This is a genomic window from Microbispora sp. CL1-1 (assembly GCF_012034195.1).
In the GTDB taxonomy this organism is placed as follows: Bacteria; Actinomycetota; Actinomycetes; order Streptosporangiales; family Streptosporangiaceae; genus Microbispora.
Window position 1 is genome coordinate 1 of record NZ_JAATEK010000033.1, and the last position, 90,888, is coordinate 90,888.

The window sequence follows — 90,888 nt, forward strand, 5'->3', positions numbered from 1 at the left end:
GGTTCGAGAACAACGCCCCCGCTGCGGGGGCTATTCCCGGCCGCGCCGGCTTGGCCCCCGTACGTTCTCGCAGGTCGGGGCCGGGGGCGCGCCCGGGTCACCATACGCGGCAAAACGGGCGAGCGTGCGGGGACAACCAGATCCGTCTCTCAGGCATCTACTTAGCGCCGCGGCGATCAGCCGGGACGGCACGGACGATCGGGGAGGAACCACGTGAGGAACGACAGCCGCGCACGGCCGTCTTCCCCGCGTCCCGCGGCGGCTCGATGTGACCGCCGCCTTCCCACGCAACCGAACGTCAAGCCGCTCGCAATCGCTGCGCGCTACGAAGACGATGCGGAAGTCCCCGTACGGCGCCAACCCGGCCGCCCGGACTTCCGTCGCTGGAGGTGGCCATCATCATGCGGTCGGAGTTCGACGACATCCGCGCCCACATCACCGCCGAGCCGCCGCGGCCGAGCGAGTTGCTCGAGCTCGCGCACTCCCTGCTCGACGACCTGGAGCAGTTGCGCACCCGTGAGGCGATCCTGCGCTCGCACTACCTCGCTCTGCTGACCGCCGCCCGCGCCACCGTGGCCGCGGACGCCGCCGGGCACCCCGCCGCGCTCACCTTCCTCCAGCACGAGCTGGCCGAGCACGGGCAGCTTCCCGACGGCGAGCAGGCGCAGCGGATCCTGTCGGACGCCGTCGCCGCGCAGGCCATGCTCGCCCACCTCGACGAGCCGGCGGCGCCCCGCCGGTCCCGCGCCGCCCGCGGCACCGTGTGCGGCGGAGTCAGCCGCAGCCTGCGGGGCTGAGCGGCTCAGCCGCCCGGGATGAGCTCGTGCACGAAGACGACGTTGGGGTAGGCCGGGTTGTCGGTGTACCCCTGAACGTTGCCCAGGTAGGCCCGCTGATAGTTGGCCACCCACGGCACCGCCACCACGGCCTTCTCTCCGATGAGCGTCCTCTGGAGCTCGGTGTACGCCCTCTCCGCCGCGGAACGGTCGTTCGCCACCAGTGACGGCAGACGGTCGATCCTCGCGTCGACGTTCGGATCCTTCAGGTAGGTGAGGTTGAAGGACACCGGCTCCGCGCTGTGGAAGACGTTCAGGAACCACGAATAGGCGTCGGCGTAGTCGGGCCACCAGTACATGACGAGGATGTCCTGGCGCTTGGCCGGGTCGGCGGACTTGCCCAGGTTCCACTGGTCGTTCCACTGCATGGCCTTGGCGTCGAGTTCCACGTTCAGCCCGGCCAGTGCGCTCCTGAGCTTGCGTACGAGCAGTTCCTCGTCGTCGTCTCCCTGCGCGTACGTCAGTGTCAGGCGCAGGGGCGCGCCGCCGGGGCCGTACCCCGCCTCGTTCAGCAGCTGGGCGGCCGTGGTCAGGTCCTGCTTCTGGGTGTAGTCGGGCAGGTGCCCGAGCAGGCCCTCGGGGACCAGGCCGGAGGCCGGCGCCCCCGCCCCCTTGAGCGCGGTGATCAGGCCGTCGTAGTCGATGGCCTTCTGCACCGCCCTGCGCAGCCGTACGTCCGTCAGCGGGCCCGAGGCGGTGTTGAACAGCACGAGCATGTTCTGGAACGCCGGCACCTGCAGGGTGCGGACGCCCGCGGTGCCGCGGGCCCGGCGGAAGAGATCGGGGTTCAGCCGCTCCACGAAGCTCGCCTCGCCGCGCAGCAGCAACTGGTAGGCCCGATTGAGGTCGGGCATCACGCGGAACTCGATGTTCCGGTAGTGCGGGCCCTCCCAGCCGCCCCAGTAGCGGTCGAAGGCGCGCAGCACGAGCTCCTTCTCGCGGCCCTTCTTCCAGCTCGCCACCGTGTAGGGCCCCGAGCCCGCGTCGCGGCCGGCCTGGAACCACTTCTTGAGGTCGCCCGTGCCCGCCGCCTGGGTGTCGTAGATGTACGCGGCGTAGTCGGCGGAGGCGATCAGGTCGAGCGGGGCGGCGTACTTCAGCCGGAACTCCACGGTGAGCGGGTCCTTGACCGTGATCTGCTGGACGGAGTCCCAGACGTAGGCCGCGCCCGCGCCCATCCGCTTGGTCCGCTCGACGGACGCCTTGACCGCGGCGGCGTCCACCGGCCGCCCGGTGTGGAAGACCATGCCGGACCGCAGGATGAAGGTCCAGACCTTGCCGTCGGACGACGACTGCCAGCGCTCGGCCAGGCGTGGCGCGGCCCGGCGCGTCCGGGGGTTGTACATCGTCAACGAGTCATAGATGTTCTGCATCGCCATGATCTCGTTGGAGTACGAGCTCGCCGGATCCCAGTCGGTGACGATGTCCAGATTGGACAGGTAGACGAAGGTGGAGTCCTTCGTCGAGGGGAGGTTCGCGGCCGAGATCTCCCGGACCTCGCCTCCGCCGCAGCCTGCCAGGGCCAGCACGGCCATCACTCCCAGCACGAGTAAGCGGCGCATGCGTGCGGGTCCTTTCCGTGTCTACCATGATCGACGCTACTGCAAGATCACGATTGGACACGATATTTCGGGCCAACCGATCACAGGGCCCTCATCCGGCGCACCTCGCTGCTAGTCTCTATCCCTGTCGCAAAAAGGTTTTATGTGAGGCTTGTCCCTCACTGGGCGAGGTGCCATGAGTCCGCGCAGGCGTGACCGGCCGATCAGGTCCCGGCTCATCGGCTTGCTGCTCGTACCACTCTTCTCACTGATCGCCCTGTGGGCTGTGACCGCCGGCGTCACGATCAGCGAGAGCCTGAGCCTGCGCACCTACAACACGCTGTGGTCCACGCTCCGGCGGCCCGCCGACTCCCTGATCGTCGACCTTCAGTCCGAGCGCCTGACCACGGCGCGCTATCTCGGCTCGCACCGGTCGGCCGACCGCGACGCCATGGTCCTGCAGCGCCAGCGGACGAGCAAGACCAGGGAGCAGGTCCGCACGCTGGCCCTGTCGAGGGCCTCCCGCGCGGCCACCACTCCGGAAATGCGCACGCAGGTCGACGAGATGCTGTCGGGGCTCAGCCGGATCGACGAGATCCGGGCGGAGGTCGACGAGGGCCTGTCCGAGCGGCTGCGTGCCATCGAGATCTACAACCTGGTCAGCGACTCGATCTACCGCATGCACTACAGCCTGGCGCTGATCGACGACATCCCGATCTACCAGCAGTCGCGCGTGGTGATCTCGCTCGGGTACGCCAAGGAGCTGCTGACCCGCGAGCAGGCGCTGGCGGCGGCGGTCGGCCCGTCCGGCGGCTTCACCGACGAGGAACGCAAGCTGTTCACCCAGCTCGTGGGCAACCGCCGCTTCCTCATCGACCAGGCGCTGCCCGAGCTGGACGCCGGTCTGCGGCAGCTCCACGTCAACCTGATCACGACTCCGCTCTACCAGCGGCTGCGGCTGCAGGAAGAGCAGATCATCGCCGCGCCCAGGCTCTCGGCGCGTACGCAGCGGGTGTGGCAGTCGACCTCCGACGACCTGGCCGACTCGTTCCAGAAGGCGCAGACCGAGGCGGCGGCCCTGCTCGCCCAGCGCGCCGCGCCGATCGCCGACTCGATCCTGCGGCGGGCCGTGCTGGCCGGAGGCTTCGGGCTTCTCGCGGTCATCGCCTCGATCCTGATCTCGCTGCGGGTCGGCGGGCGGATCGCCCGCGAGCTGGCCGACCTGCGGCAGGCCGCGCTCGACCTCGCGAACAAGCGGCTGCCGGGCGTGATGGTCAAGCTCAAGCGGGGCGAGGACGTCGACGTGGCCACCGAGGCGCCCCCGCTGCAGACCGTGGGCGGGACCGCCGAGATCCAGGACGTGGGCCGGGCCTTCTCGACGGTGCAGGAGACCGCGGTTGAGGCCGCGATCGGGCAGGCCCGCCTGCAGCGGGGTGTCAGCCAGGTCTTCCTCAACCTGGCGCGGCGCAGCCAGACGCTGCTGCACCGGCAGCGGACCCAGCTGCACGGTATGCAGCGGCACATCACCGACCCGGACATGCTGGAGGAGCTCTTCCGGCTCGACCACCTGACGACCCGCATGCGCCGCCACGCCGAGGGCCTGATCATTCTGTCGGGCAACGCCCCCGGCCGCGCCTGGCGCAAGCCCGTCCCGATGTACGACGTCGTACGCGGGGCCGCGGCCGAGGTGGAGGACTACGCCCGGGTGAACGTGCTGCCGATGGAGGACCACGGGCTCGACGGCGCCGCGGTGGCCGACGTCATCCACCTCATCGCCGAGCTGATCGAGAACGCCACGATCTTCTCGCCGCCGCACACCTCCGTGTCGGTGCGCGGGGAGCTCGTCGGCATGGGCTTCGCGGTCGAGATCGAGGACCGCGGGCTCGGTATGACCAAGGAGCGGCTCGACGAGCTGAACGAACGGCTGGCCGACCCGCCGGAGTTCGACATCGCGGACACCGACCGCATGGGGCTGTTCGTCGTCGCGCGCCTGGCCGCACGCCGGGACATCCGCGTGACCCTGCGGCCCTCGCCCTACGGAGGAACGACCGCCATCGTGCTGATCCCATCCGGGCTCATGGTGGGCCCCAAGGACCCCGATCTCGCCCGTCTCGCCGCGGGAGAGGTCACCCCGGAGGACATCATCCTCGCCTCGCTGCAGCGGGGGTCGCAGGAGAACGAGAACACCGGCGAGGAGGACCGAAAGTGACCGAACGCATGCAGGACCAGTGGCTGGACGAGGAGGCCGGGCCGATCGTGCCGGCCTACGCCCTGACCCGCGGACGCGTGCGGCCCTCCAGCCAGGAGATCGACCTCGTCGCCATCGTGACCGCGACCGGCGGGCCGACGCCGGTGAGCCTCGGTCCCGAACAGTGGATGATCCTCAGCCTGTGCGCCCGCCCTGCGTCGCTGGCGGACATCGCCGCGGCGATCGACCTGCCGCTCGGCGTCGTACGCGTGCTGGTGGGCGACCTCCACGAGCAGGGGCTCGTGCAGGTGCGCCCACCCGCCAACGTCGCGCGCTTCCCCACGCCCGGCATCCTGTCCGAGGTGATCAGCGGCCTGCGCGCGCTGTGACCCGCCGCGTCACAGCGCGTGCGGGTAGTGCCGTGCGGCGTGCTCCGGCGTGATGTAGCCCTCCCGCAGGTCGGCGCGTACGGCCTCGGGGTCGCGCTCTTCGGGCGGGCCGTACCCGCCGCCGGAGCCGGTGCGCAGGTGCACGACCGCGCCCTTGGGCAGGAAGATCCGCGTCTTCAGCGAGAAGTCCTCGGTGCGCCCGTCGGGATATTCGACCGTGAGCCGGTTGGGCCGCCCCGCCAGGCCGCCCTTCAGGCCCCAGGGCTCCAGCGCGGTCCTGGCCAGCCCGGACGTGAGGTACTGGTCTTCCAGGATGCGGAAGGACAGGTCGAGGCCCAGGCCGCCGCGGTGCCGGCCGGGGCCGCCGGAGTCCTCGGCCAGGGCGAGCCGCTCGATCCGCCAGGGGTTGCGCGCCTCCCACACCTCGGCCGGGGTGAAGCGGGTGGCCGACTCCGAGATGTACATGAGCGCGCTCGCGCCGTCGCCCGACGGCGAGGCGCCCTGGCCCACCGGGTGGGGCGCGCCGTCGGCCCACGGCTCGCCGGTCGCCTCGCGGTTGCCCCACCACACCAGGGCGTTGATGTCACCGCCGCTGGCGGCGGGCACCGATTCCGGCACGGCTTCCGCCAGCGCCTTGATGATCAGCTCGATGGCGTGGTCGGAGGGGATGCCGTACATGAAGCAGGGCGCGGGCCGCACGGGGTGGAACAGCGAGCCGAGCCGGGTGACCAGCTCCAACGGGCGGAAGTGGCCCTCGTTGGGCTGCTCGCCCGCCCCGGCGAGGAAGGCCACCGCGATCCGCACGGCCGCCACCGTGGACGGCAGCGGGCAGTTGACCGGCCCGCCGACCTGGTCGGGGCAGTCGGTCAGGTCGACGGTCACCGACGAGCCCTCCACGACGACCCGTACGCCGAAGGGGATCGGTGTGCCGTTCACGCCGTCGGAGTCGATGACGCTGGACGCCTCGTAGACGCCGTCGGGCAGGCGCTCGAACCAGCCGCGCACCAGCGCCTCGCCGTGCGCGTACATGCGGGCGACGCAGCGGCGGAAGGTGTCGAGGCCGTGCCTGCGCACCAGCGCGCCGAGGGCCTCCGCCCCGGTGCGCGCCCCGGCCACCATCGCGTTGATGTCCCCGATGACCATCTCCGGCATCCGGCTGTTCGCCAGGATCATCCGGTAGACGTCGCTGACCAGCCGCCCGGCGTCGTACAGCTTGACCCCGGGGAAGATCGTGCCCTCCTGGTGGACGTCGACCGTGTCGGTGCAGTAGGGGTCCTTGCCGCCGATGTCGAGCCAGTGGGCCTTGATGGCCGAGTAGGCGACCAGCGTGTCGTCGTGGAAGATCGGCACCACCATCGCCGCGTCCTGGGGGTGGGAGCCGGTGCCGTACGGGTCGTTGTAGAGGATCACGTCGCCGGGGCTGAGCGCGGCGGGGCCGCCGACGCCCTCGATGGCCTCCCGCACGCAGAAGCCGAGCGTGCCCATGAACGCCGGCAGCGTCGGGGCCTGCGCCAGCATGCACATGTCGGCGTCGTAGAAGGCGACGGCGAAGTCGAGCGCCTCGTAGATGATCGGCGAGAACGCGGTGCGGATCAGCGACTGCTTCATCTGGTCGGCGGCCGCGTTGAGGCCCTGCCGGATGATCTCCGTGGTGACGGGGTCGGCGCCGTCGCCCAGGCCGGGGTGGACCTCCGCGTATCGGGTGCGGACGATGGTCATCAGCGGTCCTTCCGTGTGATCACGAGGCAGCCGCTCTCGTGCGCCTCCGCCGCGAATCCGGCGTCGACATAGGTCGTCGCGGTCGGCTCAACCACCAGCAGCGGGCCCTCGGCCACGCCGTCCAGGTCCTCCCGCCGTACGACCGGGGCCTCGGTCCAGGCGCCCCGGCGGAACGACCACAGCCGCGTCGTCCCCCGACCGCTCTCGCCGGACGGCGGGGCCGGCACCATCGGGCGGTCCGCGTCGAGGACCACCCGGCCGGTCGCCCGCACGGTGACGATCTCCAGCGGGTCGGGCAGGGTGTGGCCGAAGGCCCGGTGGTACGCCTCGGAGAACCGGGCCGACACGGCCGCCACGTCGTCCTCGCCCAGCCGCACCGGGATCGTCAGCGTGTGCTCCTGTCCCCGGTGGCGCAGGTCGAGGTCCACCTCGCGTACGGCCCCGGGCTGCGCGAGCCGTTCGAACAGCGTCTCCGTCACCCGCTCGACCAGCGGCAGCGCCTCGTCGTCCAGCGGGCGCACCATCGTGCGGGCGGCCGTCCGCACGATGTCGGCCTGCACCAGGCCGACGGCGGAGAAGTTGCCCGCGTTGGGCGGCACGACCACGGTGTCGACGTCGAGCTCGTCGGCGAGCAGGCAGCCGAACACCGGCCCCGCGCCGCCGAAGGCGACGACCGCCCCGCCGCGCGGGTCCACGCCCCGCTCCACGGTCACACCGCGTACGGCCTGGGCCATGTGCGCGGCGGCGATTTTGATCACGCCAACCGCGACCGCGTCCACGCCGTCGATGCCGGTCGGGCCGGAGAGCGGCGCCAGCGCGCGGGCCGCCGCGTCCTCGGACAGCTCGATGCCACCGGAGATGTGCCCGCGGGGGATCATGCCGAGGTGCAGCGCGGCGTCGGTCACCGTGGGCTCGGTCCCGCCGCGCTGGTAGCAGGCGGGCCCGGGGTCGGCGCCCGCGCTGCGCGGGCCGACGCGCAGCAGGCCGCCCGCGTCGGCGTACGCGATCGAGCCGCCGCCCGCGCCCACCGACCGCACGTCCACCCAGGGGCTCTGCAGCGGCAGGCCGACGACCTCGCCCTGGTAGAGCAGCGGAAGCCGCCCGTCCTCGATGAGCGCGGTGTCGAAGCTGGTGCCGCCCACGTCGGCGGCGACGGCCGTGCCGATGCCGAGGGAAGCGGCCAGGCGGGCGGTGGCGGCGGCCCCGGCCACCGGGCCGGACAGGATCGTCTCGAACGGCCGGGCCGCGGCCTCGGCCAGTGCCAGCGCGCCGCCGCCGGACCGGGTCACGAGCAGCTCGCCCGCGAACCCCCTCGCGCGCAGCTCGCGGTCGAGATTATGCAGGTAGGGTCCCATGCGGTGGCGGACGAAGGCGTCCACGACCGTGGTGCAGGTGCGCTCGTACTCCCGGTATTCGCCCGAAACCTCGTGCGACAGCGAGACCGGCCCGGCGAACCCGGCCTGCCTGAGCAGCTCGGCCGCCCGCGCCTCGTGCGCGGGGTTGGCGTAGGAGTTGACCAGCACGATCGCCACGGCGTCCACGCCCTCCGCGGCGAACGTCTCGGCGGCCCGCCGCACGTCCTCCGGCTCCAGGTCGCGTACGACCGAGCCGTCGGCGGCCACCCGCTCGGCCACCTCCAGGCGCAGCCGCCGGGGCACGAGCGGCGGCGGCGGGGTCCAGAACAGGTCGTAGGGGTCGTCGCGGTCGCCCCTGCGGATCTCCAGCACGTCGCGGAACCCGGCCGTGGTGATCAGGCCGACGGTCGCGCCCCGCCGTTCGAGCAGCGCGTTGAGGCCCACGGTGGTGCCGTGCACGAAATGACGGCAGCGGGCGAGCAGATCCGCGGGCACCGCCGCGTCGACCGCGGCGAGGACCCCGCGTTCCGGCGCGGACGGCGTGGTGGGCTGTTTCGCGACCCTGATCTCGCCGGTCGCGGCGTCGTGGAGGACGAGGTCGGTGAAGGTGCCGCCGACGTCCACTCCGATGACCGTTGTCATGCCAGGCAACGTAGATGCGGCCGGGGGCCGCGTCGATGTGCCCTCACGACGACGAGATCACGGTTGTTGTCCCCTCGAAACAGTCACCCCGAAACAGTCACCGCGAAACAGTCACCGCGAGACAGTCGTGGTCGAGCACCACGTGGCAGGCGAGCTGGAGCGCGAAGCGGGTCTGCGGGTCGGACAGATCGGCGTCGAGCGCCTCGGCGATGCGCCTGATCCGGTGGGCCACCGCGTTGGGGTGCAGGTTGAGCAGCTCGGCCGCCCTGGTGCGGGAGCCCCAGCTGTCCAGGTATGCCTTCAGCGTGGGCACCGCGTGGGCGCTGAGCGCCCCGAGGCGTTCCAGCGGGGCGAGCATGTCCCTGGCGGCCACCAGCGCGCTGTCGCTGCCGCTCAGCTCCGCGAGGAGCGCGTGCACCCCGAGCCGGTCGAACCGCACGACCTCCCCGGCCGCGGCGCGAGCGGCGGCCGCCCGTGCCTGCGCGGCCGTACGGCGCAGCCCGTCGGGCCCCTCCTGGCAGGTGCCGAGCCCCGCCCCCACGCCGGACCGGCGCAGCGCCGGCGGCCACTGATTCGGCGGCCGCTGAGAGTTCGGAAGGTTGAGCGTCGTCCGCTCGTCGGCGGTGAGGAGCACGAGCACGCCGTCCTGCCACCGGGTGACCAGCGGCGGCGCGGACAGCTCGGCCGTCCCGCCGGCGCCGAGCGCGCCGGGCCACGCGGCGACGGTGCCGCGCACCTCGCGGAGCACCGGATCCGCCGCACCCGGGCTCATGTCGCCGCCGGGGTCGCGCAGGAAGACCGCGACGTGCCAGCCGTCCACCGGGACGCCCTCGTGCCGGGCGCGGCGGGCGGCGGTGCGGGTGTCCTTGGCGCCGAGCAGGGCCAGCAGCGCGCGCTCGCGGGCCGCCTCCGCCTCCCGCGCGGCCGCCCGCACCCGGCCGAGCGTGGTCGCGACGACCTGGGCGACGATCGCCGCCGCGGGGTCCTCGCCGTCCCAGCACACGTAGCCGTCCGGCCGGCCGCCGACGCGGATCACCGTCGCGTTGGCTCCCGGGTCGGCCAGGCCGGCGACGACGTACGAGACGCCGACGGAGGCGGACGCCGCGCGCAGGATGTCCTCCTCCCCCGCGCCCTCCATCGCGCCGATGCCGTCGATCGCCTCACGCGTACGGCGCAGCAGCAGCCCGGGATCGGCGCGTACGGCCGCGCTGAGACCGAGCACGGTGTCCGACAGCGAGTGGTCGGAGGCGCCGGCGAGCAGCGCGACCCGCTCCCGCCTGGCCAGCTCCACGATCTCCCGCGTCGTGCCCGAAGGGCCGGGCAGCACAATGCCGGCGAGGCCGCCGCGCCCGGCCAGGCGCAGCGCGTCGAGCACGTCGCACGACCGCATGGCGTGCCGCGACAGGATCGCCAGCGCGCCGGGGGCCGCCGTGGTCAGTTCGCGCATCTCGTCGACGAGGACGACGCTGCCGACCTCCCGGGCGTCCCAGGGACCGGCGACGAGCGTCAGCCTGCGGCCCGCGGGCGTCCTGAGAAGGTCACTGACGCGGCGCATCGGGGGCCTCACCTCCGTGGGGGACGCGCGGAGCCGAGGAGGCCGGGGTGTGCAGCACCTCCTCCGCGCGATGACATGCCACTTTACGCCCTTCGACCTCACGCGCCTGCGGTGCCTCCGCACTGCAGCGGTCCACGGCGAGGGGGCAGCGCAGCCGGAACGGGCACCCCGTCGCCGCCGCGGCCGCCTCGGTCCGCCCCGCCGCGCGCGGCGGCTCGCCGCCCATGCGCGGCACCGCGTCGCGCAGCGCCCGGGTGTACGGGTGGGCCGGCCGGGTGAGCAGCTCCCCGGTCGGGCCCGACTCGACGACCCGTCCGGCGAACATGACCGACGACGTACGGCACAGCCGCCCCACGACGCCGAGGTTGTGCGTGATGAGCAGGTAGCCGAGCCCGTGCTCGGCGGCCAGCCGCTCCAGGAGGTCGAGAATTCTGGCCTGCACGGTGACGTCGAGCGCGCTCGTGGGCTCGTCGAGCACCAGCAGCCGGGGCTCCACTGCCAGTGCCCGGGCGATGGCCACCCGCTGCCGCTGGCCGCCGGACATCTCGTGCGGCCTGCGGGCGGCGATCGCGGGGTCGAGTCCCACGTCGGTGAGGAGCGCGGCGATCCGGTCGGCCCGCTCGGCCCTGGACATGCGGTGGTGGGTGGTGAGCGCCTCGGCGATCGACGCCCCGGCCGTCATGCGGGGGTCGAGCGCCTCGCTGCCGTCCTGGAAGACCGGCTGCACGGCCCGGCGGAACTCGGCCCGGCCCGCCCTGCCGAGCCCGGCCAGGTCGCCGGTGCCGTACCGGATGGTGCCGGAGCGGGGGCGCATGAGGCCGAGCAGGGCGCGGGCGAGCGTGGTCTTGCCCGAGCCGCTCTCTCCGATGAGTCCCACTCCGCCCTCGTCCACGGCGAGGCTCACGTCGTGGACCACCGCCGTCGTGCCGTAGGCGAGGGTGACCCCCTCGGCGGCGAGCAGCGTCATGCCCCCTCCTCGGCTTCGTCAGGCAGTGCTTCGTCGAGCAGTGCTTCTTCGGGCAGTGCAGGCACGGTCTCTTCTGGCAGTTCGGGCACAGCGGCGATCAGTTCACGGGTGTAGGGGTCGCTCGGCCGGGCGAACACCTCGGCGGCCGGCCCGCTCTCCACGACGGCGCCGTCGCGCATCACCACGACCCGGTCGGCGATCGTGGAGACCAGCGCGAGGTCGTGGGAGACCAGCAGCACGGCGAGGCCGCGTTCGTCCCGCAGCCGGCGCAGCACCGCGACCACCTCGGCCTGCACGGTGACGTCCAGCGCGCTGGTCGGCTCGTCGGCCAGCAGGACCTCCGCGCCGAGCGCGAGGGCCAGCGCGATGGCGAACCGCTGTGCCTGCCCGCCGGAGACCTGGTGGGGATAGCGGCGCAGGATCTCGGGGTCGAGCAGCACCGCGCGGACCCCCTCCTCGGCCCGCTCCCGCGCGTCCGCGCCCTTGACGCCGTGGCGGGCGAGCGCGCGGCGCATGAGCGTGCCCAGGCGCATGGTGGGGTTGAGCGCGGCCTGCGGGCTCTGCATCACCAGGGCGGCCCGCGACCCGCGGATCTCCCGCAGCCGGGCCGGGCTCGCCGCGAGCACGTCCACGTCGCCGACGGTGATCCGCCCGGAGACGTCCGCGCCGTGGACGAGGCCGAGCGTGCTGAGCAGAGTGGTCGTCTTGCCCGACCCGCTCTCGCCGACGAGCGCCACGCACTCCCCGGCGGCGACGTCCAGCTCGGGCACCGAGGCGATCACCCGGTCGCCGATCCGCACGACGAGATCTCTCACGCTGATCAGACTCATGCGCCCTCCTCGCCTTCGGCTCGGAGTGGCATGCGCCAGACGCTGTGCCTATTGATTCGCTCGCTACGCTCGCTCATCGCGACAGCCTCGCCCTCAGCCCCTCGCCGAGCACGTTGAACGAGAACGCGGTGACCAGGATGGCGAGGCCGGGGAAGGTCACCACCCACCAGTCGGTGGTGAACAGCGACTGGCCCTGCTGGACCATCAGCCCCCACTCCGAGGTCGGCTCGTGGGCGCCCAGCCCGAGGTACGACAGCGCGGCGGCGGTGAGGATGACCCCGCCGCCGTCCAGCGACAACTGGACCAGCACCGGCGTGAGCGAGTTCGGCAGCACGTGCCGCAGCACGATGAGCGGTGCGGGCACGCCCAGGCAGCGCGCCGAGTCCACGAAGCCCCGGGTCGCCACGGACGCGGCGACCGACGCCGTGAGCCGGGCGTACCACGGCCACCAGGTGACCGCGATCGCCACGATCACGGTGGTCACGCTCGGCTGGAGCACCACGGCGAGCGCCAGCGACAGCAGCAGCGCGGGGAAGGCGAGGAAGACGTCGGTCACCCGCATGATCGCGTCGCGGGCCCAGCCGCCGGCGTACCCGGCGACCACGCCCAGGCCGACGCCGACCACGCCGGAGATCGCCAGCACCGCGACGGCGATCAGCAGCGAGGTGCGGGCGCCGAACAGCACCCGGCTGAGCACGTCGCGGCCGACCTGGTCGGTGCCGAACCAGTGGGCGCCGCTCGGCGGGAGCAGCGCCTCCAGGGGATGCGTGGCCGAGCCGCCGTCGTCCGGATAGGGGGCGATCCACGGTGCGAGCAGCGCCGCCAGCACGATGATCCCCAGCAGCACGCCTCCCGCCACCGCGAGGCGGTCCACCCCCGCCAGGTGCCGCAGCGGCGTACGACGGAACGTGGTCACGGCCGGGGCGGTCATCGCGCCCTCACCCTCGGGTCGACCACGCCCTGGAGGAGGTCCACGACGAGGTTGGCGACGACGTACAGCACGGCGACCAGCAGCGTCACCCCGGCGATGGCGGGCGTGTCGAGCGAGCGGATCGAGTCGGCGGCATAGCGTCCGAGACCCGGCCAGTTGAACACGGCCTCCACGAGGAAGCCGTTGACGATCGAGTAGGCGAAGACGAGCGCGATCAGCGACAGCACCGGGTTCAGCGCGGGCCGCAGGGCGAACCGGGTGAGCACCGCGGTCTCGCCGAAGCCGAGCGCGCGCTCCAGCCGGGCGTGGTCGCGCGACGACTCCTCGATGAGTGCTGCCCTGGTCATCTGGGCCACCACCCCGGCCGGGTAGGCCGCGATCACCAGGGCGGGCAGCACCATGTGGGCCAGCGTGCTCGTGAGGATCGGCCAGTTGCCGGTGATCAGCGCGTCCACGGCCGTGATGTTGGTGTAGAGGTGCAGCGGGCTGGTGCGGTCGAGCGACGCGTCGTACTCCCCGGCGACGGGGAACCAGCCGAGCCCGCTGGCGAAGACCGTCTGCAGTGCCAGCGCCAGCCAGAACACCGGCACCGACACGGCCAGCATCGACGACAGCCGCACCGACAGGTCGGGCAGCCGGCCCTTGTAGCGGGCCGCGGCGATCCCCAGCGGGATCCCCACGACCAGCGCGATGATCAGGGCCGCGCCCACGAGCTCCAGCGAGGCGGGGAAGGCCTGGAGGAGGTCGTCGCGCACGGGCTGCCGGGTGTGCAGGCTGGTCCCCCAGTCGCCGCCCAGCAGGTCGCGCACGTATTTCCACAACTGCACCGGCAGCGGGTCGTCCAGGCCGAACCGCCGCCGGGCATCGGCGAGCTCGGCCGCCGTCGCCTTCGGCCCGGCGTACGCCACGGCCGGGTCGCCGGGCACCAGGCGCATGATGGCGAACGTGAGGACGATCACGCCGGCCACGACCAGGACGGCCTGGCCGAGCCGGCGGATCAGATACCTCGGCATGATCAGGCGCCGGGCTTCAGGTCGTAGACGAACACCACGTTGGGATAGGCCGGGTTGTCCACGTATCCCTGGACCGACTTGGAGTAGGCCCGCTGGTAGTTCTGCACGTACGGCACGGCCACCGCGGCCTGCTCATTGATGATCTTGTTCTGGAGGTCGGTGTACGCCTTCTCGGCGGCGGCCTGGTCGGTCGCCGTGAGCGCGGGCAGCTCGTCGATCTCCTTGTCGATCGCCGGGTCCTTCAGGTAGGAGAGGTTGAACTGCACGTCCTTCTCGCTGTGGAACACGTTGATGAACCACGAGTAGGCGTCGGCGTAGTCGGGGAACCAGTACATGACGAAGATGTCCTGGCGCTTCGACGGGTCCTTCGCCTTGCCCTGGTCCCACTGCGTGGTCCACTGCAGCGGCTTGGCCGACAGCTTCACGTTCAGCTTGTCGAGCGCCGACGAGAGCAGCGTGACCAGCAGCTCCTGGTCGGCATCGCCCTGGGCGTAGGTCAGCGTGAGGTCGAGCGGCTTGCCGCCGGGACCGTAGCCGGCCTCCTTGAGCAGCGCCTCGGCGCCCGCCAGGTCCTGCTTGGGCGTCATCCCGGGGATGTTGCCGAGCAGGCCCTCGGGGACCAGTCCGCTCGCGGCCACGCCCGCGCCCTTCAGCGCCGCCACGAGGCCGTCGTAGTCGATCGCCTTCTGCAGGGCCTGGCGCAGCTTCACGTCCTTGAGCGGGCCGTCGGCCGTGTTGAACAGCACGAGCAGGTTCTGGAACGACGGCGTCTGCGAGGTCTGCACCGTGTCGGTGCTGCCCGCCTGGGCGAACAGCTGCGCGTTGAGCCGCTGGACGAACGACACCTCGCCGCGCTGGAGCAGCTGCCAGGCGGTGGTCAGCTCGGGCGTGACCCGGTAGGCGATCTTCTTGTAGTGGGCGCCGTCCCAGCCGCCCCAGTAGTCGTCGAACGCCTTGAGCGTGAGCTCGGTCTCCTTGCCCTTCTGCCAGGTGTCGATCGTGTACGGCCCGGAGCCCGCGTCGTGGCCCTCGCCGAACCACTTCTTCAGGTCACCGGAGGCGGCCGTGGTGTCGTAGATGTACGACGCGTAGCCGGCCGAGGCGATCAGGTCGAGCGGCGCGGGGTACTTGAGCGTGAACTCGAGGGTCGTGGCGTCCTTGGCCTCGATCTTCTTGACCGCGCCCCAGATGTAGGCGGCGCCCTGGCCCTCCTTGATCGTGCGCTCGATCGAGGCCTTGGCGGCGGCGGCGTCCACCGGCTTGCCGGTGTGGAACTTCGCGCCCTCACGCAGCGTGAAGGTCCACTTCTTGCCGTCGGGCGAGGAGGTCCACGAGGAGGCCAGCCGGGGCTCGGCCTTCTTCGTCTGCGGGTTGTAGCGGGTCAGCGACTCGTAGATGTTCTCCATCGCGATGTTCTCGTTGGAATACGAGCTCGCGGGGTCCCAGTCTGTGACGACATCGAGGTTGGGGACGTACGTGAACGTGTCGTCGGCCGTGCCTCCGGCCGCGCCCGCCGAGGAGCCGGACTGCGGAGCGGAGTCGGCGGCGCCGCGGACCTGCCCGCCCGAGCAGGCCGCGGCGGTGACGGTCACGGCGGCCACGGCCCCCGCGGCGAGAAGTCGCTTGTGCCAGCGCATGTGAGGGAGTTCCTTTCCTATCCGGCCTGCCGGGCGAGGGGGCCGGCGGCCTTGACGTGCAGGCGCACCGCGGGCTCAGGAAGGTAGCTGAGAGGGATCTCACTGAGCTCGACGATCTGAACGGTTGCAGGGTCGGCCCCGGCGGCGACGGCCCGTGCGGCCGCCTCCTCCTTGGCGTTGTCGATCAATCTAGCCCTGGAGCTCCCACCTCCAGTAGCCGGAACGATCGTTTCGATCCTTCCGCTGGCGAGAGCGATGGCCGCGCCCACCGCGTTGGCCACCTCCGCGTGCGCCGGGCGGATCACCTCGCGGGCCCCCGGCACCTCGTCGGCCAGCAGGAACGCGCCGCCGCCGACCGCCACGAGCGGCCGGTCGGCCCGGCCGAGCGCCACCCGGTCCACCGCGTCCGCGACGGCCTCATCGGCCGCCCGTACGGCCTGGGCCAGCCGCTCGCGCCACTCCTCGGGGACGGGACGGGTGCCGACCGTGCCCCGCCCGGCCGCCACCGCGGCGTCGGTCATGGTCGGGGTCGAGCCGCCGAAGACGAGCGCCTCCGTGCCGATGCGGTAGCCCACCGACCGCGGCTCCGCCCCGATGATCGTGCCGCCGCCGAGCGCGATGGACAGGATGTCGGGCATCCGGAAGTTCGTCGTGACGCCGCCGATCTCCACCGCCGCGGCCGACTCCCGCGGGAAGCCGCCCACGAGCACGCCGAGGTCGGTCGAGGTGCCGCCGACGTCGGCGACGATCGCGTCCGTCACGCCCGACAGGTACGCCGCGCCGCGCAGCGAGTTGGCCGGCCCCGAGCCGATGGTCAGCACCGGATAGCGGGCCGCGTAGTCGACGGCCATCAGCGTGCCGTCGTTCTGCGCGAAGAACGTCTCGACCTCCAGGCCCCGCGCCGTGAGGGCCTCGCGCAGCGCGGCGGTGACATCGCGGGCCACGCCGTACAGGGCGGCGTTGAGCACGGTCGCGTTCTCGCGCTCCAGCAGGCCGAGCGAGCCGATCTCGTGGCTGAGGCTCACCGGCACGTCGCCGACCTCGGCCCGGATGATCTCGGCGACCGTGTTCTCCTGGTCGGCGCTCGCCGGGCTGAAGACGCCGGCGACGGCGATCGCGTCGGCGGGCGTCGTGGCCACGAACTTCCTCACCGCGTCCACGTCGAGAGGCGCGATCTCACGGCCGTCGACGAAGTAGCCGCCGCGCACGATCGCGGTTCCGGCCGCGACCGTGTCGCGCAGGTCGCCGGGCCACTCGCTGAGCGGCGGCACGGACGTGGTCGCCGGGGCGCCGAGCCGCAGCACGGCCACCCGGCCGAGCGCGCGCCGCTCCAGGATGGCGTTGGTCGCGTGGGTGGTGCCGAGCATCACCCGCTTCACCCGCTGTTCCATCGCGGGGTCGGGCAGCTCGGCGAGCACCGCGTCGAGCGCGGCACGCAGGCCCTCGGTCACGTCGGGGCTGGTGGGCCGCTTGGCGGTCGCGATGACGCGGTCGTCGTCGTCCAGCACCACGGCGTCGGTGTTGGTGCCGCCCACGTCGATGCCGACCCGCAGCGTCGTACGGTGTTCTCCGGTCCGCTCGCTCATGCGATCTTCTCCACCGGCAGGTAGTCCATGTCGTAGCCGAACGCCCGCGGGCCCGCCGTCTCCAGGCCCTTCGGCGTACGCCACAGGGGGTCGCAGGGCCAGGCCAGCACGGTCACCCGCTGGCCGTACCGGAGCCCCTCGGTCTGGATCGCCGTCGCCGTCTGGCTGTCGACCACCGTGATCAGGTCGGGCACCATGGCCCTGACCCGGCCGTCCTCGACGGCGACGAGGTTCTCGTTCTGGATCTCCAGCGTCAGCGTCCTGCCCCGGTCGTCGCCGGTGCCCTCGATCGTCGCCGTGCCCCGGGCGAACCCGCCGGTGGTCCTGCGCTCCAGGTCGGCCAGCTTGCCGGAGATGAGCCGTACGGCGCCGAGCTCCGCGGTCAGGGTGGCCAGCGGGTCGGCGGCGCCCTCGGTCGCCCGGCCGACGGCGATGGCCCGGCTCACCGTGCCCTCGATCACCGCGCCCTCGCACTCGCGCGCGGTCAGCACGTAGTCGGCCATCAGGGCGCTCGATCCCGCCGCCACGCAGACCGCACGGGCGATCCGCTCCGACCACAGGCCGTCGACCGGCCGGATCGTCACGACGTTGCCGACGACGTCGGTCATGACCACGAGGTTGGCCGGGATCCCGGCCACGTACATCGAGACCATCTGGACCTCGGGGAACGCCCGGCCCATCGCGTCGGCGTCGAGCAGCGGCAGCCCCAGCCTGGCCGCCCAGGCGACCGGGGCGACGCCGTTGCCGCCGCCGATCTCCGAGGACATGACCGCGGCGGGCGGCCGGCCGAAGATGCGCTCGATCTCCTCGGCGATCCTCACCGGCTCGTCCGAGCCGTGGACCATCTCGTTGCTGACGGTCGGTGCGCCGATTCCGGACAACGGCAGCACGAGGGCGTCGTCGGGCAGCTCGTCCAGGGTGATCAGCGGCACCTCGCCGTGCTCGCGTATCGCGCGCCGGGCGGCGATGGCGCCCGGGCGGACGTCTCCGCCGCCGCCGGTGCCGAGCACCGCGCAGCCGCGAGCGAGCGCGGCGACGTCCTCCAGTGTGATGCGGGCCTGCATGCGGGGGAGCCTTCACCACCGGGCGGTCCTGCATCAATGTCACCGGCGACCATCAGTCGGACATTTGTTGTCGTATCACGACAACAGCACGCTTGCCGGAATCAGCGCAGCGGGTCGAACTCCCGCAGGACGGCGGGCTGCTTGCCGGTGGTGATCTGCTCGGCGAGGAGCCGTCCGGTGGCCGGGCCCTGGGCCATGCCCCACATGCCGTGCCCGCCGGCCACGTAGATCCCCGGGGCGCCGGTCGCGCCGATCAGGGGCCGCCCGTCCGGCGTGACCGGCCGGGGTCCGACCCACACGTCGGTGCGCTCCTCCCAGCGCACGCCCCGCAGCAGGGGCCGGGCCGAGGCGATGATCGCCCGCAGCCGGGCCTCGACGGCCGGAGCGTCCGGGTCGCGGAACTCCATCGTGCCCGCGACGCGCAGCCCGCCCTGGTAGGGCGTGCACGCCACCCGCACGTCCGGCAGGTAGATGGGGCCGGGGACGGGGTGGTCCACCGGCACGGTGAACGAGTAGCCGCGGCCGGCCCGCACGGGGACGCGTACGCCCCACCGGCCCGCGAGCCGCGACAGCCACGCGCCGGTGGCCAGCACCACCGCGTCGGCGGACAGGGCGGCGCCGTCCCGGCCCGCCACGACGGCCTTCCCTGCGTCGCCACGCACGTCCGTGACCTCGAAGGTCTCCACGGCCGCGCCCCGGGCGACGACGGCCTCGCCCAGCGCGTGCACGAAGCGGCCGGGATCGACGTAGCGCTGCCCGTCGATCCGCACGCCCGCGGTCAGCGCCTCCGAGGCGAGCGGCACGGCCTCGGCCAGCCGCCGCGCGTCAAGCGCGGTGTGGTCGACCGGCTGCCCGGCCTCGGCCATCCTGCGCAGCTCGTGGAGCAGGCCGACGGCCTGGCGGGGCGTGCGGAACCCGGCGGTGATCGGCGCGTCCTCGACGGGGGCGGCCACGCCGTTGGCGGCGAGCACCTCGTAGGCCTCGATGGACTCGTCGTTGAGCGGCAGGTTGGCACGCACGGCCCGGGTCCACGACGACCAACGGCAGTTGGCGGCGAAACGGGTCAGGAACGCCCACAGCCCCGGATCGACGGTCGCCGGGACGTGCAGCGGCGCGGCCGGGTTGAGCAGCGAGCGCAGGCCGTAGCGCAGCACCGAGGGCTCGTTCAGGGGGATGGCCAGGCCGGGCGCGATCCAGCCCGCGTTGCCCCAGGACGCGCCGGCCGCCACGCCCCGGCGGTCGACCACGGTGACCTCCACACCGCGTTCCTGCAGGAACCACGCGGTGGACAGCCCCACGATCCCCGCGCCCACCACGACGACCGACCGCGGCCACGCGTCGACGCGCTCGGACATGCCCCACCTCCACACAGGACGACTGCTTGCCCGGCCAGCATCACCCGTACGGCGCCGCGCGCCGTTGTAGCGGACGCACAATCGAGGCGCTTCTGTTGTGGATTCCGGACAGCCCGCTACTCGTCCTCGGCAGCCAGCGTGATGACCATGGCGAGGCGCTTGCGCGGGTCGTCCAGGTGCAGCGGGGTCACCTCGCTCATCCGGCGCAGGCGGTTGCGGACGGTGTTGGCGTGCACGCCGAGCCGTTCGGCGGCGGCCACGAGATCGCCCTGGGCCTCCAGCCACGCCCGCAGCGTCGCCACGTAGTGGGTGTCGTGGAGGGCGTCGTGCCGGCGCAGCGCGCTCACCGGCCCGCGCGCGGGGACGCGGCCCGCCCGGGCCGCGGCGCGCAACCGCTGGAGCAGGATGTCGTCCCACGACTCGTCGTAGGCAGGCGGCTCGGCGCGGTAGGCGTCCCTCTCGTGCAGCGCCAGGCACTCCTCCGCCTCCCGGCGGCTCGCCGGCAGCTCCGCCGCCTGGGCCGCCGCCCCGATCCCGGCCGCGACGCGCACCCTCGGCGGCAGCCCGGCCGCCAGCGCGGCTACCCACTCCCGTGCCGCCTCCGCTCCCGCGCCGGGCAGGAGCGTGTAGAGCGTGTCGCCGAGCAGCGCGCTCCTCCCGGGCCTGGACCAGCCGAACCCGGTGGTGGCCTTCTCGAAGGCCAGCAGGAGCATGGCGTGCGGCTCCTCGGAAGTGTGCGTGCGCACCGCGACGACCCGCATCTCCCGCGTGGGCAGCCCCAGCCGGCTGACCACGGTCGCCGCGTCGGCGGTGCCCTCCAGCAGCCGTACGACCAGGTCGGACTCCACCTGCCGTTCCAGGTCCGCGCTCGCCCGGGAGCGCAGCAGGTGCAGCGCCACGGTGCGCGCGCCGTTCGCCAGCGCGGTGTGCCGCGCGCCGGTCAGGGGGCTGCCGCACGTCACCCACACCGACCCGAGCAGCTCGCGGCCTGCCCGCACCGCCACCGCCATCCGCCCGGTCATGCCGTGCGACGGGTCCGGCTCAACGAAGATCGGCTCGTCCGTCGCGGTCAGGCGGGCGAACACCCCGCGCTCCCGGAATGCCTCGCGCAGCCGCTCCGGGACCTGCCGCACCAGGATCGTCTCCAGCCGGGCCGGGTCGCCCGCCTGCTGCGACCGGGAGTACGCGAGCACCCGCGAGAGCGGATCCTCGATGGTCACGGCCCCGCCGACGGCGTCCGCCAGGCTGTCGGCCAGCGCGAACAGGTCCGTGGGCCCCCGCCCCGACTCGGTCTCCCGCCCTTCGAGCACCAGCCCGTAGACCACGCCGACGAGGTGGCTCCAGGAGACCGCGGGATCGACGAGCAGCACCGCCACGTCGTTGCTCTCGCCGGCCACGGCGGCCTCGCGGGCGGTCTCGGCGCCCGCTCGCACCAGGACCACCGCGGCCTGCGCCGCGACCGCCCACCGCACCGCCTCGGTCACCGACCCGGCGCCCACGGCCACGAGCACGTCACCGGTGACCCGGCCGTCGGTGGCGTCCGGCATCGCCACGCTGCGCAACCGCGCCGAGCGCCTCTCGGGCCGCCCGCACAGCCGCACGCCGTACGCGCCCAGCACGTTGACCAGGCGATCCAACGTGATCATGCGTTACTCCCGCACCGGACCGGACCCCGTGGAACGCCGAAGGCCCGGTCTCCGTTTTCCGGAGGCCGGGCCTTCGTCTCTTGGTAGCGGGGACAGGATTTGAACCTGCGACCTCTGGGTTATGAGCCCAGCGAGCTACCGAACTGCTCCACCCCGCGTCGTTGTGTTTGAATCTTACCCCCTGTCGGGAGCGGGTGCCAAATCGTTTCCCGCCCTTCGACGCTCACGCCGACGCCGAAACATCGTGCATCAGCGGAACAGCGGCCACATGCTCACCTGACCTACCACAGCACGTCACGGACATCCGGGCCTGTGTCATGGGTGCGCAGCCACCCGGAACCATACCGATCCCCCGGCGTCGTCCTGATGGGCGCCCCAGGCGACGGCGAGCAGATCCACGAGCCACAGAACCTCGTGCTCCGTCGTCGCCGGCGTCAGGCACACGCATCACAGGTGTGCTGGTGACCGAGCCGCCGTCGACCACCTCCACATGCACGGCCGCGGGGGTGCGCACCATCCAGACCACCACCCGCCCGTCCGCGGCACGGCCCGAGTCGGTGTGCGCGACCGCGTTGGTGACCACCTCGCTCAACAGGAGCAGCACATCATCGAGGACCGAGGCCGCGACCTGCCCGGCCAGCAGCCCCCGCGCCCACTCGCGGGCCGCCGAGACGGACCTGTTTACTTCGTGGAACTCCCACCGCCACGTGCCGTACGACGCATCGCTCCTGGTCCCGGCGCTGTGCCCGCCAGTTCTCACGGGGACACCTCCGCCAGGATGACGTCGGCGACGTTGCGGGCGCGGGCGACGACCCAACCGCTGCGCCGCCACAGCCGAGCCCACCAGGGCCGCCAGGTGAAGACCCAGCCGCGACGGCGCCGGACGGCGAAGAAACGGATCCGGCCACCCGCATCTAGACTGCCTCTGCAATATCGGGCGGACGATCGGTTGAACAGCCCGAAAAATCAAGGGTCATGACATTACGCGGTCTGTTCCGGGCTGAGCATGGAATAACGAGGCGGAAAAAGGTGGAATTTTCATCCAAGTCAGGAGAATTCGATGGAGGTTGTGCCGTCCCTCGATCCCGGATTGGGCCTATCCTGAGCCCGTATCCGTCAGGATGATCGAGGAAGCGAGACAGGCATGGACCTGGGCGCTGCGCTCTGGCGAAAGTCATCGATCTCCGGTGACAACGGTGGTCAGTGTGTCGAGGTGGCGACCAACCTGCCCGGCACGGTGGCCGTACGCGACAGCAAGGACCCCGGCGGCCCGAAACTGCTCTTTACTCCCACTGAGTGGCAAGCCTTCATCGCCGGTGTCAAGGCCCGCGAGTTCGACTTCCCGGCCTGATCTCCGCTCCCCAGGCGACTCCCTCACGCTGCCACCGCCGATCGTAGGCGGCCCGAACGAGACAGCCACCCTGACGGAAGTGGATCGGCCCACAGGGCATAGATAGGCTGGGCATTCTTTTCGTCACGGCCGGCTATCCGGACGTCCACCTCGCCGACATGACGCTCGCCGAGTCCGTGCGAACACAGCTAGAACGTGTTCTACATGAGCAACGGCAGCGCGAACGCCTGGAGAGCCACGGTTTCGCCCCCATCTCCAGGCTGCTGCTCGTCGGGCCGCCCGGGACCGGCAAGAGCATGAGCGCCGCGATGCTCGCCCGTGAGCTGAGCCTTCCGCTGTTCACCGTCCGCTTGGACGGACTGATCAGCAGGTTCATGGGACAGACCGCCTCCAAACTGCGGCTGGTCTTCGATGCCGCAGCCCGCAATCGAGCCGTCTACCTGTTTGACGAATTCGACGCAATCGGCGCGGAACGCCGCATTGAAGGAGATGTCGGCGAAGCCCGGCGCATACTCAACAGTTTCCTGCTATTTCTGGACGAAGCGCGACCGGAAAGCCTAGTGGTGGCGGCCACAAATCATGCGGCGATCTTGGATGGCGCACTATTCCGTAGATTCGACGCGGTCATTACCTATGATGTGCCGAGTGCAGAACAAGCTATCGAGGTGCTGCGCCGGAGGCTGACGTCGATGAACACGGCAGAAGTGGACTGGGACGATCTGATGGGTCATGTCGGCGACCTCAGTCACGCCGAACTCGTGCGAGCGGGGGAGATCGCCGCCAAGGACGCGATCCTCGCTGGTGATGATTCACTCTCCACCCTCGCACTGAGGTCGGCGCTCGACGCGCGCCGCGCTGCCCGGCATGGGTGAGCCCAATAGGCCCACGTTCCGCCGCCTTCCCCACCTGATCGTCCCGGGCACCGGGACCGACGCCGCGTACAGGGGACGAAGCGCACCGATCAGCGGTGGACGTAGGGATATCAGCGATCGCCGAGCACATGCCACCAAACTCAAGGGCGAGCTCCGCCTGGCGGAGACCTCGGCTCGTTCGGCTCATGTCGCTGTGGACGAGAGCGTACGCGGCGACGGTTTCGTGCTGACCGTCGTCGGCTGGTCCGCCGAGTACAGCCTGGCTCTGGAACGCCTCGATGCCCACGGCGCCAAACTCCTCTCGGTCGTCCCAGCGGGCGAGGACCTGCCCGAGCGCGCACTCATCTGGCTGCCGTTCTCGGCCGTATCGAAGTTCATCAGCCTGTTCGACCAGTTCGCCACCGAGGTCACTCCGAGCGGCAGCCCGAAAAACGCGGCGCTGGTGGCCAACATCTCCGAGCTGCGCCTTTCCCTGCTCCACGAACTGCGGCAACCTGCTGGCCTCTTCCTGGGGTGAGCTCGACAGCCGCCACCAGGCCGTGGAAGTCCTCACCACGGGCGGCGCGTTCAGTCTGCTCACCACGGCGAACGCGACGAGCGCGGCCACCTCCCAGGCGGCCAGGTTAGGCGCCCTAGTGCTCAGCCGGTATCCGAGTCTCACGCCCGAGGCGGTCCGCGGCCTGCTCGTACACGCAGCCGAGTGGACTCTCGCCATGGCCGCCCACTTCCCGACGCCTCGGGAGGGCTCTCTGAAGAGCAAGCGGTACGCCCTGTTGAAGCGTTACGGCTGGGGCGCCCCCACCGAGGCACGTGTGCTGGCGAGCGCCGCCGGCGACGTGACGATGATCGTCGAGGACGAGTTCCGTCCCTTCGCGCGGTCGAAGTCCTCGATCTCGATGCGGGCCATGCGCCTGCACACCCTGCCGTGGCCGTCCGATCTGCTACAGGACCTCGAAAACGCCCCGGTGCGGATGCGGGTAACGCTGTCGTACTTCATCGAGCCCAACCCCTCCAACCGCGGTTGGCAGGGTCGTTACGCGTACGCCTCGCACGGCCTGCGCTTCGACGTCATCCGGCCGACCGAGAGCCTTGCTGACTTCCACAAGCGGCTCAGCAATGCGGCCGAGGGCGAGGAGCGCGGCGTCCGCACCACATCGGCCACGGACGACCGCTGGTTTCTGGGGCAGGCGCGCAACTCCGGTTCCCTGCATGCCGACATCTGGAGCGGCCACGCGGTCGACCTCGCCCGCTGCGGGGTGATCGCCGTCTATCCCGTCGGCGGCTGGTGGAAGCAGAACAATCGCCGTGATCGTGTGAGCGTTCCCGTGCGGTATGCCCTGCTGGTCTCCTTGTTCACCGAGGTTCAGGCGGATATTCACACCCCGATCGCCAGCAAGATCCAGGTGCCTGTCCAGATCGACACCTAGGTGCTCCCTTCCGTTCCGCCCCTCAACCGGCTAACGGTGGTCGGGCGAAAAGGAAAACCCCCGGACCTGAGGGTCCGGGGGTCTCACTTGGTAGCGGGGACAGGATTTGAACCTGCGACCTCTGGGTTATGAGCCCAGCGAGCTACCGAGCTGCTCCACCCCGCGTCGGCTCTACGAACACTATCCCGGCATCGCGCGGGAGGCAAACCGGAGCCCCGCGCCCGTGGGGACGCGGGGCTCCGGGATAGTTCAGCCGCTCGGTGCCGGGCTGGGAGTCGCACCGGCCGGCGGACTCCCGCTCGCGCTCGGACTGGCGCTCGGGGCCGGGGTCTGGGAGGTCCCGGTCTTGAGCTTGGCCAGGTCGTCCAGCGCCTTCTTCAGCGACGCCTGGGCGTCGCCGTACGCCTTCCAGTCGGGCGGGTTCGCCGACAGCGCCTTCTGCGAGTCGTCGTACGCCTGCTGGGCCCGGTCGAGCGCCGACGTCAGCGCGGACGTGCTCTCCGGCGGGGTCACCTGACCGGGAGGCTGGTTCGCCGTCTGGTCCGGCGGCGTCGCCACCGTGCCGCCGAACACCTGCTCGAGCGCGTTGCTGAGCGTCGGCCCGAAGCCGACCTTCTCGCCGTACAGCACCAGCACCCGGCGGAGGGTCGGATACTTGCCCGAGGTCTCCGCACGCGGCTGGATGTAGACCGGTTCGACGTACAGGAGGCCGCCGCCGAAGGGCAGCGTGAGCAGGTTGCCGTACAGCACGTCGGTGCCGCCGCCGCGCAGCAGGTTGAGCTCGGTCGACACCGTGGTGTTCGACTCGAACAGGTTCTGCGCCTGTGGCGGACCCTGGATCGCGGTCGTGCTCGGCAACTGGAGGATCTCCAGCGGCGGGTTCGGTCCGGAGGCCGTCGCGTCGACCGCCATGAACGCCGCCATGTTCTGCCGCTGGTTGGGCACGAACGTGGTCGTCAGCGAGAAGCGCTCGGTCTCGCTGCCGGGCATCTTCATCGTCACGTAGTAGGGCGGCTGCTTGCTCTTGCCGGTCGCCGGGTCCTCGGGGACCTTCCAGAAGTCCTGGCCGCTGAAGAACGCGTTGGCGTCGGTGACGTGGTAGGAGGTGAGGATCTCCCGCTGCGCCTTGAACAGGTCGGCCGGGTAGCGCAGGTGCGCGCGCAGCCCCGGGGTGATCTGCGAGGCCGGCTTGACGACCCCGCCGAAGGCCTTCTCCCACGTCTTGAGCACCGGGTCGGACTCGTCCCAGGCGTACAGGGTGACCGTGCCGTCGTAGGCGTCCACGGTCGCCTTCACCGAGTTGCGGATGTAGTTGATCTCGTCCCTGGGCACCTGCGGCACGCCGAGGCGGCTCGACTGCACGTCGGTGGTGAGCGACTCCAGGCTCTTGCGCTCGGAGTAGGGGTAGGAGTCGGACGTCGTGTACGCGTCCACGATCCACACGATGCGCCCGTCCACCACGGCCGGGTACGGGTCGCGGTCGAGCGTGAGGAACGGCGCGACCTGCTGGATGCGCTGCACCGGCTCGCGGTTGTAGAGGATGCGGGACTCGTCGTTGATGTTCGAGTTGAGCAGCAGGTTGGTCTCGCCGTACTTCACCGCGTAGAGCAGGCGGCGGAAGAAGTTGCCGATCGAGACGCCGCCCTTGCCCTCGTAGGTGTTGTTCACCTGGCCGGTGTTGTTCTGGTCGGCGCCCGCCTGTCCCTGCTGCGGGTAGTCCAGCTCGATCGGCCTTGCCGACTTGGGCCCGCCGACGATCGAGTAGTCGGGCGAGTTCTCACCGAAGTAGATACGGGGCTCGTAGTCGCCGAGGTCGCCCACCGGCGGGATGTCGCGCTCGCTGAACACCGGCAGGCCGCTGCTGTCCACCTTGTTGCCGGGCGCGGCGACGAAGCCGAAGCCGTGCGTGTAGACGAGGTGGTCGTTGATCCAGTTGCGCTGCCCCTCCGGCGGGCGGCCGATCTCGCGGACCGCCACCACCGTGTCGCGCGGCTTGCCGTCGACGGGATACCTGTCGATGTCGAGCTGCTCGGGGAACTGGTAGTAGCCGCGGATCTGCTGCTTCTGCTGGAACGTCGGCGACAGCAGGCTCGGGTCGAGCAGGCGCATGCCGGGGATGGCCGACGCCTCGGTCTGCAGCACGGAGGCGTCGGTGTCGGTCTTGGCGCTGTACTCCGTGACCTTCGCCGTATCGACTCCGTAGGCTTTTCGTGTCGCGTCGATGTTGCGCTGGATGTACGCCTGCTCCTTGCTCTGCTGGTTCGGCCTGACCTGGAACTGCTCGACCAGCGAGGGATAGACCGTGCCGATCAGGACGGCCGACAGCACGAGCAGCCCGAACGCCACGCCGGGGAACATCCCGCCCGGCCTGATGACGCCGGCGAAGAAGATCAGCGCGCAGATGAGCGAGATGACCGCGAGGATCCCCTTGGCCGGGAGCACCGCGTGCACGTCGGTGTACGACGCGCCGAACGTCTTGCCGCGGTCGGAGAAGACCAGGCTGTACCTGTCGAGCCAGTAGGCCGCGGCCTTGAGCAGGACGAACACGCCGAGCAGCACCGACAGGTGCGCCCTGGCGGCCCGGGTGGCGTGCACCCCGCCGGGCGAGGAGATCCGGAACCCGCCGTACAGGTAGTGCACGATCGTCGCCGCGATGATCGACAGGATCACGGCCGTGAACAGGAAGTTCAGCAGCATCCGCAGGAACGGCATCGTGAACACGAAGAACGACAGGTCGAGGCCGAACTGCGCGTCCTTCTCGTTGAAGGGCGTGCGGTTCACGAACTGCAGCCAGGTCTTCCACAGCCCCGCCGTGGACGAGCCCGTGAACAGGGCGAGGACGCCCATGCCGATCAGGAAGACCAGCCGCCGGTGCGGGTCGAGCGCGACCCGGTAGCGGTCGGCGCCCTGCGGCGCCCCGAACATCCCCGGCCCGAACATCGGGCGGGTGCGGTGCGCGAGCACCATGTTGCCGCCCACGATGGCGATCATCAGGGCGGCGCCCACGATGAACAGCACCACCTGGGTGACCAGCATCGTGGAGAACACCGAGGAGAAGCTCACCGAGTCATACCAGAGGTAGTCGGTGTAGATCCCCGAGAAGACCAGCAGTAACACGACGATCGCCACGACGGCGAGCAGCACGGGTATCAGAAGGCGCGGCCGTCGGGGCAAGCGCACCGCCCGTCCGGCTCCGGGGCTCCGGAAGCTCAACGCTCAACCCCTTGTCTCAGATTGGCAGGGCCATGATTGTCAGAGGGCAACGGTCCGTGCTTGGAAACCTACACCGCGATTGGCGTGGTCGTGGTAACAGATCTGATCGTTATCACGACGCCGCGTGCGGACAGGACGAGCAGGTCACCGCCCCGCGCCCGGGTCGTACGGTCAGCCTGCCGGGCAGGCGGGGACCTCGCCCTTGTGATCGCGCAGGGCGTCGATCGCCTTGATCGCGCCGTCCAGCGTCTCGACCCGCACCAGGCGCAGCCCCGCGGGCACGGCCTTGACGGCGTCGGCGCAGTTGCCCGCGGGCGTGAGGAAGACGGTCGCCCCGGCCCGGCGCGCGCCGACCATCTTCTGCTCGATCCCGCCGATCGGGCCGACCTGGCCGGCCGGGTCGATCGTCCCGGTGCCCGCGATCGACATGCCTCCGGTGAGCGCCCCCGGCGTCAGCTTGTCGTAGATGCCCAGCGAGAACATCAGGCCCGCGCTCGGCCCGCCGACCTCGCCGACGCTGATGTCGACCTTGAACGGGAACCGGTAGCCCGAACGCATCTGCACGCCGACCTTGGCCTTGCCGTCCGTGCCCGCCACGGTGCCGACCTGCACCTGCGTCGAGGCTCCGGCGCGCTTGACCGTGAACGTCACCTGCTCGCCGGGCTTGCGGCTCTGCACGGACGAGGCGACGGACGAGAGCTCGCCCACCGTCTTGCCGTCCACCGCCGTGATCTCGTCGCCCGGCTTGAGCTTGCCGTCGGCCGGCGTGCCCTTGTCGGTCCCGGCGACCGTGATCACCTTCTCGATGGGGATCTTGAGGGCGTTCAGCGCGGCGGCGGTGGCCGACTGCTGCGAGTCGGTCATCTCCTGTGTGTTCTGCTCCTGGACCTGCTCGGCCGAGGTGGACTTCGGGAACAGCGTCTCCTCCGGCACCACGGCGACCGTCGGGTCGAGCCAGCCGCGCAGCGCGGTGAGCAGGTCGAGACGGTTGTCGGGCCCGCCCTGGTAGGCGACGGTGACCAGGCTCAGCCTGCCCTGCGTCGGATAGGTCTCATGGCCCGAGATCGTGATGACCGGTTTCCCCTTGACGTCCCCGATCGTGTTCTCGGTGGGGCCGGGGCTCAGCACGACGTACGGCACCGGCAGCATGGCGCCGATCACGGCCAGTGCGAGCGCGAGGAATCCCGCGACCAGCAGGGTCAGAGCGCGTCGGGACATGAACGAACTCTATGCGTTCCGGGCTCCGGGCATTCCGGGTGCATCAGTCGCAGGCGCCGACCCACTCGGCGTCCCCGTCGGCGAACACCTGGTGCTTCCAGATGGGCACCTCGTGCTTGAGGTCGTCGATCAGCCTGCGGCAGGCCTCGAACGCCTCGCCCCGGTGGGGACAGGCGGCCGCCACGACGACGGCGATCTCCCCCAGGCGCAGGTCGCCCACCCGGTGGACGGCCGCCAGGGCGGTCACCGGGAAGTCCGCCGCGACCTTCTCCGCGACCCTGCGCAGATGCTCCTCCGCGGACGGGTGCGCCGAGTAGGACAGGAGCGTCACCGGCCTGCCGCCGTCCTGCTCGCGCACGGTGCCGACGAAGACCGCGGTGCCCCCGGCGGCGTTGTCCTCCACCGCGCCCAGCACCTCGTCCACGGACAACGGGGTGTCGCGAATGCCCAGCAATCGGATGACGTCCACGTCACCGAGGGTAGTGCCTGCGGCCCGTCAGGTGCGGCGCTTGCGGCGTGCGGCCCGGACGATCGCGGCCGTGCCGATGACCGCGACGGTCGCACCCGCCGCGGTGATCGTGGCCTCCTTGCCCGACAGGCGGCGGCCGACGACCGCGTGCCTGCCCTCGCACAGTTCGAGCAGCTCCCGCAGCGCGGCCTCGTTGGTCCAGGCCGGCTTCCAGCCCGCCTCCCGCAGCGCCACGCCGTCGACCACCCAGGGATAGACCACGTAGTGCAGGTCGGTCGCGGCCGTCGGCGTGATGCCGAGCCGGTGCAGCCGCTGCGCGGTGCCGAACGTCAGCCCCGCCGGCAGCTCGAACCGCTTCAGGCCGGAGATCTCCTCCACCTGCTCCATCTCCAGCCACCCCTCGGAGCCGACCGCCACGACCCCGCCGACCCGGCCCAGGGCGGCGGCCTCCAGCGCGGACACCAGGTCGTCGACGTGGCAGAACTGCCAGCGCGGCAGGCAGCCCTTCACCACGAGCAGCCGCGGCGCCTCGAAGTGGCGGGTGATGACCGTGTCGACGCCCGGCCCGACCAGGGCGGCGGGCCGCAGCACGGTCACCTCCAGGCCGGGATGCGCCCGCAGCGACCGCCGCACCAGGGCCTCGATCTCCAGGTGGTCGCCCACCAGGCCGGTGTCGGGCTCGGCCGCGACCGGGGCGTCCTCGGGCAGGGGCACCGGGTTGTCGGCGGCGGCGCCGTACACCATCGCGCTCGTCACCAGCACGACCCGCCGCACCCGGGCCGCGGCGCAGGCCGTGAGCACGGTCTGGGCGGCCCGCAGGTTGTAGCGGCGGCGCTCGGCGGGGTCGGTGTCGAGCGACTCGTCCGTGCCGAGATGCACCAGGACGTCCACATCGGAGATCCGGTTCGCCAAGAGCGGATCGCGAATGTCGAGGACCCGCCAGGTGACGTCCGGGGTGTCGCCGCGCTGCTCGTCGATGGCCACCACGCGGCGGAAATCCGCAGACGAGGCCACTTTCGCGAGGAACGCCCGGCCGAGACCGGAGGCGGCGCCGGTGACGGCGACGACGGGGGGACGCAGGCGTTTCGAGGTAGGCACGAGGTCCTCACTTTGCACTGATCCGCCCCACGGCGGATAACGTGGCGGATGTGGACTCCTCCATCCTGCACGAGGTGGCGCGGTGACTGACCTGCCAGGTCGCGAAAACGACCCCAACGACAACCCGTTCGCCATGTTCGGCAGCCCGGAGCAGATCGCCGCGGCCATGCGGCAGTTCGCCGACATGCTGTCGGCCTCACCGGAGGCCGGTCCCGTCAACTGGGACATGGCGAAGAACATCGCACGGCACGCCGTGGTCGCCGAGGGCGATCCGAGCGTCATGGAGGGCGAGCGACGGCAGATCGTCGAGGCCCTCAACCTGGCCGACCTGTGGCTCAACGAGGTGACCACGCTGCCGAGCGGCGTGACCACCCCGCAGGCCTGGAGCCGGTCGGAGTGGATCGAGAAGACGATCCCGGTCTGGAAGCAGCTGTGCGATCCCGTCGCCGCCCAGATGGTCGAGACGATGGGCGGCACGCTCGGCGGGGCGGGCCTGCCGCCCGAGGCGCAGGCCGTGGCCGGGCCGCTCATGGGCATGCTCCGGCAGATGGGCAGCATGATGGTCGGCCAGCAGATCGGCCAGGCCCTCGGCTCGCTCGCCCGCGAGGTGGTCGGCTCCTCCGACATCGGCCTGCCGCTGTCGGACACCGCCGCCCTGCTGCCCGGAGGCGTGGCCGCCTTCAGCAGCGGCCTTGAGACGCCCTCCGACGAGATCCGCCTCTACCTGGCGCTGCGCGAGGCGGCGCACCACCGGCTCTTCCAGCACGTGCCGTGGCTGCGGGCGCACCTGCTCGGCGCGGTCGAGGAGTACGCCCAGGGCATCACGGTGGACGTGTCCGCCCTCCAGGAGAAGCTCGAAGGGCTCGACCTCAGCGACCCCGAGCGGATCCAGGAGGTCCTGGGCGGCGGCGAGCTGCTCAAGCCCGAGGAGACCGAGCGGCAGAAGGCCGCGCTCACCCGGCTGGAGACCGCGCTCGCGCTGGTCGAGGGCTGGGTGGCCACGGTGGTCGACACCGCCGCCGAGGGCAAGCTCCCGTCCGCCGCGGCGCTGGCCGAGACCGTACGGCGCCGCCGCGCCACGGGCGGCCCGGCCGAGCGCACCTTCGCCACCCTGGTGGGCCTGGAGCTGCGCCCGCGACGGCTGCGTGAGGCGGCCGCCCTGTGGAGGGCACTGGAGGCCGCGCGCGGGATCGAGGGCAGGGACGCCGTCTGGGGTCACCCCGACCTCATGCCCACCGCGGACGACCTGGACAACCCCGAGTCGTTCGTGAAGGGCGAGGCCGAGTGGGACCTGTCCGCGCTGGAGGAGCCCAAGGAGCCTGGGGAGCACAAGGAGCCCGGCTCGGGTGACGAGACAGGCGAGGAGTCCGGCAAGTAAGGGTCACCGGCTGTCGGTAGGCTGCGCCGGTGAGCCTGCATCGTGACGCGCAAGCCGTACTGGCCGGATGGGTCGCGCCCACCCCCGAGGAGGAGCGGCTCCGCGAGGAGTTCCTGACGCACCTGCGCGCCCACGAGGACGCGATGTGGCGCGAGTGCGCTCCCGGCCACCTCACGGCGACGACCGCCGTCCTGTCGCACGACGGCGAACACGTGCTGCTGACCCTGCACCCCAAGGCCGGGATGTGGCTGCCGATGGGCGGGCACTGCGAGACGTCCGACACCACGCTCGCACAGGTCGCCCTGCGCGAGGCCACCGAGGAGTCGGGCATCTCCGGGCTGACCCTGCTGGGCGGGCCGCTCGCGCTCGACCGGCACAAGGTGTGGTGCCACCCGCCGCACAGCTGGCATCTCGACGTCGAGTACGGCGCGGTCGCGCCTCCCGGCGCCGAGGCGGTGATCAGCGACGAGTCCCTCGACCTGCGCTGGTTCCCCGTGGAGGAGATCCCGGAGCTGAGCGACGAGGCGACGCGGCGGCTGGCCCGCCGCGCCCGGTCGCTGTGCCGTACCGCCTGAACCCCCGTACCGCCTGAACCCTCGCCGTACGGCCCGGCACAGCCGGGAATCCGACGAGACGAATCCCGCATGCACCGGGACCCCTGACTCTGCCGCCCGGGATCCGGGGCGACCGACTGTGAGAGCGACAACGACACGGTCACGCTCTGAGTCCCCGCGGTGGCGTGATGATCTCCGATGAAGCCGCCTTCACCGAGGCGCAGCACACTCGCGATCAGGCCGGCCTCGGCCTGATCGCGGGTCGTGTCACCGCGTCGCTCAGCGGTGCGGCAACGCCCAGGAACAGTGCGGCTACGCTCAGGAACACTGTCGGGCGACCCGTCTTCGGCGCACAATCGACGGTGATGGCGTCGAAGCCCGGAATCGTCGTGTCGGCCACGGTGACGCTGGCCGTGCTCTTCGCCGCCCTGGGCATGGCATTGATCGCCACCGGCCACCTGAGCCGGCTGTCCATCCTGATTTCGGCGACCGCGGTGGTCTATCTGGCGGTCGCTTTGTCGGCGCGGCGATACCGCGAACGCAGCCGCGCAGCCGGACCGGCTGGATCTTCCTCATCTCCGGCACGGCGGCGCCGATCGGCTCCGGGCTCAATGCCGCCGCCGACGCCGCGGCGCACATCGGCAGGATCGACATCGCGTCGTGGATCTACCTGGCGCAGACTCCGTTCAGCCTTCTCGGCGTGCCCCTGATGGCGACCTTCGGCATCCTGCTCTTCCCCGACCGCCTGCACGTCGCCGACCGAGCGGCGGCCGTGGCGCGGGCGCGCGACGCCGGATTGGGTTCGTCGCCGCCGCACCCCGGGTCTCCGGCTCTTCCGGCCTGAACGCGCGGCGCGTTCGGTCCCGGGGACGGCTCGGCTACGGTCGGGCTCATGACCAAGCTGGACGTGGGCGGCGAGATCGTCTCTCCCCCGCGCCGGAGGCTCCGGGTCTCCCCCCGGACGGCGTGGATCGTGGTGGCGCCGTTCGCGGTCTGGGCGGCGGCCCGGCTCGCCGGGGCCGACGGCGCCGTCCCCCTTGGCGGAGTGGGCGTGGCGCTGATGACGGGCACGCCCTACGTCGCGGCCACATCGCTCCTGGCGGTGGCGATCGCGCGGGCCGCCCGCCGTACGGCCGTGATCGTGGTGGCGGTGGCGGCATCGGTCCTGCTGGCGGCCGTGGTCCTGCCCCGCGCGGCCGGCTCGGCCCCCACCGTCACGGGACCGCCGCTGCGGATCCTCACGGTCAACCTCTTTTTCGGCGCGGGCGATGCCGCGACCGTGGTGGATCTCGTACGCCGGCTCCGGCCGGACGTGCTCACCACCCAGGAGCTCACTCACGAGGCCGTCGAGGCGCTGGACGCGGCGGGCGTGGCGCGCCTGCTGCCCTACCGGCACCTGGAGGACGGGCCCGGGCCCTCGGGCAGCGGGATCTACGCGCGTCATCCCCTCAGCGCGGCGCCCGACTTCGTGCGCGAGGGCGGCCACCACATGCCGAGGGCCCGGCTCGCCCTGCCGTCCGGCCCGCCCGTGGAGATCGTCGACGTGCACACGCTCGCGCCCTTGAACGCTCCCTACACGGCTCAGTGGGAGGCCGATCTCGCGGCGCTCCCGGCCGCGTCCCCCGGCGTCGTACGGGTCCTGGCGGGCGACTTCAACGCGAGCCTCGATCACGCCGCGCTGCGCGCGGTGCTCGGGCGGGGCTACGCGGACGCGGCCGACGCGACCGGCGACGGCCTGACCGCCACCTGGCCCGCGAACCGGTGGTTCCCGCCGTTGATCACGATCGACCACGTGCTGTACGACCAGCGGGCGTCGGCCGTGCGCACCGGCGTCCACAGGGTCGCGGGCAGCGACCACCTGGCGTTCTACGCCGAGCTTCGCCTGCCCGGACGGATATGAGTCTCAGGTCAGCAGAGCGCGGGTGTTGTCCCAGCCTTCGAGCCCGGGGTCGAGGCGGGCCACGTCCTGCGGCTTCCTGAGCCGGTGCCAGCCGGGACCGGTGGCGACCATGCGGGGACCGGGCGCCCGGCGGCGCATCGCCGCGACGGCGTCGGGTTCGTCGAGGTCGGGCGCGGCCCACTCGGCGACCGGCAGGCGCGCCGCCACGGCGACGGCGCCGCCGCCCTCGGCCGGGCAGACCGCGAGGTGGGCCCGCCCGAGCTCCCGGAAGAGCTTTCCGATCAGCAGCGGCGGCAGGTCGGGGGCGTCGGCGCTGACGACGACGCCCTCCTCCGCGGTCTCGTCGCCGGCGGACAGCGCGGCGAAGGCGTCGGCGGGCGAGGCGATCCGCAGGACGGGCGTGCCCGGCCAGGCGATGTTCTCAAGCCCCGGCACGCCGGCCGACAGGATCACCGGCCGCACGAGTTCGAGCCCGGCGACCATCTCGTAGGTGTCCTCGGCCATCGCCGTCAGGAACTCGGCCGGGTCCACGCCGGGTGGAGCCGCGTCCGCCATGCCCGGAGTGACCAGCACCGCGACGACCCGGGTCAACACTCCTCCGGCGCGCCGTTGGCGGCCATGGAGAATCCTTCGAGGAAACCCCTGGCACGTTCCGCCCGCGGATAGCGCTCCACGAGGGCCCAGAAGCGCGGGCCGTGGCTGGGCACGAGCAGGTGGACCAGCTCGTGCATGATGACGTAGTCGACCACCCAGGCAGGCATGCCCCGCAGCCGGGCCGACAACCTGATCGTGCCGTGGTCGGGGGTGCACGACCCCCACCTGTGCAGCTGGTTCTCCACCCAGCGGACACTCGCCGGCACGGCCTTGCCGTCCAGATAGCGCGCCGAAAGCTCCGTCGCCCGCTCGAGCAGGTCGTCGTCGCTCGGGCGTCTTCGCTGCTCCTTGGCCGCAAGGCGGTCGAGCATGCGGCGTACCCACTGCTCCTCGTCGGTCGTGCTCAGACCAGCCGGAAGCAGCACGATGGTCTTGTCGCCATCGCGGTACGCGGAAACGGTTCGCCGCCGTCGTGCGCTCCGACGAACCTCGACTGTCTCGGGGGGCACATATGAAAGGTAGCCGACACGCGCCGAATTCCACAGGGGGTGGTACACGTTCTCCCTGGTCAATCGGGCGAACGTGACCTTGCGGGCGTGAAAACTACGGGGTTGCGGATATTCACCGACCACGATCACCCCGGTAATTATCCACAGCCACGCTGGTACCGGCGCCCGCGCCCACCCTGCATATGGCAAGGTCTGACGACTATGAGACCTCGACTCAAGCCGGTTTTGCGCCGGGTCGAACGGGACGGCCGCACGCTGCAGTTCGGCGTCCATCCGCTCCGGGCCGTCGTGCTGACCGGCGTCGAGCCGCCCGTGCGCCGCCTGATCGACGGCCTCGACGGCGCCCGCACCCTGCGGCAGGCGGTGGCGAGCAGCGGTCTCGACGAGGCGTCCGCCCTGGAGGTGGTCGCCCGGCTCGCCGCGCACGGCCTGATCGAGGACGCCGCGGCCCGGCCGGAGCCCCTCGCCGACCTGCCGCTCGCCGAGCGCGACCGCCTCCGCCCCGATCTGGACAGGCTGGCGCTGACCTCCACCGACGGCGGCATGAGCGCGATGTCGGCGCGCAGGGCGGCGCGGATCCGCGTGTACGGCGCGGGCCGGGTCGGCGCGCGGGTCGTCACGCTGCTCGCCGCGGCGGGAGTGGGCCACATCTGCGTGGTCGATCCGGGCACCGCGACCTGGGGCGACGTGGTTCCCGGCGGGCTCGGCCGCGCGGAGACGGGGACGACCCGCGAGGAGGCCGCCGTGCTCGCGGCCCGGCGGATCTCCCCCGCCGTCAACGCCTGGCCCGGACGGGCCGCCTCCCGGCTGTCCGACGGCGGGGTGCGCCCCGACCTGGTGATCCTCGCACCCGCCGACCCGCTCGACGCCACGCTGGTCCACGAGATCGTCGCCGAGGGGGTGCCTCACCTGCTGGTCTGCGCCTTCGAGGGACACGGCTCGGTGGGGCCCTTCGTCGTCCCCGGGCTCACCGCCTGCCTGCGCTGCCTCGATCTCGGCCGCCGCGACCGGGATCCGTCCTGGCCGCTCGTGGGCGCCCGGCTCGGGGGCTATCCGGCGGGCGAGATCGCCTGCGACGTGGTGCTGTCGTGCCTGGTCGCCGCGCAGGCGGCCGGTCAGGCTCTGGCCTATCTCGACGAGGGACGCGTGCCCGGCGGCCTGCTGGAGGTGTCGCCCGGGTGGCGCTGGCGGCACCGCGCCTGCGAGCCGCACCCCGACTGCGGCTGCGTCCCGGGCGACGCGACCGGCGCGGCGGCCGTGCCCCGCGCTCCCGCCGCGTGAACGGCCACAGGCCACGCCTCTCACCGGCGGATACTCCCGTCACGGCAGTCGCGGTGTGACCAATCTCATAGACGGCGTATTCCTCCGGGAGGCTCGCGCCGGCCGGAGCCCCGGTGCCCGCTCGATCGGAAATCGTGGTCGAAAGCACTCTTCATCGCCGACAATGGTCGTGTGAGTGACCTTCCCCACCGCGCCGTGACACGCTCGGCAAAGCTCGCGACACTCCCTCTCGGGTTCGCCGGCCGCACCGCGCTCGGACTGGGCAGGCGGCTCGGTGGCGCCTCCGCGGAGATCGTCGCCCAGGAGATCCAGAAGCGTACGGCCGACCAGGTCTTCAAGGTGCTCGGCGAGCTCAAGGGCGGGGCGATGAAGCTCGGCCAGGCACTTTCGATCTTCGAGGCGGCGCTGCCGCCCGAGATCGCCGGGCCGTACCGGGCGACGCTCACCCGGCTGCAGGACGCGGCGCCGCCGCTTCCTGCCGCCACCGTCCACCGGGTGCTGACCGAGCAGCTCGGCGACGACTGGCGGGAGAACTTCCTGGAGTTCGACGACCGGCCGAGCGCCGCGGCGTCGATCGGGCAGGTGCACCGCGCCGTGTGGCACGACGGCCGCCCGGTGGCCGTGAAGATCCAGTATCCGGGGGCGGGCAAGGCCCTGATCTCCGACTTCAACCAGCTCGCGCGGCTCGGCAAGCTCTTCGGCGCGCTGCTGCCCGGTCTCGACATCAAGCCCGTGCTGGCCGAGCTGAAGGAGCGGGTGGCCGAGGAGCTCGACTACCTGAAGGAGGCCGAGGCCCAGCAGGCGTTCGCCGAGGAGTTCCGCGACGACCCCGACTTCCACGTGCCCGCCGTGATCGCGGCCAACGAGCAGATCCTCGTCTCCGAATGGATGACGGGCACCCCGCTCTCCCGGATCATCGCCGACGGCACTCAGGAGGAGCGCAACCACGCCGGCCTGCTGTTCGTCCGCTTCCTGTTCTGCTCCCCGGCCCGGGTCGGGATGCTGCACGCCGACCCGCACCCCGGCAACTTCTGGCTGCTGGAGGACGGGCGGCTCGGCGTGCTGGACTTCGGGGCGGTCAACCGCATGCCCGACGGCTACCCCGTCGCCTTCGGCAGGCTCACCCGCATCTTCAACCAGGGCGACATGGAGACGGTCGTGCGCGGGCTGCGCGCGGAGGGGTTCATCCGCCCGCACATCGAGGTCGACGTCGACGCCCTGCGGGCCTTCCTCGCGCCGTACGTCGAGCCGACCCGGGTCGAGGAGTTCGCCTTCAGCAGGGAGTGGCTGCGGGAGCAGGCGGCGACCGTGGCCGACCTGCGGCCGAACAACGTGGTCCGCCAGCTCAACCTGCCCCCGTCGTACGTGCTGATCCACCGCGTGCACGCGGCCGGCGTCGGCGTGCTGTGCCAGCTCGGCGCCACCGCCCGCTTCCGCGACGAGGTGGTGCGCTGGGTGCCCGGCTTCGCCGACGAGACGGGCGAGTCCGAGGACAGCGCGCTCGCCCTGACCTGAGCGGGCGGCGTCATCGGCCGCCGCGGCTCTCGCTCGTCTGCAGGTTCTGGTTGATGACGCAGCGCTTGATCCCTCTCCTGCAGTTGCCGTTGAGGGTGTTGGTGAAGACGCTGACGCTCGACACCTGCTGGACGCCCGCGAACGTGACGGCGCTGTTGGCCGCGGGGGCGTTCACGTTGCGGCGGCCACCGGATATCTGCTTGGGCGGGCTGTTGATGGCGGGCGCGTTCGCGGTGTTGGTGCCCGTGGTGGCCTGGGTCGCTCCGTCGCCGTGGCCGTTGCCGTGACCGTGGCCGTGGCGCGCCACCCGCGCCGTCGCGGCGACCGGCGCGGCCTCGGCCTCCGGCATGACCGAACCCCACAGTCCGGCGACGAGCGCGGTGACGGCGAGCCGTCGCGCAACCGCCACGAGATCAAGCGCGCCTGACGTACGGTCGCCCATCCGAGTCCCACCCACCGCTCATGCACCACTTCGCCCGCCGCCCGTGACCATCCGGCCTGGGGCGGCGATCCGCCTCATACCCCGTGGTCCTCGCCCGCTCCCACGGCAGACGATCTTCTGTGCGTTCGGTGATCGCATCTTTACGAGCGACGAAGGCCCGGGCCGTTCGCCGGGCCCGGGCCTTCGTCATCGATTCACTTGTTCGGTCGCGTCAGGCTCGCGTCACATGCGCGCCAGCGCGGAGCTCAGCCGCCGGGACGCGCGCTCGGCCTGCCGGCGTGCCCTCTGCACGCTCCTGATCCGGCCGGCCAGCCGCTCCTCCGCAGCTTCGCGGTGGAGGGTTCGTATTCGCTCGTGCGCCAGTTCTTGGTGCAGATACAGGGAGGTGATCGGGGAGATGCTCATCTGGATCGGTTCCTTCCGGAAATTGCTGTGGTTGCTGGTCAGGCGGCGACAGGGGACTTACGCGGGCGCCCACGGGGACGCTTGCGGGGCACGACGACCCCCCGCAGGATGAGCTCCCCGCCCCAGACGCCCCACGGCTCCTCGCGCTCCAGCGCGCGGGCCAGGCAGGCCTTCTGGATCGGGCAGCCGCCGCAGAGCGCCTTGGCGAACTCCACGTCCTCGGGAGACTCGGCGAACCACAGGTCGGGGTCGGTACGACAGGGGATTTCGGCTTCGATCAGGTCCATGACCGGGGCCGCCATCTGCGTCACCTCTTTGAATGGTTTGGTCTGGTTTGTCCTCGTTGGGGGTGTGGATTCGTGGCCGACAAAACAAGAAGGCCGCGGATCCTGGGTGGGATCCGCGGCCCGGAGATGGAGACCTAGTCAGGGTATGACTGGTCCTCTCCAGGCATCGTGCGGACCCTGCGCACCTCCGCGAGCGGCGGTGCGGATCTGCTCATCGCCCATCGGCCGGTTCACATAGACCGGTCGCTGGACGGGGTTGCGGTGGTGGCTGGCCAGGCCGGCGAACGCGCCGAAGGCGGCCGAGCCCGCGGCTCCGGTCACCGGAGCCAGGGCAGCGGCGGCCTCGCCACGCCGCAGTTTCGGCATGACAATGGCGGCCGGGCATGCGGAGGCGAGCCACAGCGTGCGGGACGTCGTGATGTTCCTCACTGGACTCACCTCCATTTCAGTGCGATCTCGCCGGACCGAAGCGTCCGGCTGACTTGTCCAAGACCCTAAACCGCCGCGGCAGGGTGGGCAACCTATTTTCTACCTGCGATTTTCACGACTTCGTGACATCGGAGTGCAACGCCGGCGACACCCGGATGAGGCACTCCTGGACCACGGACACGGCCAGTTCCCCGGCCGCGGTGAACATCTGCCCGCGGGCGAGCCCGCGCGCCGCTCCCGACCACGGCGACTCCTGGGCGTACAGCAGCCATTCGTCGGCCCGGAAGGGCCGGTGGAACCACATCGCGTGGTCCAGCGACGCGCCGGACACCGCCGAGGACCCCCAGGCCAGGCCGTGGGCCAGCAGCACGGTGTCGACGAGCGTGAAGTCGCTGGCGTACGCCGCGAGCACGACGTGCAGCAGCGGGTCGTCGGGCAGGTCGGCGTCATACCGGAACCAGACGTTGTTCTCCGGGGTGACCAGGGTGGGGTCGTGGGCGGCCTCCCACGTCAGCGCGTTCACATAGCGCGCGTCCACCGGGCGCGGCTTGGCCAGCAGCTCGCGCCAGCCCGGCTCGTCGCCCACGACCTTCAGCATCCGCTCCTGGAAGGTCGGCAGCGTCTCGGGGTCCGGCACCTGCGGCATGCGCACGGCCTGGTGGCTCACGCCCGGCTCCTCGATGTGGAACGACGCCGACATCGAGAAGATCGCCTTGCCGTGCTGGATCGCCGTGATGCGCCGGGTGGTGAACGACCGCCCGTCGCGGACCCGCTCGACGTTGTAGACGATCGGGACGGCCGGGTCCCCCGGCCGGATGAAGTAGGCGTGCAGCGAGTGGACCATCCGGTCGGACGGCACCGTACGGCCGGCCGCGACGAGCGCCTGCGCCGCCACCTGGCCGCCGAAGACCCGCTGGATGCGCTCCTCCGGGCTGCGTCCCCGGAAGATGTCGAGCTCGATCGGTTCGAGGTCGAGCAGGTCCAGCAGCTCCTTCAGGGCCGAGTTCACGGCAGCCTCCAGCACACGCGGGTATTACTCGTCGGTAACAGTACCGGCGCCGCGGCAGAGCTCCAGGACCGCGTCGCCGTACCGCTCAAGTTTGACGCGTCCGATTCCGGCGATCGCGAGCAGGTCCTGCTCGGAGGCGGGCGCCCGCTCGGCGATGGCCTGGAGGGTGACGTCCGTGAAGACGACGTACGCGGGGACCTTCTGCTCCTTCGCCTCGGCCGAGCGCCACGCCTTCAGCCGTTCGAGCAGGGCCTCGTCGTAGTCCGCGGGGCAGGTCGCGCAGCGGCCCAGCTTCTGCTCGGCCGCCGCCGAGAGCGTCTTGCCGCAGATCCGGCAGTGCAGCGGCGCCGCCGAGCGCTTCGCCCGGCCGCCGGAGCCTCCCGGCCGCTCGGCCCTGGCCACGCTCGCCGTACGCGGGGACAGCCCGTCGAGGAAGCGCGACGGCCTGCGGGAGCGGCGGCCTCCCGGCGAGCGGGCGAGCGCCCACGACATGTGCAGGTGCTCGCGGGCCCGGGTGATCCCGACGTACAGCAGCCGCCGCTCCTCCTCGATCTGGTCCGGCGTCTCCGCGTAGACGATCGGGACCATGCCGTCGGTGAGGCCGACGAGGAAGACCGCGTCCCACTCCAGGCCCTTGGCGGCGTGCAGGGAGGCGAGCGTCACGCCCTCGACCGGCGGCGCGTGCTGCTCCATGGCCCTGCGCTCCAGCTCGCCGACGAACCTGGGCAGGTCGGTGCCCTCGGCCGCCATGTCCTCGGCGAGGTCGGCGAGCGCCTTGAGCGACTCCCACTTCTCCCTGGCCTTGCCGCCGCCGGGCGGCTCGGCGGTCAGCCCGATGCCCGACAGGATCGCGTGCACGGCGGGCGCGAGCGGCTCGTCGGCCGACGACCGGGCCGCGCCGCGCAGCAGCACCACGGCCTGGCGCACCTCGGGGCGCTCGAAGAACCGCTCCGCCCCGCGCAGCAGGTAGGGCACCCCTGCGTCGGTGAACGCCTGCTCGTACGCCTCCGACTGGGCGTTGACCCGGAACAGCACCGCGATCTCGCGGGTGGGCACGCCGTCGGCCATCAGCTTCTTGACCGTGAGCGCGACGCCGAGCGCCTCGGCCTGCTCGTCGTCATATTCGGTGAAGACCGGCTCGGGACCGTCGGGCCGCTGGGCGACCAGTTCCAGCCGGTGGGGCGAGCGCGCCATGACGCGGTTGGCCAGCGTCACCACCTGCGGGGTCGAGCGGTAGTCGCGCACCAGCCTGATCACGGCCGCCGAGGGGTGCTCGACGGCGAAGTTGGTCAGATAGTGGGGCGTCGCGCCGGTGAACGAGTAGATCGTCTGGTTGGGGTCGCCCACCACGCACACGTCGTCGCGCCCACCGAGCCAGGTGTCGAGCAGCAGCTTCTGCAGCGGGTTGACGTCCTGGAACTCGTCGACCACGAAATAGCGGTACTGCTGGCGGATCTGCGCGGCGACCTCGCGGTGCTCGGTCATCACGGCCGCCGTGAGCTCCAGGATCGTCTCGAAGTCGATCAGGTTGCGCTGGCGGCGCAGGCTCTCGTACCCCTCGTACAGCCGGGCCACCTCCTCGGGCGCGATCGGCGGCGTGCGCCGGGCCTTGGCCGCGGCGGCGGGGTAGTCCTCCGGGCCGACCTGGGTGACCTTCGCCCACTCGATCTCGCTCGCCACGTCGCGCAGCTCGCCGCGGTCGGGGTTCCTGCGCAGGCGCCTGGCCGCCTCCACGAGCAGCGGCAGCTTCGACTCGACCACCTGCGGCGGGTCGCCGCCGATCACGCGCGGCCAGAAGTAGCTGAGCTGGCGCAGGGCCGCCGCGTGGAACGTGCGGGCCTGCACGCCGGCCGCACCGAGGCCGCGCAGCCGCTGCTTGAGCTCGGCCGCCGCGCGGGTCGTGAAGGTCACGGCGAGCACGCCCTGCGGCTCGACGACCCCGGTGTGCACGGCGTACGCGATGCGGTGCGTGATGGCGCGGGTCTTGCCGGTCCCCGCGCCGGCGAGCACGCACACCGGTCCGCGCACCGCCTGGGCGACCTCGCGCTGCTCGGGATCCAGACCGTCGAGGACGTCCAAGGAGGAGCTCCCAACATGCGTTGCGGACGTTGTTACTGGCATCATCCTTCCAGCAGCCGGCCGAGCATGTCCCGGGGACCGGTCGGCGCACGCCGCTACATCGGGGAGGAACACACCGTGGCCACCGCGGTCCGAACTGCTTTAGGCGTGGGCGCCGCAGCCCTCGCCACCCTCGCCCTGGCCTCGCCGGACGCCCAGGCGGCCACCCCGGCGGGCTCCCCCGCCCATCGCCCCTCCGCTTCCCCCAACCCCTCCGCGACGCATTCCGCCGGGTCCACCACCCGGCCCACCGCCGGGCCTTACGCCTCGCCCTCCGCGAGCCCGTCGCCCTCGCCGTCCCCGTCGGCCTCGCCCTCGTCGGCGCCCACGCCGCCGGACGTGCGGATCCGCACCTACGCGTACGGCTCGCACGCGCGCCAGACCATGGACGTGTGGTGGCACACCGCCGGGCCGCGGCGCCCGGCGGTTTTCGTCATCCACGGCGGCTGGTGGTCCGGTGGCGACAAGAAGTACATGAAGTCGATCAGCCGCAGCTACTCCCAGCTCGGCTACACGGTCGTGAACCTCGACTATCGGCTGTCGGGCGACGCGGCCTGGCCGGCGCAGCGCACCGACGTGCTGACCGCCGTCAACGCCGTGCGCAGGCACGCGGCGATGTTCAACACCGACCCCGGCCGCTATGTCCTGGTCGGGTTCTCCGCGGGCGGCCATCTGGCCGCCGCCGTCGGCGCGTACGGCGACGGCCGGCCGGGCCTGCGCGGCGTCGTCGGGATCTCCCCGCCCGTCTCGCCGCTGTCGGCGTTCGCGGACGGCAGCGCGTTCGGCACCAAGGAGCAGCAGAAGCTGCGCAAGGCGGCGATCAAGCTGGCCGGCGGCTGCACGCCCGCCAAGTGCCCGAGCGTGTGGTCGAGCATGGAGGTGCCGTTCCACGCCTCGCCCGGCGACCCGCCGATGCTCGCCTTCCACTCCGCCGAGGAGTTCGTCCCGCCCTACCAGAGCGAGATGCTCAAGGAGGCGCTGGCCAGTGTGGGTGTGCGGATGACCGTCAAGACCATGGCCGGCACCCAGCACAGCTCCCCGCTCTACCGGGAGCCGGGGGTCGCCGAGACCGTCCAGAACTGGATCGTCGCCCGGCTGGGGCACTAGCCCCGTTTTCCGTGCATGGGGGTGGTTGAGGTCTGGCGCGGCTGGTTGATCACCGCCGGTCGGCACGACCTCGCCCTCCCCACGTACCGCGCGGAGGACCCGCCCTGAGTGGCGGGTCCTCGCGAGCGGCCGCAGAGCCCCCTGGATGCTCGTCCTGTCAGATGTGGATGAGCTTGTCGGGGTTGAGGACGCCGTAGATGGCGTGGATGCGTCCGTCGCGGACGTCGAAGGCGACGAGCTGCCGCTGCCCGCCGATCACGGTCCAGACGGCCGGTTCGCCGTTGGCCTGGGTCAGGCGGGCCTCCTCGATCGGGTACCGGGACATCAGGCCGGCCACGAACGCCACGACGTTGTCCCGTCCGAGGACCGGGCGCAGGGCGGCACGGACCTTGCCCCCGCCGTCGTTGTAGGCGACCGCGTCCTTGGCCAGCAGCTCGGCCAGGGCGGCCAGGTCGCCGTCCTGCGCCGCGGCCAGGAACCGCGTGAGCAGTTCGGCGTGCTCGGACCGCGCGGGGGCGGCGAACCGCCCGGAATCCCGGCTCAGATACCGCACCGCCCGGTGGTGCCACTGCCGGCAGGTCGGCACGGAGGCGTCGAGAATCTCGGCGATCCGGTCATAGGGCACGTCGAATGCCTCGCGCAGCACGAAGACCGCCCGTTCCGGCGGTGACAGCCGCTCCATCATGTGGAGCGTCGCGTACGAGAGGGTGTCGCGCAGCTCGGCGGTCTCCAGCGGGCCGAACGCCCGGCCGTCGACCGGCTCGGGCAGCCACGGCCCGATGTATGCCTCGCGCGCCACTCGCGCCGAGCGCAACTGGTCGAGCGCCAGACGGGTCACCACCGTCACCAGGAACGAGCGCGGCTCACGGACCTGCGACCGATCGGTGTTCGTCCAGCGCAGGTAGGTCTCCTGCACCACGTCCTCGGCGTCCCACATGCTGCCCAGCAACCGGTACCCCAGGCCGAGGAGGAGCTGCCGGTGCTCCTCAAAGGTCTCGTCCACTGTGCGCTCCCTGCCCGCCGGCGGCGGCCCGCCGATCGACGTTCACTTCGCCGTGTCCCTTCCGGCGGCGAACCGGCCGGCGACCCAGTCGAGGATGTCCGGCATGGCGCCGTCGTCGATGCCGACGGTCTGTCCGGGGTAGGTATCGTGCTCCAGGCCGGGGTAGGTGCGGTAGTCCACCGCGCACCCGGTTCGGCGAAGCGCCCGGGCGACCTCGTCCGTCATCCACGCGGGGATGACGGTGTCAGCCTGGCCCTGCAGCAGGGCAGCGGGTTCGGCGGGTCGTAGAAGGCGGTGCGGGGCAGGGCGTCGGCGCGCTGCTGCGCCCAGGCGGCCTCGCACCAGTCGTCGCAGATCACATCGGCCCGTACGGGGGCCGTGGCCGGGGTCAACGACGCACCGGCGGTCACGACGACGAGCATCGCTTTCAGCAGAGCCTTCATCAGATCTGTCCTCAGAATCGATGGCTACGCGAGAACCGGTTCGCGGCTCATGCGGCCTGAGCCGGCGCGTCGCGCAGCTCGGCCGCGAATCCCTCGGACACCGAGGAGTAACGGGGACGCCAGTCCAGGTGCAGCCGGGCCCGGGTGTTGGCGGCGCCGCGCAGCAGGTTCATGAACGCCACCCCCCAGCTCCCGACCGCCAGCCGGGCCAGCGCGGCAGGCGCCCTCTTCGGCGCCGGGGCGCGAAGGAGGGCGGCCAGCTCCGGCAGCCATCGGCGCAGCGGCTCCGGCCGGTCGTCGACGATGTTCAGCACGCCGTTGACGTCGGGCTTGTCCAGCGCGGCCGCGACGGCGGTCGCGACGTCGTCGGCGTGCGTGAAGGAGAAGACCGCGTTCCCGCCACCGACCAGCGGCACCTTCCCCGCCCGCGCCTGCCGGAGGAAGGATCCGCCGGGGGCGTAGATCGAGCCGGGCCCGTACAGGTGGCCCAGCCGCAGCACCAGCCCGCCCGCCTGCGTGGTCAGGCGCTCCAGCTCGGCCAGCGCGTCCAGCACGGGCACGAACTGTCCGGGCGTGCCGGTCCGCCACAGCGGGGCGTCCTCGTCGGCCATGCCCTCGCCCGGCTGATAGGCGTAGGCCAGGCCCTGACTGATGATCCGCGCTCCGCGGGCGGCCTCGATGAGGTTCCGGGTGCCCTCGGTGCGCAGCCGGTTGGTCAGCGCGAAATCGCGCGCCAGATGCCGGGGATCGATCTCGGCCGGAATCGCGGTGAGCATGTTCACCACCGCGTCGGGCGCCGCCTTCCCGACCGCGCGGCGCACCCCGTCCCGGTCCAGCGCGTCGGCGACCACCACCCGGGCACCCGCCGCCTCCAGCTTGGCCGTGCCGCTCCCCGGCCGGGCCAGCCCCAGCACTTCGTGCCCCACCGCGGTCAGCAGCGGAACCATCCGCTCACCGATCACCCCAGTGGCCCCCGCGACGAGAACTCGCATGATCACTCCTTGGTCCGCCCCGGCGTTCTGGCCGGGATCCGCCGTTCACGGCAACCAGACGAGCCGGCCCGCCCCCGCGTGACAATCACGGCAGTGATCCACGTCACAATCCGGCACCGATGGACGATCCCGGCCGTCCGCGGACGCTTCCAGTGCGGCTCGCTCACCTATGCCGCCTGCGCCCCGACCGCCGTGCGCCTCTGCCATCCGGCCCTCAGAGGCCGCGCGGAGCCGAGATCAAAAGGGGGTGGACGCGGCGGGAACATGCGGCGCACTCGCGATGTTGCCATGACTGCTCTCGGCAACAGTGATGCGCACGGAAGGGACGACAGATGGCGCTGACGGTTTACACCACGAGCTGGTGCGGCCCCTGCAAGCGGCTGAAGAGCCAGCTCACCCGGGAGGGCATCGTCTTCAGCGAGGTGGACATCGAGCAGCACCCGGACGCCGCGGACTTCGTCGCGAGCGTGAACAACGGCAACCAGGTCGTCCCCACCGTGGTCGCGGACTGCCACACCATGACCAACCCCTCGGTCGCCGAGGTGAAGCGGCACCTCGAAGGCGCCTGCTGACTCACCACTCGGTGTCGGGGATCGGCTCCCCATACCAGGTCTCGATCAGCCGCCGGGCGATCGAGACCTGGCCGGGCAGCACCAGGTCGCCCGAGCGCACCTGTGCCTCCAGCTCCTCCCGGGACAGCCAGCGCGCCTCGGCGATCTCCTCCAGATCGGGACGCAGCTCGGTGGTGACGGCGCGGGCGAAGAAGCCCAGCATCAGGCTGCGCGGGAACGGCCAGGGCTGGCTGCCGAGATAACGCGGCGCGGTGACGGCGACGCCCACCTCCTCCAGGACCTCGCGGACCACCGCGTGCTCCAGCGACTCCCCCGGCTCCACGAACCCGGCGAGCACCGACATCCGGCCCTGCGGCCACTGCGGGCCGCGCGCGAGCAGGATGCGGTCCTCGTCGTCGTGCACCAGCATGATCACCGCGGGGTCGACGCGCGGGAAGTGCTGGCTGCCGTCCCGCGGGCACACCCGCATGTGGCCCGACGCGGTGACGTCCGTACGGCTGCCGCACCGCGGGCAGTATTCGTGGCTCGCGTGCCACGCCTCCAGCGCCACCGCGTAGACGAGCAGCCCGGCGTCGCGGTCGTCCAGCAGCACCGCGGCCTCTCGCAGGCCCGCCGCGTCGCCCTCCGGCAGCGGCGCGTTGACGGCGAAGTAGGGCACGCCGTCCTCGTCCACGCCCAGCAGATAGCGGGTGCCCTCCGGCGCCTCGGCCGGCGAGGTGAGCACCAGGGCCGCGCCGTCGGTGAAGCGGCGGAGCAGGGTGCGGCCGTCGTGGACGAGGAGAACCCGCGTCTTCTCGGCCTCCCACGCCCGCCGCAGCCATTCCTCGTCGCCCCGCAGGGCCGCCGATCGGTCGATGGCGCTGCGCGCCAGGAGCAGGGGTCCGAGCAGTCCGTCCGCGATTTCCACGCCGTCATCCTTCCACTGCCGCCGCTCCGGCAATCTCCCCGCCCTTTCCCGTTCGCCGGTCAAATGATCGTGCTCCCGGCTAGGATGCGGTCACTTAGGTTAGCCTTACCTATGGAGGGCCGGTGCGGCTGTACCTCACCACGCTCAACCCGACCGATTCGGTGACCGGCGGGTTCCTCCCCGCCGCGGCCGCGCTGGGCTGGGACGTGACGATACTCACCGACCAGCCTGATCGGTATCCGGGCCACGACGTCGTGGCGGCGGACGTCCGCGACTTCCGGGCCGTGATCGACGCGGTGGCCGCCCACCACCGGCCCGACGTGATCTTCTCCAACTCCGACCATCTCCAGGCCGCGACCGCGCTCGCCGCCGAGTATTTCGGCCTGCCCGGCAAGGACTGGCGGGCCTGCGTCACCGCCAAGAACAAGGCGCTCACCCGCCGCGCCCTCGCCGCCGTCGAACCGGTCAGGTCCGTACGGATCCCTCCCGGCGCGGACCCGGCGGAGGGCCTGCCGGACGGCCTGCCGTACCCGGTGGTGGTCAAGCCCGCGCAGGGCGTGGCCAGCGAGGACGTCGTGCTGGTGGACGGGCCCGACGCGCTGGCCGCGGCCGTCGCGGCGGCGCGGGAGCGGCGGCCGGGGGAGGTCGTGGTCGCGGAGGAGTTCCTCGACGGGCCGGTGCGCACACTGGAGACGCTCGGCGACGACGAGACCCGGCGCGTGCTGGGCGGGTTCGCCACCACGCTGGGCCCGCTGCCGCACTTCGTGGAGGAGCGCCTCGACTGGCGGCCCCCCGACACCGGCCACCTCGCCCATCTCGGCGCGGCGCTCGACGCGGCCGGGATCGGCTTCGGCGTGTGCCACACCGAATATGCCGTCACCCGCGACGGCCCCCGCGTCATCGAGATCAACTATCGGCTGATCGGCGACAACTGCGACTTCCTGCTCGCGGACCTGCTCGGCGTGCCGCTGCACGAGTGGATCCTGCGCGTCCACGCGGGCGAACCGGTGTCCTCCTTCGACCTCGACTGCCTGCGCGCGGCGTACGGAGCGGCGTACGGGTCCGTGGTGAGCCTCGTGGCCGAGCACTCCGGCACGGTCACCGGCGCGCCGCCGGACCTGTCCATGGAGAAGGACGGTGTGCGGCTCCGGCACCGGGCGCTGCGCGAGATCGGCGATCACGTCGAGGTGACGGGGACGAACCGCGACTACCTCGGCCTGCTCCGCGCCGTCGGCCCGGACCACGCGAGCGTCGACGCCGCGATCGGCGCGTTCAGGAAGGAGCACCCTTGGGTGCTCGCATGATCCCGGCGGCACGCGACCAGGCCACCGAGCGCGAGCGCTACCTGGCCGCGCGGGTGCTGAACGCCCTGCTGCGGGAGGACTACGCCGGGATCTCCGCCAGGGTCACCCACGACAAGGACGGGGTCGCGATCGTCCTCGCCTCGGGACGGCGGGTGGGGCTCGCCCCGGGCAGTCCGTTCCAGGACTTCGCCACGGCCCCGCACGAGCGCCTGCGCCTGGCGGAGGTGCTGGAGACGCTGGAGGCCGTCGCCCACCCCGCCGACGCCGAGGGGGTCGCCGCCTTCGAGCGGGAGTGCCACGACGCGCTCGCGGCCCTGGAGGCCCACCACCGGACGCGCGGCGAGGTGGCCCGGCGGCTGCGCGGGCGTCGCGGCCTCATCCGCTACGAGTCGCTGGCCGCGACCGTGGACCACCCGCTCTATCCGACGGCCCGCGCCCGCCTCGGGATCTCCCCCGCCGGCCTGGCGGCGTACGCGCCCGAGTTCGCCCCGGAGTTCGCGATGCGGTGGGCGGCCGTGCCGCGCGAGGGGGTGACCCTCTCGCGGCCCGATCTCCCCCGCTGGTGGCCCGCGCCACGTGACGTGGGGCTGGCGCCCGATCTGGCCCGCACGCACGTGCTCCTCCCCGTCCATCCGCTGACGGAGCCGCTGGTGGCCGGGCTTGCCGGGCTCGTGACCGCGCGCGAGGCTCACCTGGTCGTACGGCCGACCCTGTCGACCCGTACGGTCGAGGTGGCCGAGCGCGTGCATCTCAAGGTGCCGCTCCCGGCCAGCACGCTGGGCCTGCGCAACCGCCGGTCGATCAAACCCGGCACCCTGCGCGACGGCGCGCTGGCCGAGACGCTGCTGCGCGCGATCCTCGCCCGCGAACCCGGTCTGCGCGTCACGCTCGCGGACGAGCAGACCTACGGGCACGCCGGGCACGAATACCTGGGCTGGCTCGTCCGCTACCTGCCCGAAGGGGAGATCGTGCCGGTCGCCGCCCTGCTCGCGCCCCTGCCTGACGACGGGCGGCTCGTCCTGCACGAGGTGGCCGGGCGTCACTACGGCGGCGACGCGGAGGCGTTGCTGCGCGACTACCTCACGGCACTGCTGGAGTGGAACGTCACGCTGTTCGTCCGATATGGCGTCGCGCTGGAGGCCCACCAGCAGAACCTCGCGCTGGTGTTCGGCGACGGGCCCATGCGGCTGCTGGTCAAGGACAACGACGGGCTGCTCGCCTCGCCCCGGCGGCTGCACGCGGCGGGGATCGAGCCGCCCGGCTTCGGCGACGAGCGCATGCTGGCCGACGACCCGTACGCGCTCGCCGACGTCTTCGTGACGATCACCCTGCACCTGGCCGCCACGGCCGTGGCCCACGGCGCGCTGCCCGGGTCCGCCGCCCCGCTCGTCGCACGGGCGCTGACGGCGGCGCTGGAGCCGTACGGGGACGACCCGATGGCCCGGCTGCTGCGGGCGCGCACGCTGGAGGCCGCCCGCCTCACCGGCAAGTCGATGGTCGTCGCCGGGACGCTCGTGGCCAAGGACCGCACCGGGGCCAGGGACGTCAACAAGTTCTACGGCACGACCGGTCCCAACTACCTGAGGGGTGCCTGACCCGTGGACGGCCTGCTCCTCGACAATCACACCCGCGATCCGCACGCCGCCCTGGCCGAGGAGGCGGCGCTCGGGGCGCTGCTGCGCTGCTGGCTGCGCGAGGTCGCCATCCCCGGTGGGCACGTGCGCGCCGCGGGGCCCCACCTCACGCTCCGCGTGGCGGGGACGCCGGTGCGCGTCCGCGTCCACGGCGGCATCGCGCTGCGCTTCGACGGCCCGCCCGAGCACCTCGCGGAGGGGCGCTGGCGGCCCCTCGGCCTGTCGCCGCTCGTCGCGCTGGTGGAGCAGGAACTGGACGGGGGCCTGGACGGGGGCAACGAGGAGTTCGCCACCCAGGTGCGGGCCGGGCGGGAGGCGGTCGCCGCGATCCTGGCCGCCCGCGCGCGGGCCGTACCGCCCGCCGACCCGTGGCTCGCCTCCGAGCAGGCCCTCGTGGCCGGGCACCCGTTCCATCCCGCGCCCAAGGCGCGCTCGGGCGACGACTGGCCGGACTACGCGCCCGAGACGCACGCGCGGTTCGCGCCGCGGCTGCTCGGGGTGCGCGCCGACCTGGTGGCCCAGGAGGGCGACACGGCGGCGCTCGACACATTCGGGAACGCGCCGGACGGATATGTCCCGCTGCCCGCCCATCCCTGGCAGCTCGGCCTGCTGGCCGCCGAGCTGCGCGGGCCGTTCGCGGACGGGCGGCTGGTCGACCTCGGGCCCGGCCCCCGCGCGGTCGTGCCCACGTCGTCGGTCCGGACCGTGTACGACCCCGGCACGGGCATGTGCCTGAAGTTCAGCCTCGACGTGCGGATCACCAACTGCGTGCGGAAGAACGCCTGGTATGAGCTGCGCGGCGCGGTCGAGCTGACCCGGCGGCTCGCTCCCGTCTTCGAGCGGCTGGCCCGGCGCTTCCCCGGCACGCGGTGGCTGCCCGAGCCCGGCTATCGATCGGCCGCGCTCGGCACCCGGCTGCTGGAAGGGCTCGGGGTGATCGTCCGCACCGGTCCGTGGGTGGTCTGCGGGCCGGGCACCACGCCGGTGCTCGCGGGCGCCCTGGCCGCCGGCGCGGACGGGGTGCCCGAGGCCGTCCTGGCCCGCCGTACGGCCGATCCTGTGGCGTGGTGGGGGGCGTACGTCGAGCGCGTGGCGTTCCCGGTGCTCGACGCCTTCTTCCGGCACGGGGTCGTGCTCGAAGCGCACGTGCAGAACGTGCTCGTCGGGTTCGACGCCGCTGGATGGCCCGTCGAGGCGGTCTTCCGCGACCTGGAGGGCACCAAGCTGGTCACCGGACGGCACGACCTGACCGGCGTGCCGGGCGGTGTGGCCGCCCCTTTGTCGTACGACGCCGCGCGGGGCTGGAACCGGGTCGCCTACTGCCTGTTCGTCAACCACCTGGCGGAAGTCGCCGCGACGACGGCGGGCACGGCCGACGGCGTCCTGCGCGCGTTGTGGGCGGTCGCCCGGGAGTCCCTGGAGCGCTACGTCGCGGACCACGCGGCGGGTCTCGACGCGCTCGCGCCGCTGACCCGGGTGCTGGCCGGGGCGCCGCTGCCGGCCAAGGCCAACCTGGGCGTGCGCTGGGCGAGGGCGGCCGACCGGGCCGCCGGATATGTCCCCGTCCCGAACCCGCTCCGCGTGGACGCGGAAGGAGAGCGCCGATGAGCATCGAGGTGCCGGCGGGCGTGCGGAAGGTCGCCGAGTCGCTGGACGACGTCCCCGCCTACGTCTACGACCTGGCCGGGCTCGACCGTCACGCGGCCGCCGTACGGGCCGCACTGGCGGACACGGAGATCTGCTACGCCGTCAAGGCCAATCCCGACCCCGAGGTGCTGCGGGTGCTCGCGCCGCACATGGACGGCTTCGAGGTCTCATCCGGGGGCGAGTTCGCGCACGTCAGAGCGGTGCTGCCGGAGGTGCCGCTGAGCTTCGGCGGGCCGGGCAAGACCGGCGCGGAGCTGGCCCTCGCCCCCTCTGCCCACCGCTGGCACGTCGAGAGCCCGGCCGAGCTGCGCCGGCTGCGCGAACCGGCCGACGTGCTGCTGCGGGTCAACCTCGACGTGCCCGTCACCGGCGCGGCGCTCGCCATGGGCGGCGGCGCCACGCCGTTCGGCATGGACCCCGGCGGGGTCGCCGAGTGCCTGACCCTGCTCGGGTCCTCACCGGTGCGGCTGCGCGGCATCCACGCCCACCTCGCGAGCGGCCTGGCCGCCCCTGACCTGCTCGCGCTCGCCGAGGCCGTCCTGGCGTACGGCAGGAGCCTCGGGCTGCGCGAGTTCAACCTGGGCGGCGGCATGGCCGTCTCCTACACCCGCCCGGAGGAGCTGTTCGACTGGGCGGCGTACGGCGCGGGCCTGCGGGCGCTGGCCCGGCCGGGCGAGACGCTGCGCGTGGAGCCGGGGCGCGCCCTGACGGCCTACTGCGGTTGGTATCTCACGACCGTGCTCGACGTGAAGCGCGTGCACGGGGAGCGCTTCGCCGTCCTGTCCGGCGGCACCCACCACCTGCGGACGCCGGTCACGAAGGGCCACGACCAGCCTTTCGTGGTGCTGCCGAGGGGTGAGGACGGCGAGGACGGCCCGGTGACCCTGGTGGGGCGGCTCTGCACCCCCAAGGACGTCTTCGCCCGCCGCGTCACCGCCTCGCTCGCCGCCGGCGACGTCGTCGCCTTCGCCATGGCCGGCGCGTACGCCTGGAACATCTCCCACCACGACTTCCTCATGCACCCGAAGCCGGCGTTCCACTACCTGAGCTGACTTCACGCGCTCACGTCGACCACGACGCGAACCGTGGCCTGGTCCGTCTCCGTGGTGCGGACCGTGAGAACGGCCTGCCAGCGACCCGGGAACGGCAGGTTCATCTGGCCGATGTAGTGCCCGCCGGCGCCCTGGAGCTCCACCGGGATCGGCCCGAGGTCCCGGCCTGTGAGGGTCATGGCCGCGTGCACCTCCGGCACGTTGAGCGGCGCGCCGTTCGGGCCGAGCACCGACAGGTGCAGCTGCGCCGGCCCCACCTTCGGTGGAAACACCTCGAGCAGCACCGCACCACGCGCGGCGGGGCCGGAGCCGGCCGAGAACGGCACGGGTTCGGGCACGACCGGCACCGGCGCCGCCGTATTCGCGGGCGCCGCCGTCGAGCGGCGCCCGGCGTACGCCGAGCGGGCCGGCTCCATGGCGACCAGCGCGGCGGACAGGCCGAGCACGACGGCGCCCACCGCCGTCTCGGCCAGCAACCGCCGGTAGAACGCGTAGAGCTGGTAGGGGTCGGGGCCGCCACGACGCCGGTTGCCGCCCGTGCCGTAGTGGCGGGCGACCCATCCGCGGGCGGCGGCGCCGAACGCGACCAGCACGACCACGAGGGCGACCTTCGCCAGCAGAACCCGGCCGTACGCGGTGGCGAACAGCGTCGGCAGCGACCCGACCTGCCGCCATGCCTGGAACAGACCGGTGGCGGCCATGACCGCCACGCACACCAGCGCCGTGTGCGAGAACCGGGGCACCGCCACGCGCAGGGTCACGGCGTCGCGGGCCGGCACGTGCGTCATGGCGAGCGCGACGAGACCCCCGAGCCAGACCGAGCCGGCGACGAGGTGCACGACGTCGACCGGCACGGCGAACCCGCGGGCCTGGCCCGTCACGCTGTGGTTCGCGAGGCTCCAGGTCGTGGCGAGCGCCGCGGCGGCCGCGAGCACCGCCGCCGCGGCCGTCCACCGCGTGCGGCGGTCCGGCGCGTCCGGGTAGCGGTTCAGCAGCCAGACGAGCGCGGGCGCCGCGGCGAGCAGCAGAGCGACGCGAATCCCGAGGGCACGGCCCAGGCCGGTGGCCCACGTCGTGGACAGCAGCCGCGGGTCGAAGACGCCCGCCAGGTCGCCGTCGGCCACGTACGGCCCGTACAACAGGCCGGAGGCGATCGCGGCGGCCAGGCCGGCGCCCCAGCCGGCCCACAACGCCCGCCGGGCCGGCCGTCGCCGCGCACCGGCCGGCCAGCACCACGCCAGGTAGAAGGCGGTGCCGACCAGCACGGCGAACCCTGCGAACGCGGCCCACCGGGCGGCGCCGTACGCGGTCGCGACATCGCCGTGACGATCGTCCGGGGGCGTGACGCCGGCCGGCCGGCTGCCCGGCGTACCGACGGTGAACGTGTAGGCGCCCTGCACCGGGTGGCTGTCGGAGGACACCACCCGCCACGAGACGGTGTAGACGCCGTCGGCGAGTTTCCCGTTCAGCGGGGCCTCCACCGACGTGGCGTCGCCCGCGCGGTGGGCCGGTGCGCCGATGCCGATGCGGGCGCCGTCCGGGCCGAACAGCCGCACGCCGTCCGGCGGCACGGTCACCGGGTCGGTGAACTGCAGCAGCAGCGTCCGAGGGGAGTCCTGGTAGATCTGGCCGTTGGCCGGCGCGGCGTCGATCAGTTCCGCGTGCGCCCAGGCAGGGCTCGCCACCATGAGGGACACGGCGGTGGCTAACCCTGCGAGGAGGACGGCGAGCACCGCGCCGCGCGTCCTGGTGCGGGTCATGGCGAGAGCCGCGCGGCGGTGTCCGCCTCCGCGAGCGGCGCGGAGGCCGGCGCCGGGGCGCGCCGGCGCAGCCCGGTCGCGGCCGCCGTCAGCAGCGCGAGCGCGCCGAGCGCGAGGCCGGCCCAGCCGAGCAGGCGAGCGACGCCGTCGTCGGTGGGGGTGGCCGCGGCGGGCGCGGTGGCCTGCGGCGCGTCCGGCGGCTTGACGTAGATCACCGGCGCCGGGTGTTCGGGCTGTGGAGCGCCGGCCTCCGGGATGTCGATCCAGCGGACGACCTCACCGTTGCTGTAGGTCTGCAGCGCCTTGAACACGAGCTCGCCGGGCGTGGTGGGCAGCGGGCCGAGGGACACCTCGAAGACCTGGTACTCGCCGGGCTTGATGGCGCCGCCCTCCCACACGATGCCCGTGACGGCCTTGTCGGCGGCCTCGTCCTCGGACCCGGCGGACGCGGCGTTCGGCAGTTGCCGGGTGGCGACAGTGGCCTTCCAGCCGGGGACGGGGCGCACGGAGACGCTGGAGAGCTGGGCGTTCTCCGGGAAGACGACCTCGACGCGGGTCGTGTTCGCGTCCGCGCGCTCGTCGGGCACCTTGAACGCGAACGTGCCGCGGCCGCCGGTGGTGGCGACCGAGGGGGAAACGGTGACGTGGGCGAACGCCGGCAAGGTGGGGGCGAGCAGGACGGCGACGCCGGCGACGAGCGTCGCGGCGACGGCGCGGATGGGCTTCATGCGCGGGCTCCTTGCGCGTATCGGTATGTGGAGCCCGTGCCGGCCAGGTGCTGTCACGACTGACCGGCACGGGTTCGGAGGCAGGTTCAGCCGGTGACTACGCCGTTACATTGACGATCGTCACGAGGCCGATCATGCCGTTGGGTCCCTCGGAGTGGGAGAAGATGTGGCAGTGCAGCAACCACTTACCGGGCTCTTTGGGCTGGAACACGATGTCGTACGTCTGTCCGACGCCGACGTTGAGCGTGTCCACGGTGTACGGTGACGCGAGCTTGTTGCCGTCTTGGGCCACGACCTGGAACGCCGCGCCGTGCAGGTGGATCGGGTGGATCATCTCGGGGCCCGCGCCGATCAGCCGGATGTGGACCTTCTGGTTGACCGCCGCCGCCAGCGGCGCGGTCGCCGGGTACGACTTGCCGTTGAAGGTGAACCCGTTGGAACCGTCGCCGATCTGGATGGTGTAGTGCTTGTCGGCGGCGATGTCGCCCAGCGTCGGGGTCACCAGGAGCGCGCCGTAGAGGCCCCGGCCGACCTGGCCGCCGCCCATGTGCGAGTGGTACCAGTGCGTGCCGGTCGACTTGGCGGTCCACTCGTACGTGTAGGTCTCGCCGGGCAGGATGTGCGGCTGGGTGATGTCCGGCACGCCGTCCTGCGCGTTCGGCAGCACCATGCCGTGCCAGTGCACCGCCGTGTGCTCCGGCAGGTCGTTCTGCACGATGACCCGCACCTTGTCGCCCTCGTTGACCTTGATGGTGGGGCCGGGCACCATGCCGTTGAACGTGTACGCCAGCTTCACCACCCCGGGCGAGACCTCCCAGTCGGTCTGCGACATGCACAGCTTGAACACCTTGACGGAGCCGACCACCTCGTAGGCGGCCAGCCGGGTGCCGTCACCCTGGTCGGCGCCGAGGACCGGGTCGTCGCAGGGCGCGGAGCCGGGCGTCGGCGTCGTCGGGGTGACGCTCGGGCTCGGGCTCACGCCCGGGCTGACACCCGGCGACGGGCTGCCGCTGGGCGAACGGCTCGGGCTCGGCGACGGGCTCGCGCTCGGCGAGCGGGACGGCGACGGCGATGCCGTTCCGGCGTTGATGATGCCGGTCATGTACGGGTGGAAACTGCAGTAGTAGTTGTACGAGCCTGCGGCGACGATGGTGACCGTGAAGGTCGCCCCGGGCGGCAGGTCCGGGGACGTGAAGTCGCCGCGGATGGCGTGGACGGTACCGTCCGTCTCCTGGTTGACGAACGTGACCGTGTCGCCGGGTGCCAGCGTGAGCACGTCCGGCGTGAACGCGAAGTTCTTGATCGCGATCGTGTGGTTCGCCGCTTGCGCGGCCTTCGGCGCGAACAGTGTCGTGCCGGAGACCAGGATCGAGAGCGCGATCACGCCGATCAGCATCAGCCGGCGTAACGGTGGCGAGGCGTTGGAGAGTGCGCGCCGGAGGGCCGCGAAGGGCTCCGGTGCGGTCGTATCAGACATGGGTGTACTTCCTCGTCTACTGTGGAATGCACGCGCGCACGCGTCGAGGGCCGAATGGACCGGCGTGGGTGGTGCGCGATGGGGGCCCCGGTCAGGGGGAGGGACCGTCCGCTTCACGGTCCCTCCCCCGCAGTGCGGGCCCGCGGTTACTCGCAGACCCCCGGGTTGATGGGGTTGAGCTGGTTACACGTGAGCTGGTTCGCCATCTCCGGCGTGGCGTTCTGCACCCAGCCGTTGTAGACGATCGGGTAGGGGAGGACGCCCTGCCCGCCCATGCCGTTGTAGGCGGTCACGACGTCATCCGTGGCGGTGCCCGCGGCCGAGTCGAGAACCATCCTGCCGACGATCGTGGCGTCGGCGGGGTCGCCGTCGCCGTTGGGGTCGGTGTCGATCACGGCGAGACTGTTGGCGAACTTGCTCGACGCGTAGGCGTAGTAGCCGCCGCCGCGCTTGGCGCCGAAGTTGATGCCGTGACAGCCGGAGTCGCACGGCAGGTACTTGACCACCTTGTCGGTCTTGGTGTCGATGACGGCGATGTTGCTCGTGAGCGTGTTCGCCACGAGCACCACGTTGCCGTCAGGGCTGACCGGGATCTGGATCGGCAGGCCGCCGAAGCTCCCGTTCGTCGCCCCGGTCACCATGTCGTAGTTCGCCCACAGGTCGATGGCCTTGTAGCCGACGTTCGTGCCGCTGTCGCTGTGGCACGCCGGCCCGTCCAACGAGACGCAGGAGACGCTCTGGCCGAGGAAGTTGGCCACGTAGTACTTCGAGGCGTCCGGCATCATGCCGGTCGCGATGGGCAGCTGCTCGGTCTGCGCCTCCTGGATCGAGCCCGACGGCACGTCGACGATCGTCGAGTTGTTGTGGTTGACGTTCGGCGTGACCATGGTGTGCCCGTCGGCGCTCATCCAGTGCGCGTGCGGGTGAGCCGGTGTCTGGCCGGGACCCTGCACCAGGATGCGCCTGTCGATCTGCGTGGCACCCGGACTCAGTTCGACCACCGCGTTGCCGGCGTTGATGGCGACGTGGAGCTGGTCGGTGTCGGGCCGGGTCATCACATGGGATGGGTCCGGGCCGACCTGGATAGTTCGCACGAGCTTACCCGTGGTCCGGTCGAACACGGTCAGACGGTCGGAGAACCATTCCGTCTGATAGATGTACTTTCCGTCGCGGTCCGACCACATGTTGTGCGGATTGTTGAGGTTGATCTGTGGTAGCGCCACCTTCCGGGTCACGGTCCAGTTCTGCACGTCGACCCTGGTCGCCGCGCCGGACTTGGCCTTGCCGGCGTATTTCTCCATCTGGGTGTCGACCCAGAGCTCGCCGACGCCGGGCACGCTCGGCCGCTGGGTCAGCGCGGGCAGCGTGACGCCCTCGTTGAACTTGCTGTTGTAGTACGCGTCGAGGCTCGGAATGAGCACCGGCTGCTCGTTCGCGTCATACTGCAGGATCGGCGCGGGCGGGTAGTAGGGGTTCCAGTTCTTGGTCTGCGTGTTGCTGTAGACCTGCCAGTTGTCGGGTGTGGTGATCCGGAAGAACTTCTGCACGAGCTCCTGCACCACGTCGGCCGAGCTGGGCACGACGATTCCGCCCTTGACGTTGACGTTGAGCTTCTTGCCGAAGTCCAGGCCGGGCGTGAGCGGGTCGTCCACGACCACAGCGCCGAGCATGTACGGGTGGATCTTGCAGACCCACGCGTACAGGCCCGGTTCGGTCAGGCCGGCCTCGGCGTTGCCGATGAACGCGCTGTTCTGGTCGATCGGCTGCGCGCCGACCGGCCAGATCAGGCTGGTCACCGAGTGGGCCGAGGCGGCCGCCGGTGCCGCCACCGTGAACTTCGCCTTCGGCGCGAGGCTCAGGTCCGCGGGCGCCAGCGCGGCGACCTCGTTGAGCGTGCGCATCAGGTCGAGCCCCACGGGCAGGCTGCTGAGCGGGACGGCGCTGCTGTCCGACGCCGTCAACAGCTGCTGGCCGAGCTGGTTGATCTGCGTCTTGGCGCGCTGGATCGTTGGGTTCAGGAATCCGAGCAGGCCGCCCGCCGCGTCGACCGCCGAGTTGAGCTGGTCGAGGTTGAGCAGGCTGTTAACGTTCACACCGAGGCTGCCGATCAGCGGTGCGTCGCCGTTGAGCAACGGCAGGTTGAGCAGGCCGCCGCCGAGATCGCCGTTGAGCAGCGTGTCGACGCTCAGCGGCAGCGACGCGAGCTTGGTCCGCGGCGTCACGGCGAGGCCGAGCGACCGCGTGCCGAACAGCGTCGCACCGGTGTCGAACCACGCACCCTGGTTATCGGTGAGCGTGAATTGCACCGGCGTTCCTACACCGATCGGAAGCGCCTGGGATGGGGAAGGGCTGACCCCGATTGTTACCAGAACCAGGATGGGGGTCAGCAGCCAAGCCAATCGTCGTCTGATGGCCCGGCGTCGGGCGGCGAGAATGCCGCGTGGGGGAGAATTCATGCACTCCTCCTGAAGTGGGGTGAGATCGATGACGCCAGCCGGATGTTTCACGCGCGACTAGGCGCAGTTAACTCGCAGTGAACCGGCGCTCACGCGCAACACGGTTACGAACTCCTCAACATGGTGCGGCGGGGCCTGTGAATCGGGCTGGTTTCAGGACCAAAATCAGGTCGAGCCGACCGGCGCGGATTTGCGGCCCCCAGGCGGCCGATGGACAAATACAAACGGCCGACGGCGGACGCTACCACCCCGGAACAAGCCGCATAACATGGCCAAACGTCCAGAGTCCACCGATTACCCCATCGCCGGCGACGAGGGGCACGGCGAGACACATACCGGCATTCTTAACGACTCATGAGACGCGAAAGGCCGTGTAAAAGAATGACCACGCCGAGCCGGAAGGCGAGCGTGATGATGTTTCACGCGCAGATCGGCGCAGTTAACTCTCCGTAAACGGATGATCACGCGCAACACGGTTACGAACTCCTCAACATGGCGCGGCGGCGCCTGTGAATCAGGTTGGTTCAGTATCAAGATCAGATCGAATTGACCAAAGCCGGATTTGCGCCCCTCAGGCGGCTGATGGACAAATACAAACGGCCGACGGCGGACGCGACGAACAAGCCGCGTTACGTGGCCGAACGGGCAGAGTCAACCGATTACTCCATTGCGGCCGACGGGACGCACGGCGAGACGCACACCGGCACCCTTCACGACTCATGAGACGCCAGAGGCCGCATGGAAGAAGGGCCACGCCGAGCCGAAAGACGTCCTATGGGGCTGACGCCGCACAGCGCGGCAAAGGCGGCCCCGCTGTTCAGCCGATCAGAGTTGTCGCCTGCGGTGCCGCTCAGGGTTGTCGCCTGCGGTGACGAGGAGACAAGCGGCCTGCCGCCGGGCGGTCAGAGCGCCACCAGCCGTCCGCTGCGCCCCTTCAGGCGGCCAACGGCCAGGGCGCCGCAGGCCAGCGCGACGACGAGGAGCACCCCGCACACCTCCGCCACGGTCGCCGCGTCGCCGACGAGCGCGGCACACAGCCCGTGCACGGCCCAGTAGCCGGGAGAGACCGGGGCCACGGCCGCGACCCAGTGCGGCAGCGCTCCGAGCGGAACGAGCGCGCCGCCGAGGCTGCTGAGCAGCATGCCGCCGATGTCGTACGCGGCCGACAGCTCGCCCATTCCGCGTACGAGCACGCCGAGCAGCGCGCCGAGGGCGAGCAGGGTGCAGCTCCAGCAGAGCAGGACGCCCAGCAGGAGCGGCGGATGCGGCACCCGCAGGCCCAGCACCCACACGCCGAAGCCGATGACGAGCAGTTGCTGGGCGAGCATGGCGGCGAAGACCGGCACGGCCTTGCCCACCAGGATCTCCGCGGGACGCAGCGCCGTGCCGCGCAGGCGGTCCCAGGTGCGGCCGAGCCGTTCGGTGAGGATCGCGCTGCCGGAGATGCCGAGCGCGAGCAGCGAGAAGGTCACCAGCGTGCCCACGACCGCCTGCTCCGTGCCCGCCGCCTCGCCCTGCGCCGCCGCGTAAAGCGGGCGCAGCAGCGCGAGGAAGGCGAGCGGCAGGATCATCCGGCTCACCAGGGGGCCGGGCTCGCCCCGCATCAGCAGCAGGTTGTGGCGTATCAGCACGCCGACGCGGCGTACGGACTCACCGGACCACATCGCGCACCTCCCCGCCGTCCTGCTCCGAGAACGTGGCTTCCAGCGAGCGGTAGAGGTCGTCCAGGCCGGGCCGCCGCACATCGACGGAGACGGGCGTACGTCCCGACGCGAGCAGCGCGGCGAGGTCGGCGCCGGGGTCCGTGGTCGGCAGGCGCAGCTCGGGCTCGGCCGGGTCGTCGAAGGCGACCCGCAGCTCGCCCGGCAGGTCTCGGGTGAGCTCCTGCTGGGAGCCACGCGCGATGACGCGTCCGGCACGGGCGAGCGCCACCGTGGCGTCCAGATCGACGAGCTCCGGCAGATAGTGGGTCGTGTAGAGGACGGCGGCCCCCGCCTCGGCGCGGGCCCGGACCGCGGCCAGCAGTGCCGCCCGCGTCTCCGGGTCGGCGCCCGCGGTCGGCTCGTCCAGCAGGAGCAGCGGCGGCGACCCCACCATGGCCGTGGCCGCCTGGACGCGGCGGCGCTGACCACCGGACAGGACCCCGGCGGGCCGGTCCGCGACCGGGGCGAGGTGGAGCTCGTCCAGGACGCGGGTGGTCTCCGCGTCCCTGCGCCGCCCGCGCAGCCCGGCGAGCCCCGCGAACAACCGCAGGTGCTCCCGGACGCTCACCCGGTTGTACAGGGCGAGCTCCTGCGGAGCCACGCCGAGCAGACGCCGTACGGCACTGCCGGAGCGGAGCGCGTCATGTCCGGCCACCCACAGGCGGCCGGCGTCGGGGCGCACCAGGCCGGTGACGACCTCGACGAAGGTGGTCTTGCCCGCGCCGTTGTGGCCGATCAGGCCGGTGATCTCGCCGGGCGCGACCGTGAGGTCGAAGCCGTCGAGCACGTTGCGCGCGCCGTAGCGCTTCACCAGCTTCTCCGCGGCGAGCATCCATCCCTCCGGGGCATACGAGGTATACGGCGTATACGTCTACACTGTATACCTGTGGGCGGCAGGCGGGAAGAGATCCTCGAAGTGGCACTGGCCATCGCCGACGAGCGCGGGCTCGACGGGGTCTCGATGCGCGCGGTGGCCGAGCGCGTCGGGGTGACGCCGATGGCGCTCTATCGGCATGTCGGCGGCAAGGCCGAACTGCTCGACGCCATGGTCGGGCACCTGCTCGCGGCGCTCCTGCCGCCGGACCGGGATCGGCAGGAGACTCAGCGGTGGGACGAGCGGCTCGCCGCCCTCGCACGCGCCGTCCGGACGATGGTCCGGCGGCATCCCTGGGCGGCGCCCCTGCTGTTCTCCCGGCCCGCCGTCACGCCGGACGCCGTCCGTACGGTGGACGTGATCTACGACGCGCTCATCGAGGCCGGGGTGCCGGATCGGGAAGTTCCCCGGCTGGAGCGCCTGCTCAGCACCTTCGTGATCGGCTTCGCCGCGTCCGAGGTCTCGGGCCGCTTCACGAGCGGCGACCCCGATCCGCGCGGGCACCGCGGCAGTCTCCCCGAGGGCGACTTTCCCGCGCACGCCAGGCTCAAGCCCTGGCTCCGCCTGCCCGACGACCTCGCCACCGAGTTCGAGGCCGACCTGGACGACGTCCTGCGGCTGATCGAGGCGGCCGCAGGCCGACGCTGATCACCAGGACAGAGTGAGCGTGCCGTCGAGGACCTTGGCGGAGTTGGCGAGGCGGGCCTGGTCGAGCGATCCGATGACGTCGAGCCGGGCCCGGTTCTGGCCGATGACACGGCGCTCGGCCTCGACGAAGACCTCGCGGCGAACGTCGGTGTAGCCGGTCTCGGCCCGGCATCGCGCGTCCGCGACCGCTGTGTCGATCTCGGCCTTCGTGCCGCGTGACTTGGGGGTGTGGCCGGCCGAGTCGTCGTTGACGGTCGCCGCCCAGCGCCGGTCGCCACCGGCCTCGACGGTGCTCCGATAGTCGAAGCCCTCCGAACGCATGCAGTCGCTCCACTCGCGTTCGGCTGCCGCGATCCGCTGGTCTTTCAATGCGATGTCGGCCGCGGCGTCGACGAAACGCGGGACCTCGTCGTCGTCGAACCTCTTTCCCGCGTCGGCCGGGCTCACGCCGTGCGCTCCACGGTTCAGCAGGGCGTCGGCCTTGGCCATGCAGCCTCCGGGCGGCACCGCCTTTCCGTGGTATCGCCGGATTTTGCCGTAAAGCACATAGGACGCCTCGTCGGTGATGGAGTACGACGGCACGCCGGTCATCTCATCCGAACTCCGCCCAGGCTCCAGATATCCCGATTCGGCGGCCCGGCGGGGATCGAGCCACCCAAGGAGATCGACATTGCGCAGGTCGGTCACCGGCTGGACGGCGGGAAAGCGGAAATCGATCCCCACATGACGCAGGCATTCCTCCATCAGCATGAACCGGGCCCGAGTCACCTGGGCGCGATCCTTCGCGCCGAGACTGTAGGCGTCCAGGGGAAGCGTGAGATCCGGAGCCGCCGCCGACGCCGAACACCCGGTCACCACCGCGACACAGACCACCGCCATCGCTGTCCGCACAACCGACATAGGTCATTGATAGCCGATCATGATCGGTTGGCGTCACCGGAATAGAGAATCGCTCTCGCGGATAATCCCCATCCCGGCACGGGACCTTTGTGGCGGGTACGTCGCCTATGACTGATTTGTGGAGCCGGTTTTCCTTCCCCCGGTAGGGCATTCCTTCACCGCGTCGCCCCTTCCGAGCGATCTCCCGCCCATCACTCTCCTGTTACTTTCCGTGGCGCTCTGGAAACCTTCCGTACCATCAATGGAGGAGCAGGAGAGGATGGCGCTATGGCCCTCACCAAGCCGACCAAGCGCGGCAGGCGCGACCACCGCGTCCCGCAGAAGCAGGTCAGCCCCGTCCCCGACGATCTCGTCGCGGACGAGCCCAAGCCCTCGGAGGACAGGCTGCCCGAACGTCTCGAGGACCAACTGCTGCAGATGTGCCTGGCGTTCCAGGAAGCCGATTATCGGGCGGAGATCCACAACTGGCAGGTCGTCGTGAGCCCTGCAGCGAACAGGGAGCACGTCGACATCATCGACAGGCTCTCCGATCTTCTGTACCCGTTGAAGCTGGCCAACCGCTGGCGCTTCCACCAGAGCTGGGGGGTTCACATCCCACCGCAGCCCGACCTGCGACTGCCGGACCTCATGGTCGTGCCGGAAAGGGCCGAAGCGTTCGACGAGATGCGCGCTCACGGGCGCAGCCTCCTGCTGGCCGTGGAGGTGTGCTCGTTCAGCACGCGCAAGGTCGACTGGCAGGAGAAGCCACTCGACTACGCGCGGGCGGGCGTGCCGCTCTACCTGATCGTGGACCCCCTGGCGACTCCACGCACGGTGACCCTGATGAGCGACCCGCTCCCCGACCTCGGCCCCCGCGACGACCGGCAGCCGTACCAACGGATCGTCACCGCCGAGGAGGGCGAGGTGCTGGAGCTGCCCGAACCGTTCGGGATGAAGATCGAGACGAGCGCGCTCTTCGATGAGGTGGTCAGTCCTCCGGAACCCGCTGAATGAGCGTGGTGAGACCGTCCGCGTCGAGGAGATCCACGGGCCGGACGGTCTCGTTCGAGCGCACGTAGTGGAAGGCCGCCCCGACCTTCTCCAGCGGCACCCCCGCCAGCGCCGCCCAGGCCACCCGGTAGGCCGCGAGCTGCACCGACGCGGTCTCGGCGGCCCTGCCCTGCGGCCGTTCGCCGGTCTTCCAGTCGACCACCACGTAGCCGTCGCCCTCGCGGAAGACCGCGTCCATCCGCCCGCGCACCAGACGGTCGCCGATCATGGTCTCGAACGGGACCTCCAGGTCGACCGGCTCACGCGCGGCCCACTCGCTCTCCTCGAACCGCTCCTGCAGCTCGGCGAGCTGGATCTCGGTCTCCGACAGCTCGTCGGCGGCGCCGGGCAGCTCCAGGTCGTCGATCAGGCGCTGCTGGCCCCAGCGCGACTCCAGCCACCGGTGGAACGTGGTGCCCCGGCGCGCCAGCGGAGCGGGTTTACGCGGCACAGGCCGGCGCACCTGCCGGGCGAACGCCGCCGGGTCCTGGGCCAGCGTGACCAGCGACGACACCGACAGTCGCGACGGCAGCTCCACGACCGCCCCGGCCCGCTGCCGGTTCGTCTCCCGCTCGCGCAGCAGCAGGTCGGTGTCGCGCGCCCAGGCCCGCAGCCGCTCCCGATCCCGGTCCCTGAGCAGGGCGTGACCATCCGCCGCCGGGGGCGGGGCGTCGCCCATCATCGCCTCCTCCACGAGGCGGGCGCCGTCAAGGATCGCGTCGTGCACCGTGACGGACGGCCACTCGGCCACCGGCGGCTCGGCGAGCAGCGGATTGTCCGTGCTCTCCGTGTCCTCGGCCCACCGGACGACCCGGGCGCCCGCCTCGCGGATCTCCCGCAGGAAGTCCGACGGCTCCAGCGGCCGCGACGAGGAGCCCCAGCGGTAGCCGGAGGCGATCAGCAGGTAGTGCGCCCGGGTGACGGCGACGTACGCCAGCCGCCGCTCCTCCATCAGGTCGCGGTCGCGGCAGCGCTCGTCGAAGGCACCCAGCGCCTCCCGGTCCAGCCCGGCCAGCTCGGGCAGGTCCGCGCTGTCCCCCCGCAGCGGGTACGGCAGCTTGCGCGGGTTCTCCGTCCACCGCGAGTTGGTGACCGGGGTCGCGGGGAACATGCTGCCCCTGATCAGCCCGCCCTTCTGCGAGGTGAGCTGCGACAGGCCCGGCACCACCACGACCGGCCACTCCAGTCCCTTGGACGCGTGGACGGTCATCAGCTTGACCGTGTTGCTGTCGCCGACCCGCCCGGCCTCCAGCCCGAACTCCTCGCTCTCCGCCGCCTTGAGGTACGCCAGGAACGCGCCGAGCGTCGGGTCCTCCGAGTCGCCGGCGAACCGGGAGGCGGCGTCGAGGAAGGCGTCGAGGTCGGCGCGGGCGGCGAGCGGGCTACCGCCCCTGGCGGCGACCTCCACGTCGAGACCGAGCCTGCGCTCGATCTCGCTGATCAGGTCGGGCAGCGGCTGCCCCGCGTGGCCCCGCAACCAGCGCAGCTCACGGGCGACGGCGGGCAGCCGCATCCGCGCCGGCGGGGAGAACCGCTCCAGCCAGTCGGGCCGGTCGGGCAGCTCGTCGAGCGCGTCGATCAGGCTGCCGCGCTCCTCGGCGAGGTCGGCGACGACCTGGTCGAGCGGGTCCTCCGGCCGTGGTCCTCCCCTGGCCTGCCTGATCTCCTTGTTGAGCTCGCGGGCCAGGTCGCCGAGCACCTTGAGGTCGGCCGGGCCGATCCGCCAGCGCGGGCCTGCGAGCAGCCGCACCAGCGCGTCCCCGGCTGTCGGGTCGTACAGGGCCCGCAGGGTCGCGACGATGTCGGCCACCTCGGGCACGGTGAGCAGCCCGCCGAGGCCCACGACCTCCACGGGGATTCTCCGGGCCTCCAGCGCCCGGCGCAGGGCCGGGAACTGCGACCGCTTGCGGGCGAGGATCGCGACGTCCTGCGGCTGCAGGGCGGGGCCGCGCTTGGCCCGCTCGCCCTCGCCCCAGGGCAGGCCGTCCGGGGCGCCCTCGCCGTGCAGCATGCCGGCCAGGCCCTCGGCGATCCACTCCGCCTCGTCCTCGGCCGTCTCGTGGAAGGCGCACAGCACCCGCCCCCGGCCCACCCGGTTGCCGCCGGGCACCAGCACCGGCACCTCACGGGCCTCCTCGCGCAGGGGCGCCTGGATCCGGGCCGCGACGCCGAGCACGTGCTCGCCGTTGCGGAAGCTGACCGACAGCCGCCGCACCTGTGCGGGCTCTCCGGACGCCGCCGGGAAGTCCCGGGGGAACCGGGACAGGTTGCCCGCCGACGCGCCGCGCCAGCCGTAGATCGACTGGCAGGGGTCGCCGACCGCCGTGACCGGGTGGCCCCCGCCGTACAGCGAACGCAGCAGCACGAGCTGGGCGTGGCTGGTGTCCTGATACTCGTCGAGCAGCACGACGGAGAACCGGGACCGCTCCGACGCGCCGACCTCGGGATGCCGCGAGGCGATCCGCGCGGCCAGCGCCATCTGGTCGCCGTAGTCGATGACCTCCCTGGACCGCTTGAGCCGTTCGTACGCCTCGACCATCGGCAGCAGTTGCTCGCGGACGGCCTGGGTCTCGACGGGCTTGCGCTGGTCCTTGACGATGCGCCCGGTGAGCGAGGCCAGGCGCTCGCGCAGCCAGTCGCCGACCTCGCGTACGTCCGACGGTTCGCGCAGGTGCTCGGCGAGCTCTCCGGCCAGCTCCAGCACGGCGGCGGTGACGCTGGACGGGGACAGGTCCACCCGGTCCATCGGCCCGTCATACTGGCCCACCACCCGGGCCGCCATCTGCCAGGCCACGGCGGGCGTGACGAGCCGCATCGTGGGCTCCAGCCCCTCGCGCAGCGCGTGGTCGGTCACCAGCCGGGCGGCGTACGCGTGATAGGTGGAGACCGTCGGCTCGGAGTCGAGCAGCTCGGGCTCGACCAGCCCGGCCGCCGCCAGCCCCGCCAGCCGCTGGCGCACCCGCTCGGCCAGCTCGGCGGCGGCCTTGCGGGTGAAGGTGAGGCCGAGGATCTGCTCGGGCCTGGCCAGGCCGTTGGCGACCAGCCAGACCACCCGCCCGGCCATGGTCTCGCTCTTGCCGGACCCCGCCCCCGCCACGACCACCATCGGCTCCGGCGGCGCCTCGATGACGGCCGCCTGCTCGGGGGTGGGCGGGAGGATCCCGAGCCGACCGGCCAGCTCACCGGGCGTCAGCACACCTGTCCTCCGTTGTCGTTCACAGGGCAGGCGATTTTAGCGGCACAGGTGCGGCAGCCGTCGTTGACCGTGGCGACGAACACGTTGGCGGACATGCCGGTCGCCACCGTCTTGACCAGCTCCTTCGCCCAGTCGGGCTCGGGGTCGTCGGCGAGCGCCCGCTGGGCCTGCTCCTTGGCGTCGGCCGACTGGCCCGCCGCCTTGCCCAGATGCAGCAGCGACGCGCCGCCCGGCTGGGTGAGGCCGTGCCGTTCGAACGCGCCGAGCGTCGTGGCGAGCTGATACACCCCGAGCTGCGGGTGCCGGTCGATCTCGGTGTCCTTGGGCTTGCCGCTGCCGGTCTTGATGTCGATGATCAAGGCTCGGCCGGCCTCGTCCCGCTCGACCCGGTCCACCCGGCCGGTGATCTGGATGTCGTGGCCCGGCACCCGTACGGTGAACGCCTCCTCGACGGCGACCAGATCGCGCTGTTTGTCCTTCTGCCACCGGACGAACCTGTCGACCATCTGCTCGGCGACGCGGCGCTGCTTGCGGTTGAACCACAGCCCGCCGAAGTCGAACTGGTCCCAGATGTCGTCGAGCCGCTTGACGTAGTCGGTGCCGTCCTCGGTGGCCATGGCGGCGATCGCGTGGACGACAGTGCCGAGGTTCTGGGTGACGTTCGACGACCCGGCCCCGACCGCGGTCTCCAGCATCCAGCGCAGGCCGCACTTGGTGAAGCTCTCCACCGACGACGGTGAGATCTGCACGACGTCGTCGGGCCAGCCGAGCGGCCGGTCGTCGGAGATCGGGGTCAGCGCGTACCACTCGCCGGGATTGGCCCCGGGCACCCCCGCCTGGGCCAGCCTGGCGAGGTGCGCGGCGGCCTCGCGGCGCATCGCCTCGGACTTGCTCGTGTCGCACACTGCCGCGCGCAGGTCCGCGACCAGCGCCGGCATGCTGAGCCACCGCGCCCGGTCGTCCACGGTCGCCGCCTCCACGCCGCCGGGCAGCAGCTCGGTGAGGAACCGGGAGGGCCGTTCGTCGGTGTCCTCGCCGCCGACGGCCGTGACGACGAGCTTCCTGCGGGCGCGGGTGGCCGCGACGTAGAACAGCCGCCGTTCCTCGGCGAGGAGCTTGGACGCCAGCGCGGCCGTCGCCGCCTGCGTGGTGTCCAGCGCCGAGCCGCCCGCGAACTCCACCCCGCCCGCCAGATCCACCAGGGCCTCGGTGCCGAGGAGCGAGCCGCGCAGGCGCAGGTCGGGCCACAGGCCCTCCTGGACGCCGGCGACCACCACCACGTCCCATTCGAGGCCCTTCGACCGGTGCGCGGTCAGAATCCGTACGGCGTCGCCCTCGGGGGCCGACTCGGCCAGCGAGTCGCCGGCGATCTCCTGGGACGTCAGGTCGTCGAGGAACACCGCGACCCCGGCCTTGGGCAGCCGGTCGGTGAAGCGGGCCACGTGGTCGAACAGGGCCACGACGGCGTCGAGATCGCGGTCGGCCTGGGCGCCCCGGGCCCCGCCCGCGAGGCTGGCCTCGGTCCAGCGCTCCGCGAGCCCGCTGGCCTGCCAGATCTCCCACAGCGTCTCCTCGGCGCCCTGGCCGTGCCGTACGGCCTCGCGGGCGGTCGCGATGAGCCGCGCGAGCCGTTCCGCCGGCGCCGCGACGTGGGGCTCGACGCCGCCCAGCTCCCGGGCGTCGCGCAGCGCCGCGACCAGCAGCTCGTCCGACGAGCGCGGGGTGAAGGGCAGCGGCGGCTGACCCGCCTCCTCCGCGGCGGCGGCCTCCGCGGCGACCGCCTCGTGCTCGGCGATCCGCAGGGCGCGGCGCAGCCGGCGCACGCCGATCATGTCGGTGCCGCCGAGCGGACCGGTCAGCAGTTCCTCGGCGGTCGCCACGTCCAGCGTGGACGGCGCGGCGGCGATCCGCAGCAGTGTGATCAGCGGCCGGACGCCGGGCTCCTGCACCAGCGGGAGCTCGTCGCCCGCGACCACGACGGGCACCCCCGCGGTGACCAGCGCCCGCCGCAGCAGCGGCACGTGGCGCACGGCGCTGCGCACCAGCACCGCCATGCGCGACCACGGCACCCCGTCGAGCAGGTGCGCCCGGCGCAGCGTGTCGGCCACCACCGCGGCCTCCTGGCTGGCGCTGTCGGCCAGCAGGACCTTCACCTCGCCCGGCTCGGCGTCCTCCAGCGGGATCAGGTCGCGGTGGCCGCCGGTCCTGTTCTCATGGCCCGGCACGGCCGGGAGGCGGCCGGCGACGCGGCGGGAGGCCTCCAGCAGGGCGGGGCCGCTGCGGCGGCACACCCGCAGCGCGACCACCGGGGCGTCCCGCCCGTCGCGCGTCGGGAACCGCTCGGGGAACCGGAGGATGCCCTGCACGTCGGCGCCGCGGAAGCCGTAGATCGACTGGTCGGGGTCGCCCACGGCGATCAGGTCGCGGCCGTCTCCCGCGAGCTGCCTGAGCAGGAACTCCTGCGCCGGGTCGGTGTCCTGGTATTCGTCGACGAGCACCAGGTCGTACGCGTCCCGCTCGCGCCGCCGCACCTCGCCGTCGGCCAGCAGACCGGCCGCCTCGCGGATCAGCTCGGAGTAGTCCAGCGCGGGCACCGGATCGAGGTCGAACCGGTCCTGATAGCGGTAGGAGAACAGCCCGGCGGCCTCCCAGTCGGGCCTGCCGTGCTCGCGGCCTAACCGCACCAGCGCGTCGCCGTACAGACCGCGCTCGGCCGCGCGGGACAGGAAGTCGCGCAGCTCCTCGGCGAACCCCCGGGTCTTGAGCAGCTCCCGCATGTCCGGGGGCCAGTGCCGCGCGCCGTCCTCCAGCTCGCCGTGCAGCAGCCGGCGGATCTCCAGCAGCTGCTCGGGGCCGGTGAGCAGGCGCGGTGGCGGCTCACCGGCCAGCACCGCCTCGCGGCGCAGCAGCGCGTACGCGTAGCTGTGGAAGGTGAGGGCCAGCGGGGTCCTGGTAGTCCTGCGCATCCGGGCGGTGATCCGCTCGCGCAGCTCGCCGGCCGCCTTGCGGCTGAAGGTGAGGACGAGCACCCGCTCGGGGTCCACGCCGCGGCGCTCGACCCGGTCGACGACGGTCTCCACGATCGTGGTGGTCTTGCCGGTGCCCGGCCCGGCGAGCACGAGCAGGGGACCGCTCTCGTGCTCGACGACGGCGCGCTGATGTTCGTCCAGCACGGGAGCGGCGCGGCGTCCCACTCCCCCGCGACGCACCAGCCGGTAGTTCTGACCACTCACAACACAGCATTCCACCAGATCACTGAGACAGATCGTGCCCGAATGCCCACTCGGTGTCCCAGTAGGGCGGATCAGCCGGCCGTCGGCACCCGTGCGTCCGGTTTATCCAGATCGCCGCGCTGGGCCCGCCAGAGCCGGGCCAGCACGCGGCCGATCGGAGAGGCCGGATCGGCGGTGTACATGACGACCAGCAGGTCGGGGTCCCCCGGCAGGGCCAGGGTCTCGTACGCGAAGTCGAGATCGCCCAGCTCCGGGTGGCGCAGCAGCTTGACGCCGAAGGTCTTCTCGGCGACCCGGTGCTCCTCCCACAGGCGGGCGAAGTCCGGATCGGCGGACAGATCGGCGACAAGCGGGCCCAGCAGCGGGTCGTCGGGGTGCCTCCCGGCGTACAGCCGCAGATAGGAGATGGCCTCGGCGGCCACGGCCGGCCAGTCGCGATAGGGGGTGCGCGCACGCGGCGTCAGGAACGTCTGGCGGGCCATGTTGCGCTCGCCCTCGGGCATGTCCGAGAAACCGGTGACCGCGTCGGCGAGTGCGTTCCAGGCGAGCACGTCCATCCGGGGCCCGAGGACGAACGCCGGCACAGAGTCTGCCGCGTCGAGGAGCATCCGTACCCCGGGCCGGACGTGGCCGAGAGGAGCGCGCCGGTCGTCCGGCGGGCGGAGGAGGCGGCGCAGATGCGCACGTTCGGTGCCGTCCAGGCGCAGCACCCGCGCGACCGCGTCGAGCACCTCGTCGGAGACGTTGCGGACGCGCTGCTGCTCCAGGCGGATGTAGTACTCCGCGCTCATGCCCGCGAGCAGCGCGACCTCCTCGCGCCGCAGCCCGCTCACCCGCCGCCGCCCGTGCGCCGGGAGGCCGACGTCCTCGGGCCGGATCCGGGCCCGGCGAGAGCGCAGGAACCGTCCCAGATCGCCATCTATGACGTCCAAGCCTAGTACCGGCTTTACCAGGAAAAAGCGTGTGCTGGGTATGCCCGGGCCCGCCCCGGCAGGGTGGCTCTCGTCAACCTCGAACGAAGGAGTCACCGTGAGCTACGAGAACCTGGCCGGACGCGTCGCCGTCGTCACTGGGGCCGCCAGCGGCATCGGAGAGGCGACGGCACGGCTGCTGGCCGCCTCCGGCGCCAAGGTCGCGTTGCTCGCCCGCCGCGCCGACCGGCTGGAGGAAGTCGCCGCCGCGGTCGGCGACGTCCTCGGCGGTCAGGGAGGTGATGACTTCGTACATCCCGGCGAGCTGCGCCCCGAGCTCCCGGATCGCCTACACGGTCAGCCGGGCACGGCACGTCAACCTCCGTCAGGTCGTCGCGCTTCCGGCGAACCAGGTCTGAGCGGGCAGACCGATCACGGCGCCTGCGGCCGGACGACCCGGGTGCCGGAGAGCAGGTCATAGGGCGTCCTGCCCGAGGGCAGGAAAAGGGCGCCCAGCCAGGCGAACATGATGACGTAGACGATGATCGTCAGCACCAGCAGAGACCCGGGCGGGTTCGGGGCCGCGGTGGCGAAGCCGTACGCGACGGTGTGCCCCAGTTCCCACGGCAGAGCGATCTTGGCGGTGTTGCGCAGCAGCGCGCGCCCGAAACCGATCGGTCCCCCCGAGCGGGCGTCCACGACGATCAGGCCCCTGACCCGCTTCCCCGGCGTGGCCTGGAAGCGGCCGGACTCGCGCCGGGCGCACCACAGGGTCACCGGCGCGATCAGGAGGAGGAACGAGACGAGGTTCCACAGGCCGACGGGCAGCCGCAGTCCCGCCGAGTAGACGACCACGCCGACGGGGACCAGGAGCAGCGGAAGGATGAGGATGAACAACCAGTCGATCAGCCAGGCGGTGATGCGGCGCCAGGCCGGTGCGCGGGTCCCCCCGATGAATGATGACGAAGTCGACATGGCGTCCTTTCATGAACGTTCAGGACGCTACCGGGGTGGAGCGGAGGAGGCACCACTCATCACGGAGAAACCGGCATGCGCGGCCGGGTGATCCGGGCCCGTACGAGGCCGATGAGCGAGGGACCGCCCCAGAAGCACCACAGGGCGATGACGGGGTCGCAGACGGCGCAGCCGAAGGACGAGTCGTGGGCGAAGGGGATGATCGGGCTGCCCTTGAGGTGGTGGAGGACGTCCCAGGCGGTGTGCAGCAGCCAGGCGATCCCGATGAACGTCCACGACTCCAGGCCGCGGTAGGCGCAGTAGGCGACGAGGGCGGTGAAGGGGAACTCCCAGCCGCCGAGGCCCCCGCCGCTGAGGTAGGCGGCCCCCGCCCCACCCACCATGATCGCGTTGAAGCGGCGGCGGGCCGGTTCGGGGATCAGCGACATCAGCACGGCGTAGGCGAGGCCGATCAGGATCGGCAGGACGAGATTCATGGTCGTGCGGCTCTCTCGGATGGCTGTCGTGAGCGCGAGCGGCGTGCCCGCGCCGGACAGCCAACCAGCCGGCCGCATGCCCGCCCAGGGGCATTGGCGTCACATGCCGACGGGATCCCGCCAGGCCGCCTACGCGGACGGCCGTCCCTCGCCGGCCACGCCTGTCCCCTGGGGATCTCCTCCGTCCGGCACCGGTGCCTCGCGATCCTCGGCGTTCCCGGTGCCGGTCAGGAGGAGAACACGTGGTCGATGACCCGGGCGGTGGCCTTGCCGTTGTCGTGCGGCGCGTAGGTCCGCGCGAAGGCCGCGTAGCGGTCGGCCAGCTTGGCGGTCACCGCGTCGATGTTGCGCAGGGCCTCCACGACCTCGGGCGAGGTCTCCAGCCGCAGCCCCGGACGCTGGGACTCCAGGTCGAGGTACAGCCCGCGGGACGAGCGATACTTGGCCAGGTCCGGCGTGAACAGCACGACCGGCCGCCCGGTCGCCACGAAGTCGAACATCACCGAGGAGTAGTCGGTGACGAGCACGTCGGCGATCAGCAGCAGATCGGCGGTGTCGGGATAGGTCGTCACGTCGATCGCGAAGCCGTCGTGCGCGTTCACGTGCGGGAAGGCCTGCATCATGTGGCCGCGGACCAGTACGACGTGATCGGCGCCGAGCGCCCGCTTCGCGTCCGCCAGGTCGAGCTTGACCGTGGCGTTCCTGCGGTCGTAGTCGCGGTAGGTCGGCGCGTACAGGACGACCCGCTTGCCCTCGGGGATGCCGATCCGCCGCCGGATCTCGGCCGCCATCGCGTCGCGGTCGCCGGAGACGAGCACGTCGTTGCGCGGGTAGCCCGACTCGAGGATCTCGCCCTCGTAGCCGAACGCCTTGCGCAGGACGGACGACGCCCACGGGCTCTGCGACAGCAGCAGGTCCCAGCCGCGGACCTCCACCGCCTGGCGGTGCCAGACCGGGGGCCGGGGCTCGCGCTTCATGTGGGCCTGGTCGCGGCCGATGTGCTTGACCGGCGTGCCGTGCCAGGTCTGCACGCACACCTGGTCGTCGCGGGTGCGGAACCACTGCGGCATGAAGCCGTTGGACACGATGTAGCGGGCGCGGGCCAGCGCCTCGTAGTGCTCCCGGCTGCCCTCGCGGACGACCGTGGGCGTCACGCCGTCGCCGAGCCCCAGCTCGCGCGAGCCCGGCGGCACGAACGCGCCGTCCCTGACGACCCAGATGTGCTCGCCCTCGTCGCCGCGCCGCACCCGCTCCTCGTAGATGGCGCGCGGATTGTCGGAGTAGGCACGGCCGTCGAAGGAGACGTAGACGGTGGCCTCACGCAGCGGCCGGGCGCGCTCGGCGGGGTAGAACGTGCGGCTCAGCGCCCACACACCCGCCGCGCTCCGCTCGTCGCCGGGCCGGTCCTCGGCCGCCACCAGCACCGGCACGTCATAACGGGTGGCGACGAACCGGTAGACCCGGCCGCCGATGAGCCGGGGGCTCTCGTCCAGCGCGTCGAGACCGGCGTGGTCGAACCGGACGGGCACCATCGCGGGGCCGTACCGGCCGGGCGGGGCCACCGAGATGTTCCAGGTGCCCTCGGCCAGCGGCACGGCCGACCCGAAGCGCGGCATCGCGCCGGGCGACAGCCGTACGGTGAAGCGCTCGCCGTCGCGCTCCAGAGGCACGCGGATCGTGAGCCCGCCCCGGTGTCGCAGCACGAGGTCGCGCGGGCCCTGGTCGGGGTCGGGGTAGCGGCCGGTGAGCGTGATCGACTCGTCGTGCCACTCGGCCGAGGTGATCACGGGCAGGATCTTGTGACCCGAGATGACGACCCGGTCGCGCCGGTCGCCCTGCACCGTGATCTCGCGCTCGCCGAGCAGCAGGCGGGTCTCCTCCGCGCCCTCCAGCATGACGGCGGCGGCCGGGTCTCCCTTGGGCTCGACCCACAGCCGACGGGACTCGGCGTTGAGCAGGGTGCCGACCGCGAGCGACAGCGAGAACCGGCTGCCGCCCTCGACCGGGGTGAAGTCGGCAGACATGCGGTGACCGCCGACGCGGGCCTTGCCCTTGGTGACGGGCCGGCCCGGCAGGAAGCCGGTGAGCTCGATGTTGTCGCCGTTCAGCCGCACGCCGGTGAGCTGGGCGCGGGTCGGCTGGTAGACCACCTGCAGCGCCTTGTCGGAGGTCCACACGGGCCGCACCCACCAGCGCGGGCGCACCTGGAGCCCGGCCGGGCGCTCGGTGCGGCCGATCACCGGGCCGCGCAGCACGCCCTTGGCACGGGCGGCGCGGCTCCAGATCACGATCTCGGCCCGCCAGGTGGTGGTGTCCTGCACGATGTGGCGGCGGCGCAGCACCCGCTTGGCGCCGCGCACCAGGGCCCGCACCCCGGCACGCCAGCGCAGCGCGAACGGATGCACCTCGGCGGTGAAGCCCGCCCAGTCGTAGTTGCATCCGGGCTCGCGGGCCGCGTGGGTCGCCTCGGGGCGGTAGGTCCTGCGGGTCTTCATCGTGATCCGGGGCAGCCAGCGGGGGCCGCGCAGCACGACGGTGGCGCGGTTGAACCGCCCGCTGCGGACCGACAGGCCCGCGATGTAGGCGTGCCCGGTCACCCTCAGGCGGTTGCCCACCCAGGTGATGTCGTCGATCTGGGTGACCGGCACGAGGTCGGCCGCCCGCAGGCGCAGCAGCGAGGGGTCGGCGACCTCCACCGGCAGGTCGGCGTACCACCGCAGGCCCCGCCGCACCCGGCGGGAGGGCTCGGCCGCGGCGGCGGCGAGCTTGGCCAGCGCGTCGCCCTCGGCGAGCTCGCCCGGGTCCTGCGTCTCGATCAGGTGGCAGGCGACCCGGCGCCCGACCGGCAGGTCCCGCTTGACCTTCGGGTCGACCTCCGCGAGGTAGGGGCGCAGCGCGTCGATGGTCTGACGGCGGCGGGCGGGCCCGCGTTTGGCGGCGGCGTCGAGGCGCAGACCCAGGGGACCGACGATCGCCTCGCGGTCGACCTCCCGGCGCTGCGCGGGGCTGAGCCCCTCCGCGCGCACGAGCGCGACCAGCGCGTCTATCGGCTCGCCCCGGTCGTATAGCTCCTGGACAGCCCGCAGTCGTTCAGCGACGGCGTCGCTCGTGGGTGCGGGTGTCATTCGGGAGGCACCACCCTTCGCCAGACCTGGTTTCAGAAAATGGTAATGCCCTCAGAACACTGCCAGACCTGACTCGCGAAAGCCTGTGGATTTCCTGTGAATCAGCGGGTGACACCCCTGTGGCACCGGGTGACGAGTGGCACTACGGGGAGGGGAGTGACACCGATCCGACCGCCCGGGGCGCGGATTGTCAGGCCCGAAGTCAGCTCTGGAGCCGGCGCCGGAGGGGCGTTACGATGATCACCGTCACGGTCGCTCCCGGCCGTCCCAGCGGGCCGCACGCATGTCCGCGCGCGTGCCGCGGTGCGGCGTGCCCTCCTCCCGCCACCGGGCGAGGCATTCGGCTTCGAGGCCGGCCGCCGGGGTGCCGTCGGCGTGGATCACGCGCCACCAGGGCACGGCTCCGCCCCACAGCGACATCACGCGGCCGACCTGCCGGGGACCGCCCTCGCCGAGATACTCGGCGACGTCCCCGTACGACATCACCTTGCCGCGCGGGATCCGCTCGACCACGTCGAGCACCCGCTCCGCGTACGGCGGCGGCTGGCCGCGGCCGTCCCTCAAGCGCTCCACTCGGTCGGCCCGGCCGCGAGGATCTCTTCGAGCTTGCCGAACTCGTACGTGGACGATCCGTTGATCTGCTCGACGACGCCGTTCCTGATGCCGTACGCCTCGCCGTCCTCACCCACGAGCCGGGCCCCCATGAGATCGGTGAGAAGTGCCAGCTGGGCGACCTGCCAGTCGGACCCGGGCTGGCCGGAGAGCCGCCCCGACCAGGTCGCGATCTGATGCACCGAGTCGCCGTGGCGCGCGACGACCTCGCCCGCCTCCTGCGACCCGCGCAGCTCGAATCCGGCCCGTGCCGAGACGCTCGCGAGTTCGGCGTAGGCGAGCGGTGCATCCCGCTCTACGCGCAGCTCGTACCCCATGAGCCGCGACCTTAGCGAAATTTGACCGGGCTCTGTCACCGGAAACACGAACATCGGGAAGACCGCGTCCGAAATGCTGCAGAACGGCGGCCAACATGTGATCACCGGCGGCATTCGGCGGACGGCGGCTTCCGGGTCAGCGGCGGCGCAACGCGACGGCCGCGGTGCAGAAACCACCGATTCCGAGAGCGACGGCGATGCCGTAGATCCAGAGCCTAACCGGATCGGGCCCCGGACGTGCCGGCCCTTCCGCGACCGGTCCCCTGCCGAAATGCGCGTCGTCCTGCACAGAGTCGTCCCGCATCGAGGACGTGCGGCCATATTCGGTCAGTTCCGCGGCTTTCCGCAGGGCCGCCGCCGCGTCGATGACGCCGAATCCGACTTTGTCGTCATAACCCGCGGACGGACGAGGCCGCGAGGTCGCCGTCAAAGCACGCGACACCAACTCCGGCGGCAAATTCGGATATTTCGCCTTTATTAGTGCGATAGCGCCCGCGACGAGCGCGCTGGCCACACCGGTCCCCGACACGGCTCCCCGGCGGCCCCCCGCGAGCGTGACGGGCACGCGGTCTCCGGGCGCGGCGACCAGGACCGAGAGGTTGTCGCTGCTGCCCGCGGTCTTGGCGCCCTTGCGGTCGGCGGCGGCGACGCCCACCACCCCGGGGTAGCCCGCGGGGAACGCCCAATAGGACGTGCCGTTCTCCCTGGCGTACGGCGACCGGCCGGCGTCCCCCACGGCCGCGACGACCACCACGCCCCTCGACAGCGCGAAGGAGATGGCGTCCCGCTCCACACGGTCCACGGCGTACGCGGGGACGGGCAGGCAGATGACCTTGACGCCCCGGCCGGTGGCGTAGCGGATGCCCCGCGCGATCGGGCTGTCCTGTGGCTCGGCGGGTCCCGGACCCCCGGAAGGGCTGCGGGCCACGGGGACGGACAGCACCCGCGCCTCCGGCGCGATCCCCGGCGTCCCCCCGCCGCGTCCGCTCCCGGCGATCGCCGAGGCCAGGGCGGTCGCGTCGTCGCCCGGCGGCACGGTGTCGTCGCCGATCGCCGCGCCCGTCAGGTCGGGCCCGAGCTCGATCCGGCCGCTCAGCCCGGGCAGGCTCGCGTCGGGCTGCCCGCCGCCGAGCAGAGCGACGGTCACGCCCGCGCCCTTGCTGACCTTCCAGGCGGCGGCGGCGTTGACGGCGTCGAGCGCCCACCGCGCGTCCTCGTCGCCCGGCGCGGCCGCGGCCGCCGGTCCCGTCCCGAGGAGGACGGCCGTGATCGCCGCGCAGAGGAGGGCCGGCCTCAGCACACGTTCCCCTGGGTGCAGCGTGGGACGTCGGGAGGCTCGCCGAGGGCGCGCGCGATGCGCCCGGCCACGGTCTCGGCCACGGGCCACATCTCGCTGTTCACCTGTTCCTCCAGGGGGACGGAGGCGCGCGTCCTTCCGTCTGTGTACCCCACTGTGGAGAAGACGATGTACGGCCCGGCGCCCACCCATCCCGTGCGCTGGCGCTGGGCCGCTCCGAACGTGTCGGTGACCGTGCCGGGGAAGGCCACCGGCCGTACGCCGACCCGGTCGTCCACGGGCAGCTCGCCCGCCGCGTCGGCGCGGGCCTGCTCGCTCGGCAGCACGGCGACGCCCACGGTGACGGCGAACGTCGAGGTCTGGTCGACGTAGGTGGCGCGCAGCATGGCCTGGCAGCCGTGCTTGCGCAGCACCGCCGCCACCGGCGAGTCGACCGCCGCGGCGCACGCCGCCTCGGGGGCGATGCCCACCCGGCGCGCGTACTGCTGGGCGCGGCCGAGCCCGAGGTACGGAAGCTCCTCGGGGAAGACCATGCCGGCGGGCCAGGCGCGCCACCGGCGGGCCACGTCCTCGGCCACATATCGGGCGCGTTCGGCGTCGGTGAGCGGCCTGGCCTGGTTCTCCTGGATCAGCCCGACCGATCCCAGCAGCACGTTCACCGCGGCGACGGCGAGGACGACGCCCATGATCGTGAGATAGAGCGAGCGGAAGCGGATGCCGCGCGCGAGTTCGGCGCGCTCCTTGGCCGCCTGGGCGGCGGCGGCCCGTCCCCTCGACGCCGTCCAGGGCCGCGCGCGGGCGCGGCGCGCGGACGCGCCGAGCGGCAGCGCCCGCGGACCCGGCCGCCGGAGACCGGACGGCGTCCGCGCCGTCTGCGGGATGCGGGGCTGCTCGGGCGGCATACCTCGATGCTACGTCGGCAGGCCCGTCGGCCAAGGAGCAGGCGGCAGCGCGTCGTCCTCCTCCCGCTGCCGTCTGCGCGCCCGCCGGGTGAGGACGAGCAGGACGGCCACGCCCGCGCCCGAGCCGGTGAAGCCGCCGAGCGCGATGGCTCCGCAGAGCAGGATCGACCCCGTGTCGCGCCGTACGACCACGATGGGGTCCGGGTCTGCCGCCGCCGCGCGGACGGCGCGCAAGGGGTTCTGCACGCCCGTCCCCGACGCCGTGGCGCGATGCCTGGCCAGGGTCGCCGCCACGCTCAGCGCCCGGTAGGCGTTGACCACCCCGAACCCGGTGCCGGTGTTGTACGGCCCCTTCCTGGCGGGCGACGACGCGAGCGCCTGCGCGACGAGGGCGGGCGACATGCGGGGATACCGCGACTTGATCAGCGCGGCGACGCCGGAGACGAGCGCGGTCGCCTGGGAGGTCCCCCGGCCGACCCAGTATTCGTCGCCGGGACCGGCCCCGAGGACGTCGACGCCCGGCGCGGCGACCATCACCGAGGAGTTCCGGTTGGAGAACGAGGCCCGCCTCAGCGTGGACGTGACGGCGGCCACCGAGATCACGCCGGGGATCGCCGCCGGGTAGGAGTACGGCGCGGTCCGCTTGCCCGCGCCCTCGTTGCCCGCCGCGGCGACGAGGACCACGCCCTTGGAGATCGCGTATCTGATCGCCGTACGCTCGTCCCTCGTCGGCATGTCCTTCGACAGCGACAGGTTGATGACCTGGGCGCCGTGGTCCACGGCGTAGCGGATGCCCTTGGCGACCACGGCCTCGTAGCGCGCGTCGGAGTTGAACGTGCGGAACCCGGGCTCCTCGTCTTCGAGGATCACCCGCACCGACAGCACCCTGGCCTCCGGCGCGATGCCGATGATGCCGTCCGCGCCGCCGGGGCCGTGCCCGTGCCCGGCGATGAGCGAGGCCATGTACGTGCCGTGCAGGCGCACCGGCTGCACCCCGCGCGGGTTGGCCCCGGCCGTGTAGTCCCTCCCGGTGACGACCGATCCGGCGAGGTCGCGGTGGTCGGGATCGACACCCGAGTCGAGGACCGCGACGGTCACGCCCTTGCCCTTCGTCAGCCGCCAGGCGTCGTCGACGTCGAGCGTGCGCAGCACGTCCTGCTGGCTGAGCCGTACGTCGTCGGCCCTGGCCGGGCCGGGAACGAGGAACGTGCCACTCGCCACGGCGAACGCGGCGGCGCACGCCGCGAGGGCCCTGCGGAGCGGCGCGGTCAGCACTGCCACTCCTTGGCGGTGCAGTCCGGGGACGCCGGCGCGGTGAGGATCGCGCCGACCTCCTCGGCCAGGTCCCCGGTGAACGAGAACATGGTCTCCCGCTGCTCCCCGAGCGCGCGGGCCGGACGCCCGTCGACCTGGCCCGCCGTCGCCATCACGAGGTACGGCCCGGCCGTGTGCAGGACCAGCGACTGGCGGCCGCCCGCCGAGAAGCGGTCGGTCACGGTGCCGGGAAACGCGAGGGCGCGCAGGCCGGGGGCGGCCGAGCCGTCGCCGGGGAAGATCGGGACGGCCGAGCGCGCCTTGAGCGCGTCGGGGAAGGCGGCCACGCCGATCGTCACCACGATGCCCTGCAGGGCGTCGAGGTAGGTGGCCCGCAGGATCGCCCGGCAGCCGGCCGCCGTGATCTGACCGGCGATGGCCGTGTCGACGGCGCCGCGGCAGTCGGTGCGCGAGGAGATGCCCACCCGCCGCGCCGACTCACGCCCGCCCTGCTCGCTCGTGTAGGCCAGGGTCGCGGGGAAGATCCGGCCGGCGGGCCAGCGCTCCCATCGCAGCGCCGTCTCGGCCGCCTGCGCCTCGCGCAGCTCCGCCGTGCTCGGCCCTCTCGTCAGCTCGGCGACTGCGGCGCTGGCCGCGATCCCGCCGACGATCGCGCAGACGAGGGTGAACGCGGAGGCCACGGCCACGACCGGCCAGGTGCGCGTCTCGCCCACTGCGCCTCCGTTCCCGTCGCGGCCTCCCTCCTCCAGTGACCTTAACGCGACCTACCGCCAGCCATCCCCACAAATGCCACCGGAAAGTACTTGACGCTCCGGAAAGTGGAAAGTACTTTCCGAGATGGAAAGAGATACGAGAGGAGCCCCCGTGAACCCCGAGGAAGCGGCGCAGAGCCTGGCGCTGATCCGGCAGACCCAGGCGAAGGCGATCAGGACCCAGACCTGGCTGCCCACCTGGTTCATCACGGGCGTAGGGGTCCTGGTGACCGGCGTCCTCGTCGTCAGCGAGCCCGGCACGCCGATCCCGGTGACCATCTGCGGCGGGATCCTGCTCATGGCGGCGCTGGGCGCCCTGACCGCCGTCTTCGCCAAGACACGGCCGATGACCGTCAGCGACCCCGCGATGAGACGTGCCTTCTCGGCCGTCTATCTGCCCTGGCTCTTCGCCGGCATCGTGCTGTGCTGGGTGGCGTCGTTCGCGCTCCAGGCCGCGGACGTGCCGTACGGCATGGCCGGCGGCGGCGTCGTGATGACCGTGTACTTCGCCCTCGGCAGCCGGGCGATCTCCCGCCGCATCGCCCGCCGGGTGGCCCGCCGATTCGAAGAGACCCACTGATGGAACTCGATCCCGTCATCCACGCCCCCGCCCGGCTGCAGATCGTCTCGTTGCTCGCGGCGGCCGAGGAGGCAGAGTTCGCCTTCGTCCGCGACACCCTGGGCGTCAGCGACTCGGTCCTGTCCAAGCACGGCAGCGCGCTGGAGGCCGCCGGATACGTCGCCGTACGCAAGGGATATGTGGGCAAGCGGCCCAAGACGTGGTTCAAGCTCACCGGCAAGGGCCGGGCGGCGTTCGCCGCCTACGTCGAGACCCTGCAGCGCATCGTCGCGCCCAGCGGCCTCAGCGTGGTGCCGGACGACCACGCGTAGGGCGCGTACGGCGACGGCCGCCGCCTCGGCGTGAGGCGGCGGCCGTCGGTCGTTCGCGTGTCAGTAGGTCGGCAGGCTGGGGTCGACCGTCTTGATCCAGCTCAGCACGCCGCCGCCCACGTGGACGGCGTCGGAGAAGCCGGCGTTCTTGAGCACCGCGAGCACCTCGGCCGAGCGGGCGCCCGACTTGCAGTGCAGCACGATCTTCTTGTCCTGCGGCAGCCGCTCCAGGGCGGAGCCGTTCAGGAACTCGCCCTTGGGGATCAGCACGGCGCCCGGGATGTTGACGATCTCGTACTCGTTCGGCTCGCGGACATCGATGATCATGATGTCATCGCCACGCTCGCGCATCGCCTCCAGCTCGGCGGCGGTGATCGTGCTGCCCGCGGCGGCCTGCTGCGCCTCGTCGGAGAGCGTGCCGCAGAACGCCTCGTAGTCGATGAGCTCGGTGATCGAGGGGTTCTTGCCGCACAGCGGGCACTCGGGGTCCTTGCGGACCTTCACGTCGCGATACTTCATCTCGAGCGCGTCGTAGATCATCAGACGGCCGACGAGCGGCTCGCCGATGCCGGTGATGACCTTGATGGCCTCGTTCACCTGGACGGAGCCGATCGACGCGCACAGCACGCCCAGCACGCCGCCCTCGGCGCAGCTCGGGACCATGCCCGGCGGCGGGGGCTCGGGGTAGAGGCAGCGGTAGCACGGCCCGTGCTCGGCCCAGAAGACGCTCGCCTGACCGTCGAACCGGTAGATGGACCCCCACACGTACGGCTTGCCCAGCAGCACGGCCGCGTCGTTGACCATGTAGCGGGTGGCGAAGTTGTCCGTGCCGTCCACGATCAGGTCGTAGCCGGAGAAGATGTCCATCACGTTGTCGGTCGTGAGAGCGACGTTGTGGATGACGACGTTGACCAGCGGGTTGATCTCACGCACGCTGGCGGCGGCGGACTCGGCCTTCAGGCGGCCCACGTCGGACTGCCCGTGGATCACCTGGCGCTGCAGGTTCGACTCGTCGACGACGTCGAAGTCGACGATGCCGAGCGTCCCGACCCCGGCCGCGGCCAGGTAGAGCAGCGCGGGAGAGCCCAGGCCGCCCGCGCCCACACACAGCACCTTGGCGTTCTTGAGGCGCTTCTGACCCGCCATGCCCACGTCAGGGATGATCAGATGGCGCGAGTAGCGGCGCACCTCGTCAACCGTCAGCTCTGCTGCCGGTTCTACCAGCGGTGGCAACGACACAGTCCCACTCCTGCTCTCCGTGTCCCGTTTTCGTGCCAATGGTCGCGCTCGGCTCCATGGGCCCAACACAAGCTCTTCTCACAACTTAACCGGGGTGGCCCCGCATTCCCCAATCACGCTGTTCGGCGCAGGGGCGTTCTCGCGTAGGCCATAAGGCGGCGCGATTCGCGAGCCACGAGCTCGGGATACTCCATCTGGGCCACGTGACCGGCGTGCGGGAGCGTGACCAGGCGCACGTCGCGGAACACCCGTCCGGCCCGGTGCGCCATGCGGGCGTGCACCAGCCGGTCGCGCAGGCCGTACACGACGAGGGTGGGCGCGATGACCCGCCCGGCCTGCCGCCACAGGTTGTCGGGGCCCAGGCGGAAATACTCGCGGACGATCGCGCGGGCGCAGCCGACCATGGCCGCACGCGCGTGCGGCAGGCCGTCGCGGCGGCGCACTTCCTCTATCGCCTCGCGCAGCCGCTCCGGGTGGACCCGCGCGGCGTCGCCGTAACACATGCCGAGCGTCGCCTGGACGCGCCGCTCCGGCGGCAGCGCGGCGAGCCATCGGACGGCCAGCTCGCCCAGGCGCGGGGTGGCCGACATGGCGATCCTGGCCGGGCCGTACCTCGGCAGCAGGTCGGGCAGCGCCGGCGACACCAGCGTCAGCGACCTGACGAGGTCGGGCCGCGTCGCCGCGACCCGCACCGAGACCGCGCCGCCCATGGAATTGCCGAAAAGGTGGACCGGCCCGTCCGCCAGGGACTCCACCAGCCGCACCACCGCCCTGGCGTGGGCGGCGACCGAATAGTCGCCGTCTGCGGGCTCCGGGGAGTGCCCGGCTCCGGGCAGGTCCACGGCGATCCCCCGCGCCTCACCGGCGAGCTCGCCCATCAGGTCGGTCCAGTCCCTCGCCGAACCCGCCAGGCCGTGCACATATACAGCGGTCTCGGGCGGCCCCTCCGGGGTCGTCCGCACATGGATGCGCGTGTCCCCTGTCTCGATGAGCCGGCCGGGCCACGCTGGAATCGGCTCGACACCCACGCGTCCTCCCCTGTTCACCTCTCGCTTCTCGACCATAACCCTGCCCGTACGCCGACCCGGGCGGCACTCCCGCTATCCGGGACGCGGGATCGGTCACCCGGGTTCACCCCGGCCAGCGAGAGCGACATAGGGCCAATATCACCCTCATTCGGACATTTCGAAATGCGGATACAAATCGCAATTCGGACCAAAGCCGCCCTATCGGTGTCAACGATGCCAATAAAGCGATAAGTGAATGGCAAAAGCCGCCGACCGCAGTTTGTCGCTCTGACGGTGAGGAAAACAAGACAATGCAGGGATGATCCACCAAGGGTCATCAGTAAGGGCATTTTCCGAACGACTTGGAAAACGCCGGAGTGTCGGGGCAACAATCCTTCAAGGAGGACATGAAATGCCCAAGTTCAACAACCTGGTCGGGATCCTCGCGATCAGCGCCGCGCTTACCGGCGGCGCCGTCGCTCTGGGTACCACCGTTGCCGCCACCAGCGCGAACGCCGCGACCGTCATGGGCGGCTACGTGGGCGGTGGCTACCCCTACGCGAACTACAACCGCAACAGCAACAAGCAGCGCCAGAAGAACAAGGGCGCGAACGCCAACAAGAACAAGAACAAGAACAAGACGAAGCAGTGGCAGCACGAGCGGCAGAACCAGGCGCAGAACCAGTTCCTGCTGCGTGACTTCACGCTCGTCCTCACGCCGTTCCAGAAGACGGACACCGACGCGCGTGCGCTTCCGTACAACTGGCAGTACGGCAGCACGCAGTCGTACCCGTACACGCGGACGAACAGCTACAGCGACCAGTTCAACAACCCGCGCCAGGACCAGGACTCGCTGGCCCAGCCGAAGACCAACACGGCCACCGAGGTCAACCCGAGCGTGAAGCAGAAGGACATCGACGCGGACGTCGACGTGGACCGCAACAACAAGAGGCGGGTCCACGACCTCGAGCCCACGCCGGTGATCGTGCCCTGACGCGGTTAGCACGAGCGGCCTCGGTGAGCGTCCCGCACGGCGGGCGACGCGGCAGCCGACGGCCACCCTCGTTCGTGACCGGCGGCCTCACCTGAGCCGGAACCCGCGAACGACGGGAGACACACGCGAACGACGGAGCGGCGGACGCCGCCCGGCAGGACGGACGGCGCCCGGATGACCGTGGGACACGGCGCCGGCACCACCCGTCCGCCGCTTCGTCGGCGGGTGAACGAGCAGTCGAGAGAGCGAGCACCGGCGGCGCTTTCGAGGAGAGGACAGCCGGTGCCAGGCGAACGCATCGCGCCGCGTCACACACGACGGCGCCGAACTCACTATCCCCCGCTCCGGTTCCGTACGGGACCGGGCCGGGGTTGCGATATTCAGAGGAGAAACACCCAGATGTCCGTGTTGAAGAACATCGCCGGGGCCCTCGCCCTCGGCACCGCGCTGAGCGGCGCGGCCATCGTGCTCGGCGGCGCCGCCGTCGGCACGGCCGGCGCTACCACTGTCATGGGCGGGTACATCCCGGCTCCGTCCGCCGGTGTCCGCTACGTCCGGCCGAGCTACAACTACAACACCAACAAGCAGCGCCAGGGCCAGAAGGGCAAGAACAAGAACAAGAATAAGAACAAGAACAAGAACCACGAGTGGCAGCACGTTCGCCAGTCGGAGAACCAGAGCCAGTTCCTGCTGCGTGACTTCACGCTCGTTCTGACGCCGTTCCAGAAGTCGTCCACCGGCTCGGCCGCGGTTCCGTGGAACTCGCAGTACTCGCAGAACTCCACGCTCCCGTACACGAACACGAGCGACTACAACCAGCTGCACAACCGGCCGTGGCAGGACCAGGACTCGCAGGCCGACCCGCGCACCAACACGGCCACCGCGGTCAACCCGGAGGCCACCAACAAGGATGTCGACATCGACGCCGACATCAACGAGGGCAAGCGCAAGCACGTCACGCCTACGCCGACGTTCACGCCCACCCCCTGATTCGCAGCGTCCATCACGTGGCCGCTCCGACCGGCCACGCTGAACGGTCACGCTGAGGGGCGGGAGTGTCCGGCAGATGCCGCCCGTCGCGAGCGGCAGGTGGAGGCATCGCAAGGCGGAGGAGGAGCCGATGACGATGCTCCGCCTGGGCCACGCGCAGCAGCTCTGCCGGACACGACCTAGTGCCGGATGATTGTGCCCGTGCTCGCCGAGGGAGTGCAGTCGCGCCCTCTCGCGAGCACGGGCACTCGTCGTCTCCCCCGCTTTCACGGTCCGGTCCGTAGGGGTCGGCCTCCCCGGCCGCCCGCAAGCGCGTTCTCGGCCGGATCCGTACGTCCGTGGAACACGACCGCTGGAGCCGCCTCTCCTGCGGCGGCTCGCTCCTCGCCCTCTCGGAACGCTCCCCGCGGCTCTCGTCGAAGCGCCCCTTGAAGCGCCTGCCGGAATGCCGCCCCCTCGAACGCGCCGTGCGAGACCGCGTGCCTCCCGGCCGCTCCCGCCGTCCTGCGATCGTGCTCCCGCCACCGCTTCCGTACGCCCGGCACCCCGGCATTGAAATCGGACATTAAGGGACAACTCGCCCTTTTTGTCTCCAATTCGTTCCATATGCTGCTAATAGCCGATCAAAAGCCACAAAGGTGTGTTTGTCGGGCGACGCTGCCGGACATCAACGTATCGCAGGAACCCGGCCCACGGGGGCCAAAGAGATATTTCTCTCGAATCATCGGCGAGAAATATCGAAGGATGCGGGGATTTCCAATTCTTTCAAGGGGGACAGCAATGCCTACGTTCAAGAACGTTATCGCCGGACTCGCTCTGGGCACCGCGATCGCCGGTGGCGCGATCGCCCTGAGCGCCACAGCAGCGAGCGCCGGCACCTTCGGCGGCGCGCCGTGCGGCGGCTCTTTCGGTCCCTTCGACTGCAACAACAACAGCGGTCCGTTCTTCGACAACCAGAACCAGTGGTTCAACAACAACCAGAACAACAACTTCTGGAACAACCAGAACTTCTTCAACCAGACCGCGTTCAGCGACAACCTCGACAGCGACTCCCACTTCGCGATCGTCGGCCCCTGCGCCACGATCGCGTTCAGCGACAGCACCAACCGTGACAGCAACTTCTGGAACAACAGCTGGTTCAACAACAACTCCTGGTTCAACAACAACCAGAACAACAACTTCTGGCGGAACAACGACAACTTCATCAACTGACAAGGCGGGACCGGCAACGGTCCGCGAGACGACCGCGCCGCTCGCAATCCCGGCAGGTGAAGGGATGACGTGAACGGCCGGCCGCACCGTCCTCCACAGCCTTGACAGGAGAACGGCGCCCTAGGCGCAGTCACGTTCCCGTGGCGTCGAAAGCTCCGTGAGCACTCCCCGCTCCGGGAACGGCCGTTCGATGGAGCAGAGACAAGGGCTCCGGCGAGACTCTCGCCGGAGCCCTGACCTTTTCCCGCACCACGGGCTCAGGAGTTACCCGCACCACGGGCTCAGGAGCGCGAGGCCACGGACTCGCCCGCGGATTCCCGACGGCCATCTCCCGGCGGCCATCTCCCGACAGTCACCTCCCGGCGGCCATCTCCCGGACAGCCACCTCCCGACGGCAAGCTCCCGGACAGCCACCTCGTGACGGCCGCTTCCTCCCGGCTCCATCCGGCCGGCCGGGCCGAGGCGGACACCGCCTGGCGCGCCCCGCTTCCTCCGGCGCTGCCAGGTCCGCACAGTGCGACGCTCTCCCGTCGCCACTCCCGGGCAGGCTCCCGTCGCCACTCCCGGGCAGGCCGCACGGCCACCGCCATACCGGGCGGCGGCATGTCCGCGGACGAGGCCCACAACACCACAGGCGCTCGGACCCGGCGCCGGCGCTCGGACCCATCACCATTCCCTCTCCGAGCCGAACTCCGGCGACGTCGAACGCCCCCACAAATCGGTCAATCGAGACATTTCTCTCTTAATTCATCTAAGTCGGTTCATAAGATTCTAACTAGTGATCAAAAGGCTTAGATAGCCGTTTGTCGGACCAGCGCGCTGGAAATCATGACAGCACAGGAAGTTAGGGCTCAATTACGAGCCCGAAGGACATTTCTCATAATGAAGAGAAATGCCCTAAACAAATTCAGGAATACTGAATCCTGTCAAGGGGGACAACGCATGTCCAAGCTCCACAAGATCATCGCTGGTCTCGCCCTCAGCACCACCGCTGTCGGCGGTGCGCTCGCTCTGGCCGGTGCCGCCGGCGCCGCGACCAGGACCGGCGACGTCGACCGTCCCATCGCCCGGGGCGGCCTGGCCAACGGTGTCGACGACAGCACGGGCGGCATCGCCCAGGGCAACCGGGGCATCGGTGACAGCGGTGATCGGGGGACCGGCTTCCCTGTCTTCTTCGGTCCGAACAACAACGACAACTTCGAACGGAACAACCGCAACCAGAACTTCAACCAGGGCGACAACAGCAACTGGTGGGACAACCAGGGCTTCTGGAACCAGGGGGCGTTCGCCGACCGGCGCGACGACTCCTCCGGCTTCGGGCTCGTGGCGAAGGACGTTGCGATCGGCTTCCAGGACAAGACGAACAAGGACAACACCTGGTTCAACAACAACTGGTGGAACAACAACAACTGGTGGAACAACAACGACAACAACTGGTGGAACCACAACAACGACGACCGGGTGAACTGAGAAGGCAGGTCCAGCGGCTCCTGCGAGACGATCGCGCCGTTCCGACCAGGTGACGGATCCGGAGAACCTCTCACGAGGCATCCGACTCCGGCACGCGGACTGGCGCCGTTGAGTGCAGAGACACGTTCTCCGAAGGGCCGGCCGCTCGCTCACCGGGCGACGGCGGCCTGAACGGGAACGGCCGTCAATCCTCCTACAGTTACAACCAAGGGCTCCGGCGGGAAGGTTTCCGCCGGAGCCCTGCTCTTTTCCCCTGCCGCGGGCATCACCACCGCACTCTCTCGGCCGCGATCGGGTGCCGCGGGCATCACCACCGCGCTCTTATCGGGCGCGATCGGTCTGATCCGCGACGGCGGAGCTCGGTGGGCCCCGTGCCCCGCCGGCGCCCCGCCGGTGTTCTCGCCCGCGCTCACCCCGAGCGCGCTCCCCGTCCGTCCTCACCCCCGCGCCCTACG

General features: G+C 71.7%; 80 protein-coding genes, 2 tRNA genes and 1 pseudogene. 30 read left to right on the top strand and 53 right to left on the bottom strand.

Annotation, left to right across the window (positions count from 1 at the left end; all coding sequences use genetic code 11):
- Nucleotides 1–401: 401 nt before the first annotated feature.
- Nucleotides 402–797 carry a hypothetical protein gene (locus tag HCK04_RS29605; RefSeq protein WP_142650662.1) on the top strand — a complete coding sequence of 132 codons (396 nt, stop codon included), beginning with the start codon at nt 402–404 and terminating at the stop codon, nt 795–797.
- Between the two features lie 5 nt (nt 798–802).
- Here the strand turns inward: HCK04_RS29605 and HCK04_RS29610 are convergent, their stop codons facing one another.
- Nucleotides 803–2,398 (bottom strand): ABC transporter substrate-binding protein, encoded by a 1,596-nt coding sequence (locus HCK04_RS29610; RefSeq protein ID WP_142650663.1) that lies wholly within the window; start codon nt 2,396–2,398, stop codon nt 803–805.
- A gap of 175 nt (nt 2,399–2,573) precedes the next feature.
- On the opposite strand from HCK04_RS29610, the gene HCK04_RS29615 reads away from it, so the two are divergent.
- Both HCK04_RS29615 and HCK04_RS29620 read left to right on the top strand, forming a co-directional pair.
- Complete coding sequence (locus HCK04_RS29615) at nt 2,574–4,586, top strand: nitrate- and nitrite sensing domain-containing protein (RefSeq protein ID WP_142650664.1); 2,013 nt, start codon at nt 2,574–2,576, stop codon at nt 4,584–4,586.
- Complete coding sequence (locus tag HCK04_RS29620) at nt 4,583–4,954, top strand: DUF742 domain-containing protein (RefSeq protein WP_244312750.1); 372 nt, start codon at nt 4,583–4,585, stop codon at nt 4,952–4,954. The genes HCK04_RS29615 and HCK04_RS29620 overlap by 4 nt, the downstream gene beginning before the upstream one ends.
- A gap of 9 nt (nt 4,955–4,963) precedes the next feature.
- Here HCK04_RS29620 and HCK04_RS29625 read toward each other — a convergent pair whose 3' ends face one another.
- From HCK04_RS29625 to HCK04_RS29685, 13 genes are all read right to left on the bottom strand, one after another.
- A complete protein-coding gene (locus tag HCK04_RS29625) occupies nt 4,964–6,673 on the bottom strand; it encodes a hydantoinase B/oxoprolinase family protein (RefSeq protein WP_142650665.1) in 1,710 nt (569 codons plus the stop codon).
- Nucleotides 6,673–8,670: a hydantoinase/oxoprolinase family protein gene (locus HCK04_RS29630; RefSeq protein WP_142650666.1), complete on the bottom strand. Its 1,998-nt coding sequence runs from the start codon at nt 8,668–8,670 to the stop codon at nt 6,673–6,675. Before HCK04_RS29630 ends, HCK04_RS29625 begins: the two co-directional genes overlap by 1 nt.
- Before the next feature lie 97 nt (nt 8,671–8,767).
- Entirely contained in the window at nt 8,768–10,225 is a 1,458-nt protein-coding gene (locus HCK04_RS29635) for a helix-turn-helix domain-containing protein (protein ID WP_142650667.1), read from the bottom strand.
- Entirely contained in the window at nt 10,209–11,192 is a 984-nt protein-coding gene (locus HCK04_RS29640) for an ABC transporter ATP-binding protein (protein ID WP_142650668.1), read from the bottom strand. The genes HCK04_RS29635 and HCK04_RS29640 overlap by 17 nt, the downstream gene beginning before the upstream one ends.
- Nucleotides 11,189–12,022 (bottom strand): ATP-binding cassette domain-containing protein, encoded by an 834-nt coding sequence (locus HCK04_RS29645; RefSeq protein WP_142650669.1) that lies wholly within the window; start codon nt 12,020–12,022, stop codon nt 11,189–11,191. Before HCK04_RS29645 ends, HCK04_RS29640 begins: the two co-directional genes overlap by 4 nt.
- A 73-nt stretch (nt 12,023–12,095) precedes the next feature.
- A complete protein-coding gene (locus HCK04_RS29650) occupies nt 12,096–12,953 on the bottom strand; it encodes an ABC transporter permease (protein WP_142650670.1) in 858 nt (285 codons plus the stop codon).
- A complete protein-coding gene (locus tag HCK04_RS29655; protein ID WP_142650671.1) occupies nt 12,950–13,966 on the bottom strand; it encodes an ABC transporter permease in 1,017 nt (338 codons plus the stop codon). Before HCK04_RS29655 ends, HCK04_RS29650 begins: the two co-directional genes overlap by 4 nt.
- 2 nt (nt 13,967–13,968) lie before the next feature.
- Nucleotides 13,969–15,603 (bottom strand): ABC transporter substrate-binding protein, encoded by a 1,635-nt coding sequence (locus HCK04_RS29660; RefSeq protein ID WP_142650672.1) that lies wholly within the window; start codon nt 15,601–15,603, stop codon nt 13,969–13,971.
- A gap of 17 nt (nt 15,604–15,620) precedes the next feature.
- Entirely contained in the window at nt 15,621–17,189 is a 1,569-nt protein-coding gene (locus HCK04_RS29665; RefSeq protein WP_142650673.1) for a hydantoinase/oxoprolinase family protein, read from the bottom strand.
- Entirely contained in the window at nt 17,186–18,253 is a 1,068-nt protein-coding gene (locus HCK04_RS29670) for a DUF917 domain-containing protein (protein ID WP_142620277.1), read from the bottom strand. The genes HCK04_RS29665 and HCK04_RS29670 overlap by 4 nt, the downstream gene beginning before the upstream one ends.
- A gap of 101 nt (nt 18,254–18,354) precedes the next feature.
- Nucleotides 18,355–19,608: an FAD-dependent oxidoreductase gene (locus HCK04_RS29675; protein WP_142650674.1), complete on the bottom strand. Its 1,254-nt coding sequence runs from the start codon at nt 19,606–19,608 to the stop codon at nt 18,355–18,357.
- Between the two features lie 116 nt (nt 19,609–19,724).
- Nucleotides 19,725–21,254, bottom strand: coding sequence for a PucR family transcriptional regulator (locus HCK04_RS29680; protein WP_142650675.1), 1,530 nt, complete (start codon nt 21,252–21,254; stop codon nt 19,725–19,727).
- An 81-nt stretch (nt 21,255–21,335) separates the two neighbouring features.
- Nucleotides 21,336–21,412 (bottom strand) — tRNA-Met (locus tag HCK04_RS29685).
- Between the two features lie 303 nt (nt 21,413–21,715).
- Here HCK04_RS29685 and HCK04_RS42835 point away from each other — a divergent pair.
- From HCK04_RS42835 to HCK04_RS29705, 5 genes are all read left to right on the top strand, one after another.
- A complete protein-coding gene (locus tag HCK04_RS42835; RefSeq protein ID WP_240971929.1) occupies nt 21,716–22,036 on the top strand; it encodes a hypothetical protein in 321 nt (106 codons plus the stop codon).
- A gap of 362 nt (nt 22,037–22,398) precedes the next feature.
- Nucleotides 22,399–22,605 (top strand): DUF397 domain-containing protein, encoded by a 207-nt coding sequence (locus HCK04_RS29695; RefSeq protein ID WP_142650677.1) that lies wholly within the window; start codon nt 22,399–22,401, stop codon nt 22,603–22,605.
- Nucleotides 22,606–22,763: 158 nt separating this feature from the next.
- A complete protein-coding gene (locus HCK04_RS29700) occupies nt 22,764–23,477 on the top strand; it encodes an ATP-binding protein (protein ID WP_142650678.1) in 714 nt (237 codons plus the stop codon).
- Nucleotides 23,478–23,670: 193 nt separating this feature from the next.
- On the top strand, nt 23,671–23,994 hold the full coding sequence (locus HCK04_RS44365) for a hypothetical protein (protein ID WP_221889992.1): 324 nt from the start codon (nt 23,671–23,673) through the stop codon (nt 23,992–23,994).
- 22 nt (nt 23,995–24,016) lie between these two features.
- Nucleotides 24,017–24,904: a S8 family serine peptidase gene (locus tag HCK04_RS29705; protein WP_221889993.1), complete on the top strand. Its 888-nt coding sequence runs from the start codon at nt 24,017–24,019 to the stop codon at nt 24,902–24,904.
- 88 nt (nt 24,905–24,992) lie between these two features.
- Here HCK04_RS29705 and HCK04_RS29710 read toward each other — a convergent pair.
- The 5 genes from HCK04_RS29710 to HCK04_RS29730 all read right to left on the bottom strand — a co-directional run bounded on the left by HCK04_RS29710 (nt 24,993) and on the right by HCK04_RS29730 (nt 30,902).
- Nucleotides 24,993–25,069, bottom strand: a tRNA-Met gene (locus tag HCK04_RS29710).
- An 84-nt stretch (nt 25,070–25,153) separates the two neighbouring features.
- Nucleotides 25,154–28,048, bottom strand: a complete 2,895-nt coding sequence (locus tag HCK04_RS29715) for a UPF0182 family protein (protein WP_312845778.1) — start codon at nt 28,046–28,048, stop codon at nt 25,154–25,156.
- 240 nt (nt 28,049–28,288) lie between these two features.
- A complete protein-coding gene (locus HCK04_RS29720; RefSeq protein ID WP_142650681.1) occupies nt 28,289–29,335 on the bottom strand; it encodes a PDZ domain-containing protein in 1,047 nt (348 codons plus the stop codon).
- Between the two features lie 43 nt (nt 29,336–29,378).
- Nucleotides 29,379–29,804 (bottom strand): molybdenum cofactor biosynthesis protein MoaE, encoded by a 426-nt coding sequence (locus tag HCK04_RS29725; RefSeq protein WP_142650682.1) that lies wholly within the window; start codon nt 29,802–29,804, stop codon nt 29,379–29,381.
- A gap of 27 nt (nt 29,805–29,831) precedes the next feature.
- Nucleotides 29,832–30,902, bottom strand: coding sequence for an NAD-dependent epimerase/dehydratase family protein (locus tag HCK04_RS29730; RefSeq protein WP_260617452.1), 1,071 nt, complete (start codon nt 30,900–30,902; stop codon nt 29,832–29,834).
- Between the two features lie 82 nt (nt 30,903–30,984).
- Between HCK04_RS29730 and HCK04_RS29735 the strand changes: the two genes are divergently transcribed.
- The 5 genes from HCK04_RS29735 (at nt 30,985) to HCK04_RS29755 (ending at nt 34,734) form a co-directional block, all read left to right on the top strand.
- The gene (locus HCK04_RS29735) at nt 30,985–32,280 is read left to right on the top strand and encodes a zinc-dependent metalloprotease (RefSeq protein WP_260617453.1); all 1,296 of its coding nucleotides are present in this window, start codon (nt 30,985–30,987) and stop codon (nt 32,278–32,280) included.
- 29 nt (nt 32,281–32,309) lie between these two features.
- Nucleotides 32,310–32,855 carry an NUDIX domain-containing protein gene (locus HCK04_RS29740; RefSeq protein WP_142650684.1) on the top strand — a complete coding sequence of 182 codons (546 nt, stop codon included), beginning with the start codon at nt 32,310–32,312 and terminating at the stop codon, nt 32,853–32,855.
- Nucleotides 32,856–33,022: 167 nt separating this feature from the next.
- A complete protein-coding gene (locus HCK04_RS29745; RefSeq protein WP_142650685.1) occupies nt 33,023–33,544 on the top strand; it encodes a hypothetical protein in 522 nt (173 codons plus the stop codon).
- On the top strand, nt 33,535–33,678 hold the full coding sequence (locus tag HCK04_RS29750; protein WP_168066371.1) for a hypothetical protein: 144 nt from the start codon (nt 33,535–33,537) through the stop codon (nt 33,676–33,678). Before HCK04_RS29745 ends, HCK04_RS29750 begins: the two co-directional genes overlap by 10 nt.
- A 48-nt stretch (nt 33,679–33,726) precedes the next feature.
- Nucleotides 33,727–34,734 carry an endonuclease/exonuclease/phosphatase family protein gene (locus HCK04_RS29755; protein ID WP_142650686.1) on the top strand — a complete coding sequence of 336 codons (1,008 nt, stop codon included), beginning with the start codon at nt 33,727–33,729 and terminating at the stop codon, nt 34,732–34,734.
- A gap of 3 nt (nt 34,735–34,737) precedes the next feature.
- Here HCK04_RS29755 and HCK04_RS29760 read toward each other — a convergent pair whose 3' ends face one another.
- The gene (locus tag HCK04_RS29760) at nt 34,738–35,328 is read right to left on the bottom strand and encodes a hypothetical protein (protein ID WP_260617454.1); all 591 of its coding nucleotides are present in this window, start codon (nt 35,326–35,328) and stop codon (nt 34,738–34,740) included.
- Entirely contained in the window at nt 35,322–35,837 is a 516-nt protein-coding gene (locus tag HCK04_RS29765) for a M48 family metallopeptidase (protein WP_142650688.1), read from the bottom strand. Before HCK04_RS29765 ends, HCK04_RS29760 begins: the two co-directional genes overlap by 7 nt.
- Before the next feature lie 201 nt (nt 35,838–36,038).
- On the opposite strand from HCK04_RS29765, the gene HCK04_RS29770 reads away from it, so the two are divergent.
- Entirely contained in the window at nt 36,039–37,118 is a 1,080-nt protein-coding gene (locus HCK04_RS29770) for a ThiF family adenylyltransferase (protein ID WP_142650689.1), read from the top strand.
- Nucleotides 37,119–37,289: 171 nt separating this feature from the next.
- Entirely contained in the window at nt 37,290–38,633 is a 1,344-nt protein-coding gene (locus HCK04_RS29775) for an AarF/ABC1/UbiB kinase family protein (RefSeq protein WP_142650690.1), read from the top strand.
- Nucleotides 38,634–38,643: 10 nt separating this feature from the next.
- On the opposite strand, the gene HCK04_RS29780 is transcribed toward HCK04_RS29775, so the two are convergent.
- The 6 genes from HCK04_RS29780 to HCK04_RS29805 form a co-directional block, all read right to left on the bottom strand.
- Nucleotides 38,644–39,042, bottom strand: a complete 399-nt coding sequence (locus HCK04_RS29780) for a hypothetical protein (protein WP_142650691.1) — start codon at nt 39,040–39,042, stop codon at nt 38,644–38,646.
- A gap of 255 nt (nt 39,043–39,297) precedes the next feature.
- Complete coding sequence (locus tag HCK04_RS29785; protein WP_142650692.1) at nt 39,298–39,480, bottom strand: hypothetical protein; 183 nt, start codon at nt 39,478–39,480, stop codon at nt 39,298–39,300.
- A 38-nt stretch (nt 39,481–39,518) separates the two neighbouring features.
- Nucleotides 39,519–39,782 (bottom strand): WhiB family transcriptional regulator, encoded by a 264-nt coding sequence (locus tag HCK04_RS29790; RefSeq protein WP_079315495.1) that lies wholly within the window; start codon nt 39,780–39,782, stop codon nt 39,519–39,521.
- A gap of 123 nt (nt 39,783–39,905) precedes the next feature.
- Nucleotides 39,906–40,196: a hypothetical protein gene (locus HCK04_RS29795; protein WP_142650693.1), complete on the bottom strand. Its 291-nt coding sequence runs from the start codon at nt 40,194–40,196 to the stop codon at nt 39,906–39,908.
- Between the two features lie 112 nt (nt 40,197–40,308).
- Nucleotides 40,309–41,205, bottom strand: a complete 897-nt coding sequence (locus HCK04_RS29800) for an acyl-CoA thioesterase II (RefSeq protein ID WP_142650694.1) — start codon at nt 41,203–41,205, stop codon at nt 40,309–40,311.
- A 24-nt stretch (nt 41,206–41,229) separates the two neighbouring features.
- Nucleotides 41,230–43,284, bottom strand: coding sequence for an ATP-dependent DNA helicase UvrD2 (locus HCK04_RS29805; protein ID WP_277351560.1), 2,055 nt, complete (start codon nt 43,282–43,284; stop codon nt 41,230–41,232).
- Nucleotides 43,285–43,431: 147 nt separating this feature from the next.
- Between HCK04_RS29805 and HCK04_RS29810 the strand changes: the two genes are divergently transcribed.
- Nucleotides 43,432–44,430, top strand: coding sequence for an alpha/beta hydrolase (locus HCK04_RS29810; RefSeq protein WP_260617455.1), 999 nt, complete (start codon nt 43,432–43,434; stop codon nt 44,428–44,430).
- Nucleotides 44,431–44,587: 157 nt separating this feature from the next.
- Here HCK04_RS29810 and HCK04_RS29815 read toward each other — a convergent pair whose 3' ends face one another.
- From HCK04_RS29815 to HCK04_RS29830, 4 genes are read right to left on the bottom strand one after another with little or no spacing between them, the layout of a single operon-like run.
- Nucleotides 44,588–45,433 carry an RNA polymerase sigma-70 factor gene (locus HCK04_RS29815; protein WP_142650696.1) on the bottom strand — a complete coding sequence of 282 codons (846 nt, stop codon included), beginning with the start codon at nt 45,431–45,433 and terminating at the stop codon, nt 44,588–44,590.
- 42 nt (nt 45,434–45,475) lie between these two features.
- The gene (locus HCK04_RS29820; RefSeq protein WP_142650697.1) at nt 45,476–45,658 is read right to left on the bottom strand and encodes a hypothetical protein; all 183 of its coding nucleotides are present in this window, start codon (nt 45,656–45,658) and stop codon (nt 45,476–45,478) included.
- Complete coding sequence (locus HCK04_RS29825; RefSeq protein WP_142650698.1) at nt 45,655–45,876, bottom strand: hypothetical protein; 222 nt, start codon at nt 45,874–45,876, stop codon at nt 45,655–45,657. The genes HCK04_RS29820 and HCK04_RS29825 overlap by 4 nt, the downstream gene beginning before the upstream one ends.
- A 47-nt stretch (nt 45,877–45,923) precedes the next feature.
- Nucleotides 45,924–46,868 (bottom strand): NAD(P)-dependent oxidoreductase, encoded by a 945-nt coding sequence (locus tag HCK04_RS29830; protein ID WP_142650699.1) that lies wholly within the window; start codon nt 46,866–46,868, stop codon nt 45,924–45,926.
- A gap of 332 nt (nt 46,869–47,200) precedes the next feature.
- On the opposite strand from HCK04_RS29830, the gene HCK04_RS29835 reads away from it, so the two are divergent.
- Nucleotides 47,201–47,440: a mycoredoxin gene (locus HCK04_RS29835; protein WP_142620262.1), complete on the top strand. Its 240-nt coding sequence runs from the start codon at nt 47,201–47,203 to the stop codon at nt 47,438–47,440.
- Between the two features lies 1 nt (nt 47,441).
- Here the strand turns inward: HCK04_RS29835 and nudC are convergent, their stop codons facing one another.
- Nucleotides 47,442–48,347 carry an NAD(+) diphosphatase gene (nudC, locus tag HCK04_RS29840; RefSeq protein ID WP_142650700.1) on the bottom strand — a complete coding sequence of 302 codons (906 nt, stop codon included), beginning with the start codon at nt 48,345–48,347 and terminating at the stop codon, nt 47,442–47,444.
- 122 nt (nt 48,348–48,469) lie between these two features.
- Here nudC and HCK04_RS29845 point away from each other — a divergent pair, with 122 nt between their 5' ends.
- The 4 genes from HCK04_RS29845 to HCK04_RS29860 are packed head-to-tail and all read left to right on the top strand — an operon-like array spanning nt 48,470 to nt 53,984.
- Complete coding sequence (locus HCK04_RS29845) at nt 48,470–49,651, top strand: siderophore biosynthesis protein (RefSeq protein WP_142650701.1); 1,182 nt, start codon at nt 48,470–48,472, stop codon at nt 49,649–49,651.
- A complete protein-coding gene (locus HCK04_RS29850) occupies nt 49,636–51,246 on the top strand; it encodes an IucA/IucC family protein (protein WP_240971930.1) in 1,611 nt (536 codons plus the stop codon). Before HCK04_RS29845 ends, HCK04_RS29850 begins: the two co-directional genes overlap by 16 nt.
- A 3-nt stretch (nt 51,247–51,249) precedes the next feature.
- The gene (locus HCK04_RS29855; protein WP_142650702.1) at nt 51,250–52,893 is read left to right on the top strand and encodes an IucA/IucC family protein; all 1,644 of its coding nucleotides are present in this window, start codon (nt 51,250–51,252) and stop codon (nt 52,891–52,893) included.
- A complete protein-coding gene (locus HCK04_RS29860) occupies nt 52,890–53,984 on the top strand; it encodes a type III PLP-dependent enzyme (RefSeq protein ID WP_142650703.1) in 1,095 nt (364 codons plus the stop codon). Before HCK04_RS29855 ends, HCK04_RS29860 begins: the two co-directional genes overlap by 4 nt.
- A gap of 2 nt (nt 53,985–53,986) precedes the next feature.
- On the opposite strand, the gene HCK04_RS29865 is transcribed toward HCK04_RS29860, so the two are convergent.
- The 6 genes from HCK04_RS29865 to HCK04_RS29890 form a co-directional block, all read right to left on the bottom strand.
- On the bottom strand, nt 53,987–55,744 hold the full coding sequence (locus HCK04_RS29865; RefSeq protein WP_142650704.1) for a copper resistance protein CopC: 1,758 nt from the start codon (nt 55,742–55,744) through the stop codon (nt 53,987–53,989).
- Nucleotides 55,741–56,472: a YcnI family protein gene (locus tag HCK04_RS29870; RefSeq protein ID WP_142650705.1), complete on the bottom strand. Its 732-nt coding sequence runs from the start codon at nt 56,470–56,472 to the stop codon at nt 55,741–55,743. The genes HCK04_RS29865 and HCK04_RS29870 overlap by 4 nt, the downstream gene beginning before the upstream one ends.
- A 97-nt stretch (nt 56,473–56,569) precedes the next feature.
- Nucleotides 56,570–57,949, bottom strand: a complete 1,380-nt coding sequence (locus HCK04_RS29875; RefSeq protein ID WP_142650706.1) for a multicopper oxidase domain-containing protein — start codon at nt 57,947–57,949, stop codon at nt 56,570–56,572.
- A gap of 146 nt (nt 57,950–58,095) precedes the next feature.
- A complete protein-coding gene (locus HCK04_RS29880) occupies nt 58,096–60,255 on the bottom strand; it encodes a hypothetical protein (RefSeq protein WP_205830870.1) in 2,160 nt (719 codons plus the stop codon).
- A gap of 1,052 nt (nt 60,256–61,307) precedes the next feature.
- Entirely contained in the window at nt 61,308–62,069 is a 762-nt protein-coding gene (locus tag HCK04_RS29885) for an ABC transporter permease (protein WP_142650707.1), read from the bottom strand.
- Nucleotides 62,056–62,940, bottom strand: a complete 885-nt coding sequence (locus HCK04_RS29890; RefSeq protein WP_142650708.1) for an ABC transporter ATP-binding protein — start codon at nt 62,938–62,940, stop codon at nt 62,056–62,058. Before HCK04_RS29890 ends, HCK04_RS29885 begins: the two co-directional genes overlap by 14 nt.
- Before the next feature lie 54 nt (nt 62,941–62,994).
- On the opposite strand from HCK04_RS29890, the gene HCK04_RS29895 reads away from it, so the two are divergent.
- Nucleotides 62,995–63,630, top strand: coding sequence for a TetR/AcrR family transcriptional regulator (locus HCK04_RS29895; protein WP_142650709.1), 636 nt, complete (start codon nt 62,995–62,997; stop codon nt 63,628–63,630).
- On the opposite strand, the gene HCK04_RS29900 is transcribed toward HCK04_RS29895, so the two are convergent.
- Nucleotides 63,631–64,530 (bottom strand): hypothetical protein, encoded by a 900-nt coding sequence (locus HCK04_RS29900; RefSeq protein WP_142650710.1) that lies wholly within the window; start codon nt 64,528–64,530, stop codon nt 63,631–63,633.
- Nucleotides 64,531–64,797: 267 nt separating this feature from the next.
- Between HCK04_RS29900 and HCK04_RS29905 the strand changes: the two genes are divergently transcribed.
- Nucleotides 64,798–65,523 (top strand): Uma2 family endonuclease, encoded by a 726-nt coding sequence (locus tag HCK04_RS29905; protein ID WP_142650711.1) that lies wholly within the window; start codon nt 64,798–64,800, stop codon nt 65,521–65,523.
- Here the strand turns inward: HCK04_RS29905 and HCK04_RS29910 are convergent.
- From HCK04_RS29910 to HCK04_RS29920, 3 genes are all read right to left on the bottom strand, one after another.
- Entirely contained in the window at nt 65,498–68,755 is a 3,258-nt protein-coding gene (locus HCK04_RS29910) for an ATP-dependent DNA helicase (RefSeq protein ID WP_142650712.1), read from the bottom strand. The two genes, HCK04_RS29905 and HCK04_RS29910, sit on opposite strands and share 26 nt — an antisense overlap.
- Nucleotides 68,749–71,988, bottom strand: a complete 3,240-nt coding sequence (locus HCK04_RS29915) for an ATP-dependent DNA helicase (RefSeq protein WP_142650713.1) — start codon at nt 71,986–71,988, stop codon at nt 68,749–68,751. The genes HCK04_RS29910 and HCK04_RS29915 overlap by 7 nt, the downstream gene beginning before the upstream one ends.
- Before the next feature lie 71 nt (nt 71,989–72,059).
- Entirely contained in the window at nt 72,060–72,920 is an 861-nt protein-coding gene (locus HCK04_RS29920) for a helix-turn-helix transcriptional regulator (protein ID WP_205830871.1), read from the bottom strand.
- Nucleotides 72,921–72,960: 40 nt separating this feature from the next.
- Between HCK04_RS29920 and HCK04_RS42840 the strand changes: the two are divergent.
- Nucleotides 72,961–73,173: pseudogene (locus tag HCK04_RS42840) on the top strand (SDR family NAD(P)-dependent oxidoreductase); the annotation flags it as partial.
- Nucleotides 73,174–73,331: 158 nt separating this feature from the next.
- On the opposite strand, the gene HCK04_RS29930 reads toward HCK04_RS42840, so the two are convergent.
- The 9 genes from HCK04_RS29930 to HCK04_RS29970 form a co-directional block, all read right to left on the bottom strand.
- A complete protein-coding gene (locus HCK04_RS29930; RefSeq protein ID WP_142650714.1) occupies nt 73,332–73,874 on the bottom strand; it encodes an RDD family protein in 543 nt (180 codons plus the stop codon).
- 59 nt (nt 73,875–73,933) lie between these two features.
- On the bottom strand, nt 73,934–74,428 hold the full coding sequence (locus HCK04_RS29935) for a DUF6010 family protein (RefSeq protein ID WP_205830872.1): 495 nt from the start codon (nt 74,426–74,428) through the stop codon (nt 73,934–73,936).
- Between the two features lie 149 nt (nt 74,429–74,577).
- Complete coding sequence (locus HCK04_RS29940; protein ID WP_142650715.1) at nt 74,578–77,475, bottom strand: CDP-glycerol glycerophosphotransferase family protein; 2,898 nt, start codon at nt 77,473–77,475, stop codon at nt 74,578–74,580.
- Nucleotides 77,476–77,721: 246 nt separating this feature from the next.
- A complete protein-coding gene (locus HCK04_RS29945; protein WP_185949057.1) occupies nt 77,722–78,048 on the bottom strand; it encodes an MGMT family protein in 327 nt (108 codons plus the stop codon).
- Nucleotides 78,036–78,404, bottom strand: coding sequence for a hypothetical protein (locus HCK04_RS29950; RefSeq protein WP_142650717.1), 369 nt, complete (start codon nt 78,402–78,404; stop codon nt 78,036–78,038). Before HCK04_RS29950 ends, HCK04_RS29945 begins: the two co-directional genes overlap by 13 nt.
- Nucleotides 78,405–78,540: 136 nt before the next feature.
- Nucleotides 78,541–79,704: a S8 family serine peptidase gene (locus HCK04_RS29955; protein WP_168066374.1), complete on the bottom strand. Its 1,164-nt coding sequence runs from the start codon at nt 79,702–79,704 to the stop codon at nt 78,541–78,543.
- Nucleotides 79,698–80,603 carry a hypothetical protein gene (locus HCK04_RS29960; protein WP_240971931.1) on the bottom strand — a complete coding sequence of 302 codons (906 nt, stop codon included), beginning with the start codon at nt 80,601–80,603 and terminating at the stop codon, nt 79,698–79,700. Before HCK04_RS29960 ends, HCK04_RS29955 begins: the two co-directional genes overlap by 7 nt.
- A 9-nt stretch (nt 80,604–80,612) precedes the next feature.
- A complete protein-coding gene (locus HCK04_RS29965; protein ID WP_142650719.1) occupies nt 80,613–81,878 on the bottom strand; it encodes a S8 family serine peptidase in 1,266 nt (421 codons plus the stop codon).
- Nucleotides 81,872–82,591 (bottom strand): hypothetical protein, encoded by a 720-nt coding sequence (locus tag HCK04_RS29970; RefSeq protein WP_142650720.1) that lies wholly within the window; start codon nt 82,589–82,591, stop codon nt 81,872–81,874. The genes HCK04_RS29965 and HCK04_RS29970 overlap by 7 nt, the downstream gene beginning before the upstream one ends.
- Nucleotides 82,592–82,742: 151 nt before the next feature.
- On the opposite strand from HCK04_RS29970, the gene HCK04_RS29975 reads away from it, so the two are divergent.
- The gene (locus HCK04_RS29975; RefSeq protein ID WP_142650721.1) at nt 82,743–83,210 is read left to right on the top strand and encodes a hypothetical protein; all 468 of its coding nucleotides are present in this window, start codon (nt 82,743–82,745) and stop codon (nt 83,208–83,210) included.
- Nucleotides 83,210–83,521: a transcriptional regulator gene (locus HCK04_RS29980; RefSeq protein WP_142650722.1), complete on the top strand. Its 312-nt coding sequence runs from the start codon at nt 83,210–83,212 to the stop codon at nt 83,519–83,521. Before HCK04_RS29975 ends, HCK04_RS29980 begins: the two co-directional genes overlap by 1 nt.
- A gap of 60 nt (nt 83,522–83,581) precedes the next feature.
- Here HCK04_RS29980 and moeZ read toward each other — a convergent pair whose 3' ends face one another.
- Entirely contained in the window at nt 83,582–84,760 is a 1,179-nt protein-coding gene (gene moeZ, locus HCK04_RS29985; protein WP_142650723.1) for an adenylyltransferase/sulfurtransferase MoeZ, read from the bottom strand.
- 113 nt (nt 84,761–84,873) lie between these two features.
- Complete coding sequence (locus HCK04_RS29990) at nt 84,874–85,788, bottom strand: alpha/beta fold hydrolase (RefSeq protein ID WP_142650724.1); 915 nt, start codon at nt 85,786–85,788, stop codon at nt 84,874–84,876.
- Between the two features lie 391 nt (nt 85,789–86,179).
- Here HCK04_RS29990 and HCK04_RS29995 point away from each other — a divergent pair, with 391 nt between their 5' ends.
- From HCK04_RS29995 to HCK04_RS30010, 4 genes are all read left to right on the top strand, one after another.
- Nucleotides 86,180–86,761: a hypothetical protein gene (locus HCK04_RS29995; protein ID WP_142650725.1), complete on the top strand. Its 582-nt coding sequence runs from the start codon at nt 86,180–86,182 to the stop codon at nt 86,759–86,761.
- Nucleotides 86,762–87,160: 399 nt separating this feature from the next.
- Complete coding sequence (locus tag HCK04_RS30000; protein ID WP_142650726.1) at nt 87,161–87,751, top strand: hypothetical protein; 591 nt, start codon at nt 87,161–87,163, stop codon at nt 87,749–87,751.
- Nucleotides 87,752–88,531: 780 nt separating this feature from the next.
- Nucleotides 88,532–88,963, top strand: a complete 432-nt coding sequence (locus HCK04_RS30005; protein ID WP_142650727.1) for a hypothetical protein — start codon at nt 88,532–88,534, stop codon at nt 88,961–88,963.
- A 942-nt stretch (nt 88,964–89,905) separates the two neighbouring features.
- Nucleotides 89,906–90,433, top strand: a complete 528-nt coding sequence (locus tag HCK04_RS30010) for a hypothetical protein (RefSeq protein WP_168066376.1) — start codon at nt 89,906–89,908, stop codon at nt 90,431–90,433.
- Nucleotides 90,434–90,888: the final 455 nt, after the last annotated feature.

What these genes read in the sequence shown, in the direction of transcription:
- HCK04_RS29950 (WP_142650717.1), bottom strand. Translation starts at nt 78,404, where the DNA reads ATGGGGTACGAGCTGCGCGTAGAGCGGGATGCACCGCTCGCCTACGCC.
- HCK04_RS29980 (WP_142650722.1), top strand. Translation starts at nt 83,210, where the DNA reads ATGGAACTCGATCCCGTCATCCACGCCCCCGCCCGGCTGCAGATCGTC.
- HCK04_RS29900 (WP_142650710.1), bottom strand. Translation starts at nt 64,530, where the DNA reads ATGTCGGTTGTGCGGACAGCGATGGCGGTGGTCTGTGTCGCGGTGGTG.
- HCK04_RS29935 (WP_205830872.1), bottom strand. Translation starts at nt 74,428, where the DNA reads ATGCGGCCGGCTGGTTGGCTGTCCGGCGCGGGCACGCCGCTCGCGCTC.
- HCK04_RS29615 (WP_142650664.1), top strand. Translation starts at nt 2,574, where the DNA reads ATGAGTCCGCGCAGGCGTGACCGGCCGATCAGGTCCCGGCTCATCGGC.
- HCK04_RS29745 (WP_142650685.1), top strand. Translation starts at nt 33,023, where the DNA reads ATGATCTCCGATGAAGCCGCCTTCACCGAGGCGCAGCACACTCGCGAT.
- HCK04_RS29860 (WP_142650703.1), top strand. Translation starts at nt 52,890, where the DNA reads ATGAGCATCGAGGTGCCGGCGGGCGTGCGGAAGGTCGCCGAGTCGCTG.
- HCK04_RS29675 (WP_142650674.1), bottom strand. Translation starts at nt 19,608, where the DNA reads ATGTCCGAGCGCGTCGACGCGTGGCCGCGGTCGGTCGTCGTGGTGGGC.
- HCK04_RS29865 (WP_142650704.1), bottom strand. Translation starts at nt 55,744, where the DNA reads ATGACCCGCACCAGGACGCGCGGCGCGGTGCTCGCCGTCCTCCTCGCA.
- HCK04_RS29660 (WP_142650672.1), bottom strand. Translation starts at nt 15,603, where the DNA reads ATGCGCTGGCACAAGCGACTTCTCGCCGCGGGGGCCGTGGCCGCCGTG.
- HCK04_RS29960 (WP_240971931.1), bottom strand. Translation starts at nt 80,603, where the DNA reads ATGCCGCCCGAGCAGCCCCGCATCCCGCAGACGGCGCGGACGCCGTCC.
- HCK04_RS29890 (WP_142650708.1), bottom strand. Translation starts at nt 62,940, where the DNA reads ATGCTCGCCGCGGAGAAGCTGGTGAAGCGCTACGGCGCGCGCAACGTG.
- HCK04_RS29885 (WP_142650707.1), bottom strand. Translation starts at nt 62,069, where the DNA reads ATGTGGTCCGGTGAGTCCGTACGCCGCGTCGGCGTGCTGATACGCCAC.
- HCK04_RS29790 (WP_079315495.1), bottom strand. Translation starts at nt 39,782, where the DNA reads ATGGCGGCCCCGGTCATGGACCTGATCGAAGCCGAAATCCCCTGTCGT.
- HCK04_RS29635 (WP_142650667.1), bottom strand. Translation starts at nt 10,225, where the DNA reads ATGCGCCGCGTCAGTGACCTTCTCAGGACGCCCGCGGGCCGCAGGCTG.
- HCK04_RS29820 (WP_142650697.1), bottom strand. Translation starts at nt 45,658, where the DNA reads ATGACGGACGAGGTCGCCCGGGCGCTTCGCCGAACCGGGTGCGCGGTG.
- HCK04_RS29655 (WP_142650671.1), bottom strand. Translation starts at nt 13,966, where the DNA reads ATGCCGAGGTATCTGATCCGCCGGCTCGGCCAGGCCGTCCTGGTCGTG.
- HCK04_RS30010 (WP_168066376.1), top strand. Translation starts at nt 89,906, where the DNA reads ATGTCCAAGCTCCACAAGATCATCGCTGGTCTCGCCCTCAGCACCACC.
- HCK04_RS29720 (WP_142650681.1), bottom strand. Translation starts at nt 29,335, where the DNA reads ATGTCCCGACGCGCTCTGACCCTGCTGGTCGCGGGATTCCTCGCGCTC.
- HCK04_RS29785 (WP_142650692.1), bottom strand. Translation starts at nt 39,480, where the DNA reads ATGAGCATCTCCCCGATCACCTCCCTGTATCTGCACCAAGAACTGGCG.
- HCK04_RS29830 (WP_142650699.1), bottom strand. Translation starts at nt 46,868, where the DNA reads ATGCGAGTTCTCGTCGCGGGGGCCACTGGGGTGATCGGTGAGCGGATG.
- HCK04_RS29995 (WP_142650725.1), top strand. Translation starts at nt 86,180, where the DNA reads ATGCCCAAGTTCAACAACCTGGTCGGGATCCTCGCGATCAGCGCCGCG.
- HCK04_RS29665 (WP_142650673.1), bottom strand. Translation starts at nt 17,189, where the DNA reads ATGAGCGAGCGGACCGGAGAACACCGTACGACGCTGCGGGTCGGCATC.
- HCK04_RS29650 (WP_142650670.1), bottom strand. Translation starts at nt 12,953, where the DNA reads ATGACCGCCCCGGCCGTGACCACGTTCCGTCGTACGCCGCTGCGGCAC.
- HCK04_RS29645 (WP_142650669.1), bottom strand. Translation starts at nt 12,022, where the DNA reads ATGAGTCTGATCAGCGTGAGAGATCTCGTCGTGCGGATCGGCGACCGG.
- HCK04_RS29695 (WP_142650677.1), top strand. Translation starts at nt 22,399, where the DNA reads ATGGACCTGGGCGCTGCGCTCTGGCGAAAGTCATCGATCTCCGGTGAC.
- HCK04_RS29770 (WP_142650689.1), top strand. Translation starts at nt 36,039, where the DNA reads ATGAGACCTCGACTCAAGCCGGTTTTGCGCCGGGTCGAACGGGACGGC.
- HCK04_RS29640 (WP_142650668.1), bottom strand. Translation starts at nt 11,192, where the DNA reads ATGACGCTGCTCGCCGCCGAGGGGGTCACCCTCGCCTACGGCACGACG.
- HCK04_RS29630 (WP_142650666.1), bottom strand. Translation starts at nt 8,670, where the DNA reads ATGACAACGGTCATCGGAGTGGACGTCGGCGGCACCTTCACCGACCTC.
- HCK04_RS29755 (WP_142650686.1), top strand. Translation starts at nt 33,727, where the DNA reads ATGACCAAGCTGGACGTGGGCGGCGAGATCGTCTCTCCCCCGCGCCGG.
- HCK04_RS29930 (WP_142650714.1), bottom strand. Translation starts at nt 73,874, where the DNA reads ATGTCGACTTCGTCATCATTCATCGGGGGGACCCGCGCACCGGCCTGG.
- HCK04_RS29825 (WP_142650698.1), bottom strand. Translation starts at nt 45,876, where the DNA reads ATGAAGGCTCTGCTGAAAGCGATGCTCGTCGTCGTGACCGCCGGTGCG.
- HCK04_RS30005 (WP_142650727.1), top strand. Translation starts at nt 88,532, where the DNA reads ATGCCTACGTTCAAGAACGTTATCGCCGGACTCGCTCTGGGCACCGCG.
- HCK04_RS29870 (WP_142650705.1), bottom strand. Translation starts at nt 56,472, where the DNA reads ATGAAGCCCATCCGCGCCGTCGCCGCGACGCTCGTCGCCGGCGTCGCC.
- HCK04_RS30000 (WP_142650726.1), top strand. Translation starts at nt 87,161, where the DNA reads ATGTCCGTGTTGAAGAACATCGCCGGGGCCCTCGCCCTCGGCACCGCG.
- HCK04_RS29835 (WP_142620262.1), top strand. Translation starts at nt 47,201, where the DNA reads ATGGCGCTGACGGTTTACACCACGAGCTGGTGCGGCCCCTGCAAGCGG.
- HCK04_RS29670 (WP_142620277.1), bottom strand. Translation starts at nt 18,253, where the DNA reads ATGCAGGCCCGCATCACACTGGAGGACGTCGCCGCGCTCGCTCGCGGC.
- HCK04_RS29940 (WP_142650715.1), bottom strand. Translation starts at nt 77,475, where the DNA reads ATGACACCCGCACCCACGAGCGACGCCGTCGCTGAACGACTGCGGGCT.
- HCK04_RS29700 (WP_142650678.1), top strand. Translation starts at nt 22,764, where the DNA reads ATGACGCTCGCCGAGTCCGTGCGAACACAGCTAGAACGTGTTCTACAT.
- HCK04_RS29625 (WP_142650665.1), bottom strand. Translation starts at nt 6,673, where the DNA reads ATGACCATCGTCCGCACCCGATACGCGGAGGTCCACCCCGGCCTGGGC.
- HCK04_RS29905 (WP_142650711.1), top strand. Translation starts at nt 64,798, where the DNA reads ATGGCCCTCACCAAGCCGACCAAGCGCGGCAGGCGCGACCACCGCGTC.
- HCK04_RS29605 (WP_142650662.1), top strand. Translation starts at nt 402, where the DNA reads ATGCGGTCGGAGTTCGACGACATCCGCGCCCACATCACCGCCGAGCCG.
- HCK04_RS29680 (WP_142650675.1), bottom strand. Translation starts at nt 21,254, where the DNA reads ATGATCACGTTGGATCGCCTGGTCAACGTGCTGGGCGCGTACGGCGTG.
- HCK04_RS29610 (WP_142650663.1), bottom strand. Translation starts at nt 2,398, where the DNA reads ATGCGCCGCTTACTCGTGCTGGGAGTGATGGCCGTGCTGGCCCTGGCA.
- HCK04_RS29875 (WP_142650706.1), bottom strand. Translation starts at nt 57,949, where the DNA reads ATGTCTGATACGACCGCACCGGAGCCCTTCGCGGCCCTCCGGCGCGCA.